Origin of the sequence: Peribacillus sp. NPDC096447 (assembly GCF_044762725.1) — a bacterium.
Taxonomy (GTDB): Bacteria; Bacillota; Bacilli; order Bacillales; family DSM-1321; genus Peribacillus.
In genome coordinates this window covers 749730-865072 of the sequence record NZ_JBIWEV010000002.1, presented here as the reverse complement: position 1 = coordinate 865072, position 115343 = coordinate 749730, and the positions used below count along the sequence as shown (strand labels likewise).

The 115343-nt window shown below is 41.8% G+C and carries 104 protein-coding genes and 4 pseudogenes (2 of these 108 cut by a window edge); 72 read left to right on the top strand and 36 right to left on the bottom strand.

The features are described 5' to 3' along the window. The 7 genes from ACIQZD_RS11140 to nikC all read right to left on the bottom strand — a co-directional run. A protein-coding gene (locus tag ACIQZD_RS11140) for a transporter (RefSeq protein WP_402901955.1) crosses the window boundary here: on the bottom strand, window positions 1–367 show its 5' portion. Its footprint begins 962 nt before the window's first position; the window shows 367 of its 1329 coding nt (coding positions 1–367); the start codon lies at window positions 365–367; the stop codon falls past the left edge of the window. Window positions 368–370: 3 nt separating this feature from the next. Next, window positions 371–1069, bottom strand: coding sequence for a response regulator transcription factor (locus ACIQZD_RS11135; protein ID WP_402901952.1), 699 nt, complete (start codon window positions 1067–1069; stop codon window positions 371–373). Continuing rightward, a complete protein-coding gene (locus ACIQZD_RS11130) occupies window positions 1066–1833 on the bottom strand; it encodes a sensor histidine kinase (RefSeq protein WP_402901949.1) in 768 nt (255 codons plus the stop codon). The genes ACIQZD_RS11135 and ACIQZD_RS11130 overlap by 4 nt, the downstream gene beginning before the upstream one ends. Before the next feature lie 88 nt (window positions 1834–1921). Beyond that, entirely contained in the window at window positions 1922–2911 is a 990-nt protein-coding gene (locus ACIQZD_RS11125; RefSeq protein ID WP_275726951.1) for an ABC transporter ATP-binding protein, read from the bottom strand. Further along, window positions 2911–3933, bottom strand: coding sequence for an ABC transporter ATP-binding protein (locus ACIQZD_RS11120; RefSeq protein WP_402901946.1), 1023 nt, complete (start codon window positions 3931–3933; stop codon window positions 2911–2913). Before ACIQZD_RS11120 ends, ACIQZD_RS11125 begins: the two co-directional genes overlap by 1 nt. Before the next feature lie 12 nt (window positions 3934–3945). After that, window positions 3946–4866, bottom strand: coding sequence for a nickel ABC transporter permease (nikB, locus tag ACIQZD_RS11115; RefSeq protein ID WP_402901943.1), 921 nt, complete (start codon window positions 4864–4866; stop codon window positions 3946–3948). 12 nt (window positions 4867–4878) lie between these two features. Then, window positions 4879–5781, bottom strand: a complete 903-nt coding sequence (gene nikC, locus ACIQZD_RS11110) for a nickel transporter permease (RefSeq protein WP_402901940.1) — start codon at window positions 5779–5781, stop codon at window positions 4879–4881. A 210-nt stretch (window positions 5782–5991) separates the two neighbouring features. Here nikC and ACIQZD_RS11105 point away from each other — a divergent pair, with 210 nt between their 5' ends. The 16 genes and pseudogenes from ACIQZD_RS11105 (at window position 5992) to ACIQZD_RS11030 (ending at window position 27881) form a co-directional block, all read left to right on the top strand. Next, the gene (locus ACIQZD_RS11105; RefSeq protein WP_402901937.1) at window positions 5992–7548 is read left to right on the top strand and encodes a glutathione ABC transporter substrate-binding protein; all 1557 of its coding nucleotides are present in this window, start codon (window positions 5992–5994) and stop codon (window positions 7546–7548) included. A gap of 66 nt (window positions 7549–7614) precedes the next feature. After that, entirely contained in the window at window positions 7615–9123 is a 1509-nt protein-coding gene (locus tag ACIQZD_RS11100) for an amidohydrolase family protein (RefSeq protein WP_402901934.1), read from the top strand. 1 nt (window position 9124) lies between these two features. Continuing rightward, window positions 9125–10624, top strand: a complete 1500-nt coding sequence (locus tag ACIQZD_RS11095) for an amidohydrolase family protein (protein WP_402901931.1) — start codon at window positions 9125–9127, stop codon at window positions 10622–10624. Window positions 10625–10724: 100 nt separating this feature from the next. Next, window positions 10725–12290 (top strand): glutathione ABC transporter substrate-binding protein, encoded by a 1566-nt coding sequence (locus tag ACIQZD_RS11090; RefSeq protein WP_402901928.1) that lies wholly within the window; start codon window positions 10725–10727, stop codon window positions 12288–12290. Between the two features lie 881 nt (window positions 12291–13171). Next, entirely contained in the window at window positions 13172–14419 is a 1248-nt protein-coding gene (locus ACIQZD_RS11085; RefSeq protein ID WP_402901925.1) for an amidohydrolase family protein, read from the top strand. 24 nt (window positions 14420–14443) lie between these two features. Further along, window positions 14444–15691 carry an amidohydrolase gene (locus ACIQZD_RS11080; protein ID WP_402901922.1) on the top strand — a complete coding sequence of 416 codons (1248 nt, stop codon included), beginning with the start codon at window positions 14444–14446 and terminating at the stop codon, window positions 15689–15691. Window positions 15692–15719: 28 nt separating this feature from the next. After that, window positions 15720–16967 (top strand): amidohydrolase, encoded by a 1248-nt coding sequence (locus ACIQZD_RS11075; protein ID WP_402901919.1) that lies wholly within the window; start codon window positions 15720–15722, stop codon window positions 16965–16967. 430 nt (window positions 16968–17397) lie between these two features. Continuing rightward, the gene (locus tag ACIQZD_RS11070) at window positions 17398–18693 is read left to right on the top strand and encodes a uracil/xanthine transporter (protein ID WP_402901916.1); all 1296 of its coding nucleotides are present in this window, start codon (window positions 17398–17400) and stop codon (window positions 18691–18693) included. Between the two features lie 273 nt (window positions 18694–18966). Further along, window positions 18967–19104 (top strand): annotated as a pseudogene (locus tag ACIQZD_RS11065) (heterocycloanthracin/sonorensin family bacteriocin); the annotation flags it as partial. Continuing rightward, the gene (locus ACIQZD_RS11060; RefSeq protein ID WP_402902100.1) at window positions 19100–19336 is read left to right on the top strand and encodes a hypothetical protein; all 237 of its coding nucleotides are present in this window, start codon (window positions 19100–19102) and stop codon (window positions 19334–19336) included. The pseudogene ACIQZD_RS11065 and the gene ACIQZD_RS11060, both read left to right, overlap by 5 nt. 37 nt (window positions 19337–19373) lie before the next feature. After that, window positions 19374–21317 (top strand): putative thiazole-containing bacteriocin maturation protein, encoded by a 1944-nt coding sequence (locus tag ACIQZD_RS11055; RefSeq protein WP_402901913.1) that lies wholly within the window; start codon window positions 19374–19376, stop codon window positions 21315–21317. Then, window positions 21314–23257, top strand: coding sequence for a TOMM precursor leader peptide-binding protein (locus ACIQZD_RS11050; RefSeq protein ID WP_402901908.1), 1944 nt, complete (start codon window positions 21314–21316; stop codon window positions 23255–23257). Before ACIQZD_RS11055 ends, ACIQZD_RS11050 begins: the two co-directional genes overlap by 4 nt. 23 nt (window positions 23258–23280) lie before the next feature. Then, on the top strand, window positions 23281–24849 hold the full coding sequence (locus tag ACIQZD_RS11045) for a SagB family peptide dehydrogenase (RefSeq protein ID WP_402901903.1): 1569 nt from the start codon (window positions 23281–23283) through the stop codon (window positions 24847–24849). A 202-nt stretch (window positions 24850–25051) separates the two neighbouring features. Further along, window positions 25052–26482 carry a MocR-like pyridoxine biosynthesis transcription factor PdxR gene (gene pdxR, locus ACIQZD_RS11040; RefSeq protein WP_402901900.1) on the top strand — a complete coding sequence of 477 codons (1431 nt, stop codon included), beginning with the start codon at window positions 25052–25054 and terminating at the stop codon, window positions 26480–26482. Between the two features lie 568 nt (window positions 26483–27050). Continuing rightward, a complete protein-coding gene (locus ACIQZD_RS11035) occupies window positions 27051–27245 on the top strand; it encodes a hypothetical protein (RefSeq protein ID WP_402901897.1) in 195 nt (64 codons plus the stop codon). Window positions 27246–27431: 186 nt separating this feature from the next. After that, window positions 27432–27881 (top strand): YfmQ family protein, encoded by a 450-nt coding sequence (locus ACIQZD_RS11030; RefSeq protein ID WP_402901894.1) that lies wholly within the window; start codon window positions 27432–27434, stop codon window positions 27879–27881. 153 nt (window positions 27882–28034) lie between these two features. Here the strand turns inward: ACIQZD_RS11030 and ACIQZD_RS11025 are convergent, their stop codons facing one another. From ACIQZD_RS11025 to ACIQZD_RS11015, 3 genes are all read right to left on the bottom strand, one after another. Beyond that, window positions 28035–28913 carry a MurR/RpiR family transcriptional regulator gene (locus tag ACIQZD_RS11025; protein ID WP_402901891.1) on the bottom strand — a complete coding sequence of 293 codons (879 nt, stop codon included), beginning with the start codon at window positions 28911–28913 and terminating at the stop codon, window positions 28035–28037. A gap of 114 nt (window positions 28914–29027) precedes the next feature. Further along, a complete protein-coding gene (locus tag ACIQZD_RS11020) occupies window positions 29028–29720 on the bottom strand; it encodes an N-acetylmannosamine-6-phosphate 2-epimerase (RefSeq protein ID WP_402902091.1) in 693 nt (230 codons plus the stop codon). Between the two features lie 31 nt (window positions 29721–29751). After that, entirely contained in the window at window positions 29752–31287 is a 1536-nt protein-coding gene (locus ACIQZD_RS11015; RefSeq protein ID WP_402901887.1) for a maltose/glucose-specific PTS transporter subunit IIC, read from the bottom strand. A gap of 405 nt (window positions 31288–31692) precedes the next feature. On the opposite strand from ACIQZD_RS11015, the gene ACIQZD_RS11010 reads away from it, so the two are divergent. The 12 genes and pseudogenes from ACIQZD_RS11010 (at window position 31693) to ACIQZD_RS10955 (ending at window position 44051) form a co-directional block, all read left to right on the top strand. After that, a complete protein-coding gene (locus tag ACIQZD_RS11010; protein WP_402902088.1) occupies window positions 31693–31998 on the top strand; it encodes a DUF2294 domain-containing protein in 306 nt (101 codons plus the stop codon). 190 nt (window positions 31999–32188) lie between these two features. After that, a complete protein-coding gene (locus ACIQZD_RS11005; protein WP_402902085.1) occupies window positions 32189–33226 on the top strand; it encodes an ABC transporter substrate-binding protein in 1038 nt (345 codons plus the stop codon). Between the two features lie 22 nt (window positions 33227–33248). Further along, window positions 33249–34179 (top strand): annotated as a pseudogene (locus ACIQZD_RS11000) (nucleoside hydrolase). A gap of 24 nt (window positions 34180–34203) precedes the next feature. Then, window positions 34204–35031 carry an ABC transporter permease gene (locus ACIQZD_RS10995; RefSeq protein WP_402901882.1) on the top strand — a complete coding sequence of 276 codons (828 nt, stop codon included), beginning with the start codon at window positions 34204–34206 and terminating at the stop codon, window positions 35029–35031. Between the two features lie 6 nt (window positions 35032–35037). Further along, on the top strand, window positions 35038–35826 hold the full coding sequence (locus tag ACIQZD_RS10990) for an ABC transporter permease (protein ID WP_101224382.1): 789 nt from the start codon (window positions 35038–35040) through the stop codon (window positions 35824–35826). 15 nt (window positions 35827–35841) lie between these two features. Then, on the top strand, window positions 35842–36906 hold the full coding sequence (locus ACIQZD_RS10985) for an ABC transporter ATP-binding protein (RefSeq protein ID WP_402901877.1): 1065 nt from the start codon (window positions 35842–35844) through the stop codon (window positions 36904–36906). Window positions 36907–36920: 14 nt separating this feature from the next. Continuing rightward, window positions 36921–38639, top strand: a complete 1719-nt coding sequence (locus ACIQZD_RS10980; RefSeq protein ID WP_402901874.1) for an adenine deaminase C-terminal domain-containing protein — start codon at window positions 36921–36923, stop codon at window positions 38637–38639. A 209-nt stretch (window positions 38640–38848) separates the two neighbouring features. After that, entirely contained in the window at window positions 38849–39001 is a 153-nt protein-coding gene (locus ACIQZD_RS10975; RefSeq protein WP_153246156.1) for a hypothetical protein, read from the top strand. Between the two features lie 683 nt (window positions 39002–39684). Next, on the top strand, window positions 39685–41589 hold the full coding sequence (locus ACIQZD_RS10970; protein WP_402901871.1) for an endonuclease MutS2: 1905 nt from the start codon (window positions 39685–39687) through the stop codon (window positions 41587–41589). A 376-nt stretch (window positions 41590–41965) separates the two neighbouring features. Further along, window positions 41966–42379 carry an Rrf2 family transcriptional regulator gene (locus ACIQZD_RS10965; protein WP_402901868.1) on the top strand — a complete coding sequence of 138 codons (414 nt, stop codon included), beginning with the start codon at window positions 41966–41968 and terminating at the stop codon, window positions 42377–42379. Window positions 42380–42445: 66 nt separating this feature from the next. Continuing rightward, a complete protein-coding gene (locus ACIQZD_RS10960) occupies window positions 42446–43351 on the top strand; it encodes an NAD(P)/FAD-dependent oxidoreductase (protein WP_402901865.1) in 906 nt (301 codons plus the stop codon). A gap of 67 nt (window positions 43352–43418) precedes the next feature. After that, the gene (locus tag ACIQZD_RS10955) at window positions 43419–44051 is read left to right on the top strand and encodes a class I SAM-dependent methyltransferase (RefSeq protein WP_402901862.1); all 633 of its coding nucleotides are present in this window, start codon (window positions 43419–43421) and stop codon (window positions 44049–44051) included. Between the two features lie 252 nt (window positions 44052–44303). Here ACIQZD_RS10955 and ACIQZD_RS10950 read toward each other — a convergent pair whose 3' ends face one another. Beyond that, window positions 44304–44447: a YrzO family protein gene (locus ACIQZD_RS10950; RefSeq protein WP_402901860.1), complete on the bottom strand. Its 144-nt coding sequence runs from the start codon at window positions 44445–44447 to the stop codon at window positions 44304–44306. Between the two features lie 10 nt (window positions 44448–44457). Next, window positions 44458–45441 carry a DMT family transporter gene (locus ACIQZD_RS10945; RefSeq protein ID WP_402901857.1) on the bottom strand — a complete coding sequence of 328 codons (984 nt, stop codon included), beginning with the start codon at window positions 45439–45441 and terminating at the stop codon, window positions 44458–44460. A 134-nt stretch (window positions 45442–45575) separates the two neighbouring features. Here ACIQZD_RS10945 and ACIQZD_RS10940 point away from each other — a divergent pair, with 134 nt between their 5' ends. The 6 genes from ACIQZD_RS10940 to ACIQZD_RS10915 all read left to right on the top strand — a co-directional run bounded on the left by ACIQZD_RS10940 (window position 45576) and on the right by ACIQZD_RS10915 (window position 50554). Continuing rightward, window positions 45576–46472 carry a LysR family transcriptional regulator gene (locus ACIQZD_RS10940; RefSeq protein WP_402901854.1) on the top strand — a complete coding sequence of 299 codons (897 nt, stop codon included), beginning with the start codon at window positions 45576–45578 and terminating at the stop codon, window positions 46470–46472. A gap of 176 nt (window positions 46473–46648) precedes the next feature. After that, complete coding sequence (locus tag ACIQZD_RS10935) at window positions 46649–46807, top strand: LysR family transcriptional regulator (protein ID WP_402901851.1); 159 nt, start codon at window positions 46649–46651, stop codon at window positions 46805–46807. A gap of 570 nt (window positions 46808–47377) precedes the next feature. Further along, complete coding sequence (locus tag ACIQZD_RS10930; protein WP_169803986.1) at window positions 47378–47554, top strand: hypothetical protein; 177 nt, start codon at window positions 47378–47380, stop codon at window positions 47552–47554. Between the two features lie 609 nt (window positions 47555–48163). Beyond that, a complete protein-coding gene (locus ACIQZD_RS10925) occupies window positions 48164–48868 on the top strand; it encodes a hypothetical protein (RefSeq protein WP_402901847.1) in 705 nt (234 codons plus the stop codon). A 270-nt stretch (window positions 48869–49138) separates the two neighbouring features. Continuing rightward, window positions 49139–50008 carry an RNA polymerase sigma-70 factor gene (locus tag ACIQZD_RS10920; protein ID WP_402901844.1) on the top strand — a complete coding sequence of 290 codons (870 nt, stop codon included), beginning with the start codon at window positions 49139–49141 and terminating at the stop codon, window positions 50006–50008. A gap of 84 nt (window positions 50009–50092) precedes the next feature. Beyond that, complete coding sequence (locus tag ACIQZD_RS10915; protein WP_402901841.1) at window positions 50093–50554, top strand: carboxymuconolactone decarboxylase family protein; 462 nt, start codon at window positions 50093–50095, stop codon at window positions 50552–50554. A 64-nt stretch (window positions 50555–50618) separates the two neighbouring features. Here the strand turns inward: ACIQZD_RS10915 and ACIQZD_RS10910 are convergent, their stop codons facing one another. Further along, window positions 50619–50828 (bottom strand): response regulator transcription factor, encoded by a 210-nt coding sequence (locus ACIQZD_RS10910; RefSeq protein WP_402901838.1) that lies wholly within the window; start codon window positions 50826–50828, stop codon window positions 50619–50621. Beyond that, window positions 50829–51308 (bottom strand): hypothetical protein, encoded by a 480-nt coding sequence (locus tag ACIQZD_RS10905; protein ID WP_402901835.1) that lies wholly within the window; start codon window positions 51306–51308, stop codon window positions 50829–50831. A 288-nt stretch (window positions 51309–51596) separates the two neighbouring features. On the opposite strand from ACIQZD_RS10905, the gene ACIQZD_RS10900 reads away from it, so the two are divergent. The 4 genes from ACIQZD_RS10900 to ACIQZD_RS10885 all read left to right on the top strand — a co-directional run bounded on the left by ACIQZD_RS10900 (window position 51597) and on the right by ACIQZD_RS10885 (window position 56353). Continuing rightward, a complete protein-coding gene (locus tag ACIQZD_RS10900; protein ID WP_402901832.1) occupies window positions 51597–53381 on the top strand; it encodes a LytS/YhcK type 5TM receptor domain-containing protein in 1785 nt (594 codons plus the stop codon). After that, on the top strand, window positions 53353–54099 hold the full coding sequence (locus tag ACIQZD_RS10895) for a LytR/AlgR family response regulator transcription factor (RefSeq protein WP_402901829.1): 747 nt from the start codon (window positions 53353–53355) through the stop codon (window positions 54097–54099). The genes ACIQZD_RS10900 and ACIQZD_RS10895 overlap by 29 nt, the downstream gene beginning before the upstream one ends. Window positions 54100–54240: 141 nt before the next feature. Then, the gene (cstA, locus tag ACIQZD_RS10890) at window positions 54241–56034 is read left to right on the top strand and encodes a carbon starvation protein CstA (protein WP_402901826.1); all 1794 of its coding nucleotides are present in this window, start codon (window positions 54241–54243) and stop codon (window positions 56032–56034) included. A 163-nt stretch (window positions 56035–56197) separates the two neighbouring features. Next, a complete protein-coding gene (locus ACIQZD_RS10885) occupies window positions 56198–56353 on the top strand; it encodes a DUF1540 domain-containing protein (protein WP_065421101.1) in 156 nt (51 codons plus the stop codon). A 600-nt stretch (window positions 56354–56953) separates the two neighbouring features. On the opposite strand, the gene ACIQZD_RS10880 is transcribed toward ACIQZD_RS10885, so the two are convergent. The 4 genes and pseudogenes from ACIQZD_RS10880 to ACIQZD_RS10865 form a co-directional block, all read right to left on the bottom strand. Beyond that, window positions 56954–57604: an O-methyltransferase gene (locus tag ACIQZD_RS10880; RefSeq protein WP_402901823.1), complete on the bottom strand. Its 651-nt coding sequence runs from the start codon at window positions 57602–57604 to the stop codon at window positions 56954–56956. Further along, window positions 57591–57926 (bottom strand): hypothetical protein, encoded by a 336-nt coding sequence (locus tag ACIQZD_RS10875; protein WP_402901820.1) that lies wholly within the window; start codon window positions 57924–57926, stop codon window positions 57591–57593. Before ACIQZD_RS10875 ends, ACIQZD_RS10880 begins: the two co-directional genes overlap by 14 nt. Before the next feature lie 252 nt (window positions 57927–58178). Further along, window positions 58179–58622: a MarR family winged helix-turn-helix transcriptional regulator gene (locus ACIQZD_RS10870; protein ID WP_402901817.1), complete on the bottom strand. Its 444-nt coding sequence runs from the start codon at window positions 58620–58622 to the stop codon at window positions 58179–58181. Window positions 58623–58755: 133 nt separating this feature from the next. Beyond that, window positions 58756–59846, bottom strand: a pseudogene (locus ACIQZD_RS10865) (low temperature requirement protein A). Between the two features lie 250 nt (window positions 59847–60096). Here ACIQZD_RS10865 and ACIQZD_RS10860 point away from each other — a divergent pair. The 11 genes and pseudogenes from ACIQZD_RS10860 (at window position 60097) to ACIQZD_RS10810 (ending at window position 72394) form a co-directional block, all read left to right on the top strand. Then, a complete protein-coding gene (locus tag ACIQZD_RS10860; RefSeq protein ID WP_402901814.1) occupies window positions 60097–60657 on the top strand; it encodes an NADPH-dependent FMN reductase in 561 nt (186 codons plus the stop codon). Window positions 60658–60826: 169 nt separating this feature from the next. Next, window positions 60827–61468, top strand: coding sequence for an isochorismate family cysteine hydrolase YcaC (gene ycaC / locus ACIQZD_RS10855; protein ID WP_048681500.1), 642 nt, complete (start codon window positions 60827–60829; stop codon window positions 61466–61468). A gap of 635 nt (window positions 61469–62103) precedes the next feature. Continuing rightward, window positions 62104–64170: a BglG family transcription antiterminator gene (locus ACIQZD_RS10850; RefSeq protein ID WP_402901810.1), complete on the top strand. Its 2067-nt coding sequence runs from the start codon at window positions 62104–62106 to the stop codon at window positions 64168–64170. Further along, complete coding sequence (locus tag ACIQZD_RS10845) at window positions 64167–64433, top strand: PTS sugar transporter subunit IIB (protein ID WP_241591474.1); 267 nt, start codon at window positions 64167–64169, stop codon at window positions 64431–64433. The genes ACIQZD_RS10850 and ACIQZD_RS10845 overlap by 4 nt, the downstream gene beginning before the upstream one ends. A 17-nt stretch (window positions 64434–64450) precedes the next feature. Further along, window positions 64451–64717, top strand: coding sequence for a PTS sugar transporter subunit IIB (locus ACIQZD_RS10840; protein WP_402901805.1), 267 nt, complete (start codon window positions 64451–64453; stop codon window positions 64715–64717). 31 nt (window positions 64718–64748) lie between these two features. Then, window positions 64749–66018, top strand: a pseudogene (locus ACIQZD_RS10835) (PTS ascorbate transporter subunit IIC). 118 nt (window positions 66019–66136) lie between these two features. Then, window positions 66137–66982 (top strand): HAD family hydrolase, encoded by an 846-nt coding sequence (locus ACIQZD_RS10830; RefSeq protein ID WP_402901802.1) that lies wholly within the window; start codon window positions 66137–66139, stop codon window positions 66980–66982. A 1536-nt stretch (window positions 66983–68518) separates the two neighbouring features. Then, on the top strand, window positions 68519–69487 hold the full coding sequence (locus tag ACIQZD_RS10825) for an ABC transporter substrate-binding protein (RefSeq protein WP_402901799.1): 969 nt from the start codon (window positions 68519–68521) through the stop codon (window positions 69485–69487). Window positions 69488–69572: 85 nt separating this feature from the next. Beyond that, window positions 69573–70577, top strand: a complete 1005-nt coding sequence (locus tag ACIQZD_RS10820; protein WP_402901796.1) for a FecCD family ABC transporter permease — start codon at window positions 69573–69575, stop codon at window positions 70575–70577. Next, window positions 70574–71587: a FecCD family ABC transporter permease gene (locus tag ACIQZD_RS10815; protein ID WP_402901793.1), complete on the top strand. Its 1014-nt coding sequence runs from the start codon at window positions 70574–70576 to the stop codon at window positions 71585–71587. Before ACIQZD_RS10820 ends, ACIQZD_RS10815 begins: the two co-directional genes overlap by 4 nt. Window positions 71588–71602: 15 nt before the next feature. Further along, window positions 71603–72394, top strand: a complete 792-nt coding sequence (locus ACIQZD_RS10810) for an ABC transporter ATP-binding protein (protein ID WP_402901790.1) — start codon at window positions 71603–71605, stop codon at window positions 72392–72394. A gap of 84 nt (window positions 72395–72478) precedes the next feature. Here ACIQZD_RS10810 and ACIQZD_RS10805 read toward each other — a convergent pair whose 3' ends face one another. Beyond that, window positions 72479–72817, bottom strand: coding sequence for a YmaF family protein (locus ACIQZD_RS10805; RefSeq protein WP_402901787.1), 339 nt, complete (start codon window positions 72815–72817; stop codon window positions 72479–72481). Window positions 72818–73031: 214 nt separating this feature from the next. Here ACIQZD_RS10805 and ACIQZD_RS10800 point away from each other — a divergent pair, with 214 nt between their 5' ends. The 3 genes from ACIQZD_RS10800 (at window position 73032) to ACIQZD_RS10790 (ending at window position 75924) form a co-directional block, all read left to right on the top strand. Beyond that, a complete protein-coding gene (locus ACIQZD_RS10800) occupies window positions 73032–74009 on the top strand; it encodes a zinc-dependent alcohol dehydrogenase family protein (RefSeq protein WP_402901784.1) in 978 nt (325 codons plus the stop codon). A gap of 187 nt (window positions 74010–74196) precedes the next feature. After that, window positions 74197–75507: an amidohydrolase family protein gene (locus ACIQZD_RS10795; RefSeq protein WP_402901781.1), complete on the top strand. Its 1311-nt coding sequence runs from the start codon at window positions 74197–74199 to the stop codon at window positions 75505–75507. Between the two features lie 231 nt (window positions 75508–75738). Next, the gene (locus ACIQZD_RS10790; RefSeq protein ID WP_402901778.1) at window positions 75739–75924 is read left to right on the top strand and encodes a hypothetical protein; all 186 of its coding nucleotides are present in this window, start codon (window positions 75739–75741) and stop codon (window positions 75922–75924) included. A 51-nt stretch (window positions 75925–75975) separates the two neighbouring features. Here ACIQZD_RS10790 and ACIQZD_RS10785 read toward each other — a convergent pair whose 3' ends face one another. Continuing rightward, entirely contained in the window at window positions 75976–76929 is a 954-nt protein-coding gene (locus ACIQZD_RS10785) for a bile acid:sodium symporter family protein (protein WP_402901775.1), read from the bottom strand. A gap of 249 nt (window positions 76930–77178) precedes the next feature. On the opposite strand from ACIQZD_RS10785, the gene ACIQZD_RS10780 reads away from it, so the two are divergent. The 4 genes from ACIQZD_RS10780 (at window position 77179) to cobT (ending at window position 80392) form a co-directional block, all read left to right on the top strand. Next, window positions 77179–77595, top strand: a complete 417-nt coding sequence (locus ACIQZD_RS10780) for an RrF2 family transcriptional regulator (RefSeq protein ID WP_137019683.1) — start codon at window positions 77179–77181, stop codon at window positions 77593–77595. Window positions 77596–77709: 114 nt separating this feature from the next. Then, window positions 77710–78417 (top strand): nitroreductase family protein, encoded by a 708-nt coding sequence (locus tag ACIQZD_RS10775; protein WP_402901771.1) that lies wholly within the window; start codon window positions 77710–77712, stop codon window positions 78415–78417. 250 nt (window positions 78418–78667) lie between these two features. Then, the gene (lepB, locus tag ACIQZD_RS10770; RefSeq protein WP_402901769.1) at window positions 78668–79213 is read left to right on the top strand and encodes a signal peptidase I; all 546 of its coding nucleotides are present in this window, start codon (window positions 78668–78670) and stop codon (window positions 79211–79213) included. 132 nt (window positions 79214–79345) lie between these two features. Next, the gene (gene cobT / locus ACIQZD_RS10765) at window positions 79346–80392 is read left to right on the top strand and encodes a nicotinate-nucleotide--dimethylbenzimidazole phosphoribosyltransferase (protein WP_402901766.1); all 1047 of its coding nucleotides are present in this window, start codon (window positions 79346–79348) and stop codon (window positions 80390–80392) included. Window positions 80393–80480: 88 nt separating this feature from the next. Here cobT and ACIQZD_RS10760 read toward each other — a convergent pair whose 3' ends face one another. Next, entirely contained in the window at window positions 80481–81884 is a 1404-nt protein-coding gene (locus ACIQZD_RS10760; protein ID WP_402901763.1) for a sigma-54 interaction domain-containing protein, read from the bottom strand. A gap of 237 nt (window positions 81885–82121) precedes the next feature. Between ACIQZD_RS10760 and ACIQZD_RS10755 the strand changes: the two genes are divergently transcribed. Together ACIQZD_RS10755 and ACIQZD_RS10750 are read left to right on the top strand one after the other, a co-directional pair. Continuing rightward, window positions 82122–83804 (top strand): alpha-keto acid decarboxylase family protein, encoded by a 1683-nt coding sequence (locus ACIQZD_RS10755; RefSeq protein ID WP_402901760.1) that lies wholly within the window; start codon window positions 82122–82124, stop codon window positions 83802–83804. 901 nt (window positions 83805–84705) lie between these two features. After that, entirely contained in the window at window positions 84706–84909 is a 204-nt protein-coding gene (locus ACIQZD_RS10750; RefSeq protein WP_402901757.1) for a hypothetical protein, read from the top strand. Between the two features lie 680 nt (window positions 84910–85589). Here the strand turns inward: ACIQZD_RS10750 and ACIQZD_RS10745 are convergent. The 5 genes from ACIQZD_RS10745 to ACIQZD_RS10725 all read right to left on the bottom strand — a co-directional run bounded on the left by ACIQZD_RS10745 (window position 85590) and on the right by ACIQZD_RS10725 (window position 91410). After that, entirely contained in the window at window positions 85590–86762 is a 1173-nt protein-coding gene (locus tag ACIQZD_RS10745) for a C40 family peptidase (protein WP_402901754.1), read from the bottom strand. Between the two features lie 286 nt (window positions 86763–87048). Then, the gene (locus tag ACIQZD_RS10740; protein ID WP_402901751.1) at window positions 87049–87885 is read right to left on the bottom strand and encodes a TIGR03943 family putative permease subunit; all 837 of its coding nucleotides are present in this window, start codon (window positions 87883–87885) and stop codon (window positions 87049–87051) included. A 14-nt stretch (window positions 87886–87899) separates the two neighbouring features. Beyond that, window positions 87900–88778 carry a permease gene (locus ACIQZD_RS10735; protein WP_402901748.1) on the bottom strand — a complete coding sequence of 293 codons (879 nt, stop codon included), beginning with the start codon at window positions 88776–88778 and terminating at the stop codon, window positions 87900–87902. A 329-nt stretch (window positions 88779–89107) separates the two neighbouring features. Continuing rightward, window positions 89108–89734 (bottom strand): DNA-3-methyladenine glycosylase, encoded by a 627-nt coding sequence (locus tag ACIQZD_RS10730; RefSeq protein WP_402901745.1) that lies wholly within the window; start codon window positions 89732–89734, stop codon window positions 89108–89110. A 110-nt stretch (window positions 89735–89844) separates the two neighbouring features. Further along, window positions 89845–91410, bottom strand: coding sequence for an MDR family MFS transporter (locus tag ACIQZD_RS10725; protein ID WP_402901742.1), 1566 nt, complete (start codon window positions 91408–91410; stop codon window positions 89845–89847). Window positions 91411–91696: 286 nt separating this feature from the next. Between ACIQZD_RS10725 and proC the strand changes: the two genes are divergently transcribed. Both proC and ACIQZD_RS10715 read left to right on the top strand, forming a co-directional pair. Further along, window positions 91697–92503: a pyrroline-5-carboxylate reductase gene (gene proC, locus ACIQZD_RS10720; protein WP_402901739.1), complete on the top strand. Its 807-nt coding sequence runs from the start codon at window positions 91697–91699 to the stop codon at window positions 92501–92503. An 83-nt stretch (window positions 92504–92586) separates the two neighbouring features. Next, complete coding sequence (locus ACIQZD_RS10715) at window positions 92587–93954, top strand: FAD-binding oxidoreductase (RefSeq protein ID WP_402901735.1); 1368 nt, start codon at window positions 92587–92589, stop codon at window positions 93952–93954. Between the two features lie 226 nt (window positions 93955–94180). Here ACIQZD_RS10715 and ald read toward each other — a convergent pair whose 3' ends face one another. From ald to ACIQZD_RS10685, 6 genes are all read right to left on the bottom strand, one after another. Next, window positions 94181–95314: an alanine dehydrogenase gene (gene ald / locus ACIQZD_RS10710; RefSeq protein ID WP_053533925.1), complete on the bottom strand. Its 1134-nt coding sequence runs from the start codon at window positions 95312–95314 to the stop codon at window positions 94181–94183. A 170-nt stretch (window positions 95315–95484) separates the two neighbouring features. Then, window positions 95485–96306, bottom strand: coding sequence for an EcsC family protein (locus ACIQZD_RS10705; RefSeq protein WP_402901728.1), 822 nt, complete (start codon window positions 96304–96306; stop codon window positions 95485–95487). 49 nt (window positions 96307–96355) lie between these two features. After that, window positions 96356–97612: a PucR family transcriptional regulator gene (locus ACIQZD_RS10700; RefSeq protein ID WP_241663382.1), complete on the bottom strand. Its 1257-nt coding sequence runs from the start codon at window positions 97610–97612 to the stop codon at window positions 96356–96358. Between the two features lie 128 nt (window positions 97613–97740). Then, window positions 97741–98739 carry an inorganic phosphate transporter gene (locus ACIQZD_RS10695; RefSeq protein WP_402901724.1) on the bottom strand — a complete coding sequence of 333 codons (999 nt, stop codon included), beginning with the start codon at window positions 98737–98739 and terminating at the stop codon, window positions 97741–97743. Between the two features lie 15 nt (window positions 98740–98754). Further along, window positions 98755–99375, bottom strand: a complete 621-nt coding sequence (locus tag ACIQZD_RS10690; RefSeq protein WP_350301535.1) for a DUF47 domain-containing protein — start codon at window positions 99373–99375, stop codon at window positions 98755–98757. 239 nt (window positions 99376–99614) lie between these two features. Continuing rightward, the gene (locus ACIQZD_RS10685) at window positions 99615–100613 is read right to left on the bottom strand and encodes an inorganic phosphate transporter (protein ID WP_101224326.1); all 999 of its coding nucleotides are present in this window, start codon (window positions 100611–100613) and stop codon (window positions 99615–99617) included. A gap of 383 nt (window positions 100614–100996) precedes the next feature. Here ACIQZD_RS10685 and ACIQZD_RS10680 point away from each other — a divergent pair, with 383 nt between their 5' ends. Together ACIQZD_RS10680 and ACIQZD_RS10675 are read left to right on the top strand one after the other, a co-directional pair. After that, window positions 100997–101827, top strand: a complete 831-nt coding sequence (locus tag ACIQZD_RS10680) for an aldo/keto reductase (protein ID WP_402901720.1) — start codon at window positions 100997–100999, stop codon at window positions 101825–101827. 472 nt (window positions 101828–102299) lie between these two features. Beyond that, window positions 102300–102554: a GlsB/YeaQ/YmgE family stress response membrane protein gene (locus ACIQZD_RS10675; protein WP_170946860.1), complete on the top strand. Its 255-nt coding sequence runs from the start codon at window positions 102300–102302 to the stop codon at window positions 102552–102554. A gap of 75 nt (window positions 102555–102629) precedes the next feature. Here ACIQZD_RS10675 and ACIQZD_RS10670 read toward each other — a convergent pair whose 3' ends face one another. Continuing rightward, the gene (locus ACIQZD_RS10670) at window positions 102630–103541 is read right to left on the bottom strand and encodes an RluA family pseudouridine synthase (RefSeq protein WP_402901717.1); all 912 of its coding nucleotides are present in this window, start codon (window positions 103539–103541) and stop codon (window positions 102630–102632) included. 232 nt (window positions 103542–103773) lie between these two features. Between ACIQZD_RS10670 and ACIQZD_RS10665 the strand changes: the two genes are divergently transcribed. Then, complete coding sequence (locus ACIQZD_RS10665; RefSeq protein ID WP_402901714.1) at window positions 103774–104187, top strand: DUF5365 family protein; 414 nt, start codon at window positions 103774–103776, stop codon at window positions 104185–104187. Between the two features lie 68 nt (window positions 104188–104255). Here the strand turns inward: ACIQZD_RS10665 and ACIQZD_RS10660 are convergent, their stop codons facing one another. Further along, window positions 104256–104726 carry a thioredoxin family protein gene (locus ACIQZD_RS10660; RefSeq protein ID WP_402901711.1) on the bottom strand — a complete coding sequence of 157 codons (471 nt, stop codon included), beginning with the start codon at window positions 104724–104726 and terminating at the stop codon, window positions 104256–104258. After that, on the bottom strand, window positions 104726–105163 hold the full coding sequence (locus tag ACIQZD_RS10655; protein WP_402901708.1) for a disulfide oxidoreductase: 438 nt from the start codon (window positions 105161–105163) through the stop codon (window positions 104726–104728). Before ACIQZD_RS10655 ends, ACIQZD_RS10660 begins: the two co-directional genes overlap by 1 nt. 190 nt (window positions 105164–105353) lie before the next feature. Here ACIQZD_RS10655 and ACIQZD_RS10650 point away from each other — a divergent pair, with 190 nt between their 5' ends. From ACIQZD_RS10650 to ACIQZD_RS10640, 3 genes are all read left to right on the top strand, one after another. After that, a complete protein-coding gene (locus tag ACIQZD_RS10650; RefSeq protein ID WP_350301542.1) occupies window positions 105354–106901 on the top strand; it encodes a GNAT family N-acetyltransferase in 1548 nt (515 codons plus the stop codon). Between the two features lie 157 nt (window positions 106902–107058). Beyond that, the gene (locus ACIQZD_RS10645; RefSeq protein ID WP_402901705.1) at window positions 107059–108789 is read left to right on the top strand and encodes a phospho-sugar mutase; all 1731 of its coding nucleotides are present in this window, start codon (window positions 107059–107061) and stop codon (window positions 108787–108789) included. Window positions 108790–108946: 157 nt separating this feature from the next. Then, window positions 108947–109474: an NADPH-dependent FMN reductase gene (locus ACIQZD_RS10640; RefSeq protein ID WP_402901702.1), complete on the top strand. Its 528-nt coding sequence runs from the start codon at window positions 108947–108949 to the stop codon at window positions 109472–109474. Window positions 109475–109603: 129 nt separating this feature from the next. On the opposite strand, the gene ACIQZD_RS10635 is transcribed toward ACIQZD_RS10640, so the two are convergent. Beyond that, window positions 109604–109846: a YhdB family protein gene (locus ACIQZD_RS10635; protein ID WP_048689737.1), complete on the bottom strand. Its 243-nt coding sequence runs from the start codon at window positions 109844–109846 to the stop codon at window positions 109604–109606. Between the two features lie 132 nt (window positions 109847–109978). Between ACIQZD_RS10635 and ACIQZD_RS10630 the strand changes: the two genes are divergently transcribed. The 6 genes from ACIQZD_RS10630 to ACIQZD_RS10605 form a co-directional block, all read left to right on the top strand. After that, window positions 109979–110947, top strand: coding sequence for a M14 family zinc carboxypeptidase (locus ACIQZD_RS10630; protein ID WP_402901699.1), 969 nt, complete (start codon window positions 109979–109981; stop codon window positions 110945–110947). 49 nt (window positions 110948–110996) lie between these two features. Then, the gene (locus ACIQZD_RS10625; protein WP_402901696.1) at window positions 110997–111317 is read left to right on the top strand and encodes a DUF3889 domain-containing protein; all 321 of its coding nucleotides are present in this window, start codon (window positions 110997–110999) and stop codon (window positions 111315–111317) included. Between the two features lie 238 nt (window positions 111318–111555). Continuing rightward, window positions 111556–112437, top strand: a complete 882-nt coding sequence (locus tag ACIQZD_RS10620) for a radical SAM/SPASM domain-containing protein (RefSeq protein ID WP_101224318.1) — start codon at window positions 111556–111558, stop codon at window positions 112435–112437. Between the two features lie 509 nt (window positions 112438–112946). Continuing rightward, window positions 112947–113789 carry a MurR/RpiR family transcriptional regulator gene (locus tag ACIQZD_RS10615; RefSeq protein WP_402901691.1) on the top strand — a complete coding sequence of 281 codons (843 nt, stop codon included), beginning with the start codon at window positions 112947–112949 and terminating at the stop codon, window positions 113787–113789. A 69-nt stretch (window positions 113790–113858) separates the two neighbouring features. Further along, the gene (locus ACIQZD_RS10610) at window positions 113859–115007 is read left to right on the top strand and encodes a M20 peptidase aminoacylase family protein (protein WP_402902082.1); all 1149 of its coding nucleotides are present in this window, start codon (window positions 113859–113861) and stop codon (window positions 115005–115007) included. Then, window positions 115000–115343, top strand: the start of a protein-coding gene (locus ACIQZD_RS10605) for a GNAT family N-acetyltransferase (RefSeq protein ID WP_402901688.1). 451 nt of this gene lie beyond the right edge of the window; only the first 344 of its 795 coding nucleotides appear in the window; it begins with the start codon at window positions 115000–115002; its stop codon lies beyond the right edge, outside the window. The genes ACIQZD_RS10610 and ACIQZD_RS10605 overlap by 8 nt, the downstream gene beginning before the upstream one ends.

The following is a 115343-nucleotide window of genomic DNA, read 5'->3' as shown; positions in this document are numbered from 1 at the left end:
GAAACTGACATAGGGTGGACGCGGCCATTCCCTGAATGAATAAAATGTGTAAGCTGGTTATGACCAGAATCACGATCAATATCCAATATCCGAGGGGATTGAGCCGGGCTTTTAAATAGTCCCCGATGGTCAAGCCCACGGGGAAATCCTGCCGGACCCTCTTCCCGATGAAGCTGAACATGAACAGGGCGATCGCTCCCATCAGGGCGTATCCGATCCCTCCGAAAACTCCATACTTCACCATCGATTCGGGGGAGGATAATATCGTGGTTCCTGTCACCCAGCGTGCCAGGAGGGAGATGATCCCTAAACCCATCCCGATTTGAATGGGGCCTTGTACGTATTCTTGAAATGTACGTGATCGCAATGTTCATTTTCCTTTCTCGCGGAACTCCTTGGGCGTGATTCCCTCTATCTTCCGGAATAAAGTGCTGAAATAATGCTGGCTATTGAAACCCGATTTTTCAGCGACGTCTGATATGCTCCAGCTGGTGTTATTGGTTAAGGCCCTTTTAGCGGCCTTTATTCTATATTGCATTAAATATTCCGAAAACGAAGTGCCGACTTCTTCATGGAATTTCCTGCTTAAATAAGTCGGGTTGGTATGCACTTCACGGGCGATGTCCGAAAGGGAGAGTTTTTCAGCATAATTTTCATGAATGAATGAAAGAGAATGGTGAATAAGGGTTGAATAGTTATGGGAAGATTCCCTTTTGTCATACTTGGCCAGGACTTTATGCAAATCACTTTCTATTACAGGTTTTGTTAAATAATCAACCACGCCTATCCTGATGGATTGCTGGGCATAATCAAAACTTTGATGCGCGGTCACCATGATGATTTCGACCTCTTTGTTTAATGCCCTTAAGTCTTCACCAAATTCAAGACCCGATCGCCCCGGCAGGTTAATATCAAGGAAAGCGAGGTTGATTTTATGATTTTGGTTGAGGGTCAGTGCCTGACAGGCATCAGCAGCTTTATGAAACTTCCAAAAAGGGTATATGGACTGAATCATATATTCCATTTGTTCAAGGACCAATGGTTCGTCATCAACTAATAATACATTCATTCCGGCTCCGCCTCCTCCAATTTCTTATCAAAAACCAGTGGCCATGATACCTCTACCTTAGTTCCCGATTCAGTAGAAGCTATATTCAATTGTGCACGGTCATTGAAATACAAATATAAGCGCTTTTGGATATTATCCAGGCCATGGCCGCCTTCGTCCGTAACGAAAGATTCCTTTCCCATTAACCCATTATCCGCCACTTCCAGATACACCATCTGCGATTCCAGATAAAACCGGATATGCAGCAGGGCTTCACCCACTTTTTTTTCCAAACCGTGTTTAAATGAATTCTCCACCAATGTCTGAAGAATGAAGGGGGGAACAAGGGCGATTGATAATGGTTCCGGGCAATCCATATCAACCTTGAGCCGATCACCGAAGCGAAGGGTCTGGATGTCGAGATAATGCTGGGTATACTGAATTTCCTGGGAAAGGGGGATCAATGGTTCTGATGCTTTATATTTGAATTTCAGGAATTGCGAAAATGCCTCTAAGGCCCGTATCAATTCAGCCGTCCTGTTCAGGCGGGCCAAGCCCAATATGACATTTAGTGTATTAAACAAAAAGTGTGGCTGGATTTGCTGGTTCAATTTATTATATTGTGCTTCTTGCAGTGCTTGCTCCAGGCGGATCTCTTTGTTTTTATTTTCAAGAAGGTCGATCCTTTTCTCGAATATGAATAGAAATAAAAGAGCGATAGCTCCCATGATGGGAGCTAAAATGAAGAGCATGATAATTAAGGTGAATCCCTCGTAACTTAGCATGGAGAACCTCTGCTGGTTATATTTTTAAATAACTTGAATTATTCTGTTTATTAGTATCATACTAAAGACCCCTCCGGAAATCTACAGCTTATGACACAATGTGACAAGCCACTTGATGGTTTTGTGCAGATCGTTTCAGTTCGGGTAGCTGTGTTTTGCAGATATCCTGTACAAAAGGGCACCGTGTATGGAAGCGGCAGCCGTTTGGAGGGTCTATGGGTGAGGGTACATCACCCGTCAATAGGATCCGTTCTCTTTCATGCACAGGATTCGGTACTGGGATGGCCGAAAGCAATGCCCTTGTATATGGATGCTGGGGCTGTTCGAAAATGGACTTTTTATCGGCTATCTCGACTATCTTTCCGAGATACATGACCATCACCCGATCCGAGATATGTCTGACCACACCTAAGTCATGTGATATGAAAAGAAAGGTAAGGTCGAACTGGCGCTGTAAGGATTTTAATAAATTCAGCACTTGCGCTTGAATGGATACATCCAGTGCAGAAACAGCTTCGTCACATATGATCAATTTTGGGTCCACTGCAAGAGCCCGCGCAATGCCGATCCGCTGTCTCTGGCCGCCGCTGAATTCATGCGGGTATCTTTCCATGGATTCAGGTCTCAGCCCGACATGTCCCAATAATTCTTCGATCCTGCTCTTTCGTTTTTCTTTAGGGACTACATTTTGTATCGCTAAAGCTTCTCCGAGAATTTGGCCGATAGTCTGTCTCGGGTTAAGGGAGGCAAATGGATCTTGAAAAATGACTTGCAGATCCTTTCTGGTACGCCTCATTTCTTTTTTTCCTAAACTCAGTAAATCCTTATCCTGAAAGTGAATGCTCCCGCTTGTCGGTTCATCCAATCTAAGGATTGCCCTTCCGGTAGTCGATTTTCCGCAGCCGGATTCGCCGACTATGCTTAAGGTTTCACCCTGTTTGATATCGAAGGTAATGTCATCAACGGCTTTTACATGATTGATGGTTCTTCCGAAAAATCCGCCCTTGATCGGAAAATATTGTTTCAATTGATCCACTTTAAGCAGAACTTTTTTCTCTGCAGCTGGTACACCCATCATTAAACCCCTACCTTCTCTTGAGCGTCATATTCCTTCTCCCATTGGGGGGTGAACATCCAGCAGCTGACCTCGGTGCTTGGGCCGATAGCTTGGAGATCCGGTACGGCTTGTTCACAAATGCTTTTCGCATGTGCACAACGGGGAGCGAAGCTGCATCCTTTGGGCATGTTGTAAGGACTTGGAACGGTCCCGGGAATTGTAATCAGTTCTTCCTGGTCCATGTCAAGACGCGGAAGGGAGTTTAATAAACCAATGGTGTAAGGATGTTTTGGGTTTGTGAATATTTCCTTGGCCAAAGTGTATTCAACGATTTTCCCTGCGTACATGACGGCAACCCGATCACAGGTTTCGTATACGACTCCCAAATCATGAGTAATCAAAATGACAGCCGTCCCGAAATCCTTTTGCAGCGTCTTGATCAGTTCGAGGATTTGGGCTTGGATCGTCACATCCAGTGCTGTTGTAGGTTCATCCGCTATTAAAACCTCAGGGTGGCAGGCAAGTGCCATGGCAATCATGACCCTTTGCCTCATTCCGCCGCTTAGCTCATGCGGCTCCTGTTTTGCCCTCTTTTCAGGTGAAGGGATCCCGACGAGCCTAAGCATGTCGACCGCTTTATTCCATGCTTCCTTTTTTCCCAGCTTTTGATGGAGCCGGATCGCTTCCGCAATTTGCTCGCCAGCGGGATATACGGGATTCAATGATGTCATCGGCTCCTGAAATATCATCGAAATTTCATTCCCGCGTATGGATCGCATCTGTTTTTCAGACTTAGTAAGCAGATCCTCCCCTTTAAAAAGGATGCTGCCACCGGCAATCTTACCGGGTGGCGATGGAATGAGCCTTAATAATGATAGTGATGTTATGCTTTTTCCGCTTCCCGACTCCCCGACGATTCCAAGCGTTTCCCCTTTATTGAGGGAGAAACTGATTCCATTGACTGCTTTACTCGTTCCTTCATCAGTGAAAAAGTGGGTCTGAAGATTTTTTACCTCCAGTATTTTATCATCATCCTGTTTCATCATCATACCTCCTTAGTTCAAGTCTATTCTTTTGTTAAAGTATCGATAGAGGATATCCACCGCTAAATTCATGAATACGAAGATAACGGAAGCGATGAGGACCCCGCCTTGAACCATCGGCAAATCCCTCGTTCTGATTGCATCGACTATCAATCTCCCAAGTCCATTGATGGCAAAAACGGACTCTGTCAATACTGTGCCGCCAAGGAGTGCACCGAACTGGAGGCCAACGACTGTAATGACAGGGATAAGCGCATTTTTCAGGCCGTGTTTATAAATGATGATATATTCTTTTAATCCCTTGGCTCTTGCGGTCCGGATGTAGTCTTGGCGAACGACTTCAAGCATGCTCGACCTGGTCATCCTGGCAACGATGGCCGCTCCGCCGGCCCCAAGGGTTATGGCTGGGAGAACCATGTGGCTGAAAGTTCCCCAACCTGAAACCGGAAACAAATGAAGGTTCACGGAAAAGAAGTAGATAAGCATGAGGCCCAGCCAAAAACTAGGTAACGAGATTCCCAATAAAGCAACGATCATGATGGAAATGTCAGCTGCCGAGTATTGCTTGGTAGCCGAGATGATTCCTGCAATCATTCCAAGCACAACGGTTATGAAAATGCTGGCAAGTGCCAGTTCAAGGGTGATGGGCAAGCGGACCATGATTTCGTCCAAAACAGGGCGGCTGCTGCGTAGTGATTCCCCAAAGTCACCTTGAACAGCATGAAGGATATAGTCGACGTACTGATAGAGGATTGGACGATCCAAGCCAAGCTCATGCCGCAGTGATTCAATCGTTTCTTTAGTCGCTCCTTCACCTGCAAGCAGTGTTGCCGGATCTCCCGGGACCATTTGCATGATGAGGAATACAACAAGACTTACTCCCAGTAAAACCGGTATGGTTTGAAGTACCCGTCGAATAATGAATACGAACATTTTCTCTCCTCCTTATTTTTTCATTCTTGGATCCAGGGCATCTCTAAGTCCATCCCCGAAGATGTTGAAACCAAGTACCAGTGTGGATATCGCTATCCCCGGAAACAAAGCGATGTGGGGGGCGCTGAACAAATAATCCCGACCGCTGCTCAGCATCGCTCCCCATTCTGGTGAGGGCGGCTGGGCTCCCAGCCCCAGAAATGATAATCCGGCTGCCGACAGAATGGCCGTTGCCAGACGTAATGTGGCTTGAACGATGACGGGTGATAGAATATTCGGAAAAATATGCTTGCAGATGATCGTGAAGTCAGTTGCTCCCAATGCACGAATGGCATCGATATATTCCAGCTTCCTGACTGACAATGTGGAACCTCGTACAATCCGGGCAAACATCGGTATGGAAAAGACGCCGACCGCTACCATTACATTGATTAAACTTGGACCAAGGGCACTAATGATGGCAAGAGCAAGCAGTATTCCCGGGAAAGCCAGCAGAACATCGACAATCCTCATAATGACGGTATCGATCCATTTTCCGTAATAACCAGCTGTTAACCCGAGGAGTATGCCAATGAACGCCCCGAAGAATACAGAGACAAATCCAACCGTTAATGAAAGCCGTGTTCCATATAATAATCTGCTTAAAATATCCCTTCCCTTATCATCCGTACCCATCCAATGTTCGGCTGACGGAGGCTGGAGTTTGTTGACTAAATCAATTTCATAGGGATCCTGCGGTGAGATCAAAGGTGCAAAGATAGCCAATAAAATATAAAAAAGTACGATGTACCCGCCTACCAATGCCAATTTATTTCGCTTGAATTTTTTATAAAAGGCTTTCCAGTATCTTAGTTTCGGAGATTTTCTTTCTTTTACATTCAATTCGGTATTATTGATGACGACCTCTGGCTTCATTGGATTTCCTCCTTTTCTTTCATTCAATTTATTCAAAAAAGGTATTGAAGTAAATATGATGCGGAAAAGCAGTAAAGATAATTAAAAAAAGAGTAAAGATTCTGAAAATATAAAATTCGGTTTTTTTTTATAATTTACAGTAAGCCCGATGTACTCATAGCTGAAAGTTACTTGGAGAAACAAAGGCAGGTTGAAAAGGGAGGAAATAGAATGAGAAAAGGAATGATTGGGTTGCTTTTTGCTTCTTTATTAGGCATCTCATCCGTTTTATCAGGTTGTGCAACGGAAGAAACCGGCAGCAAGGAAACAGTAGAAAAAGCGAAGGAAGGAGGAACGCTGATCGTCGCGCGATTATCTGATGCGACGACCCTTGACCCTCATTTCATAACAGACATTCCATCTGCAAACGTCGTTTATGAAAAGGTTTATCAAACATTGGTCGTTCCTGACAAAAACATGAACCCTAAACCGCTGCTCGCAAAAGAGTGGAAACAACTGGATGATGTCACTTGGGAGTTTAAATTGGAGGAGGGAGTCAAATTCCATGATGGAGCTCCATTCAATGCCGAAGCGGTGAAAACCAATTTTGACAGGGTACTGGATCCGGGAACAGCTTCGCCGCAGGCTGGTAAATTGGAAATGATCAAAGAAATTAAAGTCATTGACGAAACGACTGTACAATTCAAGCTGAAATATCCTTATGCTCCGCTGTTATCGATTTTAGTGAGTAATGAAGGAAGCATCATCAGCCCTAAAGCGATTAAGGAAAATAGTGACAAACTGGCTCAAAACCCCGTTGGGACAGGGCCATTCGTTTTTAAATCGTGGAAGCCTGGTGAAGAAATCGCACTTTCGAAAAACAAGGACTATTGGGGGGATAAGCCTAAGATTGATGGGGTGGTATTCAAGGTTGTCCCTGAAGATGCCACCAGGATTGCAATGATAGAAACGGGTGAAGCACATGTGACCGATCAAGTGCCAGTGACGGAGATTGATAGGATCGAAGCGTCAGGCACGATGGATTTATATCGCACGGAGGGACTTGCCGTTGAATACTTAAGCTTCAATGTTAAGAAAAAACCCTTTGATGATGTACGGGTCCGTAAGGCGGTCGCTCATGCCATCGAGGTCGATTCCATTATCAAAGGGGTTTATAACGACGTCGGTACGAGGGCAAATTCAACAATGAGCCCGAAGGTGTTTGGTTATGATCCGGATATAAAAGGCTACGACTATGATATTAATGAATCGAAGAAGCTCTTGACTGAAGCGGGGGTCAAGGATGTTTTGGAGTTTACACTGACGACGAGTGATCGTAAGGAAAGGATCAATATGGCCGAGGTGATTCAATCCCAGTTAAAAGGAATTGGAATTAAGGTCAAGATTCAAGTTCTTGAGTATGGGGCTTACATTGACGCGACAGCCAAGGGCGAGCACCAGGTAGCGATAGGCGGCTGGGGCAATGCTACCGGGGATGGAGATTATAATCAATTCAATCTTTTCAATAGCAAATCCCAGGGTGCTGCGGGAAATAGTTCATTCTATAGCAATCCGGAAGTTGATAAATTGATTGAAAGTGCACGTAAAGAATCGGATGGAGATAAACGTAAGGAACTATATTCCAAGGCTCAGGCAATTGAAAGGGAAGAAGTTCCATATGTTCCTATCCGTAACTATGAACACTTGGCCGTATATGGCGGAACGGTTAAAGGACTTTGGCTGAATCCGGCAAATTATTTAATGCTTGATGACGTAACCGTGAAGTAGGAATTCATCACAAAAGTAAGGCAGCATAAGGAAGTTATGCTGCCTTCTCAATTAGGAGGGGAAAATATGATAGATTTACTGCTAATCCATGGGACCGTGATAACCATGGATCAAAACAGGAGAATTCTGCAAGATGGCGCCATCGCCATACATCAAGGAAGGATTTTAGCCGTAGATTCAACGGAAAAACTGAAATTGAAGTATGTGGCAGTTAAAGTCATTGATTGCAGCCATCAGTGCATATTGCCTGGATTGATAGATGTTCATGGTCATGGGGGACATTCCATGTTCAAAACGATTGCAATGGAGAATATTGATTTTTGGATGCCCATCATGACGAATGCGTATAAGCATTTTGTTACGGATGACTTTTGGTATTACGAAGGAAAGCTATCCTCGCTTGAGAGATTAAAGGCGGGCGTGACAACTGGGGTTAGCGTGTTAGGATCCACGCCGCGGTCCGATGAACCGATTTTCGCCATCAATCATGCAAAAGCATACGCCGAAGTGGGGATCCGGGATGTGGTATGCACGGGTCCTTGCAACCCTCCATGGCCCCATTCATTCAGCCGGTGGGTTGACGGAAAGAGAGTGGTAAAGGAAGTTTCCTATGAAGAAGTGTTACAGGGGGCGGAAGCTGTAATCGAGGCGCTGAATCATGCAAATGAAGACCGCACGAGAGCCTTCATTACACCATTTGTCATCGTTACATCAGTGGATCCCTCGAATCCCACCTCACCGGACAGGCTTTATGGGCTGACTGATCATGACCTTTATCAAGCGAAGAAAATAAGGGAGATTGCCAGAAAATATAACACGCGCATTCACTCAGATGCCTTTGGCGGGATGATTCATTTAGCGATACAGGATAAGGAAAACGCCCTATTGGGTCCAGATGTCCATTTACAGCATTGTCGGGGCATTTCCTTCGATGAGGCAAGAATACTGGCAGAAACAGGTACCAACGTCAGTGCATCACCTGGATTTGGCCAGGTCCATGCCCGTACCCCGATAACCGAATTATTGGAGATGGGGACAACCGTGGCAATCTCCACGGATGGGACTTCCCCTTCCACAAGTTTTGATATGTTTCAGGCAATGAGGAAAACACAGTTTGTTCACCAGGCAGCGCTTAGGGACTACTATTATTTACCTCCAGGCAAGCTACTGGAAATGATCACGATAGATGCTGCGAAATGCATTGGCTGGGATGATGAAATAGGCTCCCTTGAGATCGGGAAAAAAGCGGATGTCATTACGGTCAATCTGCATCAGCCTCATCTGACACCTGAATTCATGCATGTTCACCGGCTTGTATTTCAAGCAGTGGCGAATGATGTCGAGCATGTCATAGTGGATGGGAAATTGATCATGGAAGGAAGGAAAGTACGGACGGTCCATGAAAGTACAGTGCTTGATGAAGCGAATGAGGAGGCCTTTTCAACGATAAAGCGTGCGGGGCTCGAAAAGTATATGCAGCCGACGAAATATTTCTGGGGCCATGCCAGGGCCTATGTAGATGAAAAGCGATATGACGAACGAGAAGACGCTGCCGTGATGGTGAAAGGGGAATAAGATGAAAACCAAGCTTAAAGGAAGATATGTGATTGGGTATGATGGATGCGATCATGTTATTTTGGAAAACGCAGAAATCGTTTATGAAAAAGAAACGATTCTGTATGTCGGAAAAAATTATCCTGAAGAAGTGGACAAGGTAATGGATGCCGGTAACGCCATTATCAGTCCCGGGTTCATAGATTTAAATGCATTAGGGGACATTGACCATGATATTTTACATTTTGAAGCCAGTACCGGCAGACAGAAGAATCTTCTCTGGTCAGAGAAATATATAAAAAGCGGACATCCTGAATTAATGACCGAGGAAGAAGAAGCTTTTAAATCACTATATGCTTATTCACAGCTCATTCTTCATGGCGTGACGACGGCGATGCCCATTACTTCCGTTTTTTATAAAAGCTGGGCTGAAACCTATGATGAATTGGCAGCTGCGGCAGAGCATGCCGCTGGATTGGGGTTAAGGATTTACCTTGGTCCGAGTTTCCAATCAGGAATGAGAGTCGTCCAGCCTGACGGGAAAATTAAACTGCATTGGGATGAAAAAGCCGGTGAAGCGGGGTTACGGAAAGCGGTTGAGTTTGTAGAAAAATTCGATGGAGCCCATGAAGGAATGGTCAGGGGGATGCTTGCTCCAGAACGTATAGAGTCTCAAACGGCAGATCAATTAAAACAGATTAAATATTACAGCGGAAAATTGGATGTACCGATAAAGCTTCATGCTGCACAAGGAAGTTTTGAATTCAACACCATCTGGGAAGCCCATCATGTTACACCGATCAGATATTTGTACGACCTTGGCTTTCTCGGTCCAAGAACAGGGATCCCGCATGCCCACTTTGTTTCAGGATATAGTAAAGCGAAATATGGACAGGGCGATGACTTGAAGCTGCTTGCTGAAACGAATACAACGGTGATTCATTGCCCTCTGATCATCGGGAGGCATGGGGAGGCGTTGGAATCTTTCGCTAAATATAAACGGGCTGGGATCAATATAGCCCTTGGAACGGACACATTCCCTCCGGATATGTTCCAGAACGTCAGGACAGGCAGCATGCTCTCACGGCTGGCGGAAGGAGAAATGGAAGGCTCTGTCTATGCCGATTTCTTTCGGTCAGCCACACTTGATGCGGCCGCCTTTCTTGGCAGGAATGATCTAGGACGCATCGCAGCGGGGGCCAAGGCGGATATCATCGCGATTGACTTGGACGGTTTCCATATGGGGGTAATCGATGATCCCATTCGAACCATGTTCGTAAGCGGCTCAGGGAGGGACGTTAAATTATCGGTCATAAATGGAAAGGTGGTCATGAAGGATCAAATAATCCCCAATCTTGATTTAACGGAAATCAAATATAAGGGGCAGCAATATTTTAAAAAGATGAAAAAAGGATATATGGAAAGGGATTATCAGGAGCTTCCTGAGAAAGAGTTGTTCAAGCCATCATTCAAGGTCGTGGAATCGATAAGCGATACAGAAGCGATTTATGGAAACAAGTAAAGAAAATGAAAAACATAGTAAAGATATTCGAAAAGAATAGTCAGAATATTTCCTATAATTAGATAAGTATTCAAAAAATGAAATTGGGAGGTCGAAGTCCATGGGGTTAAAGCGTGGGACAGGAAAGTTTTTTCTAGTCATGATCATGGCCATCATCATTACGGGCTGTTCTTCTAACAATGACGTAAGCACAACAGAAAGTGATCCGAACAGAGCATCAAACGGAGGGGGCACATTGGTTATTGCCCGCTTATCCGACGCTGAGAATCTGGATCAGCAGTTCATGTCCACGATTAACGCCGCTAGCGTCACTCACCATAAAATCTATGAAGGCCTTGTACAACGGGATGAGAATAGTGAGATACAGCCAATGCTAGCAGAAAAATGGAAGCAAATAAATGATACGACCTGGGAATTCAAGCTTAGGGAAGATGTGAAATTTCATGATGGCACACCATTTAATGCAGATGCAGTAAAAAAGACGTTTGAACGACTATTAGATCCGAAGGTCGCTTCTCCGAGAGCGGTAGTATTCGATATGGTAAAAGAGGTGAAACCGGTTGATGAATTTACCGTGCAATTCATTCTGAAGGAACCATTTTCCCCTCTCCTTTCCATATTGGCGAATCACGAAGGCGGGATCATCAGTCCGAAAACGATTGAAAAGTATGGCAAAAAGATTATCCAGGAACCGAATGGAACCGGTCCTTTCGTTTTTGATTCATGGTCCCCAGGCCAGGAAATCATATTGACGAAGAACGACAGCTATTGGGGAGACGAGCCAAAAGTGGACAAGGTCCTTTTCAAGGTCGTCCCCGAAGACTCAACGAGGATATCCATGATAGAAACCGGTGAAGCGCATATCGCAGAGCCTCTTCCTGTAGCTGTAATGGATCAGGTGGAATCTTCACCGGCAATGGATGTTTACCGCAGTGAAGGGTATGGAACCGAATATTTAGGGTTCAATGTCAATAATGAACCGTTCAATGATGTAAAGGTACGTAAAGCCATTGCCCATGCCATTGAAATGGACTCGATTATCAAGGGTGTCTTTAATAATGTGGGAGTAAAGGCGAACTCCTTGATGGGCTCTAAAGTATTCGGCTACAACGAAGATCTCGAAGCCTATGATTACAACCTGAAGGAAGCAAAGAAACTGATGGCCGAAGCTGGATATTCTGAGGGACTGGATGCAACCATCCTGACAATGGACAGTAAAGAAAGAGTTAACTTGGCCGAGGTCCTGCAATCTCAACTGAAAGGTATCGGCATTAATTTGAAGGTACAGGTGATGGAGTACGGTTCGTTCGTGGAACAAGTGAATAAAGGGCAATCGGAAATGTTCATCATCAGTTGGAGAAACGCGACCGGCGATGCTGATTATAATCAATATAATCTATTTCATACGGATTCACAGGGGGCGGCTGGAAATACATTCTTTTACAGCAATCAAAAGGTGGATCGTTTAATAGATGCCGCCAGGAAGGAAAAAGAAGAAGAGAAGCGCAAAGAACTATACGCAGAGGCACAGGAAATCGAGATGGGCGACACCCCGTATATTCCTGTAAGGGTCATAGAAAATGTTGCTGCAGTCGCGAAAGATGTAAAAGGATTTTCAATCAGTCCTTCAGGCTATCTGGAGATAAATGACGTAACGATAAAGTGATGCGCAGATAAGAACAAAGGGTTTTCCATTTTAGGGTGAGACTTTCAGTTTGTAAACGAAAGGGGTACGGAAAACGATCTTTAATCAAATGATGTTCCCGAACCAATTGACCCAAAGCAACATTTTCATTTCCTCAGATATGGTTACTATCTAAATGTTCTAACAAAGTTGATTGGAACAAGGATTGGAGTCCGAAAAGTGAGGCGAAGGTCGAAAAAAATTAGTGAACGGTCGAATATAGTGCCTCAACGGTCGAATAAAGTGCTGGTTAGGTAGAATGCTGTGCGTGGACGGCCGAATAAAGTGTGGTTTAGGTCGATAAACTGCGTCAACGGACCAAGACAGTGCAGCGTATCGAATAAGGTGTTCCAGTCTTTATGTTTTTTATTGTAATCCTCATTGGATTGAAGAGATTTGTGACACTCCTGCAGAATTACTGGCTAGCCAAGACCCCACAGGCGCTTGCTTTGATACGGCTTGGCAGACAGTCGGCGGAAAGGGATTTTAAAGCAATGGAACGGAAGGTGCGAGAATCATGCGGGAAAAGCGCGTCCAAGGGAGACCCCACAGGCGCAAACGCCGAGGAGGCTCCCGGACCGCCCGCGGAAAGCGAGTGCCCTACGTTTCAATCAACGTCTACAAAGAAAGGGAGCGGATTTCTAAATCAATTGAACTTTTTAAATAAAAAACTGCAGGCGAACTGAGTTTTCATAGAGTTGTCTCCAATCTGAAAGAGTTCATCCATTTTAGGGTGAGCCTTTTCTTTGGCACAATAAGTAAAAATAACATAAAAACGAGTAAAAATTCTGAAATTATTTGCTGATCTTTAAAACTATAATGAAAGTGATGCATGTTCAATCTCGAATGGAAGGGTGAGTTTAATGTCTCAATCATATTGGTTAACGAATGTCCGCTTGGAAAATGGTTTTATTTATAATGAAAATGAAACAATCACCGGCACTGAAACCGGTCATTACCACATCAAGATTGAAAATGGAAAAATATCATCCATTTTATTGGCGAAGGAATCGATAACTGATCAGGACCCGCAGCATGATGTTCACGGCCTCCTGATGGTCCCCTCGTTTAAGGAAATGCATATCCACATTGATAAAACCTATTATGGCGGTCCGTGGAAGGCTTGCATGCCTGCCATTAATGGCGTGAAAACCCGGATAGAGGAAGAGCAGGCGTTACTGCCAGAATTATTGCCTACCGCTAAAGTAAGAGCAGAAAGAATGCTGGATTTATTATTGGACTTCGGATCTACCCATATTCGCACACATTGCAACATCGACCCCGTTATAGGACTGAAAAACTTAGAGGCCACCATTCAGGCACTGGAAGGATATAGTGATAAATTGACGTATGAAATCGTCGCATTCCCGCAGCATGGACTATTACGGAGCAATTCCGCTGGTTTAGTAAGGGAGGCCATGAAGAATGGGGCGAATCTGGTAGGAGGCGTGGATCCAGCCACCATTGATGAAAACATAGAGCGGTCCCTTGAAACGATCATGGATATCGCGGTTGAATACAATTCCGATATCGATGTCCATTTACATGATCCGGATTACCTTGGGCTTTTCACCATGCAGCGACTTGCTTCACTGACGGAAGACGCAGGCTGGCAAGGAAGGGTAACGGTTAGCCACGCCAGCGGTTTGGCAGATCTTTCAGTCCAAGAGGCAACGGGCATCGCCGAAAGATTTTCGGAAACAGGCATATCGATTACATCCACAGTGCCCATCTTCAGAACGATCCCCATCCCCCTGCTTCATGAAAAAGGGGTGAAAGTGGAATTGGGTAATGACAGCATCACTGATCATTGGACACCCTTTGGCATCGGGGACAATCTGGAAAAGGCCGGTCGCCTTGCAGAGAGGTTTCGCATGATTGAAGAACGTTCCTTAGCGCAAAGCCTGCAATTCATAACAGGAGGGAAGACCCCATTAAACCAAGACGGGGTCAAGGCATGGCCAAATGTCGGGGATGAGGCGAATATCGTTTTGCTTGAAGCGAGCTGTTCAGCGGAGGCGGTGGCTAGAAGGGCAAAACGTGCCGCTGTCATCTTCAGGGGCAATGTTGTTAGCGGATCTATTTCATCTTTTGAGACGACAGGTGTTTAATCTTCTATTAAAGAGAGTGATTTGATGAATGAAGCATACTGGCTTACAAACGTTACGCTTGATAGTGGATTTGTTTTTGAGAATGAACGAATTGATCGGACGAAGACAGCTACATACAACATGTATATACAAAATGGGATCATAAAGGATTTGCAATTGGCTTCAAGTATGCCTTTGAAGATGGATGGTCCTGTTCATGATGTGGGAAAGCTGCTTGCACTTCCTCCTTTTAAAGAGATGCATAACCATCTTGACAAGACTTATTTAGGACTGCCATGGAAATCATGCACTCCGGTTCCGAATTTAATCGAACGCTTAAAGTTAGAAGCAAAAGAGCTTGTTGAACTGGCTGAAACCGGGCGGCTCCGGGCTGAACGGATGCTTCAACTATTGTTAAGCGGCGGGGCAACGCATGTAAGGACGCATGTTAACATCGATCCATACATCGGTATGAAGAACTTGGAAGAAATTCAAAAGGCGCTAAGTAGTTTAAGAGGAAAAATGACATACGAGATCGTGGCTTTCCCTCAGCATGGACTGCTTAGAACGAATTCAAAAGGGCTGATGAGACAGGCGATGAAAGAAGGGGCGTCATTAGTGGGCGGCCTGGATCCTGGCGGAGTGGATAATAATATAGAGGCTTCCCTATATGAAATGGTCGATCTGGCCATTGAATTTGATGCGGATATTGATATTCATATACATGATCCCGGTCATCTTGGTTTATATACGATCAAGAAACTGGCTTCTTTGATTGATGAAGCAGGGTGGAAAAACAGAGCCGCCATCAGTCATGCTTTCGCACTTGGTGATGTTTCAATCGGAGAATCAAATGAACTGGCCAGTGAATTATCAAACCTGGGGATAGCCGTCATGTCTACAGTTCCGATCAATCGGGTCATTCCCCCGATTGATTCACTGCATGAAAAAGGTGTCCATGTTGCTCTCGGATGCGATGGCTTTTATGACTCCTGGTCACCATTCGGTACCGGAGATATGCTGGAAAAGGCCGGCCGATTGGCCGAGAGGTATAACTGGAAGGACGAGTATGCATTGTCTCAATCACTCCAATTCATTACGGGCGGGGTCAAGACATTGGATCATGAAGGAAATCGTTTATGGCCGAAAGTGGGAAATGACGCAAGTATGGTTTTTGTGGATGCATCATGTGCTGCCGAGGCAGTTGCCAGGAGATCGACGCGTGCTGCAGTTATGGTCGGTGGAAATCTGGTTTACGGCGGACTCGATCGCGCTGCCTTGAAGAAGAATTGAAGGTCTATTTCAAGAAGGGATGAAGATCATGAATACAATCTATTGGTTAAAGAATGTTCGTTTGGAATGTGGCTACCGAAAAGAGAATGGTAGAGTTACAGGGACGATGACCGGGCTATTTCATCTGTTGATAGAGGATGGAAGGATCACGAAGATTGTCAAAGATGGGGAAGCCATACGTAATGATTTACCAGTGGAAGATGCAAAAGGATTGCTGGCGTTACCATCATTCATTGAAAAGCATGTTCATCTTGATAAGACACTGATGGGGGATGTTTGGAGGGCTTGCACTCCTTCTTCAAGTGTCATTGAACGCTTTGAAAATGAGAAAAGGGTTCTGCCTTCCATTGCAACAAGCACATGTAAACGTGCAGAATCATTACTGGAAATCCTTTTAGCTTCTGGATCTGCACATATCCGGACTCATGTTGATATCTATCCGGAAGTGGGATTGCAGAACTTAGAGCAAGTACAACAGGCGCTTGCGGGCTATTCTAATAGACTCAGTTCAGAAATCGTTGCATTTGCGCAGCACGGATTGTTGCGGTCCGGTTCTGTCAAGCTTGTCAGGGAGGCATTGCTAAACGGAGCAGGAATCGTCGGGGCGGTCGATCCAGCTACAGTCGATAACAATATTGAAGCATCACTGGTTCAATTGATAGATTTAGCAGTGGAAGCGAACGCTGATGTGGACTTGCATTTGCATGATCCAGGTCACCTGGGCACATTCACGATGAAACGTTTGGCAGCTCTGACAAAGCAGGCGGGCTGGGAAGGCAGGGTGGCATTAAGCCATGCTTTCGGCATCGGGGACGTATCCAGGGAAGAAGCTTATGAACTGGCTGACATTCTTAAGGATGCGGGGATTTCCATTGTCACCAGTGTCCCGATTAACAGGCAAATGCCCCCTGTTGATTTATTACATGAAAGAGGGGTTGAAGTATCGGTTGGCAATGATAATATCTTTGATGTATGGTCCCCTCTTGGGAATGGTGACATCTTGGAGAGAGCAGGGAGGCTCGCTGAACGTTTCAAATTTATTGATGAAGTCTCACTTTCCCGAACTCTTGGGTATATAACTGGGGGAAAAACCCCATTGGATGAAAAGGGTAACCAGGTATGGCCGAAGGCAGGGGATGTCGCAAGTCTTGTGTTGATTGACGCAAGCTGTTCGGCAGAGGCAGTTGCCAGGCGTTCTGAACGTAAAGCGGTCATTTACAAGGGGAACTTAGTTTCCGGTTCACTATATAAACAAAAGCAGTCAATTGAACGGTAGTACTAAACGAAAAAGGAATTCTGGATACTTCCGGATTTCCTTTTTCGTTTTGGGTATGGAACGGCTTCCATGTACTTTTATTTACTTATGTTATATGCTGAGGAAGTGATTTTTTTGCTCTCATTTCATTACTGTTATACCCCGATATATTTAAAACGGGCTCACTTCTTATTGCCCATTTGCCTTGCAACATTAGTCAAGCCAACAAATTAGCAGGGAGCCTCAGTCTTTGTTACTATTAATGGTAACGTTATCATTTTGCATGCGATCTGCAAAGATCATATGACATAAATCATGTGTCCAGCAATGGCAGCGACCCTCCGGGGACCGCGTTTACTATCATGATATTGCCCTATCGCCTTTGTTGAGGGAAGGCAATTGAAATTCACCATGAGCTTAAAAAGTATCATGTTCAAAGGAGATGGAATCTATGAAAAGTTGGAGATCTTCTGTGACTCTATTTTCTTCTTTTCAATGGTTGTTTTTTATTTTTGCAAATACGGTAGTAGTGCCCATATCGATTGGCGCAGCTTTTGATCTTCCTCCCAATGTCACGGAAATGACCATGAGAAGCTCGCTCATTTTCACCGGGATCGCTTGCGTGTTTCAGGGGTGGAAGGGCCATAAGTATCCACTTATGGAAGGTCACTCCGGTCTATTGTGGGGAGTGATGTTGAATTTAGGATTATCTGCACCATCCATAGGGCTCGGTTATGCTGAGATAGGAGGGGGAATTGCTACTGGACTCATTGCCGCTGGTGTCGTGACTGTCATTATTTCTGCCTTCAACCTGATTTCTTATGTCCAGAAGATTTTCACTCCCATGGTCATGACGGTTTATTTATTCCTTCTGACGTTCCAGCTAATTTTTGTCTTTTTTAAGGGGATGCTGGGGATTACGGAGAATGGGGAAATCAACATCCCGGTCAGTTTCCTGTCAGTGGGGATTGTACTTTTAGTAAGTATATTAAAGATAAAAGGTCCAAGGACCATAAGCAATTTCTCGATATTGATTGGGATTATGGTAGGATGGATTTTTTACGAGCTGCTATTTCCGGAGGCCGGGGGAGAAATGGGCTCGACGGGTGCCGCTTTTTCATTTTTCCCATTAGGTGCTCCAAACCTGGAATTCGGGATCATAGCGATTTCCTTTTTTGCAGGATTACTGAATTTGTGCAACACGTTCGCTTCGATTCAGGCCGCATCGGAATTAATCGGTGATGAAGCTGAACACAAGCAGTATCGAAATTCTTTATTCATGACTGGCGGCTTTACCATTTTCGCTCCGGTGCTTGGTCTTGTTCCGTATACACCTTTTACTTCATCCATCGGGTTTTTGCAGAGCACTCAAATCTATGAGCGGAGGCCCTTCTTACTTGGAGGCATGTTATTGACCATAATTGGGCTCATTCCTCCCTTCATCTCTTTCCTGGCCACCATGCCGATAACAGTCGGGAATGCAGTATTGTTCGTTGCTTACCTTCAGCTGTTCGGTACGGCTTTCAACAGCATCAAGGGTCAGCATTTCACTTCAGACACGATATTCAGGCTTGCCGTACCGGTATTGATTGGAGTGAGTTTGATGAACATCCTGCCTAATGCTTTTTCGAACGTTCCCGCGCTTCTACAGCCATTTTTGACCAATGGGCTCATAATGGGCGTATTGATATCAATCGTGCTGGAAAAATCGGTAAACTGGAATCGATATGAACAGCTGCAGAACTAATGTGACTCGGAAAAAATGGACATACATAGATCCTCCATTGAAATAAGAAAATAATCACTTAATTTAAGAGGCGATGATGAAAACCGGAAGGGATTAACCTTCTGGTTTTCTGTTTTTTAAAGTGAAAATAGGCGTTTTAATCAGTAGCAATACCCACTCCCCTGACATATTTTGTTGAAGGGAATACTTGACGTGGTTTTATTCCCTGACCATTGCGTTCCGGTTTCCTGTTCTAAGCACTACCTTATAAATAATAAACGGAGGTTATATAAAATGTATGAATTTCAAAATCAATTGCAAAACCTGAATGTCGATGATTTCCAGGTAACTCAGCCAGTTCCATGGGATCAAAACCAGTACAATCTGGATGATTCGTCCCGACAATTCATTGGTGTGGGCGGTTGCTTTGGCTGTTTTGGCTGTTTCTTGTGCTTTGGTTGCTTTGGTTGCGGCGGTCGCTGCGGTCGCTGTCATCGCTGTGGTGGATGCGGACGCTGCGGAGGTTGCGGCGGTCGTTGCGGGCGTTGCGCCGGTTAAGTATCCAGGTTTTCAAAAGGAAGTCCCTGCATGTACAGGGACTTTTCTTTATATCATTAGACATAAGAGACAAATTGTCATACATAGAATTAAAGTGAAGTATTGAAGCAGAACTTAGAATGCTTCGGGTTAGGAGGAGCGGAATGATGAAATTGACCCCTTCTATGCGTTTGAAAGTGAAAAGGGATACGTTTTTTCTTCCGGAACCGAACAGAGGTGTGTATTTTAGAAATAACATAAGTTCGTTCCGTATGGAGGGCAGTTCGATCGTCCAGTGGATTGAAAAGCTATTACCGATGTTCAACGGGAACCATACATTAAGCGAGTTGACGGATGGATTGCCTGGCCCATACCGGAACAGGGTAATGGAAATTGCCGAGGTTTTGTACGGTAATGGGTTTGTTCGGGATGTAAGTCAGGACAGTCCCCATCAATTAAGGAATCAAGTTCTTGAAAGGTATGCTTCACAAATCGAGTTCCTGGAAGGCTGCGGCGATTCCGGGGCTTACCGTTTTGAAACTTATCGAAAGAAAAAGGCGTTGGCTATAGGCTCTGGCCCATTGTTCCTTTCATTGGTGTCCTCGCTGATTGAATCCGGATTGCCCGCATTCCATATCTTCATTACGGACACAGTACCGACCAATAGAAAAAGATTGAATGAAATCGTGGCACATGCGCGTAAGACGGATGACGAGGTTGCGATAGAGGAGGTCGTGCTTGAAAAGGGAACAGAGATTGAATGGCGGGAGATCGTGCGGCCCTTTGACTCGATATTATATGTGTCACAGGAGGGTGATATAGAGGAGTTAAGAGAACTTCATTCGGTTTGCAGGCAAGGGGAAAAGACCCTGTTTCCTGCAATGATCATCAATCAAGTAGGCATGGCTGGTCCGCTTGTCCATCCAGATTCAAAGGGATGTTGGGAGTCAGCGTGGCATCGTTTACATCAAGCTGAGCTGGAAAAGAATCAGGCATCATCTTCTTTTTCCGCTACAGCCGGAGCGATGTTGGCCAATATTATGGTATTCGAATGGTTTAAAGACGCTACAGGCGTTGCGACAGCAGAACAAGCCAATCAATTTTATCTGTTGGATATGGATACAATGGAGGGAAAATGGCATCCATTCATTCCCCACCCGGGAGTGACGGGAAAAGGGACTGCTGCATGGATTGAAGATTTTGATCAGCGGCTCGAACAGAAATCGGACCCGGTTGAGCCGGGGAAGGTGTTTATGTATTTCAGCCGGTTGACATCCTCGGAATCCGGAATTTTTCATCGTTGGGATGAGGGAGATTTAAAACAGCTGCCGCTGGCTCAATGCCGCGTTCAGGTTGTTGATCCGCTGTCGTCCGGTCCGGCCGAACTCCTGCCCGAAATCATCCGTTCAGATCTGACGCATGAGGAAGCGAGGAGGGAAACCGGTCTTGCAGGAGTTGAAGCATATGTATCCCGAACACTCAGCCAGCTCGTTGCGACTCTTCCTCCGCTTCAGGGAGCAGACGAGATAAAGGAATCGATCGGTGTCGGAGCAGGGGAAACATTTGCTGAATGTGTTTGCCGTGGACTGCAAAGCAGTTTGGATACAGAGTTTTTAAATGGACGGTTCAACCAGGAGAAACTTGTGACGGTGCAATTGGCTCAAGTGGAAGATGAGCGCTGCAGATATTATCTACAAGCGTTGACCCGGCTGCAGGGAGATCCGATCATCGCCTTGGGTGAGGAAATGTCAGGTTTCCCGGTAGTTTGGGCAGGAACGAGCGATGGCTGGTCCGGCGCTGTCGGTTTGAATGTAACGATCGCATTACGGAACGCATTGCAAAAGGCCGTCATGAAAGTCCAAAACCAGACCGTTTGCTTAACAGCTCCAGGTTTAGGGGCATCGCCTGTTCTTGAGGAAGAAAAGGTGGATCTTGTGATTCCTTCATGCGGGGTGAAAGGGAGTCCCGAACTGGTACAGTCCGCCATTCAAGTCTTGAAGAAGAACAGTAAGCGAATCCACGTTTTCGAAATGGATCTGGAACCTTTCTTGAAGGAAGAAATTGCAGGTGTATTTGGGGTGTTTTTGCGAGAGGAGGAATCAGGGTGAAAACTGACGTATTGGTTGTCGGGGAAGGAGTGTTGGCCGACCATGTTCATGGGGACCTGTCCGGCCAATATTTGGTGAATCGCCAAACCGATTTCGAGGCAGGAATCCCGCAAACGACGGCCATGGTCCTTCTGCTGCAAGATGCTTGGAATCCCGCTGTCCATGTAAAGGCCGAAGAGGTGATAGGGCAAGCGGGCATTCCATGGCTGCGGGGATTCGTATCATTTGGAGAGGGAGTGATAGGTCCGCTGGTGCGCCCGGGTGTTCCTGGCTGCTCACAATGTGCGGACCAAAGGTATCTCATGGCCGGGCGTGATCGAAAAGAAATGTGGGGAATTCGCCAACAGCTGCAGGAAAATGGGGGGATAGAGCGTGATGCGTCGGCATCCCGCACAGGTCTTTTACAGATGGCCCACATGATTTGTGCGGAGGTAAGGAAGGTGATGAAAGGAGAACGCGCCCGGTCGGAAGGGCATGTATCATTAATCAGCCTGAAGACGCTGAATGGTTCGTGGCACTCTTTTTTACCTGATCCATTGTGTCAGGTTTGCTCAACATTACCTGATGACTCGAAGGAGCGTGCAAGGATTTCGTTGCAGCCAAGTCCAAAAATCAGTCCCGAAAGTTACCGTACCCGTTCGATGGAGGAGCTGAATGAAGTTCTGGCCAAGGATTACTTGGACCACCGAACAGGATTCTTGAATAATAAAATGATAGACCTTGTACCGCCATTTGCCGATGTAAGTGTTAATTTGCCTTTGTTCATAGGAGATGAGGGGTCGGCAGGCCGGACTCTCTCATATGAGGTCAGTGAGATGACTGCCATATTGGAGGGATTGGAAAGGTATTGCGGAATGGAGCCCCGCGGCAAACGGACAGTCATTCATGACAGCTACAACAACCTGAAAGATTTTGCGCTCGATCCCATCAGGATAGGGGTACATTCGAAGGAAAATTATGCACAGCGGGATTTCCCATTTCAACCGTTTAATCCTGACCGCTCGATAGATTGGGTGTGGGGCCACTCATTTTTGCAAGAGCGGCCGATCTTGGTCCCGGAATTGCTTTCCTATTACAGCTTGGGCTGCGGTCATGGATTTGTCTATGAAACTTCCAATGGCTGTGCTCTAGGGGGAAGTTTGGAGGAGGCCATTTTCTACGGCATCATGGAAGTGGTCGAACGTGATTCGTTCCTGCTGACCTGGTATGCGCAGCTGCCCCTCACACGCCTTGATCCAAATTCTGCAAATGACAAAGAACTGGAGCTGATGATTGACAGGGCGAGGGCGGCAGCGGGATATGATATCCATTTGTTTAATTCGACGATGGAACATGGTATACCGAGCGTATGGGCGCTGGCAAAAAACAGGAAACAAAAAGGATTGAATATCATATGTGCGGCAGGGGCCCATCTGGACCCGGTCCGGGCGGTGAAAAGCGCGGTCTTCGAGCTGGCTGGCATGATGCTGACCCTTGACGATAAATTGGAAGAGAACCAGGATGAGGTTGAGAAAATGCTGCATGATTCCTCACTGGTACGGAAAATGGATGATCATGGCATGCTGTACGGTTTACCGCAAGCCGAAGAGCGACTGCAGTTTCTGCTGGATGATGACCGCCCGATGCGAACTTTCGCTGAAGAATACGGGGAAAAGGTCAATCATCCGGACTTGACGGAAGATTTGCAGGAAATCCTTCAGGAGTTTCGCCGCTTGAAACTCGAGGTGATTGTGGTGGATCAAACGACACCGGAAATTGCACGAAATGGACTACATTGCGTGAAAGTGCTGATCCCGGGGATGCTGCCGATGACATTCGGCCATCATCTTACCCGCATAACGGGGCTAGAGAGAATACTGAGGGTTCCGATGGAACTTGGATATGCAAAACGGCCGCTTGAATTCGAACAGCTCAATCCGCATCCGCATCCATTTCCATAAGCGGTGACTTAGGAGGTTGGAGGATGAGTCTAGAGGCATTTTTGCACAATTTGCATTTTGATATCGAAAAGGCAAGTCCGCCGGATTGGGAAGTGGATTGGGAAGATGCACCGCTAACGTATAAGCTTTACCGTGACTTGCCTGTTTTTCCACTCTCACTGGAGGTGCCGCTGACGCTCGAGGGGGGCAGCGGGCCTTCACAGCAGGACCTCGAAGGAATCGGTCATTTCCTCTGGTACGCATATGGCCTGACTCAAGTCAGCCAGGTTCCGAAATCTTCGGAATCTGAGGACCTCATGCAGTCATTCCGGCGTTTTCCGCCATCAGGGGGAGCTTTGTATCCAAGTGAATTGTACGTATACTTGAAGATGGAGGGATTACCTGCTGGCGTATTCCATTATGATGCAGCACACCACCGGTTGGTTTTGCTGCGGGAAGGGAATTTTGATTCCTATTTAACAAAGGCTCTTGGTGAATCCTTTGATATGTCAGCATCCTTTGGTACGGTTTTCGTATCGACGATGTTTTGGAAAAACTTCTACAAATATAATAACTTTTCATACCGCCTGCAAGGTCTGGATGCGGGCGTGCTTCTTGGACAGTTGCTCGAAGTGGCGAAACGGTTTGGAATCGCCGCCGGGGTGTGCTTCCAATTTCTTGATCGGGCCATCAATCATCTGCTCGGGCTTTCGGAAGAGGAAGAGAGCACGTATGCGGTGATCCCCTTATCGGCAGAACCTTCTTTTAGATTTAGAGAAGAAAGGAGTATGGACAGAAATGTCACCTCGACGGAATTATTGCTGGAATTGACGGATATTCAGCCTGAACACTATGTTCGGTCGCAGAGGATCAGAGAATTTCCGATGCTAACCAAAATGAATGAAGCATCCATGATGACATCCACTCAATCATTCCGGCGGATCAATCCAAAGAATGGGGAGGATTCCGAAGGACATACGGTAGCCCTGCCTATCGTGAAGCGGTTGTCCTATGACCTGGCATCAGTTTGCCGGAAGCGATTTTCACCTGAAATGGACTTCGTACTCGGGAAAGTAAGTCAAGCGCAACTGGCGGCCCTTCTGCAGGAGGCAACAGCTTCGTTCTCCTATCGAAATGACTTGGATGGAACAAACGAGAACAACGAAAATCGCGTTTCCCTATATGCTTGTTTATATAATGTGGAAGACATTCAAGATGGTGCATACCATTATGACAGCACAACACATTCATTACGACAAATACAGTCAGGAGATCATCGGCTTCGATTGCAATACGGAATGTCTCTGGATATCATGAATTTTCAGCAAGTGCCGATCTGCATACATGTGGTTGGGGATCGGGATCATTCCAAAACGCAATTTGGATATAGAGGGTACCGCATCCAGCAAATGGAGGCGGGGATGCTCGTTCAGAAGCTACTGCTAGCGTCGTCAGCCCTCGGAATGAATGGGCACCCGCTGCTCGGCTTTGATGTGAATATGTGTGATGAGCTTTACAAAATAGGCGGTCCGCAACGGAAAACGAGCCTGATCCAAATCCCGATTGGACACTATCAAGATCGCCCTTGGCTGAAGGGGAGCCTGCAAAGTTGAAAAAGATAAAAATAGCCTCCATTTCATTTAAGAAATGGAGGCTTTCGTTGTTATTTTGTAGTACAGCCTCTATCCTAAGAGTGCAATAAATACAGCTTAAGATTATACTGAATAAAAGATTTTACTACTTATGGGAATGAATAAGTATATAAAGTTAATAATTTAGTACGCTTTTAACTAAACATTTTAAAGGATGTAGCTTATGGAATGGAAAACTGACAGAAAATCCAAGAAGCCTTTATATAAACAAATAGCAGCTTACATCGAGAGTGGCATTGCTGATGGAACATTTTTATTGGATAAGCCGCTACCGTCTGAACGCTTCTTGGCAAGTGAGCTGGGAGTTAACAGAAGTACAGTTGTTGCGGCATATGATGAATTGGAAGCAAATGGGCTGGTTGAACGAAAAAAAGGAAGCGGAACGATGATCAGCAAGGATATCTGGGGAATTACCCAAAAACGTATACCCAGTTGGAATAGATATATCGAAGCGGGTTCTTTTTTGCCCAATATGCCAGTAACGCAAAGAATACGTAAAGAGACGGAAGGGCATAACCTTATTAACTTAGCTAGCGGGGAGCTTTCAGAAGACTTATTTCCAGTCCAATCCTTACGTGAAATCATTTCTAATAGGTCCTTCATTGGTAGCTTAGGTTATGATCACCCTCAAGGCAATGCGGTTTTAAGGGAAACGATAACCAATCATGTTAAACAGTATAGGAGAATTGACACGCATCCATCTTCTATACTCATAACTTCTGGTGCACAGCAAGCCATCCATCTGGTGGTCCAATGCTTGTTAAAGCCAGGAGATGCCGTCGTATTGGAAGATCCTTCATATAGTTACAACCTTCCCATCTTTCAATCCGCTGGCCTAAGAATTTTTCCTTTACCAGTTGATAAAGATGGCATCAACCCAGAGGATTTACTGGAACTCCATAAAAAACATCGGATCAGGATGATTTTTTTGAACCCTGTATTTCAAAATCCTACAGGAACTGTCCTTCATATCAACCGTCGTAAAAGGATTCTTGAACTTTCATCCGAATATGGAATACCGGTCATAGAAGACGATCCTTATAGTTTAACTTCCTTTGCCGGTGAAGAAATTTCCACTCTTAAATCGATGGACAACAACGGAAATGTTTTATATATAAGCTCTTTGTCAAAAATTGTTGCTTCCGGTTTAAGAATTGGGTGGATTATAGGACCGAAACCAGTTATAGAGAGACTATCTGATGCTAAGCAGCAGGTTGACTTCGGTCATGGCTCATTCACTCAATGGATAGCAAACGATTTTTTGGATTCAGAGTATTTTCCTGCCCATCTTGCCTGCTTAAGGGGGCAACTGGAAAAAAGAAGGGATGCAATGGTTTCGAGCCTTCAACAATTCCTGCCAAAAAAAGTTGATTATTATTCGCCAAATGGTGGAATTCATTTGTGGTGTAAACTGAAAGTGCCATTGAACGAATTAAAGCTACTGGAGGAATCCATCAAAAGAGGAGTCATATATGTTCCGGGTTCAACACTAGGAACAGATGAGGGATACGTACGCTTTACTTTTGCAAGGGAAAATGAGGCTTCCATTCACGAAGGCATCAAAAGGTTTGCAGAGGCTGTAAAAAGTTTATAATCCTATGCTTTGATATTAACGAGAGAGAGTCATGATGATTCCAGACTGTAGACAAACTTGATGAAAATTCAGTTTACCTGCAGTTTTTTATGCAATTTAGATGTTGATTTCCACTCCAGGCACTCGCTTTCCGCGGGCGGTCCGGGAGCCTCCTCGGCGCAAGCGCCTTTGGTGTCTCCCTTTGACACGCTTTTCCGGCAGGAGTCTCGTACCTTACGTTCCAATCACTATTTATAAGCTTTAGATAGTGACGAAATCATGATTCTTTTTTTGTTTTTTTTTTCGAGGAAGCAAGTTAGCTCTGAGTTCCTGCAATATGTGGTATTTTAGCCATTTCTTCAGTGGCGCTTTGCACTTTTCTATGTATATTAACGAAAGAAATCAACAAGTGGATGGTGGAAATTTCACTTGATTGGATGGTCCTAAAATTGGTTGTTCTTTTATTATAGAGAAGTAGGCTTGTTCTAATATATTTACTCATTAAACATGAAGCGCGATCTACGATGGGAATCGGAATAATTTGAAATGGTTCAAGGAAATAGATAATAATATTGGGAGGCGTTGAATCATGACGATAAGTGTAATATTAGTAGTAGCCATTAGTTTAGTTGCTCTGGTTGGCACCCTTTCATTAACGGGGAAGAGTGATAGTGATTATTCTGCAGCAACGAGAGGGAATTTGTTGAACCTTAGTTATATTTATATTGGCCTTGCGCTACTATTAACTGTGGGCATCATCTACTTCGTAATAAAATCTGCCTAAGATACGAGTGATTTACAAGACATACTCTATTTGTGAAAAAATGTGAATTTGTTCACAAATGTGACGAAAATATGAACGAAAAAAATCTGATAGATACCTTAAAAAAAATGAAACGTTAATAGAACGGTCACTTCAAAGAAAAACTGACCGCCTCTTAAAATAATAATGTAGCGGAGATGATCAAATATGACATTGCCTGTATTGATTTTGACAATTATCTTAAGTTTGCTTAAATTATTAGTTACCTGTCTTCCAACCGATGCAGTGAATTGGATTTTGAGTAAATTTAAAATACATTCAGAAATTAGTGACTCGAATGCAATCGTAACCTTTGATGGAAAACGTTTGGAAGGTGAAGACAAAATTCAAGTGATTGATTATTTTAACGAAGCTAAGTTTTTGAAAAAAAATCATATATTTCCCGGGAACGAGCAATTGTTTTTACATCCAGAGAACAGCGGGACTCCAATAATAATTGATGTTAAAAGAGGAAAAAACGATGTTAGATTTTTTGTGTACATTTACAGCGACCACGTGGATGTAGTCAAACAGTACAAGAAGAAAGTAGTTGCGTATAGTCTTCTTTCCGAGGGCTTCCAAGAACGTTCCATGCCAGTAATAAGGAATTTAGCTTAATAGGAACATAAAAAATTAAAGTGAACTGCACTCCAATTGTTAGTAAACATCTAACCAATTGGAGATGCAGTTTTTTTATATGATGAATAACGAAAATGACTTTCGGTCAGGTTCAGCTAAACAAACAAACTGATAACTTTCAGCGGCCGAAAGTCAGTCGTTCTCGGTTAATACCTTTAAAGTCCTTTCCCTGATGCTTATCCTGTTTTTATAATCTTTAGCAACCAGCTCTGTATATATTAAATCAAACAGTAATAGTAGCGGAAGCAATGGTGAGATGTTTTGTCCCATATGCATGCTGTTTTTGCTCGTGACCAATAGCGATAGATCGCCAAGCAGTGAGAGCTCGGAATTCTTATCCCCAGTAAAGACCAAGATGCGTGAGCCTTGCTTCTTTGCGATTTTAACTGCTGAAATCACTTCTTTCGTTGTTCCGGAAATGGAAATGCCGATGACAACACTATTCTCGTTACTTAAAGCTGCATCCATCATTGACTGGTGGGGATCTGTAATGGCTTCAACAGTTAAGCCAATACGGAAAAACTTGGATTTGAACTCCTGGGCCGCTATACCTGAACTCCCTATTCCATATACATGTATCTTATTTGCCTGTGTTAGGAAAGATACTGCTTTCTGGATATTGTCATATGTCGTTATATGAAAGGTATTATCAATGATACCTAGGTGATCTTGATACAGTTTAGCGAAATAATCCACCTGCTTGATGTTCTTCATGTTTTTCGGCGTATTTCGGAGATCCACGAACCTTTTTAACTCATGCCTGAACTCATTAAACCCGGAAAAGGCTAATTTCTGGCAGAAACGCGTAATGGTTGCAGGTGAAATATGAAGCTTTTTAGCTATTTGACTAATGGTTAACTGACTTACTTCTTCAGGGCGCTGCAGAATATAATTGGCCAATTCTTCCTCTGTTTTGGTGAACTTGTCCATGCTGCACTCTATGCCATATATGAGGTTTTCCGCTAAATATTCCATTGAATCACCCATTTCAAATTTCTTATATGTATTCATAGTTTAATGTATCCATTACGGACGTCAATAACCTGAGGAACGGAAACAGGAATATGAGTCGAAAAAAAAGACCCAAACTGTTGTCAGTCTGGGTCTTTTAAATCTATGAAATTTCTATTCTTGAATAGCATCGACGAATCTTTTTGTGATTTGCTGCGGTCTGGTAATGGCACCGCCCACCACTACTGCATGGACATTCATATCCAATACAGAGCGGGCGATTTCCGGTGTTATGACATTTCCTTCAGCGATCACTTTCGCTTTTTTCACTGCTTTTACTATCTCCTTGAGCAAAGCGTAGTCATCCTGATATATTTTCTGGCCGAACGTTTCGTCAGTATAGCCGTATAAAGTGGGCGCCACAATATCGAATCCTAAATCGTCAGCGTATATGGCTTCCTCAATGGTGGAAACATCCGCCATTAGTAAAACATCCGGATATTTTGCTCTTATTTCACCATAAAACTGCATTAGCGTTTTACCGTCCGGCCTTACCCGGGATGTAGCATCCGTCGCAATGATTTCGGCTTTGGTTTCCATCAATGCATCAATTTCGGCCATGGTTGGAGTGATATAGACATCGTTTTGTCCATACACCTGTTTAATGATCCCTATGACTGGAAGGTCCACATTTTTCTTGATTTCCATTATGTCAGCTACAGAGTTTGCGCGAATGCACTTGGCACCGCCTTCTTTGGCAGCAATGGCCATGCGTCCCATAATAAAAGAGCTGTGCAGCGGCTCATTCTCCAATGCCTGACATGATACAATTAAGCCTTTGTGAATTTTATCCAGCACCTGTTGCATGTTTAACACGTCCTTATCGTTATCTATGTTCTCAATGACCCAAGTATTCTTCCACTTCATTTTTGATGATCGTCACTTGGGGACCGTAAACTATTTGAATGCCATTTCCTTTTTTTACGACGCCTTTTGAACCGGTTTGTTTAATGACGTCTTCTTTCACCAATGATTCATCCTTTACCGTGACACGAAGACGGGTTGCACAGCAATCGACTATATCGATATTTTCCTGTCCGCCTAATCCATTGACGATGGTCTGGGTTCTCTCTGATGCCGTTACTTGTGTAACAGCGGCCTGTTCATCATCTTCACGGCCAACCACTTTCAAGTTCTTTTTCCTGATCAAGAATTTAAACGTGAAGTAGTATAGGAAAAACCACGGAATGCCGACGAGAAGTACATAAACCCAGTTTGTTTTACTGATACCCTGGAGTATCCCGAATAAAGTAAAATCAATAAATCCTCCAGAAAAGGTTTGGCCGATCGTTATATTGAATATATCTGCCATCATGAAGGCAAGTCCGTCAAACAAGGCATGAAAAACATAAAGGATCGGGGCGACAAATAAGAAACTGAATTCAAGCGGTTCGGTGATGCCTGTTAAGAAAGAGGTCAGGGCAGCTGAAAGAAGCAAACCGGCCACGACTTTCTTATTTTTAGGTTTAGCGCAATGATAAATGGCCAATGCCGCGCCAGGTAGACCAAACATCATCGTGATGAACCGTCCGGACATGAACCGGGAAACACCCTCATAATATTTGACGGTAGTTGGGTCGGCCAATTGCGCAAAGAAGATATTCTGGGTCCCGCTGACAATCTGCCCTTTAATCTCCATCGTTCCGCCTAAAGCTGTTTGCCAGAAGGGAAGGTAGAAAATATGGTGCAGCCCTAACGGCCCGAGCATCCGTAATATGAACCCGTAAAAGAAAGTCCCGATCGTACCTGTGCTCGTTACCAGCGCACCTAATTGGTTTATGAAAAGCTGGAAATAAGGCCATACGATAAAAAGCACGGCTCCAACCAAGATGGACGCGAAGGAAACGATGATCGGAATGAAACGTGAACCCCCGAAAAACCCTAGCACTTGCGGAAGCTGAATTTTATTATATTTATTGTGCAAAAGTGCGGCAACGATACCTACTACGATACCGCCAAACACACCGGTCTCCAGTGTTTGGATCCCGACCGCCATTCCTTGTCCGGCACCTGCCAAATTCTCTTTGGCAAGTTCCCCGTTTATTTGAAGCAGTGCATTAATTGAACTGTTCATGACAAAATAGCCGATCATGGCTGCCAATGCAGCGGTCCCTTTATCCGACCGTGCCAATCCTACTGCAACACCTACGGCAAAAATAACCGGCAAGTTGCCGAATACGATGCTTCCTGCAGAACTCATGATCGTGAAAATGGCCTGCAGCCAAGCAAAGTCTAAAAATGGATAGGCTTCAACTGTATTTGGATTGGAAAGAGCACCGCCAATTCCCAGCAATAAACCGGCCGCTGGCAAAACGGCAATCGGGAGCATAAAAGATTTACCGAACTGCTGCGCTTTCTCAAAAGCTTTCTTCATAATGATTCCTCCCTCATTTAACGAGCCTTTGATACTCTTTATTTTTATCGCTCTATACTAGCTATATTAAATCCATGTGAGAGCGTTTTCAATGCGATGCAAGGTTATATCAACTGTTTTCAATCTTGTGCTTATTTCTCTGAAAAAGTTTTCATTAATAGAAGGTGCGGGATTGGATAAAAAGTTATATGAATATATTGAAATCTTTATTGCTTATTTTTATAATTCGTGTATTGGTGAGTAAATGTGCAATTTAATAAAAAAAAAACATTTTTTTTGTGTGAAATCCGAATATTATCTTGTGCGATTAAGAAAAAGTATATATAATTACCTCAAACGATAGTTTGGCAGGTGATAGTCATCTTAGCGATAAACTCTAACGAAACGAAGAAATTGCTTTCTCATATGTACAATGAGGTATCGAAGGAATTGTTCGGCTTTGGTACGACGCTGCTGAAGGTTACTGTTGAGCAGAATGTGATTACATTTCAAGCCAAACATCGACGTGCCCCGCGCTCTGAAGCTTTAGAAGGGGAAGTTCCCAGCCTGAAGCAGGAGGTTGACTTTCATATGTCCCTGCTTTATAAAAAGAAACTGAAACAAAAGCTGGAAACGAAAACGAATTGGGATATTGAAGCTGTCCTGAGGGATTATGACTCAGCGACGCAGCTGGCATTCACCAATATTGTATTGAAGGAAAAAATTATATAATCATATAAATGGATTTCCCTTCGGATTTATCTGGAGGGAACGCCGCTAGAGAACCAAATGATAAGTTTTATCTTTGTATACAAAGAAAAGACAATCTTGGGTAGAATTTCAATTCTATTTAAGATTGTCTTTTTTACATTTATATCAGTAAAAAGGAAATTTTAACAATATAAACTTGGGGGTTTGGATGATGAAAAAAATATTGATGATGTTATCGCTTTTCACATTAGTTTTAGCTGCATGCTCTTCAAAGGACAATGGAAAGGAAAAACCAGCGAAATTAGTCGTTTCCACTTGGGGATTCGCCGATGATTTCTTCCGTCCTGAAGTCTATGAGCCATTTGAAAAGAAGCATAATGTAGAGATTGTTGTTGATTCAGGAAATAATGCAGATCGATTGAACAAAGTACGCCAAGCGAATAGCGATGTGGATGTTATCTATTTATCCGATTACTATGCACAGCAGGGCATCGATGAAGGGTTATTTGAGAAAGTTGACTACAGCAAAATTCCAAATATTGATAATATATACGACAAAGCAAAAGCACCGAATGGCGAGGACTTTGGACCAGCCTATACCATTGCACAATTTGGCATTGCCTATAATCCCGATGAATTAAGTAAACCGATTACCTCTTGGGAAGATCTTTGGAGCAAGGATTTGGCAGGGAAGATCACGATCCCATCCATCACTTCAACAACTGGACCGATGTTTTTGGATGCCGCTTCAAAAGTTAGCGGAAGTAAAGAGTTCAATGAAGATAAAGCCTTCGATCAAATGAAAAAGATCATGCCGAATGCGGTTAAGGAATATGGGCAAACATCAGAGTTCGTCAACATGTTCTCGCAAGGGGAAATCGCTGCAGGCCCGATCATGGAAATGTATTTTGGCGATTTACAGGAAGCCGTTCCTAATGCTAAGTTCATTTCCCCAGAAGAAGGCGGCTACGCAGTGATGAATACGGTGAATATCGTTAAAGCCAGCGATCAAAAAAAATTGGCCGGCGAATTCATGAATTACATCTTGAGCAAGGAAGTTCAGGAAAAATCAGCAAAAGCGAAAGTGGATTCTCCAGTCAATACGGAAGTCAAGCTCTCTAAAACGGAAGCGAAAGGCTTAACCTATGGAGATGAAGTCATTAACAGCCTGCGTGTATTGGACATGAAATTTGTTAATGAAAACTCGAAACAATGGATCGATCGTTGGAATCGTGAGCTTACACACTAAGGAAAGAAATGAGGTGTGCTTGATGAAGAAAAAAATGATTCTTGATGTGGATACTGGGATAGATGATGCGATCGGGATCATTCTTGCTGTTAAAAGCCGTAAATTCGACATATTGGCGGTAACAACAGTGAATGGGAATGTATCACTTGATACGGCCACATTGAATACATGCAAAATATTGGATTTATTGAGTGAACAGGACATCTCAGTCATAAAGGGGGCAGATAGCCCAATTATCAGGAGGCCCTTTTTTGAACACCGGATCCATGGCGAAGACGGGATTGGCGGAGCCTTGAAGGATGTACCGGTCAAAAAGCAGCCTGATGATGGATTTGCTTCTGATTTCATCATCAATTCCATTTTGAATTTTTCCAGGTGAAGTGACGCTTGTCATGACGGGACCTCTTACGAATTTGGCATTGGCGGTGAAAAAGTGTCCGCAAATCACCAAGCTCGTTAAAGAAGTCATTTTCATGGGCGGAGTTGTCAAAGGGGTTGGCAATGTCACGCCAACCTCTGAATATAACACGTATGTCGATCCTGAAGCAGCCAAAATCGTATTACAGGCGGGATTCGCATCCATCACGCAAGTTGGTCTTGATGTCACGAGAAAGGTTCTATTGGATGAAGAGCATATCCAATTGATTCAAAACCATGAACTTGCTGACTATATAAGGCAAAGTACATCAGATTATCGGAAAAGGTATTTTGAACGTAATGGTATAAGGGCATGTGCGATGCATGATCCATTAGCTGTAGCCATTGCTTTGCAAGAAGATCTTGTCACCAGAGAAGAATATTATGTGGATGTTGAAACAAAAAGCGAGCTTTGTGACGGACAGATGGTTTGCGACTTTCAAAATAGGCTGATGAAGCCGCCAAATGCGCATGTTTGTCTGGACGTCGATGCGGAAGCGTTTTTCGACCTGTTCATTCGCATAATCAATTCATAAATAATACGAACAGGGGGTTCCGAGGTGAAAAAACGCTATCTATACCTGCTGCTGTTACCAGGCGTTTTATTTTTAACGATTTTCATGATCATTCCGATCCTAATGACGATTGGCACGACATTTTTTAATGAAAGCGGCGGCAGTTTTTCCATACAAGGATATCTCGATTTTTTCCAGGATCGATACTTTATTGAAATACTGCTAACTACACTCAGGGTGAGTCTGTTCACGACAATCATTTGCATTCTATTAGGATTCCCAGCAGCTTATTATATTTCAAAACTGAAACAACGAAAAAAAGCCATCATGCTTTTGCTGACGATCTTCCCGCTATTAACAAGCCCTGTGGTTCGTTCATTCAGCTGGATGGTGATCATCGGTAAAAACGGTGTGGTGAATAAATTGCTTATGGGCATGGGCTTGATTGAAAAGCCGCTTGATATTTTGTACACGCCCACTGCCATCATCATCGGATTGGTCCATTTATTCCTGCCATTGATCATCGTGACGCTGGTGGGTGTGATGGAGAACATCGAGACTGACTTATTAAAAGCGGCGGAGAGCCTTGGAGCATCAAGATTGGCAGTATTCTCAAAGGTGATCATTCCGCTTTCGGTTCCAGGTTTGGTCATTGGAAGCATCCTTGTTTTTGTAGGAAGCTTCACAGCCTATACAACACCCGCTTTATTAGGCGGGAAACAGCGGGTCATTTCTACATTTCTTTATCAAAACGCAATTACATTGAACGAATGGCAAGTGGCATCGATTGTCGCTACGATAATGATTGCAGTGACAGTCCTGATCATATCGATCATGAATGGTTTGGCAAAAAAATTAAATCCAAAGGGGTAGAGGTGTATGCAGGAAAAAAATCGAGGATTGGCCCTGTTTACTCTCCTGGTGTTCATTTTTTTACTAGGGCCTTTGCTTATCATATCCGTTACGTCATTTGAAGGCGGAAATATTTTGAAGTTCCCGCCAGAAGAGTTTTCTTTAAGATGGTACGAAAATATTTTTAACGTGGAAATGTTTTTGGTCGCTTTTAAAACGTCCATCCTTGTTTCACTTGGAGGCAACCTTTTGGCACTGTTATTGGGAGTGCCGGCTGCCTATGCATTAAGCCGGTTTGACTTCAAAGGGAAAAGCGTGATTAATGCCTTTTTCGTTTCTCCAATATTAATACCGGGAATTGTGCTGGGCTTTGCGTTTTTACGTTATATAGTGGGGACTTATCAGCTACCGATTTATGCGGCCCTGTTTGTGGGACATACTGTTATCATGCTTCCGTTCATCATCCGTGTGATTTCTTCAAGCTTATCAAACTTTGACTTTTCCATTGAAGAAGCGGCGGAGAGTCTCGGAGCCAGTAAATTGGGAACATTCTTTACAGTCGTCCTCCCGAACATAAAATCAGGAATTCTGGCGGCAGTCATGATCGCCTTCTTGGAATCCTTCAATAATGTCGACATTTCAGTTTATATGACAGGCCCTGGGGTAAGTACGTTTCCGATTCAGATGCTGACGTATGTGGAGAACTACTTCGACCCTACCATCTCGGCCATTTCCGTATTGCTCATGTTCATAACGGCTTTCTTCATGTTTATAGTAGAACGGCTCATGGGATTGTCTTATTTCACAAAACGATAAAGGAGGTAATGATGGATGGCTTTATTCACTTTACAAGATATATCTGTAGCATATAACAAACAGAATATATTAAAAGATTTCAATCTCGAGATTGAAAAAGGGAAACTTGTATCCCTACTTGGCCCGAGCGGCTGTGGGAAAACGACGACCCTGCGTTTAATTGCCGGGTTTTTACAGGCGAACGAAGGGAAGTATTTATTCAAGGAAAAGGACTATACGAAAGTGCCCGTCAACAAGCGGAATTTTGGCTTTGTGTTCCAAAACTATGCATTATTTCCGCATTTGTCGATATTCGATAATATTGCATTCGGTCTCCGTCTGAGAAAGAATTCTAAAAGTGAAATCGAAAAAAAAGTAATGAATGTGCTCGAAATCGTTAATTTAAAAGGATTTGAAAAGAGATATCCCCAAGAGCTTTCAGGAGGGCAAAAGCAGCGGGTTGCGATTGCCAGGGCGCTGGTGATTGAGCCGGACATCCTATTATTTGACGAGCCATTGAGTAATCTCGATGCCAACTTAAGGGTGAATATGAGAGTCGAGATTCGCCGTATCCAACAAGAGCTGGGGATTACAACGGTATATGTTTCCCATGACCAGGAAGAATGCTTTTCGATATCCGACCAGGTGGCGATCATGAATAAAGGGATCATCGAGCAGCTTAGTGATCCTGCGACCATTTACAAATATCCTGAAACCAAATTTGTCGCTGACTTCATCGGCTTCAAGAACTTCATTGACTTCGATAAGCGGAGGGATCATGACGGTAAAATCGAACTGAACAAATCTGGATACTCATTTGTGCTGCACAAGGACCCGCAGATGACCAATTCAACGGGAAAAATAGGCGCCATCAGGCCGGACGATCTGTTGATCAGGGAAAAAGATAACACGGGAGCTGTTCAGGAAAATAGTTTACCTGGCCGAGTTAAGGTAAGCACCTATCTGGGAAGAAGCTATCAATATGTTGTTGAAACTCCAATAGGGGATTTCACTGTGAACAAGGAAATGGCGGAATCCTATCGGACGGGTCAGGAAATCATCCTAGAAATTCCGAGAAACCAGATGGTGCTTGTTGACTAGTAGGAGGGTAAATTATGCGAATGGATATGCTTGTAAGAGATATCAACGTGTTTAACAGCTATTTTAAAAAATTCATTAAAGGGAATGCAGCCATCAAGGATGGAAAGTTCTATTATATTGGAGAACGGGAATTGGATGCCTTCGAGTCAGATAGAATCGTCGATGGACAGGGGAAGTATATGGTTCCAGGTCTAATCGATATCCATCTCCACATTGAAAGTACGATGGTGACTCCTGCGACTTTTTCCTACGGGCTAATCAAGAACGGTGTGACGACAATCGTGCCGGAACCGCATGAAATGGCTAATGTTTTCGGGATTTCCGGTGTGAAGGAAATGATCAAAGCAAGTCAAGATTGCGTGGCGGATATGTTTTATGCCATCCCGAGTTCCGTTCCTGCCACATCGATGGAAACAACAGGCGGTGCTATCGAAATAGATGATATAGACGAATTGATGCAGACGGAGGACATTATATGCCTCGGCGAGATCATGAATTACTATGAGGTCATATCCGACCCGTATTGCAAAACGAATAAGATCTTGTCCCATATCCGTTCCCGTTATCCAGATTTGATCATTGAGGGGCACGTTCCAAAGCTGCTCGACTTGGACTTGCAGAAGATTGTTTATGCCGGAGTGAATTCAGATCATACACACCAGACAGTGGAAGGGATGGACGCGAGGATCGCTGCCGGGATGTTCATTGAGATTCAAGAAAAATCAATGACTGAAGAAGTGATGAATTACTTGAAGGAAAATCAGGTGGATGAGCATTTCTGCTTTGTCACCGATGATGTCATGACCGACTCTTTCCAAAAAAGGGGACATCTTAATGTCCTTTTAAAGAAAGCAATCCAAATGGGGATGACTCCGGAAAAAGCCATTTATGCATGCACCTATACACCTGCACAGCGGATGAGAATGTATGACCGCGGCGCCATTGCACCTGGAAAAACGGCAGACTTCCTGCTGCTATGTGACTTGGAAACATTTGATATTGAACAAGTATACAAAAATGGTGAGCTAGTTTATGAATCTTCACGGCCATATGTACAAGAAGTGAAGGAAGAACAATTTCCTGAGCATTTCTATCAAAGTGTGAAGCTTGCGGAACTTACGGAAAACGATTTTAACATACCAATCCCGGATATGCTTGAAAGCAGCATGTGCCGAATCATAAACGTGCAGAACGGTTCTACTTTCACATCTGAAACCCATGATCGTTTAGATGGAAAGAATGGTCAATTATGCTGGGAAGAAAGCCCTTATGGTTTAATCGCCACATTCGAACGATACGGGAAGAACGGTAATCGGGCACACGGGTTGATCACCGGCGATGTATTGAAGCGTGGAGCTGTCGCCACCACCTATTCGCATGATAACCATAATCTTCTGGTGATTGGCCATAACAAGCAGGATATGATGATTGCCGCTAACGAAGTGATTAGGAAGCAAGGCGGTGTCTGCTGTGTTGCAGATGGCAAGGTCCTATCGATGATTCCTCTTCCGGTAGGGGGCATTCTTTCCGAAGAGCCGATGGACATCGTATCAAAGCAGGTTCAGCACCTGACAGATGCACTTAAATCGTTAGGCTACGAACATTATAATGTCATCATGTCATTAAGCACCTTATCCCTTCCTGTCAGCCCGGCTCTGAAAATAACCGACCATGGATTGATTAACGTGAATGAAGGGAAAACAGTCCCTCTCATAATGGTTGATGAAGCATAAATCTTAAAGGGGATTATCCAATGGATAATCCCCTATTTTTAATGACTTAACAGGCGTCAAATGTTAAACTGCACTTTTAATTGCGTTTTATTTTCATATAATTACCATAAAGGGAAAGATATGATAAAATGGAGGGACAACTGAGGATAGAGTGGTAGGTCACAGTTTTGCTTTTCCATCTAATTATAGATTGGAAAGGAGGTGACCGCTTGATTCATTTCTTATTGAACTTGATTACAGATATGGGTAAAGAGATATTTGTTGCTGTAGCAACCAGTCTTATCCTGTCTATGTTCGCCAAGAAACGGAAAAAGAACCACTCATCCTCCCAAGATGGCAATGGTTCTTCTTCTGACGATTAATTAAGTTAGTTGTGACCAACCACTCTTGCTAGTTGTCAGCCTCATGTTAGCGCATGGGGCTGTTTTTAGTTTATGTTGATATAAGGATAACATACCCCAATTTTAAAGTAAATATTCAGACAATGAAATACTGAAGCGTGAAAATCATGGGCTTGGCTGCATTTTTATTTTCTTGGACATTATCCATTGCATTACCTCTATTAATAAAACTTTGGTGAAAGATAAAAAAATGAATTGACTCTTTCTTACTGATATGGTATGTTAATTCCAATCTAAGAAAAGGTGTGGTGTTTTATGTCGGGAGTAGGTATCAACTAATTTAGTTGAATAAGGTGTTTAATCACTGATATGTCAGTGGATTAAGTATGCCTTTTTTCACAGTGCAATTCTGCATTGTGAATACCTACCTTAAGACTGCTTCCTTTTCCATAAATCGTGTAACATGCAGGTGTTACGGCGAAAAGCATGGTGGGATTTGTCCTATCATGCTTTTTTGTGTACGCAGGTCTATTCGAGCTGCCCAATTTGTTATCGATTTTAGGTACTTATCTATAGATAAGGCCGATGCCCGCAGGAGCTTTCTACTCAAATGGCTTGTTCATTTGTAAAGGTAGGGGGACCATTGCGGGCATTTTTGGGATTCGGGAATTTTATTCACTCACTCATTCAAGGAGGATCATTAGATGAATACAATGACTTATGAAAAATTACAATATATCCAACTCAAGGAAATGGTCAAAAACCATTGCGTAAGCGGTTTAGGAAAAGCGTTATTGGATCAGCTTAAGCCGAGCAGCCATTTGAAGGTCGTTAAAAATCGTTTGAACGAGACTACGGAGGCAAGGAATTTATTGAATGCGGAAAGCCATATTCCCTTAAAAGGCATTTCACATATTGGCCTCCATATCGACAAGCTGGAAAAAGGTATGATTTTGGAGCCGTCAGAGTTAGTGGCGATAGCGGACTTCTTAAGAGGCTGCAGGAATATCAAGAAATTCATGACCGATAAAGAGTTCTTTGCACCAACACTGCATTCCTACGCCCGCTCCATGACTGAATTCAGGAGCATTGAAGAAGAAATCCAATTCACGATAAAGGGAAATGCTGTTGTTTCCGAAGCAAGCAAGGACCTGAAACGGATTAGGAACCAAATCATCAAGACGGAAAGTAAAATAGAGGAACGGCTGAATAAGTTCTTGAAGAGCGGCGCCAATAAAGAGTTCATTCAGGAATTTTTCATCAGTAAAAAGGATGATCGCTACACCATCCCGATCAAAGCCTCCTATAAAAATCAGGTGGCCGGAACCATTGTGGAAGTATCCGCAAAAGGGGCTACCGTGTTCATTGAACCTGCCTCCGTAACGAAATTGAATGTAGAATTGGCAAGCTTAAAAGCGGAGGAATCGATGGAAGAGTATCAACTTTTGGCCACATTATCCGGAACGGTTTTCGAACAGCTGAAACCGATCAAGATAAACATCGAGTTAATCAGTCAATATGATATGATCTTCGCAAAAGCCAAGTTCAGTAAAAGCATGGATGCCATCGAACCGAAAATCAATGATCACGGTTATATAAAGTTAAAGAGCTGTAAACATCCCCTTTTGCCGCAAGACAGCGTACCTTTGGATTTTGAAATCGGTAAGGACTACCGCAGCTTGATTATTACAGGCCCTAATGCCGGGGGTAAAACAGTCGTCCTGAAAACGATCGGCATCCTTACATTGGCCGTCATGTCAGGGCTGCATGTTGCCGGAAAAGAAGGGACGGAGCTTGCCGTCTTCGATCAAGTATTCGTCGATATCGGTGATAATCAAAGCATTGAAAATGCACTGAGCACGTTTTCATCGCATATGAAAAACATTTCGGAAATCATGGGGGCATTAACCAATAACTCCTTGCTGCTGTTCGATGAAATCGGGAGCGGAACGGAACCGAATGAAGGAGCTGCTTTAGCGATTGCCATCCTTGAGGAATTTTATCAGAGGGGCTGCATAACCATTGCGACGACCCATTATGGTGAAATCAAGCGCTATTCCGAAATACACAGTGATTTCATGAATGCGGCCATGCAATTCAACAGCGAAACACTTGAGCCAAAATATAAGCTGTTGATCGGTCAATCCGGGGAAAGCAATGCCCTCTGGATAGCCAAAAAAATGAATGTCCGTGAAAAGGTTTTGCAAAAGGCAAAGCTCTATATCGACAATAAAGACTACGACTTGGAGCGTGTCCAGGAAGGTAAAATCAAAAAAGCGAAGCCAGCGGCCGTTCCTAAGGAAGCATCTTATGAATATGAAGTCGGAGACAAAGTTAAGGTAAGCGGACTGAATGGATATGCGATCGTTTATAAGAAAAAGGATTCCTACAATAATGTCGTCGTCCTTTTCGAAGATACCTTCAAGGAGGTTCATGCCAATAGGCTCGAGCTTGAAATAAAGGCCGTCGATTTATACCCTGAAGGCTATGATCTCAATTCTTTATTTGTCAGCTACAAAGAAAGGAAATTGAACCACGACTTAGAGCGGGGATCAAAAAAGGCGTTAAAGAATGTAGCGGCGGATATCCGGAAGAAGCTGGGTGAATAAACAGGATAAGAATGGATTTTGTAAGGGAAGAGCCGAATGCTTGATTAATGAAATAAAAAAAAACGTGTTCAACCCAAAAAGTTGACACAGGCTGGGTATGAGTTCTGTATTTACAGGGCTCATACTTTTTTGCCTTACTTTCTCGTGTGGATTGTAACCAGTCACATCTTTGAATGACCAAACATTTTAAAAAGGAATACATAATGGGAACGTACTGTTGTTTAAAAAATGTAAGTTTAGATTATTACAAGAAAAGGTATTAGCAATATGATCAATCGTTAGGTGAGGTAAAAAAGTTTGCGGTTTTTTGCAGCTTGAGTTACAATTAATTACGGATATTAAAAGTCTGTAATAGTTTTAATTATGAGGTGCATCAATGAAGTATTCAAAGGCAACCAATTATGCACTACATACAATGGTGCATTTAACGTTGGAACCAAAAGGCCAGACGGTAAGCGTGGATCAGCTGGCGTACATGCAGGATTTGTCCCCGACTTACTTGTCGAAGATTTTGACGAAGCTTGTGAAGGCTGGATTAATTGAATCAGTGCCAGGGGCAAAAGGCGGCTACAGTATTTCACGCCGCGCGCAGGACATTTCGTTTCTGGATGTTATTGAAGCGGTGGAGGGTCAGTCGGTGCTTTTCAACTGTGCGTTTGACCATGAAGAAAGCGAGTGTTTAATTGAGCGCGTGATGATCGAGGCGGAAGGCAACATGAAGAAAGAACTGGCTGGACGAACGATTCAAAGCATTGCGGAGCAGTGTCAGGAGACAAAAAAAGAAAAATAAATTTTTTTACACAAATTAAGGACATTAAGGGTCTTTAATAGATTTTATAAAGAAGGAGTGTTTCATGTGTTGGATTGTGTAATTATTGGCGGAGGACCTGCAGGACTGAATGCCGCATTGGTCATGGGGCGTGCTGGACGGAAAACAATTTTGTTTGATGAGGATAAACCCCGTAACCGGGTGACGCAGGAGTCGCACGGATTTATCACACAGGATGGGGTAAAGCCATCAGAGTTCAAGAAGCGGGCAAGAGCGGATGTCGAGAGATATCCGACCGTCTCCATTAAGGAGGAGCGGGTGGAGATTATTGAAAAAGCCAGTGGGGTGTTCCGAATTCAAACGAAAGGAGGAACGGATTACATGGCGAAAAAAGTGCTTCTCGCAACAGGTCTTCGGGATGTTTTGCCGGAGATTCCAGGCATTCAGAATGTATACGGAACGAGTGTTTTCAGCTGTCCGTTTTGTGACGGCTGGGAAATGCGGGGGCAAGCATTGGCGGTGATTTCAGAAAATGAACGGGCTTTTCATATGGGAAAACTGCTGTCAAATTGGAGCGGTGATGTAATTGTGTTTACAAATGGCTATCAGGTGCTTGATGAGGAGAGGGATATCTTGGCTAGGCAGCACGTGACAGTCGTGGAAGAAAAGATAGGAAGTCTTAAATCGAAAGGAGGGAAGCTGACATCGATTCGGCTGCAAAACGGACAGGAAATCAAAAGGGAGGCAGGGATTGTGGTGACAGACTTGGTGCAGTCTGCTCCTTTTGCGGAACAGCTCGGCTGCGAGATTACTCCAAACGGCGGGATTAAAGTGGATTCATTTGGACGAACAACAGTTGAAGGAGTATATGCATGCGGAGATACATCACTCAGCACGCCTTCTCAGCTGGTGATTGCGGCGGCGGAGGGCAATAAAGCGGCGGCTGGAGTCATCATGGATTTAGTTGAAGCTGCATTTCTTTTGGAGGCATAAAATCCTTGAATGCATAAGAGTATTTTAAAAAGAAAGAGAGCTAATATTTGTAAAAGGAGATAGAGGCATGACAGAATTCTGGGAATCAAGTTTTATAGAAAATCAAATGATGTGGGGATTTGAACCTTCAGACTCCGCAATCTTGACAAAGGACTTTTTCCTTGAGAATAAAGTTAAGGATATTTTGATTCCTGGTATTGGATATGGCAGAAACGCAAAGGTTTTTATTGATAATGGAATAAATATAACAGGTATTGAGATTTCAAAAACAGCGATTGATTTGGCAAGGCAAAATGGGCTTAATATTAGTATTTTTCATGGTTCAGTAAACGATATGCCTTTTGATAACAAACTTTATGATGGTATATTTTGTTATGCACTTATTCACTTATTGAATAATCGTGAGAGAGAAAAGTTTATTAAAGATTGCTATAATCAGTTAAAGCCAAACGGTTATATGATTTTTACTACTATTTCAAAAGAAGCCCCAATGTTTGGCAAGGGCAAACAACTGGATAAAGACTATTTCGAGATAATAGAAGGGGTAAAAATGTTTTTTTATGATTCCGATTCGATAAAACGAGAATTTGGAAAATATGGATTGATAGAATCCTCGGAAATTGTCGAGCCGCATAAGAATATGGAAAATAAACCTCCATTTAAATTTATAATGGTAAAATGTCAAAAAGAACTATCATAAAAAATCAAAAATAGTGAATTGTTAATTGATAAGGCTTATGAAGTGCTTACGCATTATCCATAAAAAAAGTATGTTTTGATCAATCATTTTTCAACACATGCTCTTTTCTATTAGCTCGCGGCCGCCGACAAAGTGAAGGCTGAGCTTGAATATAGGTCCGACGATTAAGCTTGGTGAATAGTACGATCATCAAAATGCAAAAAGCCTCACTAAATAAGAGGCTTTTTTGCGTTGTATTGCCAAAAGTCTTATTTATTGAATGCTTTTACTTCTTTCATGATATAGATTAATCAATTCTGCATTTTGCTCATTCATCTTTTTCACATTCTTATTAATCGTTGCCAATTCCCATAGTACGGCTAATCCAAAGATTAGCATTAGCGTTAATAAATCCATTGTTGCCCTCCTATTGATGTTGTGTACCTTTAATTAAATGATTCTTTTCACTTGGATTCATTTTCTCAACCCGGGAAGGCAAGTTTTTTCTTTGAAAATAATTGTTTTGAATCAAAGCATATATAACTAAAAAAGTTCCGAGTAATTCGAATGATGATAGTGATCCTCCTTGGATAAAAACGATGGCCAAAGTAGTTATTGGAACTAAATTGATGAATAGAATCCCATTGATCGGCGTTAAAAGTTTAATGCCTAAATTCCAGCTTAAAAGGGCTATGGCACCGGGGAAAATAATCATGAAAATCATTTCGCCATAAATGGATTGCATAACCTCTGCCGTAGGGACAGACAGGCCCATTGCAGTTGCGAGGAATGTTATGATTGCTGATACTGCTGTTCCTAAAATGCACGTTAAAGTCGAATAGCGGAGTGTTGACCATCCATTAAAATGGTTGCCGCCCATCGTATAAATAACCCATCCTATAACCCCGATAAGAATGAAAAGAATAGGGATGATACTATCTTTCAATAAAAATACGAATGATAAGTTACCATTGGTTATGACAAGAGTGGCCCCTATCAAGGCAAGGAACATGCTGGCGATGGTATACTTCATGGGTCTGGCATTTTTGAAAACCCACAGAATTAAAATTGAAATCATGGGCATTAATGATTCCATGATGGAAGCAACTATTACCCCGTTATGTCCCAGTAAGTCTTGACCTGCGAAAATGAGAAAGTTGTATACAGTGAACGCCATCGTTCCAAAAAACAATAATTTCTTTCCTTTCCCTTCAAGGCTAAATGACTTCTTACCCTCTTTAATTAAAAGCAATATCCCTAAAATTACGCTAACAGCTAAATATCGCAGAAAAGCGAAATAAAAAGGATCAATATACATTAGGGCCCTTTCTGCAACTGGAAACATCGCTCCCCAAGAAATGCTGGCTGTCAAACATAAAAGTGCACCGATTAAAACTTGATTGTTTTTCATAAAAGCTTCCCCTCAAAAATAATGATTGATTAAATTCCTATACACACCTTATGATAAAGTCATTATCATGTAAAATGACTTAAAATGAATATAATCATCATTATTAATGATAGTTAAGAAAGGGGGGGACTTTTATGGAAATGCGGGATTTGCAAATATTCCAGTGCGTCGCTAAATATGGCAGCGTAAGTAAGGCGGCTGTTGAGTTGAATTACGTCCAATCCAATGTAACGGCGAGGATTAAGCATTTAGAGCAGGAGTTACGGACGCCTTTATTCAATAGGCATAAACGTGGCATGTCTTTAACTGCAGAGGCCAGAAAAATGCTGGAGTATGTAAACAAAATTTTGCTTGATGTGGAAGAACTCAAGCAAGTATTCCTGGATAGTGAAACACCTACAGGGATATTGAACATCGGTACAGTTGAAACGGTCAGCGATCTTCCCAAGATTCTAGCTTCTTATCATAAACAGTATCCAAATGTCGATTTATCCATAAAGGCGGGGTTAACAGAAGACCTGATTAAGGATGTCATTGAACACAGGCTGGATGGCGCTTTTGTTACAGGACCGATAAAACATCCGCTCATTCAGCCATACGATGTATGTACAGAAAAACTTGTATTAGTCACAAGAAATGAAACATTTAACCTTGAAGAAATCATAACAGAACCATTTTTAGTATTCAGTCAGGGCTGTGGCTATCGCTCTAAACTGGAACAATGGCTGAAAGAAGAAGAAGTGATGCCCAAAAGAATCATGGAGTTCAATGTATTGGAAACAATCTTAACCAGCGTAACACTCGGCCTTGGCATAACCCTCGTACCACAATCAGCGGTAAATCACCTTACAGCCAATGAAAAAGTGCACGTGCATGCAATTCCGGAAGAATACCGCAATATCTCGACTGTCTTCATTCACCGTAAAGATGCTTATATGACAAACTCGATGCAAAGCTTCTTGCAAACGATTGAAGCTCATCATGAAAACCGATTTAAGCAAAATGCTGGAACTACTCCTGAGCTGATATGAAGGAAGGGGGAGCGGCATATCGCTTTACATAGAAAGATAGAGGATCGCTGAAACCGTTGATTATTAGGCTGCGAAACTATTAAGGGTGGAGAAATCGTATGGATGAAAAAGATTGTTTAATTTTACAATATTCATATAAAGACCAGAATCTGACAAAAGCTACAGAGTGACTTTACATGACCCAACCCGCATTAACGTACCGCGTAAGACAAATTGAAAAGGAATTCCAGACTGAAATACTAGCTAAAAATGGGAAAAATATTAAAATGACTCCTGCTGGAAAATATTTGGTAAGCTATGCAAACAAAAGAGTTTTTAATGAGTATGGGAAGTGAAACGAAGGGTAGTTTGAAATTAGGTAAAAGCAGCCATTTCGGACTTTATAACCTGCCTTCCATTTTGGAAGAGTACATGGTTAATTGTCCTGTCCTATGGTCCATTTAAATGTTGATACGGGCTTCAGTACGGAAATGATGGAATTGCTTATGCAAGTTGAGATTGATGTGGCGATTGTAAAAGGAGATATTGATTGTTCTCCTTTCAGACTGTAGACAAACTCGAAGAAAAGCGAGTTTGCCTACAGTTTTTTTAAAAAAACGTTTCAGTTTATTGGAATGGAAGGTACGGGACTCTTGCTGGGAAAGAGCGCCGAGGAGGGCTCCCTATCTTATTACATGGATGAGAATGATGCAGAATAACTTGGAAAAGCATTTGTGAATTATTTAGACAAAAAGCCACGATTTCGTTGGCTTTTTGTCTGTACGATCATTTCAATTATCATACATTCAGATTAGATAAAAAAATACCCTTCTTAAACTAAACTGGTAGTTTAGCTAAAGAAAAATTGTATTATTTTTCTCCAATTGGGAAAATATATAAGTAATAGCAAGAAGGAGGGAACAGAGATGGAAGTAAATATGAGTGTTGAAGAAGTCGTGAATCAAATTTCTCAATTAGTAGAAAAAGAAGGGAAGCCACCTCGAAAGAAAGAGGTAAAGAAGTCAGATCCGGAGTTAATGAAAAATGCATTGTATTATTTTCCTAGTTGGGATACTGCAGTAGAACATAGCATTGGATCTTAACCATAAACGATACATAAACATTTATTTTTCAAATTTAGTATATATAAGGCAAGGGAAGTTATGAAGGCCGCCAATTGGCGGCCTTTTGAACGTGCGATTCTTTACATTATCATACATTCAAATTGGTTTTAAAAAATACTCCTTATTCAAACTATCTATCGGGTAGTTTAGTTGAATAAACATATGGACGCATCAAAGGATTCCTGGTCTCAATTAGAGAAAGATTATTTCCGGCAAGCCCGATTTATGTCGCTGGCTTACGATGCGTGAAGCGTTAATTTGTGAAAACGATGTATTAGAACAATTTTTTGATGTTGAACATGTTTTTGATTCCACACGACCAACAGCTATATTACTTATTCCTTAAGGAGTAACTGTACAATTCGAAGTTAGGGATGGAATCACTACCTAATTGGGCAATGCAAATGAAATCAACTAACTTTGCATATTTTGATTACTCCTTTATCGGGCGCTTTTCCTAAACTGGAAAGCGTCTTTGTTATAGATTTTAAGTCTATAAAGTCTGATACTTGCAAAGAAGCATAGTGTAACTTTTTTACAAATGGGACCGTATAATAATTTGTTAAAACACATGAAAAGAGGGTTCCAATGAAAAAGATATTGTTGATTTTGGCAGCCGTTTTTTGGGTAACAGGACTCAGTGCTTGTAAAGGAGTCCAAGAGGAAAATAAGGAATCTCCACCAATTTCAGAAAAGCCAAATGATAATCCTAATCAAACCGACGGGCAAGATGAAGATCCTCCAGGTGAATCGGTCGATGATCCGACAAAAGATCGGCCAAATACGAAAACGGATATGATCATATTAGAAGGTATGGAAGAATCATTCCAATTCACGCTTCATCATAGTCAGGCATTGGGATTCTCAACCTACATCGTGGATGACATGGTCGTTGAAGAGGCTAGTTCTGGTGAAGGAGATGCAATGATTGTTTTTGCAAATTTTGCAGGCAAGAGAAATGAGGATGCCAAAGTTCGGATATTTTCCAAAAGTGAGGGTACGAATGCGACAATAGATGAACAGGTGGAGTTTGCGAGGAAAGTTGTTATAAGCAACGACTTTGAGATTAAACAGCGATCTGATAATACGCCTAACCGATTTGATTGGTCTGAGGTCGAATTTGACATTAGTCAGAAGGGCAGTAATTATTCAATATTGGGTACAGTGTCGGTTTTTCAACATGGCGACCGCGTTTACTATGCGATAGTTCAATACCCGGAAGATTATGAAGAAGGCTTCATACCGAGGGTTATAAAAATGTTTGATGATATCGTATGGTATGAAGCACCTTGATAAATGAGTATCCGAAATTGGGTACACCATTTTAACAGAGAATGGTAATATATTTGTCCAAAAAGGAGGGCATAAAAAGGAATCCTGTTGAACGGTAGGGAGCTAGTTTGTCTACAGTCTGAGAGCAGCTCTTTTGCTGCTCTTTTTTATGTTGCCTGAAATACTGCTTTAAACGAGGTGAAGCAGGATAAATGATTGGTTTAGAGAATAATTATGGAAAGGGTCATACGTTCTCGAAAAAATGAATTTGATAGAAAATAGGTGAAGCAAGTGGAGTTGGATACATTATATAAGACATATCAACCTTTTCTTTTTTCCATCGCATACCGGATGCTTGGATCGGTTACCGATGCAGAAGATATCGTTCATGATTTATTCCTGCAGCTTAAGCTTGATACCGAACAAATTAAGGACATGAAGGCATATCTTGCGAAAATGACAACAAATCGCTGTTTGAATTTTTTGAAATCAGCCCGTAAGAGAAGAGAGGTTTACACAGGACCTTGGCTGCCTGAACCTCGGGTAAACGAAACAGAGCAGCCTTTGGAAAAGATTGTAACGGATGAAACGGTTGCATACGCCTTCCTCGTTTTGCTGGAACAGCTTTCACCAGTTGAAAGAGCGGTTTTCGTACTTAGGGAAGCATTCACTTACAGCTATGAAGATATTGCCGAGATGCTGGAAAAGAATGAAGTGAACTGCAGAAAGATCTACAGCCGGGCTAAGCGGAAATTACAGAATGATCTGCCAGTCCATCCGGAGGATACGAAACATGTTGATCTTTTGGCAAAAAAATTCATAAAAGCATCTGCGACAGGAAACTTTGAGGAGTTTTTGGATCTCCTTACAGAAGATGTCGTGCTTGTTACTGACGGCGGAGGAAAAGTGCTTTCTGCATTAAATCCAATTGTAAACAAACAGCGCGTATCCTCCTTTCTTAAAGGAGTTTCTGCTAAAGGAGGTTTCATAGGAGAACTTCTGCCGGTGATGGTCAATGGTCAGGAAGGAATTTTGCAAATGAAAGACGGTCAACCGCTCAAGGTCATCTGCTTTGAATTAGATCCAAAACAAAAAAATATCCGTAAAATCTTTATTGTTTCCAATCCCGATAAATTAAATCATATTCCTGTGATAGATTGAGGTCTCTCTTTTTTGATGTCACAAATCAAACCTCTATTTTGTCTTATAAGTGGAACCTAAAAAGACTTAATGGAGGAGATAGACATGGAACAACGGATTAACTACATGAAGACAAATCGGGAAGTGGTCAAATTAATGATGGGATTGGAGGAGTACAAGAAAACAACGGGAATCGATAGCACATTAATCGAATTGATTAAAATTCGCGCGTCTCAAATCAATGGCTGTGCGTACTGCTTGGATATGCACACAAAGGATGCCCGGGCAATGGGTGAAACGGAACAAAGAATTTACTGCTTGAGTGCTTGGCGAGAATCACCATTCTATCTTGATTCGGAAAGGGCGGCGCTGGAATTGACGGAAGCGGTCACGGCCATTTCTGCAAACGGTGTACCTGATGACCTGTATGAGCGGGTCCGCCTTCATTTTGACGAAAAACAATATATCGATCTCGTTACCATAATCATCACGATCAACGGTTGGAACCGATTGGCCATTTCAGCCCAAAACATACCAGGGCACTATAAGCCTGTTATGGAAAAATGATTTTTTTATTAAAACCCCTTGTATGGTTACGAGGGGTTTTGCTTTTTATTCAGACCTAAAGGTACTATAAAAAGTGGTTTTCAATCTTTATTTCATCAAGAATTTCATACAATTTATTTTCATAGTACAAGCTGATTAATTGTGATCTGGAGGTAACTTCTAGTTCTTCAAACATTTTATTTACATAGTTACGAACTGTAGAAACACTTATATTCAGATTATCAGCTATTTCTTTATCTTTGAGACCTTGAGTTATATTTTTTATTATTCGCAATTAAACTTCATGTTGTTGTTCCCTGGTGATTAAAGATGATGTATCTGTTTTTATTATCTCTTCTATTAATAATTTCTCACGATACACATGTAACTCGTAGGAGATTTGATTAGCGAGCATTTCAGAAATCATTTCAAAATTTCCATTATCATCTTTTGTGATTATACCTACATACCCTTGCAATTCCTTATTTTTAATTTCATGAATCGGGGAAGATAAAACACTAAAATCCTTCCCGGAGATTTGATTTTTAGTTTTTACAGTAGTATTTTGCAATGAACTTAAAACAAATGCATTATTTTCAACAGATTCTTTTATAACCAAACTACATAGATCTTTATGTTCAAAATTACTCTTGGAGTATAAAACATTTAGCTCTTTATCAAAGATAAATATAGTAGTTTCAAAATTAAACTTGAAATTCTTAATACTATTCAATACTTTTTTACTGATATAAATGATTTGATTTTTCAATTCCATATTCATACCTCATACTTGTTCTAAAATGAAATAGACTATTTACTCTCCTCGTTTCACAATAAACTATTTTACCTTGTGATTGGTTCCAAAAATGACGATTGCAATTTCAGAAATGATACGGCACGCCGGGTTTGGATTTTATTCAATTGCGAACTTACTTACACAGAGTATTGATGAAATTCTAAAAATAATGCTTATACACCCATCTCCTAAACCTAAAACAAAATTCGACAAGGATTTCATGGCTGGTGTAAGATGTATGAAAAAGCCAGAAATGGGGTGAATGCTTTGGTTGATTTATTACCGTCGCTGTTTGAAAAAGTGGGGATCATCGTTATTGCTGCATTCCTGCTTTCTTATATGAAACCCTTTCGGCAAATGATAGGCCATGAACATGAGATGTCGAAGAAAATCATGTTTATCGCGCTTTTTGGAACATTCGGCATCATAAGTAACTATACAGGAATCGAAATAGGGAACCATGCCATGCCAGAGGGTGGTTGGCATGCTGAGATTGCTCCCGATAACGCGATTGCCAACACAAGAATTATGGGCGTGGCTATCGGCGGTTTGCTGGGGGGACCATTTGTTGGGTTGGGAGTAGGTTTGATTGCGGGGCTTCACCGTTATTTTCTCGGGGGCTTTACAGCGGGGGCATGTGCGATCGCTGCGATTTTGGCGGGAGTCTTATCGGGTTTTTTGGGAAAAAGGCGCCGAAAGCATGGGACGATCACCCCTTGGTTTGCGCTTCCCATTTGCATGGCATTGGAAGCGATCCAAATGGGCATCATCCTGGTGACTACCAAACCATTTGAAAGGGCGTGGGAGCTCGTACAAGTAATCGGACTTCCGATGATCATCATCAACGGGTTCGGGACTTTACTATTCATGCTCATCATTCAGTCGATCACGAGGGACGAAGCACGGACGCGGGCCGTACAAACCAATCTTGCGTTTTTGATTGCGGATCAGACTTTGCCCTTTTTCAGGCAAGGTCTTAATCAAACTTCTTGCAAGAGAATAGCCGAAATCATCTTGGAGCTGACTGAAGCCGATGCCGTGGCCATTACCAATGAACATAGCGTACTTGCCCATGTTGGCGCTGCGTCAGATCACCATGTCCCTAAAGTGGGAATAGCGACAGGCTTAACGAAAAAAGCCCTTGAACAAGGGAAAATCATCGTGGCCAAAACAAAAAAGGACATTTATTGTTTTCATGATCAATGCCCATTGCAAGCGGCCGTAGTCCTGCCGTTGCAGGTCCAACAGAAAACGGTCGGGACTTTGAAGATGTATTTCAAGCATCCGGATCAATTAAGCCAAGTGGAACAAGAGTTAGCTGAAGGATTGGCCAAACTATTTTCCACTCAATTGGAACTCGCTAAAGCGGAAATGCAAACGAAATTATTGAAAGATGCTGAAATTAAGGCATTACAGGCACAGGTCCATCCTCATTTTTTATTCAATGCAATCAATACGATATCCGTTTTATGCAGGACGGATGTCGAGAGGGCAAGAAATTTATTGCAGGAGCTCAGTGCTTTCTTTCGCTCTAATTTACAAGGTGCCCGACAAATACTGGTGCCGCTAGAAAAGGAATTAGAGCATGTCAACGCTTATTTATCACTGGAGCAGGCGCGTTTTCCAAATAAATATCATATCGACTATCGCATTGAGCCAAGGCTGAATGAAGTTCTCATCCCTCCATTCACATTGCAGCCACTTGTTGAGAATGCGGTACACCACGCATTCCCACATGTGAAAAGCAAAGGTCAAATCATCATTCACGCATACTTTAAAGACGATGCGATGCGCATTGTTGTGGAAGATAACGGAAAAGGGATTTCAAGCGGGAGAATAGATGAATTGGGTAAGCATGCTGTAGAATCGACTAAGGGTACAGGAACGGCCCTTCATAATATCAGTGAACGGCTGGAAGGGATCTATAAAGGACAGGCCAGCCTTTCGATAGAAAGTGAAACGGGACACGGAACAAAAGTGAAAATATCAATACCACTCAACGAAAAAGGAGCATATGGCAACGATGATGAAAGCATTTATCGTAGAGGATGAACCACTGGCAAGAGATGAATTGAAATATCTATTGAAAAGAAGCAGGCAAGTTGAAGTCGTGGGGGAGGCTGATGGGATAGAAGATGCCATGAGGGATATCTCCCGACTTAAACCTGAACTTGTCTTTTTGGACATTGAGCTTGCAGATGGCAATGGTTTGCATTTGGCTAAGCAATTGGCGGAGCTTGACCCCGCACCATCGCTCATTTTTGCGACTGCTTATGATGAGTTTGCCCTCCAAGCTTTCGAGTTATATGCATTTGATTATCTATTAAAGCCATTTAATGAAAAAAGGATTCGGCAAACATTGGATAAGCTCATGAAGCAGCGTCAAATCGGGAAAGACGAATCCAGGACAGCAGCTCCCGCCAGCCGAACCGCGGTGGAACAGACAGGTAAATTGGCTGTAGTGATAGATGATCGGATCGTTTTGATCGAACGGGATCATATTTTGTTCATAGGACTCATGGAAGGAAAGACGATCATTAAAACCGAGGAAAATGAATATAAAATCGGTGACCCTCTCATCGTGCTTGAAAAGAAGCTCGATAAGCGCTCATTTTTACGGGTGCATCGCGGTTTTATCGTGAATGTCATCCATATATCTGAAATACAGCCTTGGTTCAACTCGACTTATAATCTCATTATGAGTGACGGATCAAACATTCCGGTAAGCCGGACGTATGTGAAGGAGCTAAAGCAGCTTATCGGTTTTTAAAAATTTTCATAATTCTGCATTTTATCTCCTTCATGATGCAGTCCATCCCTCGATATCTGCATTATAACTTGAAAACCCATTGAATTCGCTTTCATTGTGATATCATTTTTTTACGATGTAAGTAATAGAGGGGGTTCAAATATGAATGCGGTTACAATTGTCATAGGCTCCATATGTATATTAATGATTGCCTACCGTTTATACGGGACATTCATAGCACTAAAAGTATTAAAACTCGATGATTCCAAGCCGACCCCGGCCCATAAATTAGAAGATGGAAAAGATTATGTTCCAACAAATAAATGGGTGGCATTCGGCCACCATTTTGCAGCCATTGCTGCGGCTGGTCCTTTGGTGGGTCCGATCCTTGCTGCACAATTCGGGTATTTGCCAAGTTTATTATGGCTACTAATCGGGGCTGTAATCGGGGGAGCCGTCCATGATGCCGTCGTGCTTTTCGCGTCGATGCGTAAAGACGGCAAATCCCTTTCGGAAGTTGCGAAAGAAGAACTTGGACCTGTAGCAGGCTTCTGTACAGGACTGGCGATGCTTTTTATCATCACGATCACGATGGCAGGACTTTCAATGGTCGTTCTGCATGCTTTGGAAAATAATCCATGGGGGACGTTTGCTGTCGGGATCACCATTCCCATCGCCATGGGTGTTGGGCTTTACCATAAAAAAACCGGCAACCTGAAAGGGGCGACCATCGTCGGGTTCGCGCTCATCATGGCCGGAATTTTACTTGGGCCGAACATTCAAGGAACGGCATTTGGTGAATTATTGACACTTGAGGCGAGCACACTTGCCATCATTTTGCCGATTTATGCTTTCTTCGCTGCCGCATTGCCTGTTTGGCTGCTGCTGGCACCTCGTGATTACTTGAGTACATTTATGAAAATCGGCGTATTTGCCGCATTGATTATCGGCGTTTTCGTAGTGAATCCAGAAATCCAGTTTCCTACGTTTACCGAATTCATTAATGGCGGGGGCCCGATCGTAGCCGGTCCTGTTTGGCCATTCATTTCAATAACCATCGCCTGTGGGGCGATTTCAGGATTCCATGCATTTGTCGGATCAGGCACAACTCCAAAAATGTTAAATCGTTGGAGTGATATCAAATCCGTTGGTTTCGGAGCGATGCTTGTCGAATGTGTCGTTGCCATCATGGCCTTGATTGCTGCGGTTTCGCTGCAGCCAGGAGATTATTTTGCGATAAACTCCACACCTGAAGTATTTCAAACATTAGGCATGGAAACCGTACACCTTGACGAGCTCAGTGAAGAAATCGGCATTAATCTGGAGGGACGGACAGGCGGGGCAGTTACACTTGCTGTCGGCATGACCTATATTTTTACCGAAATACCCTTCTTTGACAAACTGGCTTCGTTTTTCTTCCAATTCGTCATCATGTTCGAGGCGGTGTTCATATTAACCGCAATCGATTCAGGGACACGTGTTGCCCGTTACTTAATCCAGGACTTCTTCGGGGAGTTCTATAAACCATTAAAACGAGTTGACTGGCTGCCGGGTAACATCTTCGCCAGCGCGTTAGCCTGCTTTATCTGGGGATACCTGCTTTACTCTGGGGACATTGGGTCGATCTGGGCACTCTTTGGCGTATCCAACCAGCTAATGGCTTCGATTGGACTCATCATCGGTGCGACCGTCGTATTGAAAATCGCAGACAAACGCTGGTATATCTGGACATGCCTCGTACCCCTTGCCTACTTATATGTAACGGTTAATGTAGCAGGGTACTGGATGGTGAAAAACGTATACCTGAACCCGGACTCTGCAGGATTCAGCATCTTGAACGGAATATTATCGATCACCATGTTAATCCTAGGCTTGATCATTCTGGTTGCCGCCTTGAAAAAATGGCGGGAGCTTTGGAAAATACCTCAAGCAGAACTATTGAAAAGATCAGCATGAGCATAAAAAAATCCGGGCCGAAACTGCCCGGATTTTTGTTCGTGCGAATGTTAGAAATGCCCTCAATTCCGAATTTCTTAAATTTAAGACACCAAAACCTGAAAAAGGAAAGTATCAATAACCCCAACTTTGTTAATGATAGCAAATGAGGAGGTGTGATAAGATGGCAAAAGATGTTCTATGTGAAGTGAATAATTGTAAATATTGGGATTCTGGAAACAAATGCAGTGCAGATGCTATTTATGTTGTCAGCCATAAAGGGAAACAAGCATCAAATAGCAAAGAAACGGATTGCAAAACATTTGATCCAGAAATTTAAACCATCGGGGGTAACCATCAACTGGTTACCCTTCTTTCATATTTATTATTGATAATAAAAATCATTTTCATTCAAGAATATAGAAATTCATATTATTTTTCTTCATGGAAAGATATTTGGGCGATATAAACGTGAGATTGATGATAAAATCGAAAGTGTGGTTGTTATATTCAAAAGATTTATCGATATTCTCAAGAATTCGCACATTACTCGTGAGTTTGGCTGTTTTACTCGTGAAATAAGCAGTTTTACTCGTGAGTTTGAGCAGTTTACTCGTGAATTTAGGTGTTTTACTCGTGAATTTAGGTGTTTTACTCGTGAGTTGGCTGTTTTACTCGTGAATTAAGCTGTTTTACTCGTGAATTTGAGCAGTTTACTCGTGAATTTAGGTGTTTTACTCGTGAGTTGGCACATTACACGAGAGTTTGATTGATATATACGTGAAATTGATCGATAAAATCGAAAGTTTGAACGATATCCTCGAGAATTCGCCCATTACTCGTGAGTTTGGCTGTTTTACTCGTGAGTTTGCGCGATTTACTCGTGAATTTGAGCAGTTTACTCGTGAATTTAGGTGTTTTACTCGTGAGTTTCAGCAGTTTACCCGTGAGTTCGCACGATTACTTTTGAAATGGTCAGCCCATCACCGATTGGAATTAGCATTGATTCCAATTGAGGGTGATTGGCCACCTTTTCATTGAATTCCTTCATAAATGCAGTGTAACGTTTAGGTTCAGCATCCGGATCTGCGACACTGCCCCTCGCAAGTACGTTATCCATGACGATTAAAGCACCGGGTTCTGCAAGTTTAATGCAATATTGCAGGTAATTATCATAATTTTCCTTGTCAGCATCTATAAAGAAAAAATCAAATTTCCTGTTATCTCGATCGAGTTTTTCTAAGCTTTGCAGAGCTGCTCCGGTCATGTATGATACTTGATCGCCAAAGCCAGCTTTGGATAGAGTGCGATAAGCTAATTTTGCGTACTCCTCCTTTAATTCAAGGGAGGTTAATTTTCCTTCGCTGCCGAATCCCCTGGCAAGGCAGATTCCGCTATAGCCCCCAAGAGCGCCTATTTCCAAAACATTTTTAGCTCCTGAAATGGAAATAAGCATGGTAAGAAGTTTTCCGGATGAGGGGGATACCGATATGGACGGCATTCCGTTTTCTTGTATGGACGAAATGACTTCTTCCAAAAGGGCATCTCCGGTATAAAATACTGAGTCGATATAACTGTTAATTTGTTTCATTCGTTTCCATTCCTTTCTCTTTGGAAGTTTCCTTTTCTTCACTTTTCTTATCGGCTGCTTCATTTTCTTGTATTTCAAATAATTGAATGAACTCGTTAATTAACATATCAATCGCTTTCAATTCACCGACTAAGATTTGATTGATGGATTGAAACTCTGGTTTATCTAACTGTTCCATAATGGTTGAACGTTTAAGATTCATCATTTCTAAAAAAGCAATTGCCCTTCCGCGGCGAAACGTTTTGGGGCCACGATGGTGTGAACCATGGTCTTTATGCCTACCACCGTGATGTCCATCTTTTTTGAATTTTTCATCTCTCATGTTATGACCTCTTCCTGTGTATACGTTTGTATACACTTTTTCTTGTATTCATATGTATACAAAATGTCAACTGATAATCGAATAGAATAATCAAAATGCAGTTTATAAAAAGTTTGTCTAACAAAAGAATACTTACATTCAAAAAAATTAGTTTGATTTTCGCCATCGTGAATGTGGTGCTTTCATTGTTCATGAACAAACTGAAGTAACAAAGATATAAAAAAAAAGATCACCATTCAAATGGGGATCTTTTTATGTTTGAACTTTCCTAAGTAAATCTAAAAGCTGCTGTTTTTCCGTCTCATTCAAGTTGGCAAACTGTGATGCCTGAAAATGCTCTTGTTTAGGAACGACTTCATGAAAAAACTCTTTACCTTCCTCTGTCAATGAAAGGTATTTTGTCTTCCATTCCTGCTCCCGTATAATCAATCCCATTTCTTCCATTTTCCTTAATAGTTGAGTGATATTGCCTTTCGTCACAAAAAGCTTGTTTGCCAGTTCTTGCTGAGACAATCGTTCATGGGAACCCACTTGAACCAGGATATCGAATTGGGCTGCTGATAGATTCCATTTCTTTAAATGTTTATTGGATTCCCGGATACTCTGGTTATATATTCGTGTTATTCGGAACCATAACATTAAACCCAGTCGTTCCTCATTATTAGATGTGGAGGGATTCGTTGTGTTTTCCTTCATGAATGTCACCTCATACTTTCTTTGTCACAATCAGTTTATGAATAAACTAATTAGGTGTCAAATGCAAAAACTTCCAACTTCGATACAAAGAAACCAGTATAATCGTTTGATACTGGTTTCTTTGATTACTTTATTATGTAGTCGTTAGTTTAGCAAAGATAATAAAAAACAGTGTTAATTCGGCTATTATCACAATATGCGGTACACCGACAAACAAATTAAAAATAAAAAAGACTGCTAAAATTCCTAAAAATAACCCTAAATGATATATTTGCAACCGCTGGTGCTTATGTCTATATTGGTGGAAAACAAAAGTGGTTGAAATGAAATAGAGCAATACGGAACCAAAAACAAAATAGAGGATAAATGAATAATGGACCTCATGTAAAAACAATAATCTGATGGCTGCGGCAATCATGCTTATAGACATTAAAATAAACAGATGTCCGTAAATGATGATTTGGCCGGAAGATTGTACAGACTTGTCGACTTTCTTCTCCATGTTATCGAAATATTGCCACCACATAGCTATTATCAGGGCAAATGAAATGATGGAAAAGGCTATCGAATCCCAATTTCCTTGTTTAGGTTGAATGACCGCAAGCGTGCTGACAAGAGCTTCCCCAAAGAGAATGATGGTAAATAGACCAAAGCGCTCTAACAAGTGGGCCGTATTTGTAGGAACCTTTTCTAAGCACTCCTTCCAAGGATCGGGACAATGATATCGATCAGGATGCCCAAATACAACACAGCATACCGAAGCCAAGAATCAAAAAGGACGGAGAATAATGAAATGACGATTCCAATCCAAAAATACCTTCCCAAAAAGAGTGCTGCCTTTTTTCGAAATCCCTCTTCTGTCCGCTGTACAACGAGATATTGGATAGCAGTAACGGCCCTTAAGCCAATATAACCAATTAAAAATGAAAGATAATAAGGATCAAAATCAGCAGATAAGCTTGATGTCATGATTAGGACAAAAAACATTTGCAATATCAAAAATAGCCGTTGATGAAATACATCCTTTCCAAACCGGTTAATAAATATGGTTTGCCCTACCCAAGCCCACCAGATAGGAATAAAAATCAATACGAACTTTAATAAATACTCTGGATGGATAAAACCATCTTCAACATGCAGTAAAACATGAGTAGCACCCGCAACGGCCGCCACAAATAACAAATCATAAAAGAGCTCTAACCATGTAACTTTCTTTTCATCCATTTCCGCACTCCTCCCAATGGCTTATAGTTTATAGTATGTTGGAAATATTCAGAAAATGGAAGAGGGTTCAATATAACTTTGGAGTAAGCAATTTAGGATTCATGATTCATGATTCATGATTCATTATATGAAGTTCTTTTTACCCAGCTATTATGTTTTGCCATATTTAGTGATTAGGAATAACGTCACTTTTTCGCTGTTGGTATATTATGGTACTATAGGAGATGATTTCAAACAGGGAGGGAAGTAGATGACCAAAACCATCGGCCTTATTTGCGGCAGTTTACGGGAAAATTCTTATAATCGAATCATTGCTCAATCATTGACAGATATGGTTGATTCGTATCAATTTCGCTGGATCGAAATTAATGATCTTCCGTTGTTTAACGAAGACTTAGAAATAAGTGGGATTCCAGAAACGGTGGCATCATTTAAATCCGCCATTCAGGACGTTGACGGTATCATTATCGTAAGTCCAGAGTACAATTCTGGAATACCAGGCGTATTAAAAAATGCATTGGATTGGGCATCAAGACCTCGGGAATCCGCTGTTCTTACCAAAAAACCAGTTGGCCTGATTGGAGCAACTCCTGGTGGAATGGGTACTGCATTTGCTCAAATGCAGATCAGGCAAGTATTAGAAGCCATGCAAGTTCATGTTCTTCCATTTCAAAAAATGCTGATATCGCAAGTACATAAAAAGATTGATTCTGATCGGAAAGTGCTTACTGACGATCAAACAAAACGTTATCTTGAGCGTTATTTACAACAATTCATTCATTGGATCGATCACACTCCAATTCTAGATTAATAATCAATGATTCTTAATCTATATATGATTGACAGGCTATTAGTTTATAGATAAACTAATAGTAACAGTCAGTTAAGTTATAAACTGAATGTTACCAACGAAGGGGTTGGGGGATTTCCCTACATATGAACTTTCTTCGATAGCTTTTAATAAAAGGAGGACTTTAAAAATGTCTGATCTCTATTCCCGTCTTTCCAAAGATGATGCTGCCGTTCTTCTGGTGGATCATCAAACCGGTCTTATTTCCGGGCTAGTGCGTGATTATGGTGTTGATGAATTCAAGAACAATGTTATGGCTCTGGCCAACACCGCTAAGTTTTTTGATTTACCAGTCATTTTAACGACAAGCTTTGAAAACGGACCAAACGGACCGCTCATGCAAGAATTGGAAGAACTTTTTCCTCACGCACCAAAAATAGCTCGGCCTGGACAAATTAACGCATGGGATAATGAAGATTTTGTTAAAGCAATCGAAGAAACTGGAAAAAAACAACTTATCATTGCGGGCGTGGTTACAGATGTCTGTGTTGCTTTCCCGGCACTTTCCGCTTTGAACGCTGGTTATGAAGTATTCGCTGTCACTGATGCTTCTGGAACAGTAAGCAAACAGGTAGCTGATGCGGCTTTAGCGCGTATGGCCCATGGCGGTGTGCAGCTTATGAACTGGTTTAGCGTAGCGTGCGAATTACAACGTGATTGGCGCAACGATGTCGAAGGTTTTGGTGCTTTACTTTCCAGCCAGCTTCCTGGTTATCAAAATATCATCGGAAGCTATAGGGGAGCTCAGCGCGACTTCAGCAAGCAGATCTAAAGATGACGCACTGATTGAATAAAAGAGGGGATATTTGTCCTTTCTAGTTTGTAGACAAAAAGGCTTCGGAATGTTCTCATTCCGAAGCCTTTTTAATTTTTTACCGGATTTGAGGCAAGACTTGTTGTCCTATCCCTTCGTAATCGAGGTGTTTAATAAGCTGCAGCATTCAAAAAAAAATGAATGTACCATTCAAAATCTTTGAATAGTTAGAGGACACCTTTCTGAAGTCTTCTTTTTGTTTATCGTTCTTTGAACCACTTTTTTATCATTATGCATTCTCCAATTAATAAACCTACTAGAACACAAGAATACCTATAAAATAATCTGGGTTTTCAAATAAAATTCCGGCAAGTATTGTACCAATAAAAATCCCTAAAAGAATAATAATATAAGATTTATATCTAAACTTTAGGTAATTAAACATGAAAATACAATTCCTCTTTAAATTCACCCTCCAGCTTCCCACGATCCCTTTTAGGCTGAATGTTAATTGATTAAGCAAGGATGCTGTATTGTGCACAAATGTTTAAAGAGTATATTATTGTGCAGTACCTATGACAACATTCGGACTTAGAAACGCTACATTTTTAATAAGAAGTGAGATATCGTAGAAGCAGGGAGAGGGATTGAGAATGTTTTTAGATGAAAGAAGCGCCAATTTACTAAAACTATTACAGCATTCGCCCATTTCAAAAATGAAAGAACTTGAAGCCCAAACAGGTTTGACGAGAAGGCAAATCCAATATGGTCTGAGCAAAGCGAATGACTGGCTCCAATTTCATGGATATCAACCAATTCAATATAATCGTGAAATGGGCTACTCCTTTTCTGAAACAATCAGGGATGAAGAATTGAATGTAAAACTGACAAAACGCAATTATATATTTTCAGAGACAGATAGGGAAAAGGTCTTTTACCTCATGATCCTGTTAAGCCTAGAAGAATTGTCCGTCTATCATTTCCAGACGATCACCGGGCTTTCACGAAATACGGTGCTGAAGGATTTAAAAAGACTTAAAGAGAAAAACAGGGACATATCGCTCAAGATCCAGTATTCCAAACAAGATGGCTATGTGGTGATTGGGGAAAGCCGAGTAAAGAGATATATCATTGAACGTCTCGTGCATGATGTACTGAACAGTCCCAATAGTGAATTGATCATGGAGTGCATATGGGGAAATCATGAAAAGCAAATCAGCTCGATCCGGTTACAGCTTGAAAGGGCCGAACGTAAATTGGGCATCACCTTTACGGATGAACGGCTTCATGAACTGAGCTATTTATTTCTATGTACAGATCAGCTCATAGGAAGAGGGGAAGAGTTACAGGCCGACGAGAGCTGGGCGCCATTTGTTGCGACGGAAGAATACAAACTGGTTGAGGATATGACCAGAACTAATGCCTTTCAATCAGTATGGAGCGAAACGGAAAACTTATACGCAACCTTACATTTACTGAGCATGAATCGAACGAAGGATATTTCCCCTCTTAAGGATGATGAAGTCATTCAACACCTTTTGCAGGAAATCGTGGAAGAGTTCGAGAGGCTGGCATTTGTTCACCTGAAAGACAAGGAGCAGCTATGCCAACAATTATATGTTCATTTTAAACCGGCATATCATCGCCTGCGGTATGGTCTCCCGCAAATGAACCCGATGACGGGACGGGTGCAGAAGGTCTATCCTGAACTGCATCATTTGACAAAAAAATCCCTGTGGGTGTTGGAGAAAGAGATTGGCTGTCCAGTATCAGAAGAAGAAGTTGCATACTTCACGATCTATTTTGGCGGCTGGCTGCGCAGGCAAGGGACCACATTGGATGATCGAAAACGGGCGATTGTCGTATGCCCGAATGGTATTGGCATCAGCAATATCCTCATTTATACATTGAGGGAATTATTTCCGGATATATTGTTCCTGGATGTTCTGTCCGTAAGAAACGCGGCTGAATACCCACTGTCGTACGATCTTGTTTTCTCGACGGTGCATATGAGAACAAAAGCGGCATTATTCGTTGTACCGCCCATTTTGGAAATGCAGGACAAACATACATTGCGCCAGCAGGTCATGCAGGAATTGTATGGATATACGACGGAAAGTGTGGATGTTGCAGCTTTATTAAAGATCATTTCCAAGTATGCAACCATCCATGAACAGGATCAGCTTGAAAAGGCTTTGAAGTCGAATGTGTATACCCATACACCAAAAATAACCCAATTTTCTTTAAAGGAGGCAGAGAAGCCTGTGTTAGAAGAACTGCTCAATATGCAAACCATTCAATTACAGCAGCAAGTTTCCGATTGGAAAGAAGCCATTCAAGTCGCGGCCAAGCCTCTCGTGGACTTAGGTACCGTCGAAGAACGATATGTGGATGCCATGATCGAGGCCATAGAAACGAATGGACCATATGTAGTGATAACGCCTGGAGTGGCGATTCCCCATGCACGTCCGGAGCAGGGGGTCAGGTCTTTATCCATGAGTTTGCTGAAATTGGATGAAGCCGTGGACTTTGCGCCGGATAAACCGGTTCGCCTGATTATCATTTTGGCGGCCGTAGATAACGATTCGCATCTGCGGGCATTGATCCAGCTCACTCAATTATTGAATGAACCAGCCAATATAGAAGAAATCTTAAGCACTTCAGATAAATCGGTCCTTATGGAGTACGTTCATAAATATTCGAAGGAGGAAGCGGAATGAAAATCATGGTAGTATGCGGGAACGGATTGGGAAGCAGCTTCATCATGGAGATGAATGTAAAGAAAGCATTGACGGAAATGGGGAAGACGGCCGAGGTGGATCATACGGATCTGGCATCCGCAAAAACGGTTCAGGCTGATATTTTCCTTGGAGCGGCGGATATTGTCGGTCAGCTGGATGATGGAACCCGGACGATCGTCACACTGGAGAACATGATGAGTATCCCTGAAATCAAATCTAAATTGGAAATTCATGTAGGATAAAAAAAGGAGAGATTGATATGAAGAAAATCATGGTAGTATGCGGAAACGGATTGGGAAGCAGCTTCATCATGGAGATGAATGTGAAGAAAGCGTTGACGGAAATGGGTAAGACAGCTGAGGTGGATCATACGGATCTGGCATCCGCAAAAACGGTTCAAGCTGATATTTTTCTGGGAGCGGCGGATATTGTCCGTCAGCTGGATGATGGAACCCGGACGATCGTCACACTGGAAAACATGATGAGCATTCCTGAAATCACATCGAAATTGGCTTCACATCTATAAGAAGAAAACATAAAGAAGAGGGGGAGAGTCAATGCTGGAACTTATCATGAATGACATCTTGGGTACACCTTCCATACTTGTGGGGCTGTTTGCCCTCATTGGACTGCTGTTACAGAGGAAATCCAGTGCGGATGTTGTATCTGGAACGCTAAAAACCGTCATGGGCTTCATTATCATTGGAGCGGGAGCGGCAGTGCTCATTGGCGCCCTTGATATATTCAGTAAAATGTTCGATCATGCATTCAATGTACAAGGCGTCATACCGAATAACGAAGCCATTGTCGCAGCCGCCCAAAGTGATTTTGGGACTTCGACTGCACTAATCATGGTTTTTGGTATGGTGGTCAATGTTTTGGCTAGCTCGTTTCACGCCATTTAAATATATATTTTTAACGGGACACCATACCTTATTCATGGCTTGTTTACTTGCAGTCACCCTATCGGTCGGCGGGCTCAGCGGATTTCCGCTTATCTTGGTCGGTTCCATTCTATTAGGAGTATGCATGGTGATGTTCCCAGCTCTCCTTCAGCCATACGTACGGAAGATTACCGGAAGCGATGATTTTGCCATCGGCCATTTCGGGACAATCGGATATTTTGTATCCGCGACTGTTGGAAAATGGTTTGGAAATAAGGAAAAAACGACAGAGCAAATCAAGGTTCCTAAATCTTTAGGATTCCTGAGGGACACATCAGTCGCTGTATCGCTTACGATGACGATGTTCTTCGTGATCGTCGCATTGTTTGCAGGACAGAACTATATTGAAACGGAATTATCCGGCGGTTCGAACTTCATCGTATTTTCATTCATCCAGGCGATAACATTTGCTGCAGGAGTCTACATTATCCTTGCAGGGGTACGGATGTTAATTGCTGAAATCGTCCCTGCATTCAAAGGGATTGCCGATAAATTGGCGCCAAATACAAAACCTGCATTGGACTGTCCCACCATCTTTCCATTCGCTCCAAATGCAGTGATCATCGGGTTCCTATTCAGTTTCCTGGCTGGACTATTATCCATGTTCCTCCTTCCGGTACTAGGATTGAAAGTAATCGTTCCGGGACTTGTACCGCATTTCTTCACCGGAGCTGCAGCAGGTGTATTTGGAAATGCCACAGGAGGCAGACGCGGAGCGATGCTCGGGTCCTTTGCCAACGGACTCATCATCAGTTTCCTGCCGGCGATACTCCTGGTCTTCTTGGGGGATGTAGGGTTTGAAGGGACCACATTTGGTGATTCGGACTTCGGTGTGGTCGGTCTCTTGATCCTAAGCGTCATGAAACTTTTAGGATTATCCTAAACTGTTATACTAATAAGGTACAGAAACAAAATAAATGAATGATACCAGCAGCCTAACATCTTCTAGATAATGGGCTGTTGGCATTTTCATCATCATTCGGATTTTTGAGGTGATTTACATGACCAACAAGGCAATTGTGCTCGATTTGGATGGCACGACATTGAATGAAAGAAATACTGTGAATGAGACGCTGGAACAATACATAGGCGAACTTAGGAAAAGCGGTAAACTGATTTTCATTGCAACAGGAAGAACGCTGGAAGAAGTGAGGGACGTTTTGCCGTCCGGCATGGAAGCCGATGGAATGGTGACCGCCAATGGAATGTCCGTATTCATCGGAAAGGAACAGATAGTAGAACACGCCCTGTCGACTGAACTTGTGGAGGAATTGGTAGCAAAAGCAGGAGCGGAAGAGATTTTTTACGAAGTTCATCCGAACGATGGAACACGGATGGCATTACTTAAAGATAAAGACTATATGGTTAAACAAGGTTTGATACCAAAACCTGAGACAGTCGATGAAAATGAATGGCTATCAAGACAGGGTGCAGTCGAAGACAAAATAAGGTGGTCAGAAGAGCTGGATATAAGCAGTGTCGCCAAAATCTACTTTTTCAGCAATGAAATGAATACGATTCGAAAATGGAAAGCGGAGTTGGGGAAAATCAAGCAGTACAATGCCTTTACAACAGCTTCCTCCACTCATCATAATGTAGAAGTGACCGTGGAAGGCATCACAAAAGCAACAGGCGTTCAACTGCTGCTGAAACATTTTCAGCTAGCACCCGAAAATATTCTGGCAGTAGGCGATGGCGAGAATGACCTTCCGCTATTTAAACTCGCCGGACATTGCGTTGCCATGAAAAACGCCACTGACCTGGTCAAAGAACAAGCCGATGAAGTGACGGAGTATTCATATCGAGAAGATGGACTGTATCGCTTTTTAAAAGGAAAGTTTCACTAAAATAACCTGGAAGGGCAAAGAAGATCTAGTCTTGTTCGTGAAATTTGAACGGTGATTGGAAAGCGAGTGCCCTACGTTCCAATCACCGATTTTTGCAAACTTAATTAATATCAATTGTCTACAAAAGAAGTTCGGAACGGTCTCATACCGAAACCATGATATTAAAGCAAGACTAGATGATTATTAATGTTTTTCTGGTTTTCTGCATTCAACTCCGAACGTTTTTTAAAATTGCAGGCAGAATCAATTAATATCTACCTAATTTGAACTATATCGGTATAAGTCTTATCATCGTGTTCCCAAACTACGGACACAACCGTCCCTTTTGATGGCTTAGGTCCTAAGTGAAAATCATATGAAAAAGGATGCAAAACAGTAATTTCGCCATCCTCCGCCCTTCCTTCATTAAAACTATCGATACTTGTATTAACTTTATCATTTACTTCAACTACAATGGCTTTTACAGTTACATTATCGTTATTTCTTTGTTTTAAATGACCTTCCCATCCATATGGTTCGCTGGAATCTATATTTTTTCGAATAAGTTACCTTCCACATTCCATTTTCTGAAGTTCCTGATATTACTATACTTGAGTAATACCAATAAACGCAGGCAACTAATGAGAGCTACCGGTATTAAAACTTTCAAATATTTATTTCTAATCATATAACCCACTAAATGCTTTCCTCCAATATTGATCGATTAGTTGTAATTTATCTACATTTACCATAAATAGAAAAAAGGTTTATTGTTCTTTTTATCTGAAATCAGCTGGAACGTTTTTTTGAGGGTGTAAAAGTTGATTTCCACTCCAGGCACTCGCTTTCCGCGGGCGGTCCGGGAGCCTCCTCGGCGCTCTTGCGCCTGTGGGACCTCCCTTGGACGCGTTCTTCCCGCAGGAGTCTCGTACCTTCCGTTCCAATCAACTTTGTTTTATAGTTTAGCTGGAACGGAACTATGATTTTAATACAAGATTCCTTAATGGGTTTTTGACTGTTTTATGAAACCCTCAATGGATTGAAGAAATTTGCGACACACCTGCCGAATAACTGGCTAGCCAAGACCCCACAGGCGCTTGTGGCGAGGAGGCTTGGCAGACAGTCGGCGGAAAGGGAGCGGATTTCTGAAATCAACTCTAAACGCTTTTTTAAATTGCAGTCGAACTCAATTAATATCGAGTTTGCCTACAGTCTGAGAGATAGTCATAAATGACTATCTCTTTTTTTACAGTTTTAAAGTTTAAATCGATCAGATATATGTCAAATCGAGAAAGTTATGAGGGTTTGTTACGAAATTTCCAAGTCTACTTCAATTCATTCTGCTACTTCACGAATCAGAGGTTGTTGTAATCAATAAAATGCATGCAGGTTGTCTTAATGGCCATAATGATTTTTATTCACAAAATTTTATTAATATTGACGGTATCAATCTATGACTTTATCATAACAACAGGATAATGATAATCATTTTCAATTATGAATGTATTAGTCAGATAAGAAGTTAAGTAGGTATAGATGACGGAAAGGGTGCAAAAAATGAGAGAATCTAGAAAAGTAAGAACATTTGGGGGAGGAGCATTCATCCTGTTATTTACGATTATGATGGTGTTATCAGGATGTAATAATTCTCAAAAAACAACGGAAGCAGAGAAGACATCTGCCGAAACAAGTAATCAAGAAGTAAGGACGATTAAGCATGAAATGGGAGAAACGGAAATTAAAAACACTCCTAAAAAAATAGTTACGCTTGAGTTATCTTTCGTTGATTCTTTAAATGCCCTAGGGATAAAACCTATCGGGATTTCAGATGACAACAAAAAAGATATGATTACAAAACTTGTTGGTCAAGAAATGGATTATACTTCCGTAGGAACACGTGAGCAGCCTAATTTAGAGGTTATCAGTTCTTTACAGCCGGATTTAATCATTGCAGATGCTGAGCGCCATAAAGGGATTTATAAAGAACTACAGCAGATTGCTCCTACCGTTGTCTTAAAAAGTCGGGAATCTACATATCAAGAAAATCTGGATTCTTTTAAAACGATTGCAAAAGCAGTAAATCAGGAAGATGCTGCAGAAAAAAGATTGAGCGAGCATGAAAAAACGATTAAGGAACTTAAAGCAAAGCTTACTGTTGATTCAAATATGACGGTTTTACCTGCAGTTGTACGTGATACTTCATTCCAAGCCCATACTTCTTCTTCTTATGATGGAGAATTGCTTGAGCGCATGGGATTGAAAAATGCCATTCAGCAGGAACTGCCACATGCCGAGATGAATCTGGAGCAGCTTGTCGAGATTAATCCGGATGTGCTGCTTTTAGCGAACAATGAGGGTAAGTTACTTACTGATGAGTGGAAAGACAATCCTCTTTGGAAAGACTTGAAGGCTGTAAAAAACGGACAGGTGTATAGTGTTGATCGAGATTTATGGACGAGATACCGTGGTGTTGTATCCGCAGAGGCCATTGCTAAAGACACTTTAAAAATGCTTGGTGAAGAATAGAGGAACAAAAGCGAAGTAAGAGATCCCATTCTTACTTCGCTTTCCATTAGGTTTAAATTTAGTTAGGAAGTGTGTTGTATAGTCAATGGAAACTGTAGTTAGAAGTAAACTTAAAGTGTTATGTACAGCTATCGCTGGTATCGTTTTGTTAATTTTAGGCGTCCTGATGAGTCTTTCTGTGGGAGCGGCAGATATTGATGCATCAATGGTTTTGAAGTCCTTTTTTGAGATCGACTCGTCCAAGGAACAGACTATTATAAGAACTCTTCGATTGCCCCGAGCTTTAGTTGGAGCGTTGGTCGGTGCTAATTTAGCGGTAGCGGGTGCTCTCATGCAGGCTATTACCCGGAATTCATTAGCTTCTCCACAAGTGTTTGGTGTTAATGCCGGTGCCTCATTTTTTATTGTGTCAGCTTTTGTTTTCTTTCCTAACCTTTCTTCCGTCTCTCTAGTTTGCGTTGCATTCATTGGTGCAGCAGTGGGAGGGATGGCAGTCTATTCTTTTGCTTCGGGAGGAGGAATGACCCAAGTAAAGCTGGCATTGGCTGGAATGGCTGTTCACTTTTTTTTATCTTCCTTAACGCAAGGCATGATCATCTTTAATGAACAAGCGAAAGATGTGCTCTATTGGTTAGTCGGGTCTATTAATGGAAAGACATGGGTGCACGTAAACATGATCCTTCCTTGGTCTATTTTCGGGCTATTAGTTGCTGTCTTGTTCTCTCGATCTGTTTCCATCCTTGTCTTAGGTGAAAATATGGCGCAGGGGCTTGGGCAGCGGGTGTACCGAATCCGTATTTTAGCAGGAATATTGGTGATCATTTTGGCAGGATCTTCGGTTGCCGTCGCAGGCCCAGTGGGATTTGTGGGATTGATTATTCCTCATATCGTCAGGAGAATGGTGGGCGGTGATTACCGAAGAATCATCCCTTTCTCTGCATTATTCGGCGCTTTACTCTTAGTTTACGCAGATATTCTCGCACGGTTCATCGCTTATCCTTTTGAGTCGCCGGTAGGCATCGTAACAGCTATAATCGGTGCGCCATTCTTCCTTTATTTAGCGAAGAGAGGGAGGAATATCAAGCAATGAAATTAAAACGGACATTTGGGTTGAAATCAAATTTACCCCCTTATTCTATTATCCTATTGCTGACGGTTACCGTGCTGATTTTATCGATGGTGAGCCTGGGCTTAGGGGCCATTTATATCTCACCTTTAGAAATTCTCCAAAATTTCCTTGGAAATGGCATGCAAAGTCAGGCATTCATTCTGCACAACTATCGCATACCGCGTATTTTAATAGCCGTGATAGTGGGAGCCGGATTGGCAACGGCTGGAGCCATTCTGCAAGGTGTCCTTCGAAATCCTTTGGCTTCTCCAGATGTGATTGGGGTAACAAAAGGGGCCGGTTTGGCAGCTGTTATTGTTATTGTTTTATTTCCGCAATCGCCCATTATCATACTTCCTCTTTCAGCTTTTATCGGAGCGGCGGTCATGGCGGCGATTTTGATGATATTTGTTTATAAAAAAGGAGCTCAGCCAAATACTATAGCTTTGGTCGGAATTGCTTTAGGGGCCATATGTCAAGCTGGCATAGAGTATTTCATGGTCAAGTTCCCGGATGATGTAAACACGACACTGCTGTGGTTGACCGGCAGTCTATGGGGAAGAGGATGGGATCAAGTATTCATTTTGCTTCCATGTCTTGTGCTTGTACCTGTATTGATTGCATTGACGTCTAAAATGGATGTACTGAGTCTTGGAGACGATATAGCTACAGGTCTCGGTGAAAGATCAAAATTACTGCGTTATATATTGTTAAGTGTTTCTGTCATATTAATCGGAGTCTGTGTAGCAGCGGTTGGTTCCATCGGGTTCATTGGTTTAATTGCCCCCCATATTGCACGGAGAGTGGTAGGGTCAAAATTCAAGGTATTACTTCCTGCTTCAGCTCTTTTCGGTTCTATCTTTCTCCTCGTTGCCGATAGCCTTGGAAGAGGATTATTCCCTCCAATAGAAATACCCGCCGGAATCATCACTGCGGTGATTGGAGTACCATATTTTTTATATCTATTACGCCGTGAACGAAAAATAACATAAGGAAGGCTGGCGACCATGACAACATTATCAGCAGAGCATCTTTCTCTCTCTTATGGATCAACTCAAATCATTGATAATATCGATTTAGAAATTCCTGAAGGTAAGATCAGTATAATCATTGGCTCCAATGGTTGTGGCAAATCCACCATTCTAAGGTCTCTAGCTAGATTACTAATGCCACAGCAAGGCACGATCTATTTAGATGGAAAGGCCATTCATCATCAATCTTCCAAGGAAGTCGCAAAGAAATTGGCTATCTTGCCCCAAGCTCCGGAAGCGCCTGAAGATATAACCGTTAAAGAACTATGCTATTATGGCAGGCATCCGCACAAAGGCTTATTTTCCAGGCAAACCCCGGAAGATCATAGGATTGTCGACCGTGCATTATCAGCAACAAAAATGACGGAGTTTGCTGATCGGACATTGGATGCATTATCTGGTGGACAAAGGCAAAGAGCATGGATTTCGATGGCTTTAGTACAAGAAACCGACCTTTTACTATTAGATGAACCGACAACCTATCTCGACTTAGCGCACCAAATTGAAATATTGGAATTACTGCGCGATTTAAACGTAACTTATGGACGTACGATTGTCATGGTTCTGCATGATTTGAATCAAGCGGCACAGTATGCCGATCACCTGATTAGCATCAAGAAGGGGAAAATCTATAAAGAAGGACCGCCTGAAACGGTCTTTACAAAAGAGATGATCAAGGACGTCTTCGGACTGGAATGCTGCATTATTGAAAATCCTGTTGATCAAACGCCCCTATGCATTCCAATTGGTTTATCTCAAGATCAGTGAGATGCATTTAGAGTCAGACTATCGAGGCAAAAAAACATCAGGGGGATTTCACATCCCCCTGATGTTTTTTGTTTATCATGTATCTTATTTATTCCCTGGAGCAGGTTGGTCGACCCCTTTAATTCTATGTTTATGCCCATCTTCTTCGGTTGTGTAAAAATCGTAATAGTGAACGTGCATTCCATTTCCAACCGGAATGGGTGGTCCCGAATAAGCCTTATAATAATGGGTATGCCCATCCTCAAATAACACATATCCTTCAGTATAATGAATATGTTCTCCCTCTTGTGATGGAATTGGAGGGGAAGTTACATCTAAACATTGATGGACATGGCCGTCCGCTATGGAAGTATAATCAACAGATCCATGATTATGATGTGGTACGAACCCAGATACAAAATCATCTTTTCCTACTTTATTCAATCTCTTCACCCCTTGTATAAACAAACGTTTTATAAACGATATGCTTGGAAAAATAAGAAGATTCTTAAAGACAAAATTTATGGAAAGAGGATTAAAACGTGAAAAACCACAATATATGAACATTAATCCAGAGTTAAAAGCTCTTAAAGTGCCAGGTGGGATTAGTTTAAATGATAAAATAGAAAGACTTATATATTAAAGGAGACTTATCATCTTGGAAGCCAAATGTATTAAATTCTATGAGTTCGGGAATCCGCAAAAGGTTTTAAAAGTTGAAAATAAATTTATTCAAAGTCCTTTCGAAGGGGAGGTCCTCGTTCGGATGACCACACGTCCCATTAACCCGTCTGACTTGCTGCCCATTCGCGGTGCATATTCCCACCGAATTCCCTTGCCTTCCATACCTGGTTATGAAGGGGTCGGCATTGTCGAAGAGGTGGGTCCATCGGTTTCGAAAGAGCTAATAGGCAAGCGTGTTCTGCCTTTGCGCGGTGAAGGGACCTGGCAGGATTATGTTAAAACATCTGCGGAGCTGGCTATCGTCATTCCGGATTCGCTTGAGGACCATATAGCAGCGCAATTATATATAAACCCGATTACCGCATGGCTAATCTGTACAGAAGTATTAACTTTGAAACCGGCTGATGTTTTACTTGTAAATGCCTGCGGATCTTCCATTGGCCGCATCTTTGCCCAGTTATCCAGAATTCTTGGATTTAAGCTGATTGCTGTAACGAGAAACAATAAGTATACGGAAGAACTGCTTAAACTTGGTGCTTCATATGTGATCGATACGTCCCGATCATCATTGCATGATACAGTGATGGAAATGACGAATGGGCGCGGGGCGAAAGCGGCCATAGATTCAGTAGGCGGCATCGATGGCTCCGAACTCGCTTTTTGCGTTCGGCCTAATGGCATCTTATTAACGATTGGCCTTTTATCAGGACAGTCTGTGAATTGGGCGAAAATTTCCCAAAGGACAAAAGTGAATGTTAAAATGTTTCATCTTCGGCATTGGAATCAGCAGGCTTCCGTTCATACCTGGCATGAAACGTTTAATCTTTTGATGGGGTTCATCGCTGATAAAAGGTTGAAATTCATGATGCCGGATTCTTACTATGGTCTTCAAGATGTGCAAGAAGCCATGATCGTCACTGGCAATAGAGGGAAGATTTTTTTTAGCAATTGATTTTGCAATGGGCATCCACTATGTGGTAATTGAAGGAAGCATTCATCTCGGAGCACTTCCAATAGGTTCCTAATGTAAATGGAAATGTCCCCTGATAATATGGAATTACTTGATTACCTGTAAGGTGCTAGTTTAGAATGCGGAATAGAACATGTTGATACATGATACGACTTTGGAGGAAATACTTATGAAAACAATATATGTGAATGCTACATTTTTTACTATGGACAAGGAAAATCAAATCTTTGAAAACGGCATGATGATTGTACAAGATCATACCATATCCTACATCGGCCAGCATGATGAACAACAATTGGCAGATGCAGATCAAGTGGTCAACCTTGGCGGGAAATGGATTATGCCAGGCCTTGTGAATGCCCATTCGCATATTGTAATGACCCTTTTACGCGGTATCGGGGACGATATGCTGCTGAAGCCATGGCTTGAAACGAAAATATGGCCGATCGAAAGCCAGTTTACAACGGAAATCGCCTCTGTAAGTTCACAGCTTGGCATCATGGAAATGATGAAATCAGGAACCACGACATTTTCGGATATGTTTAATCCTAATGGAATAGATGCAGGTGCTGTAATGGAGACGATAGGCGAAACAGGAATGCGCGGAGCCTTTTCCTACACAATCTTCAGCTTGGGTACGGAAAAAGATCAAAAAGCGAACCTCATGGGGGCTGAGCAGTTTTCAAAAAACTATAAAACGTTTGCCGATGGCCGCCTGACTACAATGGTCGCACCACATAGCCCATATGCCTGCACACCTGAAGCGATTATGGAAAGTGCACGGATTGCAAAAGAGAATGATTTGATGGTGCATATTCACGTATCGGAAACGGACTTTGAAATCCTCGACATCGAAAAACGTTACGGATCCCGTCCTGTCGAGCACCTTCGCCGACTAGGGCTGTTCGATCAGCCTACTGTGATGGCACATGGAGTGGTTCTCAATGATGAAGAGCGGGCGATACTAAAACAGCATGATGTTCGCGTTGCCCATAATCCAATCAGTAACCTGAAGCTCGGATCTGGAATAGCAGATGTCGTCAGCCTTCTTGATGCAGGCATTAAAGTGGGAGTTGCAACAGATGGCGTCGCCTCCAATAACAACTTCGATATGTTCGAAGAAATGAGGACGGCTGCTTTACTGCAAAAAGGAATGTATAAGGATGCCACTAAATTCCCTGCCCAAACGGCACTGGCCATGGCGACAAGAATGGGTGCCGAAGCAGTAGGCATGGGTCATACAGGATCACTGGAAGCTGGTAAAAAAGCAGATTTCATCACCATTTACCCTTATGACAAAGAACATCTTCAGCCATTGAGTGAAGCCTATTCGCACCTGCTTTATGCAGCACGCGGAAATGATGTATGTGACGTATACATTGATGGCAAAAACGTCGTGAAAGATGGCCGCTGCTTAACGATCGATGAAGAAAAAGTAATCGCCGAAACAAATCGTCTGCAAGGTACCTTATCACGATAATGCAGATGTGAGAACAAAAGAAGGAGCTGCCATTTGCAGCTCCTTTTTTTATGGATTAAGTGAAGGGACGAAAATTGGTTGTAGGTCGAATTAATCTGGTTGCAGGTCGGAATAAATTGGGTCGTTTTAGTAAGGGATAATTCGTATCAAATGGCATTCAAAAGAAATTACCGCTAGTATTGTAGAATAAATAGATCTTAACACTTAGAAACCCGTCGTGAGTCGAGTTTCTTGGAAATATGGAAACAAAGGAAGCCGGTAAAAAATATTAATAAGAAAATAGGTATGGCAAAAACGGTAAAAAACGAAAAGACGAAAAATATGCTGCTGACCGCAAATATTAACCAACTGGTAATCAGCAAGCAGCTGGATAAAAAATCTTTGACAGCATGGATCATGAATTTCACCACCGTATGAAGATCTATGTATTAATTATACACTATCTTCCAATCAAGTTGTTTCGACGGATCACCCTTCATTCACATCACGATGGAAATGCCTTTCCATGACATAGCCAAAAAAGGAGGCAAGCATTTGTTGAAACAGCATGCCAAGTACAACGGGTACCGCGACGGCAGCAGGGAAATAGGTGGTTGCAAGAACGGCTCCAGCACTGATGTTTCGCATGCCGCCTGTAAATGTCAAGGTGATGATATCCGCCTTATCCCATCTTAAATATGCCCCGACCATCCAAGAAATGGCATACCCAGAAGCAGCTATGAACAAAACCAAGAAGGCCATGATGATTAATTTCTTATCGAAATGGGTTAAGTAAGGCGCGATTTTTGAACTGTTCAATATAACTACGATTCCAACGCTTATCTTGGAAAATGGAGCTAAGCGGGGGGATAGTGTATATTGTATCTTCCCTTTTGTAGCTTGATTCAAAAACATGGCAAGCATGGAGGGAAGAACGACCATACCGATTAATCCTTTCACCATCGAACCCAAATCCATTTCGATCGAACCGCCTCCAAAAAGGGATACACTGTAAGGAACGATGAATGGCGAGAGTAGGGTGTCGATCAAGATGATGGTTAGGGCAAGTACGGCATTCCCATTATAAATGGATACCCAAATCATACTGGTGACACCGGTTGGAATCACTACAGCCAGGACTAGGCCGGTAATCGTGAAAGCATCACCATGGAACACTAAATGGCCGAGTCCAAAAGCCCAAACAGGCATAAGTATATGAAGGATGATCAATACGATGAAAACAGGTAAAGGGTGGGTGACTGCCTGTTTAAGAGATTTAAAGTTAGAGCCTAAACTTCCGGAAAAGGTAATGAAGGCAAATATCCATGGGACAAGAAAGGTGTAATCCTTTAGAGGTACGGCCAATAATACCCCAATAACCACGCTTATCGGCGTGATAAGGGGCATAATTTTATCCATTTGTTCATTTATTGTTTTCAGCATGATTCATCCACTTCCTGAGCAAAGTAAATTCTATTAAGTAAGTTTACCATATTCCTAAAAATATAATTTGTAAGACAAGAAATTTGTCTAATATTTTTTCTGGATTAGAAGTCGCATCGTTTTCCAATAAGGGCTTAAAGCTTTCCTCGAGGGAGGGTTCATTAAAAAGAGGTTTTAGGCAGGATTGTTCGATGCATCGTTGTATATTCATTGAAAAATAGTTTAAAGTAGAGGAGAGAGGTGAAAGAAATGTCAGAAAAGGTTTCCAGTATTATGTGGTTTAGTCTTGCCGTACAAGCCCTGCTTGTTCTTGCTGATCATGATGGATTATGTAATAGTAATAAATTGGCCGTTAAGCTTGATTCGGAGTCAGGTTTTCTTAGAAAAATATTAAGTAATTTAGTGAAGGCAGGGCTGATTCAAGCGAAGGAGGGCAGGGATGGGGGATATTCACTTGCCAAAAATCCCGAACAAATCATTCTTGCAGATATATACTCTGCAATTAAATCAGAACCTTTCTCAAAAGGCTTTCTTGATGTGAATGATAAAAAATGCTTTCATCCATCTTCTAGAGAAGCGTTATGCGGTTTGAAAAACGAGATGGAGAGCTGGATTATACAAGGCTTGGAACAAAAGACGATTGCTGATTTACTATCAAAATCTTAATGTGAAAAACGAAACTTACATGGTTTCGTTTTTCTTAAACTGTATTTGACAAAAGAACAGTATACGTTATATACTGTTCCTGTATTAATTACAGTTAAATGGAGGTCATTATAAATGACAAAAAATATAATGAGTAAAGAAGAGTACCTAAATAAATCGAAAGAATTGAATATACCGGTTGAAAAGCCCAAAGTCCTTAGTGATACGGACTTCATTACGGTAGCAAAAGAACGGAGATCTGTTCGCCAGTACGATGCTGAATACGTGATGACTGAAGAAGAAATTCGTGAAATCCTGGATATTGCGATTCAAGCACCATCTTCTTCCAACTTGCAGCCATGGAGATTCCTTGTGATTCAAGATAAGCAAACCCAGCAAGAATTGCTTCCCATCGGAAATAACCAACAACAAATCGTCGATGCATCTGCTGTCATTGCCGTTTTAGCTGATATAGAAGGTTACAAAAATGCAGAGCGGATTTATGGTGAATTAGTCAATAAAGGGATCATGAAGAATGAAATCAAAGAGCCATATGTAGCCTCTATTCTGCATAATTACGGTAACTTTTCTGCTGAAAAGGCTTTAAGTGTAGCCATGATTGACGGTGGCTTGGTTTCCATGCAAATCATGTTGGCTGCAAAAGCAAAAGGATACGATACAGTCCCAATGGGAGGGTTTGATGAAGCCAAATTTGTCGATGCATTCAATGTACCGGAAAACTTCAAGCCTGTCATGTTAATTTCCATTGGAAAAGGAACTAAAGCAGGGTTTGAAAAAGTCCGTTTGCCACTCGATACTATATTGACTTGGAATAAATACTGAGGAAAAAACGTAGTAAAAGGATAGCTAAAATTCGCTATCCTTTTTTTCATGGTTTGAGATTGGCATTGAAAATGATTTAATCTCGCAAGCGATAAATGGATATGTTACAATTTTTCCAGATATTTCTTTGGAATGTCTCCTCAAAAGTCCCCGACCGCAAAAGGATTTTAAGGGGATAAATAGAGCTAAAGAATTGCGCTGCAAGCCAATAATTGGTTCAGCAGTTCACAATGGATGGGAGGGAGTCCTTATGAAGAATATGAAAAGTGAAGTGTTTTCGTGGTTGAAAGCCATCTTATTCGCTTTAATGATCGTGTTCATTTGCCAACAGTTTTTATTTACGCCAGTCACAGTAAAAGGTGAATCAATGGAGCCGACTTATGAGAATGATGATCGGATCGTGGTAGCTAAAATCGGAAAGCCGGAGCGCTTCGATATGGTCGTATTTTATGCTCCGGATGCGGAAGAGAATTATATAAAAAGGGTGATCGGTTTACCAGGTGACAGTGTTGAAATGAAAGATGATGTCTTATATATCAATGGGAAAAAGTATACGGAACCATATTTGAAAACAAAAAAAGGGGAAATTCCGCCTGAAGAAAATCTGACGGAGAATTTCAGCCTGAGTGATTTACTTGGGAAATCCAAGGTACCTGCGGGTCATTTATTTGTCATGGGGGATAATCGGAGGAACAGTTGGGATGGAAGAAGATTTGGTTTTATTTCTGAAGAATCACTTGTGGGCAAAGTGAAATTTCGTATCTACCCACTAAATGAAATAGGAGTGCCGAAGTGAATGGATAACAGTGAGTACAAGTGAAAGCTTAGAGGATAATTATGTGGACTAAGTTGTATTTATAGCAGATGATGGATAAGAACCTTTTCCTGTGGTTAAGGTTTTTCATTTTGGATTTTTGGGGGTATTAATATGACGAATGGGTTAGCTGCCATCTCCATCCCGATGCTGGATGAAGAAATGGGACGGCAGGTTAAAGGACATGTCGATTCGCTGACGGTTCCTCAGGGAAGCTTGGGCCGGCTTGAAGAATGGATAATCGAACTGGCCAAGATGACAGGGGAGGCATTTCCGGACATTTCGAAACCGGGGGTTATCGTGTTTGCGGCCGACCATGGAATTACGGAAGAAGGGGTTTCGGCTTATCCAAAAAAAGTGACGGAACAAATGGCTCTCAACTTCCTGAATGACGGTGCCGCCATCAATGTATTAAGCCGGGCGATAGACGCTTACTTGGACATTGTCGATATAGGGATCGATGCAGATATCGAGGCACCGGGGTTAACTTCGAGAAAAGTCCGCAATGGAACTAGAAACTTTTATAAGGAAGAGGCGATGACAAAGGAAGAAGTAATTCAAGCGCTTGAAATTGGATATGACCGTGCACAAAAAATGATTGCCCGTGGTGTGAACTGCCTGATTCTTGGTGAAATGGGAATCGGAAATACGACATCCAGTACCGCCATCATCTCCATCGTAAGCGGGAAAAGCGTTGAATCACTAGTGGGGCAGGGAACAGGATTGAAGTCAGAAGGCATTTTACATAAGCGAAGAATAATTGAAGAAGCGATTTCATTAAGAAATCCTAATCCGGATGATCCAATCAATATTTTGATGAATATCGGTGGATTCGAAATTGCAGGTATGGCAGGGGCCATGCTTGCTGCAGCGAATAACCGTATACCGATTCTTGTTGATGGTTTCATTACAACCACGGCTGCTGTATTGGCAAACCTGATTTCCGGACGTGCAGCCGATTATATGTTTGTTGGACATCGATCTGCAGAACCTGGTCATAGAACGGCCATAGAACTGCTTGGCAAGGAGCCGATCCTCGATCTGGGAATGAGAATCGGGGAAGGAACAGGGGCAGCCCTATCATACCCCATCCTTAAGGCAGCAACATTGGTCATTAAAGAAATGGCAACATTTGAATCTGCAGGCGTGTCAAATAAGTAAGAAAAAGGAGACCTTCGATACGCTGGTCTCCTTTTTATACAGGTTAAAAAAGGAGGATACTATAGTGAAACATTCTTTCATCCCACTGTTACTTAATGGGCAGGTGATCTTTGTATTTCTTCATTTTCCTGACGACGGAAGGCTGGCTGATACCTAAGAATTTAGCCATTTCATATGTGGACTTGCATTGTTTACTCGCTTTCATCATCATCCATTTTTCGACTTGTTCGAGGGCGGTATTGAGATCACTATCATCAACCATCATATTGTCGATCATTAGGGTATCATCTATTTTCTCCAAAGATTCTTGTCCATGGAAATGGGAGGGGAGAAAGCCAGGGAAAATGATGGAGTCTTCCGAGGTCAAAATGAGCCGTTCAATCAGGTTTTCCAATTCACGCACGTTTCCTGACCATTTATGCTGAATCAGTATTTCGTAAGTGGAAGGGTGCAACTTCTTATCTGTCTTGTATTTCTTGTTGATAATTTCGAGATTATGATTGATTAAGATGGCAATGTCTTCTTTTCTTTCGCGTAATGGCGGTATTTGGATCGGAATCACATTTAAGCGGTAATACAAATCTAGCCTGAATGTTCCCTTTTCCACCATTTCCTCAAGGTTTTGATTGGTTGCCGTCACAAGCCGAAAATCTATCTTATGCTCTTTTTTTCCGCCCACTCTTTTAAAGGTCTTCTCTTGCAGGACATTTAATAATTTCACTTGCATATCCAGGGGAAGCTCCCCGATTTCATCCAGAAATAAGGTTCCGTTATCAGCTTGTTCCACCAGCCCTTGCTTCCCCTGCTTCTGCGCACCGGTAAAGGATCCCGCTTCGTAACCAAACATTTCGGATTCAAAGAGACTTTCTGGGATGGTACTGCAGTTGACTTCGATGAATGGCTCCTTGCTGCGGTAACTCTGATTATGCAGCCGGCGGGCGAAGACGCTCTTTCCCACACCGGATTCCCCAAGAAGCATGACTGTGGCATCCGTTTTGGAAACACGGTGTATCGTTTTCGCGATTTGCCGCATTTCCTTGCTGCGATAGATCAGCTCCTCCTGTTCCCTAAGCTCCTCGACCTCCGATTGGTATTCCTGAATCTTTTTCTCCAATTGACCGTACTGATCCTGGAGGTTCCTGATTTCAGTTTGATCTTGGGCATAGCTGACGACACGAATCAATTCACCATTATCATCAAAGATGGGATAAGCAGTCGACATGACGATTTTTCCCGTCTTCGTTTGCTGCATGATCTGGACAGGTGTTTTCTCTTTCAATACCATGGCGGAAATCGAAGGTGAAAGGATTCCTTCCGTTTCGAGCTGGTAAACGGATTTCCCAAGATAGTGTTCTGGTTCGATTCCATATATCCACCAATGGTTAGGATTCGTGAATAAAATGAATCCTTTTTCATCGGTCACGGTAATATTGTTATTGGATGTGTTGATGATGCATTCCAAAACTCTTTTGACATTGTTATCACTCATCATTATCCCCCTTATCCACTTTTACGGTGATTCAAATATAAATCAAAAATAGTGTTGAATCAAGAATTTTCAGATATTTTGATTTGGAATTGAATCATTTATGAAAGCATGCCTGCGATAATCTCAATCACTTCATACATCAAAGCTAAAACTAGAGTAATAGAGTAGCGGACTACCTTACTTACGGTTAACCTACTTATGTTTGGGTATAAATAAAGTAAAGAGTAATCGATTGAAGGAGTGATTGAATTGGCTGAAAACAGAACCTTGGGACAATATTTATACGACTGCTTAAAAGCAGAAGGCATTACAGAGATTTTTGGTGTGCCCGGAGACTATAATTTTTCATTGCTAGATACTTTGGAAGATTATGATGGGATTGAGTTTATTAATGGACGAAATGAACTCAATGCTGGATACGCAGCGGACGCCTATGCCCGGGTGAAGGGCATGTCGGCACTGATCACCACCTTTGGTGTCGGTGAAATGAGCGCATGTAATGCAATCGCTGGCGCGTACAGTGAAAATGTGCCGCTCATCCATATTGTCGGCTCGCCAAAGTCCATGATGCAACAGAAGAAGGAGCTTGCCCATCATACGTTAATGGATGGAGATTTTGATGTTTTCCGTAAGGTTTATGAGCATATCACCAGTTATACGGCGATCCTTACACCAGAAAACGCGGCTAGGGAGATACCGGCTGCAATCAGAATCGCGAAAGAAAAGAAAAAGCCCGTTTATTTGGTAGTGGCTATCGATCTCGTTGAAAAACCGTTGATTTCCCACAGTGAGGTTTCTGAAAATGTGGCCAAAACAAATGTCGATGCTTTGCAGTCAGCAGTTAAGCATATAAAAGGCATGTTAGAACATGTAAATAAAGCCGTTCTGCTTGTCGACGTAAAAACACTTCGTTATAACTTGCAGAAACCCGTACTGCAGCTCGCTGAGAGTTTAAATGTTCCGGTTGCTTCGTTAATGCAGGGAAAAAGCGGGTTTGATGAAAGCCATCCCCAGTATATTGGTGTATACGGCGGAGCTTTCGGAAGTAAGGAAGTAACTCAGACTGTTGAAGAAGCGGATTTCATCATAGCTGTTGGTGCTGTTTGGTCAGACGTCAATACTTCCAAAGGTACAGCAAAGCTTGACCCGTTGAAAATGGTGGAAATTCAACCTGACACATTAAAAGTGGGAGCAGCCAGTTATATGAATGTCAGGGCGGAGGAAATTCTAAGTGAGCTCCAGGACATTGGCTACCGGCAGAACGAATCTATCGGAAACATCTCGTTTCCGTATGACACAATGGTGGAAGACCCGTCAGCACCTCTGGAAGCGGCTTCCTATTATCCTCGAATTCAGCAAATGTTGAAGGAAAATGACATTGTGGTCACGGAAACAGGAACATTCTCTTATGGCATGTCACAGGTCAGATTGCCGAAAGGGGCGACCTATATTGCACAGGGAGGCTGGCAAAGCATCGGTTATGCGACCCCCGCAGCTTTCGGAGCTTGTATAGCGGATAGAAACCGGCGTGTTCTTTTGTTTACCGGGGACGGCTCGATACAGCTGACAGCACAGGAAATAAGCTCGATGCTGGAGAACGGCTGTAAGCCCATCGTGTTCATCCTCAACAATAACGGCTATACGATAGAAAAATTCTTAAATGTAAAAGTCGATATAGAAAAACAGAAATACAACGAGATACCAGAGTGGAATTATACAAAACTGGCTGAAGCGTTTGGTCAAGAGGCATTCACAGCACGAGTCGAGACGAATGGTGAACTGGATGATGCCATTACAAATGCTCAGGACATGAACGCCGATAAACTTTGCCTTATAGAATTGGTCGTGAAAGATCAAATGGATGCACCGGATTATTTGAAAAAAATAAGGCAGTATCTTGAAAAGCAAGAGAAACTAAAGTAATTCCATGTTCGAGATGCACTCACCCCTGATTAAAACACTAGAATATACTTTATGTTTTGTTTATGAAACCTCACTAAATTGAAGAATTAAGCGACACTCCTGCCGAATAACTGGCTAGCCGAGACCCCACAGGCGCTTGCTTTGAGGTGGCTTGGCAGACAGTCGGTGGAAAGGAAGCGGATTTCTGAACTCAAGCTGGAACGTTTTTTTAGTAAAAACTGTAGGCGAACTTGCTCTTCATCGAGTGTGGCGACAAAATGGGGTTCGGGGTTTGAATAATGAGGTGAAAGTTGAAAAAAATTCGTGAACGGTCGAATAAAGTGCATCAACGGTCGAATGCTGTCCGGGATAGGTTGAATACAGTGCGTGAACGACCGAATACAGTGAGGCTTAGGTCGATAAACTCAAGACAGTGCAGCTGTTCGAATACTATGGCCCGGCCTTGATGGTTTTTACTGTAATCGTTACTAGATTGAAGAATTAAGCGACACTCCTGCCGAATAACTGGCTAGCCGAGACCCCACAGGCGCTTGCGCCGAGGAGGCTTGGCAGACAGTCGGCGGAAAGGGAGCGGATTTCTGAACTCAAGCTGGAACGTTTTTGGTAAAAACTGTAGGCGAACTTGCTCTTCTTATTAGTATACAGTCTGAAAGGTCTTCTGCGATGAAGGCCTTTTTTTATTGGTAATGTAAATACTGCACGGCCCGATCAAGGACAAGAATGGCAAGTTCCAGAATGACAATACCAGTATTGGTACCTGTCATTTCAAAATTGAAACCAAGAATTTTTAAACTAATAGTATTATGAAAATGTCACTAAGTAGTAGGGAAAATAATTTTCCTAAGTAGAGAAAACCATTTTTTTTACGGTTAGCAATTTCTGTGAATGCGGGGGCGCAAAAATGCGTAAAAATGTATCATTAGCGCGGTTAATAGAGTCGAATAAAGAAAATATCAACAATAATCAGCTGTTCACAGATCGAATAGAAGAAAAAGTCCATAAAAAGCAAATGGAAATGCAGGAAAGACATTTAACAAAACAGGCAGGTGAAGAGAATGTTATTAAGAAGAGCCTGGTTATTACAACAAACGGTGGTCTATCATAGAAAAAAGAAGGATGAAATAGCCCAACGAAAGGAATTATCCAGCTTGGAAGGAGTCCGTATCAATAAACAACTTAATTATGCGATTATGGAGATGCAAAGGTTAATGCGCCAGGTATGAGGAAAGAGCGGATAAAAAGGGTTAGCTTAAATTTGTAAGTGAAGAATTTTAATGGTTTAACTAAAACTACCTATTCAGATTAATAAAATGAAAAAAGAGGTCATGATAATGAGTAAGTATTGGTCTTATAAAATACTTTTAACTGGTGTGTTTATCATTGCTACGATTATCTTTTATAAATTTGGGTTTACTAGTGAAGGTTTAGTTTATTTTGTATGTCTTGCAATACTTTTAAGTGTGTTAAGTATTTTTAATCGTAAAATCAATTATAAAAAAAGACTTAATACTTTAACGAATTAAATATAAATACATTTCATTTCCAATTATAAATAACAAACCACATTTGGATTATCCAGCTTGGAAGGAGTCCGTATCAGTAAACACCTTAATTAAGCGATTAGATATGCATAGGTTAATGCGAGAGTTAGGATGGATTCAAAAAGAAGGGTTATAATCCATATCACACCAGTTGGCGGCTATTTGACATTATGATACACAAAAAAGCGTGTTTGATCTTTTTATCAACACGCTTTTTGCTCTTTATCAATTACTGCCATCACATTTAGTTAAGTACTCGGACTGCCTTCACAAAGCTAGGTCCCCAGTAAGAATTGTTAATGTTAGCGTAGGATACACCTTTAGATGTAGAAGCATTCAGCATTTGACCGTTACCGGCATAAATTCCCACATGGTTGATTACTCCATCATTATTGGTATCAAAAAATACTAAATCCCCTTTTTGAAGGGCTTTTGAAGATACAGCTGTACCAACGTGTGATTGTGCCACTGAATTTCGAGGCAAGGAAACACCTGCACTTTTGAATGCCCTTAATGTGAATGAAGAGCAATCAAATACGTCAGTGCGCGAAGTGCTCGCACCGTAAACATACTTGGCTCCCATGTATTTAGCGCCAGCTGCCAGAACTTGATCCGCTTTGGTCGATTTGGACGGTTTATTAATCGAAGATGCCGAGGCTTTCCCTGAAACACGGATGGTTTGGCCTATACGAATACGATCTGAATTAGAAATATTAGGGTTCATTTTAAGTAAGGCACTAAGGGAAAGGTTATATCTTTTAGCGATGGTTGATAAGGAATCCCCTAATTTAACCACATAAACGTCTGTTGTATTTTTATTATTATTATTATTATCCGAAGTGCTGGTAAGGGTATTAACCTTCAAGACCTGACCGGGAAAAATACGGCTACCAGTCAAATGGTTTTTAGTCTTTAATTGTTGGACAGTCATATTGTTGACTCTGGCAATTTTGTCCAGGGTGTCCCCGGATTTGACTGTATATGTAGCATTTGTTTTAGCCGTAGAGCTGGATGCAGGAGCTTGTCCGGAAACACGGATGGATTGGCCAATATAAATGCGATCCGAATTAGAAATGTCAGTGTTTAATTTAAGCAGGGCACTAAGTGAAAGGTTGTATCTTTTAGCAATTTTAGATAAAGTATCCCCCAGTTTAACCACATATTTTTCGGTTTTATCTATATTTTTAGTCTGGGTTTTAATGGTGTTAACCTTCAGGACTTGGCCGGGAAAAATAAGGTTACTAGTCAAATGGTTTTGAGATTTTAATTGTTGGACAGTTGTATTATTAGATTTAGAGATTTTATCAAGGGTGTCCCCTGATTTAACTTGATAAGAACCAGCATAAGCAGAAGTGCCGGCGATAAGGGTACCTATAATGGTTCCTGCAAGAATGAAAGAGTTTTTCGAATTGTTCATTTAGGAAAGTTCCTCCTGATGTGGTAAAAAAATATGTAGCATTTATATTATAAAGGTAAGGCATATAAAAAACATGACCCATTTAAATAAAATTCAACTTTTTCGTCATTTTTCAGGTTATTTTGCAGATCTGTCACATTGTGTGGATTCAAGTGGAAGGGCAGTATCCTTAATATCGCATAAAGAGATAACTAGGCTAAAAGAGATTTCATAAATGGAAGTTTTGAGGTAAATAAAAAGAAAGGTAAGAATAATATAATATCCTTACCTTTCCATGATTAATTTTTTAATATTGTCTATAAACATAGGGATCGTCTGGTTCTGCGATTTTACTATGTGATGATACTTTGAGCAGGGGAATGGTTTTCTTGAATGGCTGATAATAAATGGATTCCAATTCACCTGTCACGGAATACCACTCATCATTTTTTGGATGCATACCTTCAGGAAATTCGATTAGCATACCGAATACCCCAGAGTCTGCGACACAGTGAATGACACCAAAACGAAACAGGAATACCTGGTTTTTGGCTAGCTCATCTGAATTGTACGAAAACCCGGTTAACGTAATTTGTTTGCCAGTGAACTTTCCGGGAGCGTAATAGATGGCTTCTAAGTCGTTTAGATAGTTTTCATCGGTTAAATGAAGACTATCACGTTCAACTAAGTCTTTGAGCGAGTGATCCATTAAAGTTAAATAGTCATCCTTGCCATAATAAAGACTCGTATCCGGCTGCAGAAATTGATGCTGGCTATAATCATCTGAGTCATCATACACCGGGAAATGAAATCCTTTTTTTTCTACGATATTCGAGTCCATAGTGGCAACAGGCAAAAAGAGACCGGTTAAAATGGGAATGGAGTATAAGAAGTAAGTAAGGTTCTTTTTCCATTTCTTGTTTTTTTGGGAGTGATCATGTCCGCACTGACAATCAACACATTCTTCTTGATTATCTTCTTTAAAATATAAGTAGGATCCCATTAACGTAAAAATAGCCAATATATAGATGGCAATCTGTGAAACATAAGAATATTCCATATTGATGTATTTCGATATATTCCCTGAGGCGTGTAAATGCATGAATAAAAAAGTAAGTCCAAGTAATATGAATAATCTTCCCATATAAAACACCCTCTTTAAGAAATAAACAATAAAGTCAGGCCTAAGACGGAAATGAATATATAGGCCATTAAACATAAAACGAATTTTGTTTTGAAGGTACCTAAAAGCATGATCGTATTTTTAATATCAAACATGGCCCCAAATACAAGAAAAGCAACTAGTGAAGAGGGCGAGAAGGTACTTCTAAAAGAACTCGCAACAAAGGCGTCCGCTTGGGAACACAAGGACATGACATAGGACAAAGCCATCATGACTGCATTCCCGGATAGTTTTCCTTGCCCTATTTCAAGCAATAGGGATGTTTTTAAAAAGGTTTGAATGGCAGCTGCCAGCAGTGCACCAATGATTAAGTATTTTCCAACAGAAAAGAACTCTTCAATCGAGTGTTTAAACATACCTATTATTTTTCCTTTAAATGTAAGTTTATGGTGATGGATATGTTCGATTTGTTCGTGTTTAAGCTGATTTGTCTTGAATTGAAAAGACAGGATGCATGCAATGATCAGAACGACCGCGAATGCAATTCCGCCACGATAGAAAACCATGCTCCAGCTATTGCCAAACGCGATATAAGTGGAAAACAGGACGATCGGATTGAGAATCGGTGCAGAAAGCATAAAGGCGATGGCCGCTGAAAGAGGAACCCCTTTAGCAATCAAACGGCGGGTAATCGGGACGATCCCGCACTCGCAAGCAAGAAAAAAGACCCCTGCACCTATTGCCGATAGAACAGATAAGATCGGATTTTTCGGTATAATCTTTGCAATCATCTCTTCTGATACAAACATTTGGATGATTCCAGATATAAGGACTCCCAGTAAAATGAAGGGAAGGGATTCAATAAGGATACTAATAAAAATCGTATTCATTTGTAAAAGTGCCTGAACGTTCATCTTAAACCACCTTCCATATTGCTGACTTAACTATAGTAGGTTTGTAATGGAAGGAAGTCAAATTAATATTACTGGGGTAATAGGCTGGAAGTTTAATAGGGAGGGGGGAAGGAAAATAGACTGTGGAATATTGAGGGGATTTTAATAATTAGTTTGGCAGAAATCAAGTATTATCTCAACGTAACCTTCGTTCCTTTTGGGCTAGTGTCTGATGCTTCATTCACGACTTTTTGAGATTTCGGGATGCTTATGGACATTGTAAAATCCCCTCAAAGTTGTGTAACATCCACAATATATACACTGTTCACTTAGAGGGGATAAAATCATGGTTAATTTTTCGGTACAGCTTTATTAATTAGTTTTTTACGCGATACAAACGGGTTGTCGGTAACCCAGAAGCGCCAAGGGTAATCTTTTGCTACCCCAGAGTTGTCGATTCCGACGCGGGGGCCGCTGGATATGTGTTCAGGCTGTTTTCCGGCAGCTAGATACAACGGGGGATCCGTAAAAGATCGACCATAATCATCCATGGTGATGCCCAGTGCCTTTGTTAGCTTCCCTGGTCCATCGGTCCATTTACGAATATCGGCAATTCCTCGTCTTTCATGCATTAACTCAAGCCCTGAATAGGGTTCAACCGCCCGGATTAAAATGGCTTCCGGATTTTCAGGCCCTCCGCTTACGACATTGACCAGTGTATGTGTGTGCATGACGTATGTATAGATCAAACCGGAATTTCCGAACATCACTTCCGTTCGTTTTGTCCTTCTATTTCCAAAACTATGTGCGGCCCTGTCACCAGGTCCAATATAGGCCTCTGTTTCAACAATGAATCCAGAAGCGGTTCCATCCGCTGTTTCTTTTACAATCAGGCAGCCAAGAAGGGATTTTGCCAGTTCAAGAGTGGGCTGCTGATAAAAATCCGCAGGTAAAATTGAATCGTTTATCTTGTTCATGATATCACTCCATTTAGTCTCATACAGGTAAAATTCCCTTATCAATGAAAAAGAAACATGAAGGGATTAAAAAGGCCGGCTGATTATATCAGCCGGTCCCGAGCATTTTTTTAGCTTAATTCCTTTTCCGTTTCTTGATCTTTTTTGATTCGGCCCGAACCCACGGAAAGTGCCACTAATATCCCCGCGGAAACAAAAAAGATACCGGTGATGAAAACACTTGAGAATGCATCGATCCAAGCATTTTCAATCGTTTTTACAAGGACAGTGCTGACTTCTGCGGGCATTTTAAGGTTTTCAGGATAAAGCATGATGTTGAATAACGCATCCGTTTTATCGGCTAATGCTTTCAGTGCCTCATGCAAAATAGGGTCCTTTTGACTTACGACCGCATCATCCATATTTTGCTGGAGATTGTGATTCATGACAGCATTCAAAATCGTGATGCCCATCGTTCCTCCTATTGATCGGAAGAATGTCGAAGCCGCTGTAACCGACCCTAGCTGCGATTTTGGAAATTCGTTTTGAACGGCAATCATCAATGTCGGCATGACAAGACCCATACCTATCCCAAGGATGGCCATGAATGAGTACGCAGTGAATATAGTCGTACTGCCGTCCATCATGCTCATTAGGAAAAAGCCAAGCGTCGCAAAGACCATTCCAAAGGTAAGCACGGTACGAAAACGGAATTTCAACAGTAACCGCCCGCCAATGATGCTGGAAAGAATCATACCGATCATCATCGGAGTCATGGTCGACCCCGCTTTTGTTGGTGAAACTCCCAATACGCCTTGCATGAACAGCGGGACGAACATGATTGCCCCGAACATGCCAAGGCCAAGCAAGAATCCCAAAATATTCGTGGTGGAAAAAACTCTATTTTTAAAAAGGGATAAATCAAGGATCGGTTCGACCGCTCTTCTTTCAAAAAAGATGAATAGGGCAATGAAGACAATGGTGCTGCCGAAAATCAACAGAGATTCTAATGATAACCATTCGAATTTATCACCACCGAAGGTCAAGCCAAGCAGTAACAGGACAATACCAGGAATCAAGGTGAAAATCCCTAGATAATCAATATTCACTTTCCCTGTTTTCCTTATCGCTTCATTTTTCAATCCTACATAAATCAAAATGGCAGATAGTAAGCCCGTCGGTACATTGATCAAAAAGATCCAATGCCAGCTGATATGGTCAACGATCAGGCCTCCCAGGAAAGGGCCGATGACAGAACTTAAACCAAAAAGGGCTCCGAATACACCCTGCCATTTGGCTCTTTGTTCCGCAGAGAATATATCTCCGATTATCGTTTGGGATAAAGGCATGATCATCCCGCCGCCGATTCCCTGCAGACCCCTGTAGATGATCAATTGCTCCATCGAAGTGGCTGTGGCACATAAAAACGAACCGATCGTAAATATGATCGTGCCAAGCAGATAAAGGGAACGTCTGCCATATAAATCAGATAGCTTTCCAACAATGGGTACAACAGTCGTTGAGGCTATTAAATAGGCAGTCGTTACCCATGCAAAGATGGTAAAACCATTCAATTCCCCGATAATTGTCGGCATGGCCGTACCGACGATCGTCTGTTCCAATGAACTGAAAAACATTCCAATGATCAATCCTGTTAAGACAAGCTTGGTATTGACCGCCTTTTTTTCCATTTGCATAGCATTTCTCCATTCCTATAACTGTATTCCTTATTTGTTTGTGACTAATAGGTCAAAATTATAAATCTCTAATGACCATTTAGTCAATATTTATTTTTTTGCAAAAAAAATTCAATTTCATGACTATAATGCGTAAAGGTGGATTTAAAGATACATCCATATACTTAAGTAATTCGACCAGAAACCACCAAATCCTTCCTTTTTAATATCTCCAACGTGTTTCCATTTATCATATCCGATATAATAAGAAGGAATATAGATGAACTTATGATTGGAAGTGTAAGATATGAATAAAAAAATAGGGTTTATTGGATGCGGCAAAATGGGAGAGGCAATGCTTGAGGGCATGCTGCTTGCAGAGGTCATTTCACCTGAAGGGATCATGGTCAGTACTGCGAGTGTGGAGACCAAAACTAAAATCACCACGAAATATAAGGTTAAAGGTACTTTGGATAATAAAGAGGTTGCCGGTTTTGCCGATTTTCTCTTTCTAGGAATCCAACCTGCCATGCATAAGCAAGTGCTTGAAGAAGTGAATAATCATGTTAAAGAAGACGCTGTGATCATTACTATGGCAGCAGGGATCACTGTATCACTAGTTGAGAACAGCTTCGGAAAAAGAGTGAAAGTTGTCCGGACGATGCCAAACACTCCTTCGCTTGTCGGTGAAGGCATGACTGCCATGAGCATTAATGATCAAATTACCGATGCTGATATAGAGGATGTGACTGCACTGCTGAATAGTTTCGGTAAAACGGAAATCGTGCATGAAGAATTGATGGACGCAGTACCGGCCATCAGCGGTTCGTCGCCTGCTTATGTATATATGTTCATCGAGGCGCTGGCTGATGGAGGGGTCCGTGACGGCATTCCACGAAAACAAGCATACCGAATGGCAGCACAAGCTGTAATGGGAGCTGCTAAAATGGTACTGGAAACGGAAAGACATCCTGCTGCTTTAAAGGATGATGTCTGCACGCCGGGCGGTTCAACGATAGCTGCCGTAGCGTCTTTAGAAGAAAATCAGCTAAGATCCAGCATTTTGCAAGCAATGAAGGCCTGCACGGATAAAACGAAAGGTTTCAGTAAATGAAGAAAGATGAATTGCCTATTAGCGGGCAATCCCGTCCGTTTGCCATTTTCAGAATGTTTGGTGAAAAAAGAGGAGGCTGCATAATGAATGGTTATATAGAAGAATTAAGGAAGATATTGACGGAAGAACAGGTAACGGTGAATGAAACATTATTGGAGCAGCACAGCCATGATGAATCATATCACACTCCGCACCTACCGGATATGGTCATATATCCAAGGGATGCTGCGGAAGTAAGCGCAGTCATGCGTTATGCGAATGAGCATGAAATACCGGTCATTCCTTTTGGATTAGGATCAAGTTTGGAGGGGCATGTCGTTCCAGTCAAAGGGGGCATTTCCCTGGATTTGTCCTTGATGAATCGAATATTGGAAATCAGGGAAAATGATTTCCTTGTGAAGGTCCAACCAGGTGTGACTAGGACACAGCTCAATAAAGAATTAAAAAAATACGGTTTGTTCTTTTCCGTCGACCCTGGTGCCGATGCTACATTGGGGGGAATGGCAGCTACGAATGCAAGTGGGACGACCTCGGTCAAATATGGGATAATGCGCGATCAAGTCAGGGATTTGGAAATAGTTTTAGCAAACGGTGAAGTGATTCATTCCGGAAGCTTAGCGACAAAATCATCTTCAGGCATTCATTTGAATGGCTTGTTTGTCGGCTCTGAAGGTACGCTGGGTGTATTTACTGAACTGACATTAAAGGTATATGGCATTCCTGAAGTCACAATGGCCGGGAGAGCCTCATTTCCAACCGTCGAACAGGCAGTATCTGCGGTAAATGGGATCATGCTTGCTGGTATTCCGATTGCACGAATTGAATTGGTTGATGCCGAGTCCATAAAAAAAGTTAATCAATTCATGGACAAATCCTATGAAGTCAAACCAACTTTATTCCTCGAGTTTCATGGGAATTTTGCCGGACTGGAACAGGACGTCAAATTTGCCAAGGAAATCGTAAGTGATTTTGGCTGTGGGGATATCCAGTTTGAAACCGATTCAAAAGCACGGAATGCCTTATGGGAAGCGCGCCATAATCTCGCGTACGCATTCATTCACAGCGCCCCGGGGAAGAAGCTGATGGTGACCGACGTTAGTGTGCCCCTTCATGAATTATCGAATGCCATACTGGATACAAGGAAGAAAGTCGAACAATCCAAAGTGGAGGGGGAGATTGTAGGGCATGTTGGTGACGGGAATTATCACGTATTGTTCATGATCGATCTGAAAAATCCTGAAGAAGTTAAAGAAGCGAAGAGGTTAAATGAAGAAATCGTCGAATATGCATTAACCAGAGGCGGTACATGTACGGGTGAACATGGGGTGGGACTTGGAAAATCGAAGTATCAGCGAAGGGAGCATGGAGGAGCTTACGAAGTGATGAAAACGATCAAACAGGCATTGGATCCGAAAGGAATAATGAATCCTGGGAAAATCTTTATAGATTAAGAGGAATATACTATTTTGTTAGATTAATAACATCAACCGGGGAAAGGGCAGACTTGATTATGTAGTGGCCGATGTTTTATACCCGGAAAAATCGCCCGTCCGAGCACAAAACTTGTGTGAGATAATCCGGCCTGATCCGGATATTGTATGAAGACATACAGCTTCATCGAGGTTCTCGTCCAAAAAAAATAAGACTCCAGACAAGATTCTGGAGTCTTATTTTTTATTAAGCGTTAATGTTATTTGGGTTTAAGGCGTTTTCAACACTTACGTAGTTGTAGCCAAGGTCTGTGGCAACTGCTTCGAACGTGATTTCACCGTTCGCAACATTGACGCCTTTTGCAAGGGCATCATTTTCAAGGATTGCTTTGATGGCGCCTTTGTTTGCAATTTGAAGTGCAAATGGTACTGTTACGTTAGTTAAAGCAACTGTAGAAGTTTGAGGCACTGCTCCTGGCATATTCGCCACTGCATAATGCACTACTCCATGTTTAACATAAGTAGGGTTATCATGTGTTGTTATGTGGTCGACCGTTTCAAAGATACCGCCTTGGTCGATTGCAACATCGACAATGACTGAACCTGGAGACATCGATTTAACCATTTCTTCAGTAACGAGCTTAGGAGCTTTAGCACCTGGAATCAATACAGCACCGATAACCAAATCGGCATCTTTGACTGCTTCTGCAATATTATAAGGGTTGGAGATGAGTGTAGTCAGTTCATTTCCGAAAATATCATCAAGTTGACGAAGGCGGTCTGGGCTTAAGTCAAGAATGGTAACATCTGCGCCTAATCCAATAGCGATTTTAGCAGCATTCGTTCCAACCATGCCTCCGCCGATAACAGCGACTTTACCGCGTTTAACTCCAGGAACTCCGCTTAAGAGTATTCCTTTACCGCCGTTATTTTTTTCAAGGAACTGAGCACCGATTTGTGCAGCCATGCGTCCTGCAACTTCACTCATTGGTGTCAATAAAGGAAGTGTGCGGTTTACTGCAACCGTTTCATAAGCAATGGCCAAGACACCGCTTTCTTTTAGTGCCTGAGCTAGTGCCGGTTCTGCCGCAAGATGTAAATAGGTGAAAAGGATTAAATCTTTTCGGAAATATTTATATTCAGATGAGATAGGTTCTTTTACTTTCATGATCATTTCTGTGCTTGCCCAAACGCTAGCAGCGTCCTCGACTATAACAGCACCAGCTTCTTGATATGCTTCATTTGTAAAACTGCTTCCTAGACCTGCGTTCATTTCGATTAATACTTCATGTCCTGCATTGACTAATGCTACGACCCCAGCTGGAGTGATAGCTACACGATTTTCATTGTTTTTAATCTCTTTTGGAATTCCTATTCTCATCTTAATCCCTCCAATAATATGTTTTACTATTTGTATCACAAGTATAGTTGGAAAAAGAAACAGTTAGTATGTGGAAATCAGAAAAATGAAAAAGGTGTATTTGTGGAATTCCACAAACGCAGTTTCAAAAAACATGGACTTGCAGGATCAAAACCCAATTAAAGCTGAATTCAATTCTTTGCGATTGGTTCTTGAATGCGCTCTAGAATCCTTCTTTTCTTATAAAGCATGATTCCCGTATCGGCTATATCGGCAATCATGGAACGATTTGTAAGGGCGCCAAATATTATTCCGGCAACAGGAACCATTTGCAAAAGCTTTTTCCAGCCAAACTGATCACGGTATGTATAAACGACTTCTCGCCATCCTTGCAGTTCTGATGCTATTTCCCTTTTTGATTGGGAATCAGTCTGGGGCATTTTCGACAATTCATTTAATAGAGCCTTTTTGCCAACAACATCCGATGTTGTGAATTGCAGGCATTTGACGATGAATATACGTTCTTGGCGGTCCCTAGGATTGAATCCATATGTGATGGCGATATCCTGAAGGGTTTTGATCGACATGCCGAGAAGAAGGGGGATGTCGATGGCCAAGGTGAAGATTCCGCCAATCCCGGTAGTGGCACCTTGAACCGTTGCCAATTTGCTGCCTGAATTTTTAATATCCTGACTCACGCTATCCATGATATGGAGGGGTACGCTTGAAACATCTTCCAGGGCAGTAATATTCAACTCGGGATTCTTGGCTTGCAGCTGATTTAGAATATGAGCTTCTTTCGTTAAATATTTTCCGCCATTCTGAATGTAGCTGCCGATTTCATCAAGCATGACACCCAATTTTTTCTGAATGAAATCCGGTGTCAACTTATCCAATAGCTTGAAGGGGATCCGCCCTATCCGTTCCCAAAACCACAGTCCTTTCTGATCCTTCTCCCATTTATCTATGATTGCTAATTCTTTTTCAAGTTCTTCTTTTGTTTCAAATTTCATAAGATCAACCTTTCCACACTTCTAGTATTCCATATCAGGGAATATATCATTAATTTTTCTTGAAGAATTCATCATATTGATTAAGTTTAATGTTAAGAAAGAGGGACATTTTTTGAATCGGGTCTTTTAACCGGATATTTCCCACTTCCGAGATCCTTTTTAATCGGTAATTCAATGTATTCACATGGATATGAAGGTTTCTTGAAGCTTCGTTTGGGTTGCAGTCTTTCTCTAGATAGACAGTTAGTGTTTGCAGCAATTCCGTCTGATTTTTCATGTCGTATGCTTTTAGCTTAAGGATGGAAGGATGAACACGACGCTGTTTGTTGCTTGCGAGTGATTCAATCATTTGAAACATGCCAAGTTCTTCATAATGTAAAATGAGTTTCATGTCATCAGGGAATATATTCTTCATTTTTAGGGTGTATTGAGCTTCTTCGTAACTTGATTTAACGTCCATTAAGTTTTTATACATATTGCCAGCCGTTCCAAGGATATGTTCAACACCGAAACGCCGTTTCATCTCCAGAATGAAAAAAGGAATGAACTCATAAATGGATGAAGTGAAAGAAGGGCTGTTTTCCTGGTTGGCTCCCGCGAAAAGAATGAGTTTGTTATGGTCAATGGCAAATAAGGAACTGTTTATCTTTTGAGTGGTCGTTAACATGTATGAAATGTAGCGCTCCACTTCGCGATTGATTTCTTTAGGAAATTCAAATACCAATATGGAAAAAACAACTGGAACATGGATGGAGAATTTCTTATAATTTTCAATTATTTCCGATTCTTCTTGGTAATGCCCGGTCAACATGCGCCAAAGGAACTCTTGATGACCGGCTTCTTTCCTTTTCTTTTTCAATTGCAATTGCTGTAACTGGTTCTTCGCTTCCTTGGCAGCGAATTGCAGAAATTTCATATCTTCTTCGGAGAAAGGTTCATTTACTTCCAAAGCCCAAATGAAACCAAGTACTTCATTATTTTTTCGGATGGAAACCGCAACCCTGTTACCGAGCCCGACATCATTGATGGCCCCAATTTTAATGGGGGCATCTTCTTTCAACAACGCGGGGATGAAGCCATCTTTCCATAAACTGTTGATGACCTTCTCAGGGACACGTCTTCCGATTATGGTCATGATACGAGCCTGATCCGTAGTATCATCGTGTGTGCTATAAGCAAGTAAGCGATGGTTACCGTCCTCGATTGTAATGGGGCAACCTAAAACAGAACTGATTCTATCGGCAAACTCCATCATATCTCCATAAAGGTCTTTAAAAATATCTCTATTTTTTTCGAATTCCTTCATTTTTATTTTGCCCCTCGCTAAAAAAATTCCTTCTCCTTGAATTTTAAACGATTTCCTATTAATAAGCATAGATAAATCCTTTGTAAAACAGAAAATCCCTACCGATGGAAACCGGAAGGGATTTTATTTTAGAATAGGAAGTTAATTAAAAGATAAAGCAAACCAGCTAATGTTGCCGAGATGGGAATGGTAATGAACCAAGTGATGATCATTCTTTTTGCCGTTCCCCATTTTACGCCCTTGACACGATGCGCAGATCCAACACCAAGGATTGAAGACGAAATAACATGGGTTGTACTGACTGGCATGTGTATTACAGTCGCGCCGAAAATGATAAGGGCTCCGGTTAAATCCGCTGCAACACCATTGACCGGGCGGATTTTCATGATTTTGCCGCCAACGGTCTTAATGATTTTCCATCCGCCGACGGAAGTTCCAAGTCCCATTGCGAGCGCACAGGAGAACTGAACCCAGAAAGCGATATCGGTACTTGATGCATAACCATTTGCAATAAGGGCCATCGTGATGATACCCATCGCTTTTTGTGCGTCGTTCGTTCCGTGGGTATACGATTGAAGTGCTGCAGTAGCAATCTGTATAGTCCGGAATTTTTGGTTCGTTTTTGTCAGGTTATTGTTTTTAAAGACAACTTTAAAGATGCTGTATACGATAAACCCGATTGCAAAAGCAATTAGCGGGGAGAAGATCAAAGCTTGAAGAATTTTCATGAATCCTCCCCAGTTAAGTCCAGCGAATCCTGCTGCAGCAATGGCTGCACCAGCAATCGAACCAATCAATGCATGGGAGGAACTGCTTGGTATTCCGTAATACCAAGTTAGAAGGTTCCATATGATAGCGGCAAGTAGAGCAGCCATAATTACATATGAACCATTCGGAAGCGTGAACGGATCCACGATATCCTTCGTTATGGTCTTCGCCACTCCAGTAAATGTCATGGCTCCGACGAAATTCATGACGGCTGCCATGATGATGGCATGCCTAGGCTTCAAGGCCTTTGTTGAAACAGCAGTCGCTATTGCATTGGCTGTATCATGAAAACCATTGATGAAGTCAAATGCTAAAGCAAAGAAAACGATTAATATTGTTATAATTAATAAAGTATCCATTTATTGGGGTACTCCTTAGGCGTTTTTCATTATGATTGTTTCAAGTGTATTGGCCACCGCTTGACAGTGATCTGCGATCTCTTCAAGGCTTTCGTAAATTTCTTTATATTGAATGATCCTGATTGGATCTTTTTCAACAGTAAACAAGTTTTTGATTGATTGACGTTGGATTCCGTCACAAACGGATTCAAGATCTTTAATTTTTATTGCATGTTCACGAATCATTGGCAATTTTTTAGTGGATAGTGTATCGACAGCATTTTCAATCTCATACGTACACTGTTTGATTGCATCCACAAACTTAAGCATATACTCATCTGCATTGACAATTGAGTACATTTCGAATAATGCCGCACAGTGTTCCAAACCGTCTATGACATCATCCATTCTCATAGTTAATTCAAGGATATCCTCCCGTTCGATAGGAGTGATGAAAGCATTGTTCAGCTCTTTGATCACATTATGAACCATTGAATCGCCTTTATGCTCAAAGTCTTTCATCGTATCTGAAAATACTTTGAGATCGGAGATGTTCTTGAGTTTATAATCCGCGAAATAGTCAGCACCTTCTTTAAGGTTTTGAGCGATGTTAAAAAGCATTACCGCGAATTTGTCTTTTTTTGATTTAAAAGCCATGTTAAAGCCTCCCAATTAGTCATGCAAATTTACGCACTTTAGTCGTACGCTTAGTATTAACAAATTGATTGTAACGAATTCATGTAGTATCCGGGAAGGTTTTTCGACGAAAATTTACAAAATCTTAATAAAACTTTACATAAAAAAACAAGGAAAATTAAAAAAAGGGAAAAACCCTGCATTTATAAGGGGTATTTGTAAAAAAAAAAAGCCTTTCCGATATGGAAAGGCAAAAGGTTCTATAAAAATAAAGCAATCAAATAGTAAATTATTCCAGATAAGGAAGCAGAAATTGGCAATGTAATGAACCAAGTGACTAACATGTTTTTTGCGGTTCCCCATTTTACCCCTTTGATGCGGTGTGCAGAACCGACCCCAAGTATTGAAGAAGAAATGACATGAGTCGTGCTGACCGGCATATGCAGGAAGGTTGCACCGAAAATGATCGCTGCTCCAGTCATATCGGCAGCAACGCCATTAACCGGACGGATTTTCATGATTTTACCGCCAACCGTTTTGATGATCTTCCAACCTCCGATAGATGTACCAAGCGCCATGGCAATTGCGCAGGATAATTGTACCCAGAAAGGAACCTCAGAGGTAGAGGCATATCCGTTAGCGATCAAAGCCATCGTGATGATACCCATGGATTTTTGAGCATCATTCGTTCCATGTGTATAAGACTGGATGGCAGCCGTGAGAATTTGTATTCTCCTGAATCGCTTATTGGTTTTTCCTAAATTATTATTTTTGAATACTACCTTGAAGATACTGTATACAATGAATCCAAGCGTAAAGGCAAGGATGGGAGATAGAATCAATGCTTGTACAATTTTAGTGAATCCACTCCATTTAATCGCATCGAATCCACTAGCCACGATGGCAGCTCCCGCTATTGAACCAATGATCGCATGGGAGGAACTGCTTGGAATGCCAAAATACCAGGTGATTAAATTCCATATTATGGCCGAAATTAGTGCAGCAAGGATTACATAAGAACCATTGTTCAATGTGAAAGGATCTACGATATCCTTCGTTATGGTATGCGCAACACCGGTAAAGGTCAGTGCTCCTAATAAATTCATGACCGCAGCCATGATGATTGCATGACGTGGTTTAAGCGCCTTGGTTGATACTGCTGTAGCGATGGCGTTAGCCGTATCATGGAAACCATTGATAAAGTCAAAGACCAAAGCAAAAATAATAATTAGCACTGTTAAGATGAGTATGCTATTCATACATGGAGGACTCCCTTGATTTCAAGTGTAAAGTGTAAATGGATTTTGGCCAATGAATGAGCGCAAAACAGTTTGCAACTCCTCAATATGTAGAATGGGAGTTTTACGTTTGATTATTCTTTAAAAGCTGACACCTTCTTTTTTACTTGGTTTTAAATCGAACTATTCAATTGTAACGAATTTCATATCTATAAGGATAGATGTTTCGTCATTTTTTTACAAAATATTTAACTTAGTGAATGATTAAAAAGATAAAATGTTTCCTTTTATATATATAAATGGGTACGTTTCGTTTAAGGATCTATAAATCCCGAGGCTTATGGTTAGAAATAGAAGATGGAGGGATGTATAATTGGTAAATAAAAGTAAGGGGGAATGATGGAATGATTTCAAACATTGGGGAAACGATCACCTTACATAATGGAGTTAAAATGCCACAGTTGGGTTTTGGTGTATTTAAAGTGAAAAACGGCAATGAAACGGTTGAGTCTGTCAAGAAAGCGATCGAAGTTGGATATCGTGCGATCGATACGGCGGCCATTTATGAAAATGAAGAAGGTGTTGGTCAGGCGATTCGTGAATGCGGCGTGCCTCGTGAAGAATTGTTCATTACATCTAAAGTGTGGAATACAGAGCAAGGATACGAAACGACGCTCCAGGCATTTGATGATAGTTTAAATCGCCTTGGCTTGGAATACTTGGATTTATACTTGATCCACTGGCCGGGACAAGATAAATATCTGGAAACCTGGAGGGCTTTGGAAAAGCTTTATAAGGATGGAAAGGTAAAATCAATCGGTGTAAGTAATTTCCATGTTCATCATTTGGAAAATTTACTTGCAAACAGTGAAGTGAAGCCGGTCGTCAATCAAATTGAATTGCATCCACTTTTGACTCAAGTCGAAATTCGTGATTACTGTGCAAAACATGAAATAAAGGTTGAATCTTGGAGCCCGCTAGGCAGAGGGAACCTATTGGAAGAGCCGACAATTAATCATATAGCTAAGAAGCATGGGAAAAGTTCAGCGCAAGTGTTGATTAGATGGCATCTGCAACATGATCTAGTTGTAATACCTAAATCGATTACGCCGTCCCGTATCGAGGAAAATGCACAGGTATTTGACTTTTCATTAAGCCTGAATGAAATGAATCAAATAGATGCCTTGAACAAAAATGAACGGTTCGGCAGCAATCCCGATGAACTTTTGTTCTAAGAATGCTGCAAATAATAGAAGGGTGTCCCGATAATTGGGGCATCCTTTTTCTTTTTCCTTTATGAACATATTTGAGACAGTTACTGCTTATACTAACAATGTGACAAAGTTAAAGCCTATGGTATACCCGTTTAATATGTCTGATAATCCTGTTTTCGTTGCCAAATATTTTTTAAAAAAATTAGGTTTTAGATTATTTAAACGGGGAAAATAATGAGTACAGCGGCAAACAAAAAGAAAAAATTCACTAACATGAGGATTGTCCAATCAGTTACTCAAGGGCTATAGCTAGCTAACTCTACCCAATAACTAAAGCATTCACATTCATTAGATATCGTGCTAATCGGCATCATACCATTTGAATGTAAAGTTAAAATAACTGAAAAATGGCATGACAATATGGAAGTGATTTGATTTCTTGGAGTCTGCTGCAGAAATGAAAAAATAACTAATTTGAAGGAGGAAATATATTATGGGATTTTTATGGTCATTAATTATCGGAGGTATCATTGGTTGGTTAGCAGGTATGATCGTTGGACGTGACGTACCATTTGGAATTATCGGTAACATTATCGCTGGTTTTGTTGGTGCATGGTTAGGTTCATTAATTCTTGGGAACTGGGGACCTTCAGTAGCAGATTTCGCTATAATTCCAGCATTGATTGGTGCAATCGTATTTGTCTTCATCTTAAGCCTTATCTTAAAAGGCATGAGAAAAGCTTCATAAATAAAAAAATAAAGCTGGCCCAAGTGGCCAGCTATTTTTTATGCCACCGTCCGAAATGGAACGGTGTTTTTTTGTTTAAATGGTGACATCGAATATTTCAGGTTCATCAATGAAAGGAGCTTTAACGATCATTTTTTCTTCTGAAATGGGATGGGTGAATTCAATTTTCCTTGCATGAAGGGCTTGACGTGGAAATGTCCTTTTTCCGCCATATAAGGTATCTCCGGCCAAGGGGTGGTTCAAATGACTGAAATGCACCCTGATCTGATGGGTCCGGCCGCTTTCCAAGGTGCAGCTGACGAGCGTCAAGTTTTTCTTTTGATCGCGGTTGAGCACCCGATAGTGGGTGACTGCCGTCTGGCCTGTAGGGGAAACCCTTCTTCTCGTGGCATGGTGGCGGTCGCGGCCAATTTTTTCTTTGATTTCGCCTTCATCCTTTTTTATATTTCCTTCGACTAAAGCTAGGTAAGTCCGCTTGATTTCCCTTTCTTCCAACATTCTATCCAGCATGGACCCAATGAGGCGGTTTTTGGCAAAAAGGACGGCACCGGTGGTATCTTTATCAAGCCTATGAATATGCTTGATCATACAGGTCTGGCCGGTACTTTGAAGATGGTGCGCGACACCATTGAGGAGGGAGTGTGCTTCACCCGGTTGAGAAGGATGGGTATCCATTCCAGCCGGTTTATTGGCTATCAACAACACATCATCTTCATATAAGATGGAAATTCCTAAGTCTGCCGCTTGAACTGTTTCATTATCAGCGTGATCCAATAAGGGGATGCTGATCGTATCTCCTTCATTAAAGATAGTTGACCATGCGACGGAATTCCCGTTCACTGTCACTTCTTTACTCATCCTCCATTCATGCACTAATTTCTTTGGGGCCTTCCAACGCTCCCTAAAAAGCTTTTCCAATGTTAATCCATTCCAACTTTGGAGAACATCAATTATTAAATGTTGGTTAGTTATTCTGAAATTTTCCAATAAAAACTCCTACTTTCGACTGCTTTGGTTTTGATTAAATGAAAAAAATATATAATAATTAAGAATTAGTCATGAAAAAGTAACCTTGGACCTATTGCTGGAATTTTCGTGGTGGAAATTACCACATATTTTTTACAATATTTATGTTATTCTAGTGGGAAAGAAATCGCTTGTCCTAGAATATACATATAATAGATAGGTCTAACGGATCTGAAAAAAGGTGGTTTTTTTAGTGAAGACGGTCTTTTCTTCAACGGAAGAACAAGAGCAAGAAATAGCGAGTCTCGTTACTCGTTTCTACGAATCTGTATTTCCAAAATACTTTACGGAAAGTGAAATCCTACATTTTCGCGAGATTGGCGTTTTAGAGCCCAATCAAAGTTCAGTTACTTACTTGGCAACATTAAGAGACGCATTTCAAGTAATGGCATGTCTTCAAGTCCTCATGTCGATATTAGACAAACAAAAGAGAGAAGATTTTATGGAACCTGAATCTGAAAAATTGTTCCAACATAACATCACTCTATTGAATGAATGCGGAATATTCTTCCCCTTTTATTATGACCATTTTTCAAGTATAAACCATGAAGCGAATAATGAGATGCAGATGATGGACATCCAGGTGGCTAATCAATATTTAGTATAAGGCAAAAAAAATGAGCCGGCTATAACGGGAGAAGCATTTCCGTTAGGGCCGGCTCATTTTTTCCATCCTTAATTAATATCGTGGTCCTTGAACCATTTCTCGAACGTTTCCTCATCATGATAGCCAACGATCCGTTCTTGTTCTTTGCCATTATTATAGTGAACGATGGTCGGAGTCTTTTTGATGCCATAATCGCTCCATCCTTGTTCAAACTCCAAAAGATTGTATTGAACTAGATCGATTCCCAGCTTTTCTGCCAAAGGAGCCACGATTGGAGTGGTTTTTTGACAATGCGGGCACTCAGGACTATAGAAGTAAACGGTCACATCTTCATTATCCTGGAGGTCCTGCTCCAATTCTTCCGGCAGGATCAAGTTTTGATAATTGGGGTCATCCAGCTGATCGACAGTAGCGGGTTTAAGCTTATCCTTACCGTACGGATTTCCTTTTGATTTTTCTTCTTTTTTCAAGTTTGTAAAAACGCCCAGCAGGACAAATATCGCGACGATTATCACTAAAAATATAGCCATTTTCTTCATTAAGCTGCAACCTCCTTGGATCTTGTCCATATGATGTAACTGCATATGAAAATAATGATGAATGCAGTCAAGGCTAGGAACGGGATGGTGATGAAACCAAATACGTTTATATATTGACCTGTACATGGAACCCTTCCGCATGCAAGGGTGTGGTCAGAAAAGAATGAAACCTTTTGTATCAAGTAATGGTACGTGGAAATGAATGCACCGATAGCGGATAATATCATCGTATAAAAGCTGATCCAATAATCTTTTCGAATGATTGCAATTCCTAAAATGATCGTAAAAGGATACATGATGATCCGCTGATACCAACAGAGCACACAAGGTTCATATTGCTTGATTTCAGAAAAATATAAGCTTCCAAACATAGCAATGATGGAAGCAGCCCAGGCTACAAATAATAAGTTTTCCACAGTGCGTTTTGTATTGTTCATGGTTCCTCTTCCCCATCTCTTTTTACTCTCATCAAAAGTATAGTATGTAAGGACCGCGTATGTAAAATATATATTCTTTTAACGGACATTCAGAATGTTTTTATTTGAAATCCATGGGTAGGTTCAGTTGTTTTAATTTTTGAATAAGGGGTATAATTCTTATGGAAGAGATTAAAGGAGTCTGAGGAAAATGCCTAATTTGGACCTGCATAAATATGAGAAAATAATGGAAATACGTAATATGAGGCTAGGAGACATAGATGAAATAATTGCTTTGCAGTCGAGTTGCTTTCCTGGAATGGTTCCGTGGAAGCGAGATCAGCTTGAGAGCCATCTGGCAATTTTTCCAGAGGGACAGTTTGTGGCTGAATATGATGGAAAAGTGATTGGCTCATGTTCCAGCCTCATTATTAATTTTGACGAATATGATGACCGCCATACATGGGATGATGTAACCGATAATGGATACATCACGAATCATAATCCGGACGGTTATAATTTATATGGAATCGAGGTCATGGTCCATCCTGAATTCCGAAGGATGAAAATTGGCCAAAGACTATATGATTCAAGGAAAGAACTTGTTGCCCATTTGAATTTAAAAAGCATCATTATCGGGGGAAGGATCCCCAATTACCATAAACATGCGGATGAACTGTTACCAAGGGAATACGTGAAAGAAGTGCAATTGCATAAAATATATGATCCGGTTCTTTCGTTCCAGCTTTTAAATGGGTTCACGCTTATGAGGATCAATCCGAATTACTTGCCGGATGATCTGCAATCGAATAAGTATGCTACGCTCATGGAGTGGAATAACGTCGATTATCAGCCAAAAACAAAACGGTATTATAAAACATCGGAACCGGTACGTATCTGCGTCGTGCAATACATGCTGCGTAAAATCGATTCATTCGAAGATTTCGCTAACCAAGTCGAATATTTCACCGATGTTGCTTCGGATGCCAATGCGGATTTCGCCGTGTTCCCGGAATTGTTCACCACCCAGCTGATGTCTTTCTTGAATGAAAGATCACCAAGCTTGGCTGTCCGGAAACTGTCGGATTTCACGGAGCAATACATTGAATTGTTTACCACGTTAGCTGTAAGGTATAACGTCAATATCATCGGCGGTTCCCATTTCGTTAAAGAAGATGATGACAATATCTATAATATCGCTTATTTATTCCGTCGTGATGGGACGATTGAAAAACAATATAAAATTCATATCACACCGAATGAAAGAAAATGGTGGGGTATTAACGCAGGTGACCGCGTTCGTGTCTTTGATACGGATTGTGGAAAAATCGCCATACAAATTTGTTATGATATTGAGTTTCCGGAACTCGCCCGGATCGCTACTGACATGGGAGCCAAAATCATATTCACACCATTTTGTACAGAAGACAGGCAAGGCTATCTGCGAGTTCGTTATTGTGCCCAGGCCCGTGCTGTGGAAAACCAAATTTACACCGTCATTTCCGGAACGGTCGGAAATCTTCCGCAAACGGAAAATATGGATATCCAATATGCCCAATCGGGAATCTTCTCTCCATCGGATTTCGAATTTGCGCGTGACGGCATAGTCGGTGAAACCAGCCCGAACCTTGAGATGGTCCTGATTGGCGATGTCGATTTGGAAATCTTAAGGCGGGAGCGTCAGTCTGGTACTGTAAAGCAATTGAAGGATCGCCGCCATGATATTTACCATCTGCATTACAAAGATGGCCAAAAATAAAGAGGTAAACGAGCTCGTGATGTGAAGAATGCTGGATTCGGTTCTTTTCATTACGAGCCTTTACTTCATTTATTGGAATAAATGTGATAATTTTGTATATGTAAGGCAGATACATAATAATTACAAATATGAGGCGTTTGGGGAGGAGATGTTGGAGATGGAATGGAAATCTTTATACACCACTTGGGCAGGGTACCAGAATTTAAATGGGGAATTACGTGTCCTCCTTGAGGAAATGCAGCGGGATGAAGCACAACTCGAAGATGCCTTTTATAAAAATTTAGAGTTTGGAACAGGCGGAATGCGCGGGGAAATCGGAGCGGGAACGAACCGGATGAATCTTTATACTGTAAGGAAGGCAACGGTTGGGTTGGCTCAATATATCTCTTCGTTTGGGGAAGAAGCGAAAGGAAGAGGGGCTGTGATCGCTTATGATTCAAGACATAAGTCCCCGGAATTTGCACTCGAAGCAGCTAAGACCTTGGCAACATTTGGGGTGAAGGCTTATTTATTCGATGAATTGCGTCCAACTCCAGAATTGTCATTTGCGGTTCGCGAGCTGAATGCTTTTGCTGGAATCGTCATCACGGCAAGCCACAATCCGCCTGAATATAATGGTTACAAGGTTTATGGGGCAGATGGGGCACAATTGCCACCGGAAGCGGCGGATCAAGTTATCAGTTACGTGAATGCCATTGAAAACGAGCTTGAAATTCAGGTTGAAGAAGCTGAAGTCCTTAAAGGGCAGGGCCTCATCGAAATGGTTGGGGAGGAAGTGGATGCAGCGTATAATCGCGCGTTGCTTACAGTTCCCGAGAACCCGCAGCTTGCCGAGGAAATAGATGTCTCAATCGTCTTTACGCCGCTTCATGGAACGGCTAATAAATCCGTCAGGAGGGCACTGCAAAGCTTAGGGTATCAAAATTTGCATATCGTTAAGGAGCAGGAATTGCCAGATCCGGATTTTTCGACAGTTCAGTCTCCAAATCCGGAGGAACCAGCTGCATTTGAAATGGCCATCGAGCTTGGTAACAAGGTGGAAGCGGACCTATTGATAGCAACGGACCCAGATGCCGACCGGCTTGGAATTGCCGTGAGAGACGAGATGGGCGAATATGTTGTCTTGACTGGAAATCAAACAGGTGCCCTTTTCCTGGATTATTTACTGTCCCAGAAAAAAGAAAAAGGGAAGATTCCCCAAAATGGAGTCGTCTTAAAAACGATCGTCACTTCAGAAATCGGGCGGACGATTGCCGAGTCATATGGCTTGAAGACGGTTGATGTACTTACCGGGTTTAAGTTCATCGCCGAGAAAATAAATCAGTATCATGAAAGCGGGGAAAGCAGCTTTTTGTTCGGATATGAAGAAAGCTACGGTTATCTGATTAAAGACTTTGCACGTGATAAGGATGCCATTCAAGCTGCAGTGCTTGCTGTCGAGGTCTGTGCCCATTATAAAAAGCAGGGATTGACCCTATATGAAGGGTTGCTGAATGTGTTTGAAAAGTACGGCTTTTACTTGGAAGGTTTGCGTTCATTGACTTTAAAGGGCATTGAGGGAGCGAAACAGATTTCTGGAATATTGAATCAATTCCGTCAAAATCCTCCTTCCCGAATAGCTGGCATTCCGGTAGTCGTTGAAGAAGATTACCAAAGCAGCAAGAAGCGTACATTACTTTCAAATGGTGAAGAATTGATCGAGCTTCCGAAATCAAATGTATTGAAGTATTTCCTTGAGGATGGTACATGGGTTTGCCTGCGTCCTTCAGGCACTGAACCGAAAATTAAATTCTATTTCGGTGTCCAAGGTAAATCAATGCAAGAAGCTGAGTCCAAGTTATCGGGAGTCATGGAAGATTTCATGAGCAAGATTGAAGCATTGGTTTAAATGTATGAAAGCTAAACGAAAGACTTCTTCGGTCTTTCGTTTTTTTTGATTTTTAGTTGCATGAAAAATCAAAATTCTAGGAAATTCCGTTTCGGTTTTGGTATACTGTATTGGCGACTGATCTCGGAAAACATCGGGAATAATGGAGGTTTAATTCATGAAATTAGTAATCATTAATGGTTCACCACGTAAACAAGGGCGTACGGGGATTGCCTCACGCTACATATCCAAGAAATACGGAGCGGAACTTATTGATTTAAGCAATAGCGAAATCCCTTTATATTCAGGTGAAGGTGAGCAATATCAATTGGAAGTGATTCAAGGTCTTCGGAAAAGCATCGAGGAAGCTGATGGCGTAATTCTGACAACACCGGAATATCATGGTTCCATGAGCGGAGCCTTGAAAAATGCCTTGGATTTTCTAAGCAGCGAACAATTCACGCATAAACCAGTAGCCCTATTGGCTGTCTCCGGCGGAGGAAAAGGCGGGATCAATGCCGTGAATTCCATGAGGACAGTGGGTCGAAGCCTTTATGCAAATGTGATTGCCAAACAATTGGTTCTGGATCCGCATTGCTTCGATTACGAAAATGATGGTTTATTTGAAGAATCTGCAGTACTTGTAGAAGGTATGATTGAAGAGCTTAAAATGTATGCAACGGCATATGCTGCAATCAAAAAATGATGAAATGAGGGTCAGGTATTAATACCTGACCCTTCCTTGTTTTTATAGGGTTTCACCAGCCAAAGTTATATCCCCGAAAATTAATCCTCTTGTATAATTTTTCCCGTTTTGCAAAAACTATAGTTGATTTTAGCTTGGAAGTTCACTTAAATAATCACTTGTTTTTTCTGCCGCATGATCCAGATAACGAAGCAGTGCATACAGCTGGGATTGAACGATTTGATAATCATGCTCAAACCTGTAAGCGTGCAAAAAATGTTCTATTTTTTTTGAAAGAAAGTGATCTTTCGTTCGAACCATCAATACTAACAAGCTGTCCCAATCAGAACGGTGTGTGTGAAACAATGCCTGATCATAATCAGCAATCCTCATGTTCTTCTCCCCCTTATTAAGGAGCTATTTGTATTTTGTTCAGATATGACAGAACATTTCCTTACAATAAGTGGCGATGTATTTGGACCGCGGTTGTTGCTTTTTACCTGAATAAAAATAAAAGGTGAGTACATGAGAAAAATAATGGTAATTGGAATACTGGTGCTTCTTTTTTTCCCTGAACCATCTTTGGCGGCAGAAGTGTATTCTCCTGAACAGATGGAAATGGATCTGCAAGGAATCCAAAAGCAGTATGAATTGGACGTTCAAATAATCGGACAAACTGAAAAGGGAAAAAATATAAAGGCAGTCAGGTTAGGAAAAGGAAAAAGATCGATTTTGCTGGTGGGATCACATCATGGACGGGAATGGCTCAGCTCCAAACTTTTAATTAGCATGCTTGAAGAATATGCAGCCGCCTATCGAGCGGGCAAACCTGTTGGAGAATATCGGACGGAATCATTGGATGAGGTGAGCATCTGGTTCATCCCGATGCTGAATCCAGATGGCGTCAGCATCCAGCAAGGAGATTTATCCAACTTAAATGTTCTTGAAAAGGCTGCGGTATGGAAAATGAACCGATATAGCAGGAATTGGTCCCGGTGGAAAGCCAACGCTAAAGGCATTGATTTAAATAGGCAGTATCCGGCTGGATGGAAAGAAGTCATGAGTCATGAAACAAAACCGACGTATCAATTTTATAAGGGCCGACAACCACTTGAAGCAGCTGAAGTGATAGCGCTTACAAATTTCACGAAAAAGATCGATCCCCTTATTGCCGTTTCCTATCATACCTCAGGAAGGGAAATCTTTTGGCATTACAAAAATAAACGGAAAAATATGGCGAGGGATTATGGCATTGCCAAAAAGACTGCCGAATTGACTGGATATGAACTGACCTTTCCGGAAAAAGAAGCGGTAGGAAGCGGATATACCGATTGGTTCATAACTGAATTCCGCCGCCCGGGAATGACGATTGAACTTAGTTATTTAGTGGATGAAACCAATCCGCCATTGACTGTGTTTCCTGAGGAGTGGGAGAGGAATCGATTAGTTGGAATCATGCTTGTAAAAGAAGCGAAGCAGCTGCATAACAACTGAACAATTTTACATAATAATACTAACCGGAAAGTATGAGGAGGAAAAGATTTTGAAAAAAGTCATCGTGATGCTAATGGGGATTTTCTTGATTATGCAAGCAGGGGCCATTTCAGCACAAGCCCAAAAACCCGATTACGAAAAATACGGAAAGATTGCGATTACAGTTGTGCAGGCAGATTATCCTGAAGTTGAGATTACCGATTACGAATATAAGGGCAGAAAAACAGTAGCGAACAATCTTGTCGAAGACGATTTCAGATTTTTGGTCGAGAATAAAGGTCAGGAGTTCAATGTCATCGTGACTGTACAACATGATTTAAAAAATGAAAAATTACTTAGTTTGAAGGTCACAGAACAAAAAGGAAAGTGAGATCGGAACAAACGGAAAACTTAAAGGGTGCATTACAGAACATCTTCACCTCGAGAAGATGTTTTTTCTGATTTCGTTTAAAGGTTGTCCGGAAAATGGTGGATACCGGATTAGCTGCTAATGGGGAATGATGCCAGCCGTTCAGCTTCCATGAAGTTTTCATTGCATTTATGAGCAGCTAACAAGTATAGTTAGTATCAGATTGAAACAATAAGCTTGATTGTAGGGGTATTAGAAAATGAGAAAGTTTAAGAAAGTTTATGTGGAAATTACGAATATATGTAATTTGAAGTGTAATTTTTGTCCAAGCTCCAGCTTGCAAAGGACCCTGAAATTCATGGATCCTGAAGGGTTTACGGATGTTATCAAGAAAATCAAACCACACACCGATCATATTTATTTTCATCTGATGGGTGAACCGTTTTTAAATAAAAATTTGGGTACATTCCTGGATATCAGTGCTGAAAATGACCTGAAGGTTAATATTACAACGAACGGTACTTTGATTCAAAAGGTCAAAGACAAGCTGCTCTCCAAAAAAGCCCTTCGGCAGGTGAATATTTCACTTCATAGCTTTGAGGCAAACGATACGAGCAATAGTCTTGACTCTTATGTCAGTAATATTGCCGATTTCATAAATGAAGCAAATGAAAAAAGTGAAGTGATTTGTGCCATTCGTTTATGGAATATGGATACGGATGAATTAAAAGCGAGTAATGGCCTGAACGACGATATTCTGAGCATGCTTGAGGAGAAGCTTTCATTGGATATTCGCTTAAGTGAAGCTCTTCAGCAAAAGAATAATATAAAGTTGAGGGACCGGGTTTATATAAACATGGCCGAAAAATTCGAGTGGCCGGAATTGGACCGTGACATTATCGATGAAAATATTTTCTGCTATGCTCTTAGAGATCAATTAGGCATCTTGGTGGATGGTACAGTGGTACCTTGTTGCTTGGATAGTGAAGGCAAAATACCGCTGGGAAATATATTCGAAACATCACTTGAAGACATTTTAAATGGTGAACGGGCGAAAAATATGTATGACGGTTTTTCAAGAAGATGTGCAGTTGAAGAATTATGCAAAAGATGCGGCTATGCAAAGCGTCATAAAAAATAATGAAGGAAAACCACGGAGTCCATCTTCGTGGTTTCAGACTGTAGGCAAACTCGATGAAAACTCAGTTTGCCTGCAGTTTTTTATTTAAAAAGTTCAGTTGATTTCAGAAATCCGCTCCCTTTCTTTTGTGGACGTTGATTTAAAATCCCTTTCAGCCGACTGTCTTGGGCCGTTGACGCAGTTTATCGACCTAAACCACACCGTATTCGACCGTTGAGGCACAGTATTCGACCTACCCCGCACTTTATTCGGCCGTTCACGACTTTTTTTCGACCTTCACCTCACTATTCGGACTCTGAACCCCATTTTGCCGCCAAACTGAAACCACGGAGTCCATCTCCGTGGTTTTTTGTGCTTGAAGCATTCCTTTCTTTTTATTAAAAATTCAGAATATTATTGTTTTATTAAAAGTCCCGTGATAAAATACTCTCTATTATTGTTGAAGTGAAAACTTCATATTGTCATTTAAAAAGTTTTGGATTCATATCTTGTTTCAGAGGGGATGTTTTATGGATTTACAGCAAAAAGTTAAAGAAGTATTCCCTGGTTTATCTACTGGTCAAAAAAAGGTAGCAAAATACTTGTTAGTGCATTCACATACATTTGCAGTCACTTCAGCTCAAAAGCTCGGAAAGGATATTGGGGTGAGTGAAACGACCATCATCCGCTTTTGCTATTCATTGGGGTTAAGTGGATATGCTGAGCTTCAAAAGCTTATTCGCAATCAGTTGATATACGAGAGCAGCAGTTTGAATGAATATCATTCTTCAAAACTTGAAGCCGCGAGTCAGCCAAACTTCATGGCTCAAGTGATGGGGCAGGATATCATCAGCATCGAAAAGACAATGAAAAATTTATCAAATGAAGATTTCTCCAAAACAGTCGATAAATTGGCGGCAGCTGACAATGTTTTGATATCCGGACACCGTTTATCATTTTCGGCAGCACATTGGTTAACCTTTACACTTAGGCTTGTTAGGGAAGAGGTTCATTTATATCGGCCTGATACTGATGATATATTTTTACTGTTGAATAAAATGACTGAAAATTCCGTTTTTGTAGCCATTTCATTTCACCGCTATGTTAAAGAGACTGTGAAAATTACGGAAATGGCCAAAAAAGCGGGTGCATTTGTAATTGGGATTACGGATTCCGAACTGGCTCCGATTGCTGAATACACTGACATTTTACTGCCCATTTCAACACCAAGGACTTCCACGATCGATACGGCACCGGTTTTATTCTCATTATTGAATAGTTTAGTAGCTGGTGTATCGATTAAGGACGAACAGGGTTTCAAAGAAAGAAAAGCTATATATGATGCGTTCAATCAAGACGATTTTTTCTTTTGAGATAAAACTTCCACCAGTTTGGGGAACAAGCCGATTAAATCGGGATACAAGGGGGAGACAGAAATGGATATCACAAAGTCTATTGAAAAATTAAGGCCGCGTATACTCGATATTTTTGACCATTTACACGCAAATCCTGAAACGAGTTGGAATGAAGTGAATACGACAGCTTTCATTTCAAATATTTTAACGGAGAATCAGTGTACGGTGAAAACATTCGAGGACTGTACAGGAGTGATTGGGGAAATCGGGGATGGGAATTTCACGGTCGGGTTACGATCGGATATCGATGCACTTTGGCAGGAGGTGCATGGGACGTTTCAAGCCAATCATTCCTGTGGACACGATGGTCATATGACCTTGGCGCTTGGAGTTTTCCTTGTATTGAGGGAAATGGACTTTCGTCCTAGTGGGAAGCTGAAGTTCATTTTTCAACCTGCTGAAGAAAAAGGTACGGGTGCCTTGAAGATGATTGAAGAAAAGGTATTGGATGATGTCGATTTCCTTTATGGAGTGCACTTAAGACCGGTTGAGGAAGTGAAGGATGGGCAAGCGGCGCCAGCCATTGTCCATGGAGCCGCTCAGTTCATAAAAGGTGAAATAGAGGGAACTGATGCGCATGGAGCCAGACCGCATCAAGGGCAAAATGCCATCGAGATAGGAGCGGCATTCATCACTTTGTTAAATGGTATCCATCTCAATCCGTCCATCCCTTATTCCGTAAAAATGACGCAGTTTTTTGCTGGCGGCGAAAGTTCCAATATCATCCCGGGGAGAGCCACTTTTTCATTGGATTTACGGGCACAGGATAATGCAGTGATGGAAGAGCTTACCAAAAAGGTGGAAAAGGTTGCAGAGTCTTTGGCCATTGTCCATGGAGTCGAAGTGAAACTCGAACCGGGAACCTGTGTTGCTGCAGCAACCGTGAACGATCAAGCCCAGGAAATAATGTCTGAAGCGATAGCCGATACACTCGGGGAAGAAAATCTGGTAGCGTCTGTCATTACAACCGGAGGAGAGGATTTTCATTTTTATACGTTGAAAAGACCTGAACTCAAAGCGACGATGCTTGGATTGGGCTGTGATTTGGCACCAGGGCTCCATCATCCGAACATGACGTTCAACAAAGATGCTTTGTTATCGGGAATTGAAATCCTGGCCAAAGCCATCATACTGACTTTCGAGAAATATGGAGATGGGGGCCACTTACATGACTGATGAATTAATCATTAAATCCCTATCCACACTTGAGGATTTACAAGAAGTGCAGCGACTGGAGGCCCTCGTATGGGGCATGGATTGCGTTCCCATCCATCAGACGATTACGGCAGTCAAAAACGGCGGGCTTGTTTTAGGCGGCTATATCAATGGCCAGTTAGTCGGGTTTCAATACAGTTTCCCGGGATTCAATGACGGAAGGGTTTATCTTTGTTCACATATGTTAGCCATCCATCCGGACCATCAAAAGATGGGCTACGGCAGATTACTTAAACTTGCACAAAAAGAAGAAGCACTCAAAAAAGGCTACGACTTGATCACATGGACGTATGATCC

Coding starts and splice junctions, on each gene's coding strand:
- ACIQZD_RS11135 (WP_402901952.1), bottom strand. CDS start 1,069: ATGAATGTATTATTAGTTGATGACGAACCATTGGTCCTTGAACAAATG.
- ACIQZD_RS11130 (WP_402901949.1), bottom strand. CDS start 1,833: ATGCTAAGTTACGAGGGATTCACCTTAATTATCATGCTCTTCATTTTA.
- ACIQZD_RS11125 (WP_275726951.1), bottom strand. CDS start 2,911: ATGATGGGTGTACCAGCTGCAGAGAAAAAAGTTCTGCTTAAAGTGGAT.
- ACIQZD_RS11120 (WP_402901946.1), bottom strand. CDS start 3,933: ATGAAACAGGATGATGATAAAATACTGGAGGTAAAAAATCTTCAGACC.
- nikB (WP_402901943.1), bottom strand. CDS start 4,866: ATGTTCGTATTCATTATTCGACGGGTACTTCAAACCATACCGGTTTTA.
- nikC (WP_402901940.1), bottom strand. CDS start 5,781: ATGAAGCCAGAGGTCGTCATCAATAATACCGAATTGAATGTAAAAGAA.
- ACIQZD_RS11105 (WP_402901937.1), top strand. CDS start 5,992: ATGAGAAAAGGAATGATTGGGTTGCTTTTTGCTTCTTTATTAGGCATC.
- ACIQZD_RS11100 (WP_402901934.1), top strand. CDS start 7,615: ATGATAGATTTACTGCTAATCCATGGGACCGTGATAACCATGGATCAA.
- ACIQZD_RS11095 (WP_402901931.1), top strand. CDS start 9,125: ATGAAAACCAAGCTTAAAGGAAGATATGTGATTGGGTATGATGGATGC.
- ACIQZD_RS11090 (WP_402901928.1), top strand. CDS start 10,725: ATGGGGTTAAAGCGTGGGACAGGAAAGTTTTTTCTAGTCATGATCATG.
- ACIQZD_RS11085 (WP_402901925.1), top strand. CDS start 13,172: ATGTCTCAATCATATTGGTTAACGAATGTCCGCTTGGAAAATGGTTTT.
- ACIQZD_RS11080 (WP_402901922.1), top strand. CDS start 14,444: ATGAATGAAGCATACTGGCTTACAAACGTTACGCTTGATAGTGGATTT.
- ACIQZD_RS11075 (WP_402901919.1), top strand. CDS start 15,720: ATGAATACAATCTATTGGTTAAAGAATGTTCGTTTGGAATGTGGCTAC.
- ACIQZD_RS11070 (WP_402901916.1), top strand. CDS start 17,398: ATGAAAAGTTGGAGATCTTCTGTGACTCTATTTTCTTCTTTTCAATGG.
- ACIQZD_RS11055 (WP_402901913.1), top strand. CDS start 19,374: ATGATGAAATTGACCCCTTCTATGCGTTTGAAAGTGAAAAGGGATACG.
- ACIQZD_RS11045 (WP_402901903.1), top strand. CDS start 23,281: ATGAGTCTAGAGGCATTTTTGCACAATTTGCATTTTGATATCGAAAAG.
- pdxR (WP_402901900.1), top strand. CDS start 25,052: ATGGAATGGAAAACTGACAGAAAATCCAAGAAGCCTTTATATAAACAA.
- ACIQZD_RS11035 (WP_402901897.1), top strand. CDS start 27,051: ATGACGATAAGTGTAATATTAGTAGTAGCCATTAGTTTAGTTGCTCTG.
- ACIQZD_RS11030 (WP_402901894.1), top strand. CDS start 27,432: ATGACATTGCCTGTATTGATTTTGACAATTATCTTAAGTTTGCTTAAA.
- ACIQZD_RS11025 (WP_402901891.1), bottom strand. CDS start 28,913: ATGAATACATATAAGAAATTTGAAATGGGTGATTCAATGGAATATTTA.
- ACIQZD_RS11020 (WP_402902091.1), bottom strand. CDS start 29,720: ATGCAACAGGTGCTGGATAAAATTCACAAAGGCTTAATTGTATCATGT.
- ACIQZD_RS11015 (WP_402901887.1), bottom strand. CDS start 31,287: ATGAAGAAAGCTTTTGAGAAAGCGCAGCAGTTCGGTAAATCTTTTATG.
- ACIQZD_RS11010 (WP_402902088.1), top strand. CDS start 31,693: ATGTACAATGAGGTATCGAAGGAATTGTTCGGCTTTGGTACGACGCTG.
- ACIQZD_RS11005 (WP_402902085.1), top strand. CDS start 32,189: ATGAAAAAAATATTGATGATGTTATCGCTTTTCACATTAGTTTTAGCT.
- ACIQZD_RS10990 (WP_101224382.1), top strand. CDS start 35,038: ATGCAGGAAAAAAATCGAGGATTGGCCCTGTTTACTCTCCTGGTGTTC.
- ACIQZD_RS10985 (WP_402901877.1), top strand. CDS start 35,842: ATGGCTTTATTCACTTTACAAGATATATCTGTAGCATATAACAAACAG.
- ACIQZD_RS10980 (WP_402901874.1), top strand. CDS start 36,921: ATGCGAATGGATATGCTTGTAAGAGATATCAACGTGTTTAACAGCTAT.
- ACIQZD_RS10970 (WP_402901871.1), top strand. CDS start 39,685: ATGAATACAATGACTTATGAAAAATTACAATATATCCAACTCAAGGAA.
- ACIQZD_RS10965 (WP_402901868.1), top strand. CDS start 41,966: ATGAAGTATTCAAAGGCAACCAATTATGCACTACATACAATGGTGCAT.
- ACIQZD_RS10955 (WP_402901862.1), top strand. CDS start 43,419: ATGACAGAATTCTGGGAATCAAGTTTTATAGAAAATCAAATGATGTGG.
- ACIQZD_RS10950 (WP_402901860.1), bottom strand. CDS start 44,447: ATGGATTTATTAACGCTAATGCTAATCTTTGGATTAGCCGTACTATGG.
- ACIQZD_RS10945 (WP_402901857.1), bottom strand. CDS start 45,441: ATGAAAAACAATCAAGTTTTAATCGGTGCACTTTTATGTTTGACAGCC.
- ACIQZD_RS10940 (WP_402901854.1), top strand. CDS start 45,576: ATGGAAATGCGGGATTTGCAAATATTCCAGTGCGTCGCTAAATATGGC.
- ACIQZD_RS10935 (WP_402901851.1), top strand. CDS start 46,649: ATGACCCAACCCGCATTAACGTACCGCGTAAGACAAATTGAAAAGGAA.
- ACIQZD_RS10930 (WP_169803986.1), top strand. CDS start 47,378: ATGGAAGTAAATATGAGTGTTGAAGAAGTCGTGAATCAAATTTCTCAA.
- ACIQZD_RS10925 (WP_402901847.1), top strand. CDS start 48,164: ATGAAAAAGATATTGTTGATTTTGGCAGCCGTTTTTTGGGTAACAGGA.
- ACIQZD_RS10915 (WP_402901841.1), top strand. CDS start 50,093: ATGGAACAACGGATTAACTACATGAAGACAAATCGGGAAGTGGTCAAA.
- ACIQZD_RS10905 (WP_402901835.1), bottom strand. CDS start 51,308: ATGGAATTGAAAAATCAAATCATTTATATCAGTAAAAAAGTATTGAAT.
- ACIQZD_RS10895 (WP_402901829.1), top strand. CDS start 53,353: ATGATGAAAGCATTTATCGTAGAGGATGAACCACTGGCAAGAGATGAA.
- cstA (WP_402901826.1), top strand. CDS start 54,241: ATGAATGCGGTTACAATTGTCATAGGCTCCATATGTATATTAATGATT.
- ACIQZD_RS10885 (WP_065421101.1), top strand. CDS start 56,198: ATGGCAAAAGATGTTCTATGTGAAGTGAATAATTGTAAATATTGGGAT.
- ACIQZD_RS10880 (WP_402901823.1), bottom strand. CDS start 57,604: ATGAAACAAATTAACAGTTATATCGACTCAGTATTTTATACCGGAGAT.
- ACIQZD_RS10875 (WP_402901820.1), bottom strand. CDS start 57,926: ATGAGAGATGAAAAATTCAAAAAAGATGGACATCACGGTGGTAGGCAT.
- ACIQZD_RS10870 (WP_402901817.1), bottom strand. CDS start 58,622: ATGAAGGAAAACACAACGAATCCCTCCACATCTAATAATGAGGAACGA.
- ACIQZD_RS10860 (WP_402901814.1), top strand. CDS start 60,097: ATGACCAAAACCATCGGCCTTATTTGCGGCAGTTTACGGGAAAATTCT.
- ycaC (WP_048681500.1), top strand. CDS start 60,827: ATGTCTGATCTCTATTCCCGTCTTTCCAAAGATGATGCTGCCGTTCTT.
- ACIQZD_RS10850 (WP_402901810.1), top strand. CDS start 62,104: ATGTTTTTAGATGAAAGAAGCGCCAATTTACTAAAACTATTACAGCAT.
- ACIQZD_RS10845 (WP_241591474.1), top strand. CDS start 64,167: ATGAAAATCATGGTAGTATGCGGGAACGGATTGGGAAGCAGCTTCATC.
- ACIQZD_RS10840 (WP_402901805.1), top strand. CDS start 64,451: ATGAAGAAAATCATGGTAGTATGCGGAAACGGATTGGGAAGCAGCTTC.
- ACIQZD_RS10830 (WP_402901802.1), top strand. CDS start 66,137: ATGACCAACAAGGCAATTGTGCTCGATTTGGATGGCACGACATTGAAT.
- ACIQZD_RS10825 (WP_402901799.1), top strand. CDS start 68,519: ATGAGAGAATCTAGAAAAGTAAGAACATTTGGGGGAGGAGCATTCATC.
- ACIQZD_RS10820 (WP_402901796.1), top strand. CDS start 69,573: ATGGAAACTGTAGTTAGAAGTAAACTTAAAGTGTTATGTACAGCTATC.
- ACIQZD_RS10815 (WP_402901793.1), top strand. CDS start 70,574: ATGAAATTAAAACGGACATTTGGGTTGAAATCAAATTTACCCCCTTAT.
- ACIQZD_RS10810 (WP_402901790.1), top strand. CDS start 71,603: ATGACAACATTATCAGCAGAGCATCTTTCTCTCTCTTATGGATCAACT.
- ACIQZD_RS10795 (WP_402901781.1), top strand. CDS start 74,197: ATGAAAACAATATATGTGAATGCTACATTTTTTACTATGGACAAGGAA.
- ACIQZD_RS10785 (WP_402901775.1), bottom strand. CDS start 76,929: ATGCTGAAAACAATAAATGAACAAATGGATAAAATTATGCCCCTTATC.
- ACIQZD_RS10780 (WP_137019683.1), top strand. CDS start 77,179: ATGTCAGAAAAGGTTTCCAGTATTATGTGGTTTAGTCTTGCCGTACAA.
- ACIQZD_RS10775 (WP_402901771.1), top strand. CDS start 77,710: ATGACAAAAAATATAATGAGTAAAGAAGAGTACCTAAATAAATCGAAA.
- lepB (WP_402901769.1), top strand. CDS start 78,668: ATGAAGAATATGAAAAGTGAAGTGTTTTCGTGGTTGAAAGCCATCTTA.
- cobT (WP_402901766.1), top strand. CDS start 79,346: ATGACGAATGGGTTAGCTGCCATCTCCATCCCGATGCTGGATGAAGAA.
- ACIQZD_RS10760 (WP_402901763.1), bottom strand. CDS start 81,884: ATGATGAGTGATAACAATGTCAAAAGAGTTTTGGAATGCATCATCAAC.
- ACIQZD_RS10750 (WP_402901757.1), top strand. CDS start 84,706: ATGCGTAAAAATGTATCATTAGCGCGGTTAATAGAGTCGAATAAAGAA.
- ACIQZD_RS10745 (WP_402901754.1), bottom strand. CDS start 86,762: ATGAACAATTCGAAAAACTCTTTCATTCTTGCAGGAACCATTATAGGT.
- ACIQZD_RS10740 (WP_402901751.1), bottom strand. CDS start 87,885: ATGGGAAGATTATTCATATTACTTGGACTTACTTTTTTATTCATGCAT.
- ACIQZD_RS10735 (WP_402901748.1), bottom strand. CDS start 88,778: ATGAACGTTCAGGCACTTTTACAAATGAATACGATTTTTATTAGTATC.
- ACIQZD_RS10730 (WP_402901745.1), bottom strand. CDS start 89,734: ATGAACAAGATAAACGATTCAATTTTACCTGCGGATTTTTATCAGCAG.
- ACIQZD_RS10725 (WP_402901742.1), bottom strand. CDS start 91,410: ATGCAAATGGAAAAAAAGGCGGTCAATACCAAGCTTGTCTTAACAGGA.
- proC (WP_402901739.1), top strand. CDS start 91,697: ATGAATAAAAAAATAGGGTTTATTGGATGCGGCAAAATGGGAGAGGCA.
- ACIQZD_RS10715 (WP_402901735.1), top strand. CDS start 92,587: ATGAATGGTTATATAGAAGAATTAAGGAAGATATTGACGGAAGAACAG.
- ald (WP_053533925.1), bottom strand. CDS start 95,314: ATGAGAATAGGAATTCCAAAAGAGATTAAAAACAATGAAAATCGTGTA.
- ACIQZD_RS10705 (WP_402901728.1), bottom strand. CDS start 96,306: ATGAAATTTGAAACAAAAGAAGAACTTGAAAAAGAATTAGCAATCATA.
- ACIQZD_RS10700 (WP_241663382.1), bottom strand. CDS start 97,612: ATGAAGGAATTCGAAAAAAATAGAGATATTTTTAAAGACCTTTATGGA.
- ACIQZD_RS10695 (WP_402901724.1), bottom strand. CDS start 98,739: ATGGATACTTTATTAATTATAACAATATTAATCGTTTTCTTTGCTTTA.
- ACIQZD_RS10690 (WP_350301535.1), bottom strand. CDS start 99,375: ATGGCTTTTAAATCAAAAAAAGACAAATTCGCGGTAATGCTTTTTAAC.
- ACIQZD_RS10685 (WP_101224326.1), bottom strand. CDS start 100,613: ATGAATAGCATACTCATCTTAACAGTGCTAATTATTATTTTTGCTTTG.
- ACIQZD_RS10680 (WP_402901720.1), top strand. CDS start 100,997: ATGATTTCAAACATTGGGGAAACGATCACCTTACATAATGGAGTTAAA.
- ACIQZD_RS10675 (WP_170946860.1), top strand. CDS start 102,300: ATGGGATTTTTATGGTCATTAATTATCGGAGGTATCATTGGTTGGTTA.
- ACIQZD_RS10660 (WP_402901711.1), bottom strand. CDS start 104,726: ATGAAGAAAATGGCTATATTTTTAGTGATAATCGTCGCGATATTTGTC.
- ACIQZD_RS10655 (WP_402901708.1), bottom strand. CDS start 105,163: ATGAACAATACAAAACGCACTGTGGAAAACTTATTATTTGTAGCCTGG.
- ACIQZD_RS10650 (WP_350301542.1), top strand. CDS start 105,354: ATGCCTAATTTGGACCTGCATAAATATGAGAAAATAATGGAAATACGT.
- ACIQZD_RS10645 (WP_402901705.1), top strand. CDS start 107,059: ATGGAATGGAAATCTTTATACACCACTTGGGCAGGGTACCAGAATTTA.
- ACIQZD_RS10640 (WP_402901702.1), top strand. CDS start 108,947: ATGAAATTAGTAATCATTAATGGTTCACCACGTAAACAAGGGCGTACG.
- ACIQZD_RS10635 (WP_048689737.1), bottom strand. CDS start 109,846: ATGAGGATTGCTGATTATGATCAGGCATTGTTTCACACACACCGTTCT.
- ACIQZD_RS10630 (WP_402901699.1), top strand. CDS start 109,979: ATGAGAAAAATAATGGTAATTGGAATACTGGTGCTTCTTTTTTTCCCT.
- ACIQZD_RS10620 (WP_101224318.1), top strand. CDS start 111,556: ATGAGAAAGTTTAAGAAAGTTTATGTGGAAATTACGAATATATGTAAT.
- ACIQZD_RS10615 (WP_402901691.1), top strand. CDS start 112,947: ATGGATTTACAGCAAAAAGTTAAAGAAGTATTCCCTGGTTTATCTACT.